Origin of the sequence: Stenotrophomonas nitritireducens, from assembly GCF_050984405.1 — a bacterium.
Lineage (GTDB): Bacteria > Pseudomonadota > Gammaproteobacteria > Xanthomonadales > Xanthomonadaceae > Stenotrophomonas > Stenotrophomonas nitritireducens_B.
The window spans coordinates 1,899,961-2,013,456 of the sequence record NZ_CP158790.1 but is presented as its reverse complement, the minus strand read 5'-3'; the positions used below and the strand labels follow the sequence as shown (position 1 = coordinate 2,013,456).

At 70.2% G+C, this 113,496-nt stretch carries 97 protein-coding genes and 1 tRNA gene (2 of these 98 cut by a window edge); 41 read left to right on the top strand and 57 right to left on the bottom strand.

From position 1 onward, the window contains the following. A protein-coding gene (locus ABTV91_RS08645; RefSeq protein ID WP_433851062.1) for a S8 family serine peptidase crosses the window boundary here: on the bottom strand, positions 1–1,447 show its 5' portion. The gene continues 1,358 nt to the left of window position 1, outside the view; only the first 1,447 of its 2,805 coding nucleotides appear in the window; it begins with the start codon at positions 1,445–1,447; its stop codon lies beyond the left edge, outside the window. Positions 1,448–1,633: 186 nt separating this feature from the next. On the opposite strand from ABTV91_RS08645, the gene ABTV91_RS08640 reads away from it, so the two are divergent. The 3 genes from ABTV91_RS08640 to ABTV91_RS08630 all read left to right on the top strand — a co-directional run bounded on the left by ABTV91_RS08640 (position 1,634) and on the right by ABTV91_RS08630 (position 3,986). Next, a complete protein-coding gene (locus tag ABTV91_RS08640; RefSeq protein ID WP_433851061.1) occupies positions 1,634–2,809 on the top strand; it encodes a thiolase family protein in 1,176 nt (391 codons plus the stop codon). A gap of 122 nt (positions 2,810–2,931) precedes the next feature. Then, positions 2,932–3,273 carry a hypothetical protein gene (locus ABTV91_RS08635; protein ID WP_433851060.1) on the top strand — a complete coding sequence of 114 codons (342 nt, stop codon included), beginning with the start codon at positions 2,932–2,934 and terminating at the stop codon, positions 3,271–3,273. Between the two features lie 317 nt (positions 3,274–3,590). Continuing rightward, the gene (locus tag ABTV91_RS08630; protein WP_433851059.1) at positions 3,591–3,986 is read left to right on the top strand and encodes a hypothetical protein; all 396 of its coding nucleotides are present in this window, start codon (positions 3,591–3,593) and stop codon (positions 3,984–3,986) included. A 286-nt stretch (positions 3,987–4,272) separates the two neighbouring features. Here ABTV91_RS08630 and ABTV91_RS08625 read toward each other — a convergent pair whose 3' ends face one another. Further along, on the bottom strand, positions 4,273–5,925 hold the full coding sequence (locus ABTV91_RS08625) for an isovaleryl-CoA dehydrogenase (protein ID WP_433851058.1): 1,653 nt from the start codon (positions 5,923–5,925) through the stop codon (positions 4,273–4,275). Between the two features lie 88 nt (positions 5,926–6,013). Between ABTV91_RS08625 and ABTV91_RS08620 the strand changes: the two genes are divergently transcribed. From ABTV91_RS08620 to pdeM, 4 genes are read left to right on the top strand one after another with little or no spacing between them, the layout of a single operon-like run. Further along, positions 6,014–7,015 (top strand): ligase-associated DNA damage response exonuclease, encoded by a 1,002-nt coding sequence (locus tag ABTV91_RS08620; protein ID WP_433851057.1) that lies wholly within the window; start codon positions 6,014–6,016, stop codon positions 7,013–7,015. After that, entirely contained in the window at positions 7,012–8,616 is a 1,605-nt protein-coding gene (locus tag ABTV91_RS08615) for an ATP-dependent DNA ligase (protein ID WP_433851056.1), read from the top strand. The genes ABTV91_RS08620 and ABTV91_RS08615 overlap by 4 nt, the downstream gene beginning before the upstream one ends. Beyond that, positions 8,613–11,066: a ligase-associated DNA damage response DEXH box helicase gene (locus tag ABTV91_RS08610; protein WP_433851055.1), complete on the top strand. Its 2,454-nt coding sequence runs from the start codon at positions 8,613–8,615 to the stop codon at positions 11,064–11,066. The genes ABTV91_RS08615 and ABTV91_RS08610 overlap by 4 nt, the downstream gene beginning before the upstream one ends. Next, positions 11,056–11,703: a ligase-associated DNA damage response endonuclease PdeM gene (gene pdeM, locus ABTV91_RS08605; RefSeq protein ID WP_433851054.1), complete on the top strand. Its 648-nt coding sequence runs from the start codon at positions 11,056–11,058 to the stop codon at positions 11,701–11,703. Before ABTV91_RS08610 ends, pdeM begins: the two co-directional genes overlap by 11 nt. Positions 11,704–11,711: 8 nt before the next feature. Here the strand turns inward: pdeM and ABTV91_RS08600 are convergent, their stop codons facing one another. The 8 genes from ABTV91_RS08600 to rlmD all read right to left on the bottom strand — a co-directional run bounded on the left by ABTV91_RS08600 (position 11,712) and on the right by rlmD (position 18,921). Beyond that, positions 11,712–12,941, bottom strand: a complete 1,230-nt coding sequence (locus tag ABTV91_RS08600) for an FAD-dependent oxidoreductase (protein ID WP_433851053.1) — start codon at positions 12,939–12,941, stop codon at positions 11,712–11,714. 223 nt (positions 12,942–13,164) lie between these two features. Continuing rightward, entirely contained in the window at positions 13,165–13,371 is a 207-nt protein-coding gene (cspE, locus tag ABTV91_RS08595; RefSeq protein ID WP_057506519.1) for a transcription antiterminator/RNA stability regulator CspE, read from the bottom strand. Positions 13,372–13,461: 90 nt separating this feature from the next. Next, complete coding sequence (locus tag ABTV91_RS08590; RefSeq protein ID WP_433851052.1) at positions 13,462–14,220, bottom strand: S-methyl-5'-thioinosine phosphorylase; 759 nt, start codon at positions 14,218–14,220, stop codon at positions 13,462–13,464. 367 nt (positions 14,221–14,587) lie between these two features. Beyond that, positions 14,588–15,139, bottom strand: a complete 552-nt coding sequence (locus ABTV91_RS08585) for a hypoxanthine-guanine phosphoribosyltransferase (protein WP_433851051.1) — start codon at positions 15,137–15,139, stop codon at positions 14,588–14,590. Beyond that, entirely contained in the window at positions 15,139–16,146 is a 1,008-nt protein-coding gene (gene nagZ / locus ABTV91_RS08580; RefSeq protein WP_433851050.1) for a beta-N-acetylhexosaminidase, read from the bottom strand. Before nagZ ends, ABTV91_RS08585 begins: the two co-directional genes overlap by 1 nt. A gap of 54 nt (positions 16,147–16,200) precedes the next feature. Continuing rightward, positions 16,201–16,893, bottom strand: a complete 693-nt coding sequence (locus tag ABTV91_RS08575; protein WP_433851049.1) for a DsbA family oxidoreductase — start codon at positions 16,891–16,893, stop codon at positions 16,201–16,203. A gap of 24 nt (positions 16,894–16,917) precedes the next feature. After that, entirely contained in the window at positions 16,918–17,421 is a 504-nt protein-coding gene (locus ABTV91_RS08570) for a CYTH domain-containing protein (RefSeq protein WP_433851048.1), read from the bottom strand. A gap of 162 nt (positions 17,422–17,583) precedes the next feature. Beyond that, positions 17,584–18,921 carry a 23S rRNA (uracil(1939)-C(5))-methyltransferase RlmD gene (gene rlmD, locus ABTV91_RS08565; RefSeq protein ID WP_433851047.1) on the bottom strand — a complete coding sequence of 446 codons (1,338 nt, stop codon included), beginning with the start codon at positions 18,919–18,921 and terminating at the stop codon, positions 17,584–17,586. 126 nt (positions 18,922–19,047) lie between these two features. On the opposite strand from rlmD, the gene ABTV91_RS08560 reads away from it, so the two are divergent. Next, entirely contained in the window at positions 19,048–19,767 is a 720-nt protein-coding gene (locus ABTV91_RS08560; RefSeq protein WP_433851046.1) for an Hpt domain-containing response regulator, read from the top strand. A 104-nt stretch (positions 19,768–19,871) separates the two neighbouring features. Here ABTV91_RS08560 and recO read toward each other — a convergent pair whose 3' ends face one another. From recO to rpoE, 9 genes are all read right to left on the bottom strand, one after another. Beyond that, entirely contained in the window at positions 19,872–20,597 is a 726-nt protein-coding gene (gene recO / locus ABTV91_RS08555) for a DNA repair protein RecO (RefSeq protein ID WP_433851045.1), read from the bottom strand. A 155-nt stretch (positions 20,598–20,752) separates the two neighbouring features. Then, on the bottom strand, positions 20,753–21,649 hold the full coding sequence (gene era, locus ABTV91_RS08550) for a GTPase Era (protein WP_433851044.1): 897 nt from the start codon (positions 21,647–21,649) through the stop codon (positions 20,753–20,755). Continuing rightward, on the bottom strand, positions 21,646–22,320 hold the full coding sequence (rnc, locus tag ABTV91_RS08545; RefSeq protein ID WP_433851043.1) for a ribonuclease III: 675 nt from the start codon (positions 22,318–22,320) through the stop codon (positions 21,646–21,648). The genes era and rnc overlap by 4 nt, the downstream gene beginning before the upstream one ends. Continuing rightward, complete coding sequence (locus ABTV91_RS08540; protein ID WP_153192527.1) at positions 22,313–22,681, bottom strand: DUF4845 domain-containing protein; 369 nt, start codon at positions 22,679–22,681, stop codon at positions 22,313–22,315. Before ABTV91_RS08540 ends, rnc begins: the two co-directional genes overlap by 8 nt. A gap of 26 nt (positions 22,682–22,707) precedes the next feature. After that, the gene (gene lepB / locus ABTV91_RS08535) at positions 22,708–23,526 is read right to left on the bottom strand and encodes a signal peptidase I (protein ID WP_433851042.1); all 819 of its coding nucleotides are present in this window, start codon (positions 23,524–23,526) and stop codon (positions 22,708–22,710) included. A gap of 107 nt (positions 23,527–23,633) precedes the next feature. Further along, positions 23,634–25,427, bottom strand: a complete 1,794-nt coding sequence (gene lepA / locus ABTV91_RS08530; RefSeq protein ID WP_433854154.1) for a translation elongation factor 4 — start codon at positions 25,425–25,427, stop codon at positions 23,634–23,636. A gap of 153 nt (positions 25,428–25,580) precedes the next feature. Beyond that, positions 25,581–27,107, bottom strand: coding sequence for a DegQ family serine endoprotease (locus tag ABTV91_RS08525; RefSeq protein WP_433851041.1), 1,527 nt, complete (start codon positions 27,105–27,107; stop codon positions 25,581–25,583). Between the two features lie 124 nt (positions 27,108–27,231). Further along, positions 27,232–28,095, bottom strand: a complete 864-nt coding sequence (locus ABTV91_RS08520) for a sigma-E factor negative regulatory protein (protein ID WP_433851040.1) — start codon at positions 28,093–28,095, stop codon at positions 27,232–27,234. Beyond that, positions 28,092–28,712 (bottom strand): RNA polymerase sigma factor RpoE, encoded by a 621-nt coding sequence (gene rpoE / locus ABTV91_RS08515; protein ID WP_153192518.1) that lies wholly within the window; start codon positions 28,710–28,712, stop codon positions 28,092–28,094. The genes ABTV91_RS08520 and rpoE overlap by 4 nt, the downstream gene beginning before the upstream one ends. 369 nt (positions 28,713–29,081) lie before the next feature. Between rpoE and ABTV91_RS08510 the strand changes: the two genes are divergently transcribed. The 12 genes from ABTV91_RS08510 (at position 29,082) to ABTV91_RS08455 (ending at position 41,359) form a co-directional block, all read left to right on the top strand. Beyond that, positions 29,082–31,145, top strand: coding sequence for a 3-hydroxyacyl-CoA dehydrogenase NAD-binding domain-containing protein (locus tag ABTV91_RS08510; protein WP_433851039.1), 2,064 nt, complete (start codon positions 29,082–29,084; stop codon positions 31,143–31,145). A 504-nt stretch (positions 31,146–31,649) separates the two neighbouring features. Beyond that, positions 31,650–32,108 carry an azurin gene (gene azu / locus ABTV91_RS08505; RefSeq protein WP_433851038.1) on the top strand — a complete coding sequence of 153 codons (459 nt, stop codon included), beginning with the start codon at positions 31,650–31,652 and terminating at the stop codon, positions 32,106–32,108. Positions 32,109–32,306: 198 nt separating this feature from the next. After that, positions 32,307–33,746 carry a cytochrome-c oxidase, cbb3-type subunit I gene (ccoN, locus tag ABTV91_RS08500; protein ID WP_433851037.1) on the top strand — a complete coding sequence of 480 codons (1,440 nt, stop codon included), beginning with the start codon at positions 32,307–32,309 and terminating at the stop codon, positions 33,744–33,746. Between the two features lie 15 nt (positions 33,747–33,761). After that, on the top strand, positions 33,762–34,391 hold the full coding sequence (gene ccoO / locus ABTV91_RS08495; RefSeq protein WP_433851036.1) for a cytochrome-c oxidase, cbb3-type subunit II: 630 nt from the start codon (positions 33,762–33,764) through the stop codon (positions 34,389–34,391). Beyond that, a complete protein-coding gene (locus ABTV91_RS08490) occupies positions 34,388–34,546 on the top strand; it encodes a cbb3-type cytochrome oxidase subunit 3 (protein ID WP_433851035.1) in 159 nt (52 codons plus the stop codon). Before ccoO ends, ABTV91_RS08490 begins: the two co-directional genes overlap by 4 nt. Beyond that, positions 34,546–35,484 carry a cytochrome-c oxidase, cbb3-type subunit III gene (ccoP, locus tag ABTV91_RS08485; RefSeq protein WP_433851034.1) on the top strand — a complete coding sequence of 313 codons (939 nt, stop codon included), beginning with the start codon at positions 34,546–34,548 and terminating at the stop codon, positions 35,482–35,484. The genes ABTV91_RS08490 and ccoP overlap by 1 nt, the downstream gene beginning before the upstream one ends. Then, positions 35,481–35,780 (top strand): hypothetical protein, encoded by a 300-nt coding sequence (locus tag ABTV91_RS08480; RefSeq protein WP_054664328.1) that lies wholly within the window; start codon positions 35,481–35,483, stop codon positions 35,778–35,780. The genes ccoP and ABTV91_RS08480 overlap by 4 nt, the downstream gene beginning before the upstream one ends. A 153-nt stretch (positions 35,781–35,933) precedes the next feature. Continuing rightward, positions 35,934–37,484, top strand: a complete 1,551-nt coding sequence (locus tag ABTV91_RS08475; protein ID WP_433851033.1) for a 4Fe-4S dicluster domain-containing protein — start codon at positions 35,934–35,936, stop codon at positions 37,482–37,484. Next, positions 37,481–37,984: a FixH family protein gene (locus ABTV91_RS08470; protein ID WP_433851032.1), complete on the top strand. Its 504-nt coding sequence runs from the start codon at positions 37,481–37,483 to the stop codon at positions 37,982–37,984. The genes ABTV91_RS08475 and ABTV91_RS08470 overlap by 4 nt, the downstream gene beginning before the upstream one ends. Positions 37,985–37,992: 8 nt before the next feature. Beyond that, positions 37,993–40,422: a heavy metal translocating P-type ATPase gene (locus ABTV91_RS08465; RefSeq protein ID WP_433854088.1), complete on the top strand. Its 2,430-nt coding sequence runs from the start codon at positions 37,993–37,995 to the stop codon at positions 40,420–40,422. Then, positions 40,422–40,631, top strand: coding sequence for a cbb3-type cytochrome oxidase assembly protein CcoS (gene ccoS / locus ABTV91_RS08460; RefSeq protein WP_153192034.1), 210 nt, complete (start codon positions 40,422–40,424; stop codon positions 40,629–40,631). Before ABTV91_RS08465 ends, ccoS begins: the two co-directional genes overlap by 1 nt. Positions 40,632–40,633: 2 nt before the next feature. Further along, positions 40,634–41,359, top strand: coding sequence for a sulfite exporter TauE/SafE family protein (locus tag ABTV91_RS08455; protein WP_433854087.1), 726 nt, complete (start codon positions 40,634–40,636; stop codon positions 41,357–41,359). 439 nt (positions 41,360–41,798) lie between these two features. On the opposite strand, the gene ABTV91_RS08450 is transcribed toward ABTV91_RS08455, so the two are convergent. The 4 genes from ABTV91_RS08450 to ABTV91_RS08435 form a co-directional block, all read right to left on the bottom strand. Then, positions 41,799–42,749, bottom strand: coding sequence for a cation diffusion facilitator family transporter (locus ABTV91_RS08450; RefSeq protein ID WP_433854086.1), 951 nt, complete (start codon positions 42,747–42,749; stop codon positions 41,799–41,801). 88 nt (positions 42,750–42,837) lie between these two features. Further along, the gene (gene dsbG, locus ABTV91_RS08445) at positions 42,838–43,659 is read right to left on the bottom strand and encodes a thiol:disulfide interchange protein DsbG (RefSeq protein WP_433854085.1); all 822 of its coding nucleotides are present in this window, start codon (positions 43,657–43,659) and stop codon (positions 42,838–42,840) included. 16 nt (positions 43,660–43,675) lie between these two features. Beyond that, complete coding sequence (locus ABTV91_RS08440) at positions 43,676–44,479, bottom strand: prolipoprotein diacylglyceryl transferase family protein (protein WP_433854084.1); 804 nt, start codon at positions 44,477–44,479, stop codon at positions 43,676–43,678. After that, positions 44,470–44,688, bottom strand: a complete 219-nt coding sequence (locus tag ABTV91_RS08435) for a hypothetical protein (RefSeq protein ID WP_433854083.1) — start codon at positions 44,686–44,688, stop codon at positions 44,470–44,472. Before ABTV91_RS08435 ends, ABTV91_RS08440 begins: the two co-directional genes overlap by 10 nt. Here ABTV91_RS08435 and ABTV91_RS08430 point away from each other — a divergent pair. Further along, positions 44,687–46,120: a diguanylate cyclase gene (locus ABTV91_RS08430; RefSeq protein WP_433854082.1), complete on the top strand. Its 1,434-nt coding sequence runs from the start codon at positions 44,687–44,689 to the stop codon at positions 46,118–46,120. The genes ABTV91_RS08435 and ABTV91_RS08430 overlap by 2 nt on opposite strands. Before the next feature lie 20 nt (positions 46,121–46,140). Here ABTV91_RS08430 and ABTV91_RS08425 read toward each other — a convergent pair whose 3' ends face one another. Then, entirely contained in the window at positions 46,141–47,250 is a 1,110-nt protein-coding gene (locus tag ABTV91_RS08425; protein ID WP_433854081.1) for a M28 family peptidase, read from the bottom strand. A gap of 238 nt (positions 47,251–47,488) precedes the next feature. On the opposite strand from ABTV91_RS08425, the gene ABTV91_RS08420 reads away from it, so the two are divergent. The 3 genes from ABTV91_RS08420 (at position 47,489) to mutS (ending at position 52,368) form a co-directional block, all read left to right on the top strand. Further along, positions 47,489–48,610, top strand: coding sequence for a metallophosphoesterase (locus ABTV91_RS08420; RefSeq protein WP_433854080.1), 1,122 nt, complete (start codon positions 47,489–47,491; stop codon positions 48,608–48,610). Positions 48,611–48,675: 65 nt separating this feature from the next. Further along, positions 48,676–49,602: a Dyp-type peroxidase gene (locus tag ABTV91_RS08415; protein ID WP_433854079.1), complete on the top strand. Its 927-nt coding sequence runs from the start codon at positions 48,676–48,678 to the stop codon at positions 49,600–49,602. Positions 49,603–49,812: 210 nt separating this feature from the next. Beyond that, positions 49,813–52,368 (top strand): DNA mismatch repair protein MutS, encoded by a 2,556-nt coding sequence (gene mutS / locus ABTV91_RS08410; protein WP_433854153.1) that lies wholly within the window; start codon positions 49,813–49,815, stop codon positions 52,366–52,368. Positions 52,369–53,336: 968 nt separating this feature from the next. Here the strand turns inward: mutS and ABTV91_RS08405 are convergent. Both ABTV91_RS08405 and ABTV91_RS08400 read right to left on the bottom strand, forming a co-directional pair. Further along, positions 53,337–53,960, bottom strand: a complete 624-nt coding sequence (locus ABTV91_RS08405; RefSeq protein ID WP_433854078.1) for a glutathione S-transferase family protein — start codon at positions 53,958–53,960, stop codon at positions 53,337–53,339. Between the two features lie 56 nt (positions 53,961–54,016). Then, on the bottom strand, positions 54,017–54,715 hold the full coding sequence (locus ABTV91_RS08400; RefSeq protein WP_433854077.1) for a helix-turn-helix transcriptional regulator: 699 nt from the start codon (positions 54,713–54,715) through the stop codon (positions 54,017–54,019). Between the two features lie 150 nt (positions 54,716–54,865). Here ABTV91_RS08400 and ABTV91_RS08395 point away from each other — a divergent pair, with 150 nt between their 5' ends. The 3 genes from ABTV91_RS08395 (at position 54,866) to ABTV91_RS08385 (ending at position 58,348) form a co-directional block, all read left to right on the top strand. Then, positions 54,866–55,525: a glutathione S-transferase family protein gene (locus tag ABTV91_RS08395; protein WP_433854076.1), complete on the top strand. Its 660-nt coding sequence runs from the start codon at positions 54,866–54,868 to the stop codon at positions 55,523–55,525. A gap of 163 nt (positions 55,526–55,688) precedes the next feature. Continuing rightward, the gene (locus ABTV91_RS08390) at positions 55,689–57,332 is read left to right on the top strand and encodes a catalase (protein ID WP_433854075.1); all 1,644 of its coding nucleotides are present in this window, start codon (positions 55,689–55,691) and stop codon (positions 57,330–57,332) included. A 410-nt stretch (positions 57,333–57,742) separates the two neighbouring features. Next, complete coding sequence (locus tag ABTV91_RS08385; RefSeq protein WP_433854152.1) at positions 57,743–58,348, top strand: DUF937 domain-containing protein; 606 nt, start codon at positions 57,743–57,745, stop codon at positions 58,346–58,348. A gap of 158 nt (positions 58,349–58,506) precedes the next feature. On the opposite strand, the gene ABTV91_RS08380 is transcribed toward ABTV91_RS08385, so the two are convergent. Both ABTV91_RS08380 and ABTV91_RS08375 read right to left on the bottom strand, forming a co-directional pair. Beyond that, the gene (locus ABTV91_RS08380) at positions 58,507–58,917 is read right to left on the bottom strand and encodes an RNA-binding S4 domain-containing protein (RefSeq protein ID WP_433854074.1); all 411 of its coding nucleotides are present in this window, start codon (positions 58,915–58,917) and stop codon (positions 58,507–58,509) included. Next, the gene (locus ABTV91_RS08375; protein ID WP_433854073.1) at positions 58,910–59,170 is read right to left on the bottom strand and encodes a hypothetical protein; all 261 of its coding nucleotides are present in this window, start codon (positions 59,168–59,170) and stop codon (positions 58,910–58,912) included. Before ABTV91_RS08375 ends, ABTV91_RS08380 begins: the two co-directional genes overlap by 8 nt. Before the next feature lie 104 nt (positions 59,171–59,274). On the opposite strand from ABTV91_RS08375, the gene ABTV91_RS08370 reads away from it, so the two are divergent. Continuing rightward, a complete protein-coding gene (locus ABTV91_RS08370) occupies positions 59,275–60,738 on the top strand; it encodes an MATE family efflux transporter (RefSeq protein ID WP_433854072.1) in 1,464 nt (487 codons plus the stop codon). Between the two features lie 407 nt (positions 60,739–61,145). On the opposite strand, the gene ABTV91_RS08365 is transcribed toward ABTV91_RS08370, so the two are convergent. The 3 genes from ABTV91_RS08365 to ABTV91_RS08355 form a co-directional block, all read right to left on the bottom strand. After that, positions 61,146–62,501, bottom strand: coding sequence for a Gfo/Idh/MocA family protein (locus ABTV91_RS08365; RefSeq protein ID WP_433854071.1), 1,356 nt, complete (start codon positions 62,499–62,501; stop codon positions 61,146–61,148). Between the two features lie 117 nt (positions 62,502–62,618). After that, complete coding sequence (locus ABTV91_RS08360; RefSeq protein ID WP_433854070.1) at positions 62,619–65,603, bottom strand: TonB-dependent receptor plug domain-containing protein; 2,985 nt, start codon at positions 65,601–65,603, stop codon at positions 62,619–62,621. Between the two features lie 117 nt (positions 65,604–65,720). Next, positions 65,721–69,083 (bottom strand): TIM-barrel domain-containing protein, encoded by a 3,363-nt coding sequence (locus ABTV91_RS08355; RefSeq protein ID WP_433854069.1) that lies wholly within the window; start codon positions 69,081–69,083, stop codon positions 65,721–65,723. A gap of 314 nt (positions 69,084–69,397) precedes the next feature. Here ABTV91_RS08355 and ABTV91_RS08350 point away from each other — a divergent pair, with 314 nt between their 5' ends. From ABTV91_RS08350 to ABTV91_RS08335, 4 genes are read left to right on the top strand one after another with little or no spacing between them, the layout of a single operon-like run. Continuing rightward, on the top strand, positions 69,398–70,552 hold the full coding sequence (locus ABTV91_RS08350) for an SIS domain-containing protein (protein ID WP_433854068.1): 1,155 nt from the start codon (positions 69,398–69,400) through the stop codon (positions 70,550–70,552). Further along, positions 70,545–71,480, top strand: coding sequence for an ROK family protein (locus ABTV91_RS08345; protein WP_433854067.1), 936 nt, complete (start codon positions 70,545–70,547; stop codon positions 71,478–71,480). Before ABTV91_RS08350 ends, ABTV91_RS08345 begins: the two co-directional genes overlap by 8 nt. 16 nt (positions 71,481–71,496) lie before the next feature. Continuing rightward, the gene (locus ABTV91_RS08340; RefSeq protein ID WP_433854066.1) at positions 71,497–72,831 is read left to right on the top strand and encodes a D-tagatose-bisphosphate aldolase, class II, non-catalytic subunit; all 1,335 of its coding nucleotides are present in this window, start codon (positions 71,497–71,499) and stop codon (positions 72,829–72,831) included. Positions 72,832–72,859: 28 nt separating this feature from the next. Further along, positions 72,860–73,642 (top strand): DeoR family transcriptional regulator, encoded by a 783-nt coding sequence (locus tag ABTV91_RS08335; protein ID WP_433854065.1) that lies wholly within the window; start codon positions 72,860–72,862, stop codon positions 73,640–73,642. Positions 73,643–73,962: 320 nt separating this feature from the next. Here ABTV91_RS08335 and rplS read toward each other — a convergent pair whose 3' ends face one another. The 8 genes from rplS to ffh form a co-directional block, all read right to left on the bottom strand. Further along, a complete protein-coding gene (rplS, locus tag ABTV91_RS08330; RefSeq protein WP_054664251.1) occupies positions 73,963–74,370 on the bottom strand; it encodes a 50S ribosomal protein L19 in 408 nt (135 codons plus the stop codon). Between the two features lie 216 nt (positions 74,371–74,586). Then, entirely contained in the window at positions 74,587–75,327 is a 741-nt protein-coding gene (gene trmD / locus ABTV91_RS08325; protein ID WP_433854064.1) for a tRNA (guanosine(37)-N1)-methyltransferase TrmD, read from the bottom strand. Between the two features lie 5 nt (positions 75,328–75,332). Further along, entirely contained in the window at positions 75,333–75,848 is a 516-nt protein-coding gene (gene rimM, locus ABTV91_RS08320; protein WP_433854063.1) for a ribosome maturation factor RimM, read from the bottom strand. 38 nt (positions 75,849–75,886) lie between these two features. Further along, entirely contained in the window at positions 75,887–76,147 is a 261-nt protein-coding gene (rpsP, locus tag ABTV91_RS08315) for a 30S ribosomal protein S16 (RefSeq protein WP_054664242.1), read from the bottom strand. A gap of 111 nt (positions 76,148–76,258) precedes the next feature. After that, positions 76,259–77,053: an aminotransferase class IV family protein gene (locus ABTV91_RS08310; protein WP_433854062.1), complete on the bottom strand. Its 795-nt coding sequence runs from the start codon at positions 77,051–77,053 to the stop codon at positions 76,259–76,261. Further along, positions 77,050–78,120, bottom strand: coding sequence for an NAD(P)H-dependent flavin oxidoreductase (locus ABTV91_RS08305; RefSeq protein WP_433854061.1), 1,071 nt, complete (start codon positions 78,118–78,120; stop codon positions 77,050–77,052). Before ABTV91_RS08305 ends, ABTV91_RS08310 begins: the two co-directional genes overlap by 4 nt. Before the next feature lie 67 nt (positions 78,121–78,187). Beyond that, entirely contained in the window at positions 78,188–79,468 is a 1,281-nt protein-coding gene (locus tag ABTV91_RS08300) for a hypothetical protein (protein ID WP_433854060.1), read from the bottom strand. Between the two features lie 29 nt (positions 79,469–79,497). Beyond that, complete coding sequence (gene ffh, locus ABTV91_RS08295) at positions 79,498–80,877, bottom strand: signal recognition particle protein (protein WP_433854059.1); 1,380 nt, start codon at positions 80,875–80,877, stop codon at positions 79,498–79,500. 118 nt (positions 80,878–80,995) lie between these two features. Between ffh and ABTV91_RS08290 the strand changes: the two genes are divergently transcribed. After that, complete coding sequence (locus ABTV91_RS08290) at positions 80,996–81,790, top strand: cytochrome C assembly family protein (protein ID WP_433854058.1); 795 nt, start codon at positions 80,996–80,998, stop codon at positions 81,788–81,790. A gap of 30 nt (positions 81,791–81,820) precedes the next feature. Here the strand turns inward: ABTV91_RS08290 and ABTV91_RS08285 are convergent, their stop codons facing one another. Both ABTV91_RS08285 and radA read right to left on the bottom strand, forming a co-directional pair. Then, positions 81,821–82,285 carry a hypothetical protein gene (locus ABTV91_RS08285; RefSeq protein ID WP_433854057.1) on the bottom strand — a complete coding sequence of 155 codons (465 nt, stop codon included), beginning with the start codon at positions 82,283–82,285 and terminating at the stop codon, positions 81,821–81,823. Between the two features lie 38 nt (positions 82,286–82,323). Next, entirely contained in the window at positions 82,324–83,700 is a 1,377-nt protein-coding gene (gene radA / locus ABTV91_RS08280; RefSeq protein ID WP_433854056.1) for a DNA repair protein RadA, read from the bottom strand. A 135-nt stretch (positions 83,701–83,835) separates the two neighbouring features. Here radA and ABTV91_RS08275 point away from each other — a divergent pair, with 135 nt between their 5' ends. After that, complete coding sequence (locus ABTV91_RS08275; protein ID WP_433854055.1) at positions 83,836–85,893, top strand: putative bifunctional diguanylate cyclase/phosphodiesterase; 2,058 nt, start codon at positions 83,836–83,838, stop codon at positions 85,891–85,893. A 338-nt stretch (positions 85,894–86,231) separates the two neighbouring features. On the opposite strand, the gene cyoD is transcribed toward ABTV91_RS08275, so the two are convergent. The 5 genes from cyoD to ABTV91_RS08250 all read right to left on the bottom strand — a co-directional run bounded on the left by cyoD (position 86,232) and on the right by ABTV91_RS08250 (position 93,433). Further along, positions 86,232–86,573 (bottom strand): cytochrome o ubiquinol oxidase subunit IV, encoded by a 342-nt coding sequence (cyoD, locus tag ABTV91_RS08270; protein ID WP_433854054.1) that lies wholly within the window; start codon positions 86,571–86,573, stop codon positions 86,232–86,234. Continuing rightward, a complete protein-coding gene (gene cyoC / locus ABTV91_RS08265) occupies positions 86,573–87,211 on the bottom strand; it encodes a cytochrome o ubiquinol oxidase subunit III (protein ID WP_433854053.1) in 639 nt (212 codons plus the stop codon). Before cyoC ends, cyoD begins: the two co-directional genes overlap by 1 nt. Continuing rightward, positions 87,208–89,208 (bottom strand): cytochrome o ubiquinol oxidase subunit I, encoded by a 2,001-nt coding sequence (gene cyoB / locus ABTV91_RS08260; protein ID WP_433854052.1) that lies wholly within the window; start codon positions 89,206–89,208, stop codon positions 87,208–87,210. The genes cyoC and cyoB overlap by 4 nt, the downstream gene beginning before the upstream one ends. A gap of 2 nt (positions 89,209–89,210) precedes the next feature. After that, on the bottom strand, positions 89,211–90,242 hold the full coding sequence (gene cyoA, locus ABTV91_RS08255) for a ubiquinol oxidase subunit II (protein WP_433854051.1): 1,032 nt from the start codon (positions 90,240–90,242) through the stop codon (positions 89,211–89,213). Positions 90,243–90,526: 284 nt separating this feature from the next. Beyond that, positions 90,527–93,433, bottom strand: a complete 2,907-nt coding sequence (locus ABTV91_RS08250; RefSeq protein ID WP_433854151.1) for an autotransporter domain-containing protein — start codon at positions 93,431–93,433, stop codon at positions 90,527–90,529. A gap of 242 nt (positions 93,434–93,675) precedes the next feature. Between ABTV91_RS08250 and ABTV91_RS08245 the strand changes: the two genes are divergently transcribed. The 3 genes from ABTV91_RS08245 to ABTV91_RS08235 are packed head-to-tail and all read left to right on the top strand — an operon-like array spanning position 93,676 to position 97,957. Further along, on the top strand, positions 93,676–94,209 hold the full coding sequence (locus ABTV91_RS08245; protein WP_433854050.1) for an RNA polymerase sigma factor: 534 nt from the start codon (positions 93,676–93,678) through the stop codon (positions 94,207–94,209). Next, on the top strand, positions 94,206–95,186 hold the full coding sequence (locus ABTV91_RS08240) for a FecR family protein (RefSeq protein ID WP_433854049.1): 981 nt from the start codon (positions 94,206–94,208) through the stop codon (positions 95,184–95,186). The genes ABTV91_RS08245 and ABTV91_RS08240 overlap by 4 nt, the downstream gene beginning before the upstream one ends. 8 nt (positions 95,187–95,194) lie before the next feature. Further along, positions 95,195–97,957, top strand: coding sequence for a TonB-dependent receptor domain-containing protein (locus tag ABTV91_RS08235; protein ID WP_433854048.1), 2,763 nt, complete (start codon positions 95,195–95,197; stop codon positions 97,955–97,957). 139 nt (positions 97,958–98,096) lie between these two features. Here ABTV91_RS08235 and ABTV91_RS08230 read toward each other — a convergent pair. The 6 genes from ABTV91_RS08230 to murJ form a co-directional block, all read right to left on the bottom strand. Next, positions 98,097–98,172, bottom strand: a tRNA-Thr gene (locus tag ABTV91_RS08230). Between the two features lie 36 nt (positions 98,173–98,208). Beyond that, positions 98,209–99,159, bottom strand: a complete 951-nt coding sequence (ispH, locus tag ABTV91_RS08225; RefSeq protein ID WP_433854047.1) for a 4-hydroxy-3-methylbut-2-enyl diphosphate reductase — start codon at positions 99,157–99,159, stop codon at positions 98,209–98,211. Positions 99,160–99,218: 59 nt separating this feature from the next. Further along, the gene (lspA, locus tag ABTV91_RS08220; RefSeq protein WP_433854046.1) at positions 99,219–99,734 is read right to left on the bottom strand and encodes a signal peptidase II; all 516 of its coding nucleotides are present in this window, start codon (positions 99,732–99,734) and stop codon (positions 99,219–99,221) included. 112 nt (positions 99,735–99,846) lie between these two features. Then, the gene (gene ileS, locus ABTV91_RS08215; RefSeq protein WP_433854045.1) at positions 99,847–102,678 is read right to left on the bottom strand and encodes an isoleucine--tRNA ligase; all 2,832 of its coding nucleotides are present in this window, start codon (positions 102,676–102,678) and stop codon (positions 99,847–99,849) included. A gap of 6 nt (positions 102,679–102,684) precedes the next feature. After that, positions 102,685–103,725: a bifunctional riboflavin kinase/FAD synthetase gene (locus ABTV91_RS08210; protein WP_433854044.1), complete on the bottom strand. Its 1,041-nt coding sequence runs from the start codon at positions 103,723–103,725 to the stop codon at positions 102,685–102,687. An 81-nt stretch (positions 103,726–103,806) separates the two neighbouring features. Beyond that, on the bottom strand, positions 103,807–105,399 hold the full coding sequence (gene murJ / locus ABTV91_RS08205; RefSeq protein ID WP_433854043.1) for a murein biosynthesis integral membrane protein MurJ: 1,593 nt from the start codon (positions 105,397–105,399) through the stop codon (positions 103,807–103,809). 115 nt (positions 105,400–105,514) lie between these two features. Here murJ and rpsT point away from each other — a divergent pair, with 115 nt between their 5' ends. Continuing rightward, positions 105,515–105,784 carry a 30S ribosomal protein S20 gene (gene rpsT / locus ABTV91_RS08200; RefSeq protein WP_005408560.1) on the top strand — a complete coding sequence of 90 codons (270 nt, stop codon included), beginning with the start codon at positions 105,515–105,517 and terminating at the stop codon, positions 105,782–105,784. A gap of 314 nt (positions 105,785–106,098) precedes the next feature. Here the strand turns inward: rpsT and obgE are convergent, their stop codons facing one another. From obgE to rplU, 4 genes are all read right to left on the bottom strand, one after another. Then, a complete protein-coding gene (gene obgE / locus ABTV91_RS08195; RefSeq protein WP_433854042.1) occupies positions 106,099–107,154 on the bottom strand; it encodes a GTPase ObgE in 1,056 nt (351 codons plus the stop codon). Further along, entirely contained in the window at positions 107,141–107,944 is an 804-nt protein-coding gene (locus ABTV91_RS08190) for a hypothetical protein (RefSeq protein WP_433854041.1), read from the bottom strand. The genes obgE and ABTV91_RS08190 overlap by 14 nt, the downstream gene beginning before the upstream one ends. 120 nt (positions 107,945–108,064) lie before the next feature. Beyond that, positions 108,065–108,325 (bottom strand): 50S ribosomal protein L27, encoded by a 261-nt coding sequence (gene rpmA, locus ABTV91_RS08185; RefSeq protein WP_055768195.1) that lies wholly within the window; start codon positions 108,323–108,325, stop codon positions 108,065–108,067. Positions 108,326–108,342: 17 nt separating this feature from the next. Continuing rightward, positions 108,343–108,651, bottom strand: coding sequence for a 50S ribosomal protein L21 (gene rplU, locus ABTV91_RS08180; protein WP_054664165.1), 309 nt, complete (start codon positions 108,649–108,651; stop codon positions 108,343–108,345). A 354-nt stretch (positions 108,652–109,005) separates the two neighbouring features. On the opposite strand from rplU, the gene uvrA reads away from it, so the two are divergent. Genes uvrA through ABTV91_RS08165 form a run of 3 tightly spaced genes read left to right on the top strand, consistent with a single transcriptional unit; the run spans position 109,006 to position 112,772 of the window. Beyond that, a complete protein-coding gene (gene uvrA, locus ABTV91_RS08175) occupies positions 109,006–111,963 on the top strand; it encodes an excinuclease ABC subunit UvrA (protein WP_433854040.1) in 2,958 nt (985 codons plus the stop codon). Next, entirely contained in the window at positions 111,963–112,370 is a 408-nt protein-coding gene (locus ABTV91_RS08170; RefSeq protein ID WP_433854039.1) for an acyl-CoA thioesterase, read from the top strand. The genes uvrA and ABTV91_RS08170 overlap by 1 nt, the downstream gene beginning before the upstream one ends. 15 nt (positions 112,371–112,385) lie before the next feature. Continuing rightward, a complete protein-coding gene (locus tag ABTV91_RS08165; RefSeq protein WP_433854038.1) occupies positions 112,386–112,772 on the top strand; it encodes a hypothetical protein in 387 nt (128 codons plus the stop codon). 81 nt (positions 112,773–112,853) lie between these two features. Here ABTV91_RS08165 and ABTV91_RS08160 read toward each other — a convergent pair whose 3' ends face one another. After that, positions 112,854–113,496: the 3' end of a M28 family metallopeptidase gene (locus ABTV91_RS08160; protein ID WP_433854037.1), read on the bottom strand. The gene runs 950 nt beyond the window's last position; 643 of the gene's 1,593 nt are visible here — the last part of the coding sequence; its start codon lies beyond the right edge, outside the window — the gene reads right to left on this strand; it ends in the stop codon at positions 112,854–112,856.

Sequence of the window (113,496 nt, the reverse complement as noted above, 5' to 3'; positions counted from 1 at the left end):
CGTAATCGCCCGCCACGCGCATGCCGCCCTGCGCGGCGCCGGCCGCATCCAGCTCGACCACGCCGGCATTGCGCAGGTCCGCGCCCATCCACGCGGTGCCGGCCAGGCGTCCGCCGCTGTCCACGGACACGTCGGAATGGTGCAGGTCGCCGGCCAGCACCAGGGTGCCCTGCTGGATGCGGGTAGCGCCGGTGTAGTCCAGGGGCAGCCCGGCGTGGCCCAGCGTCAGCGTGCCGGTGCCGCGCTTGACCAGCCCGCCACTGCCGCTGAGCGCGTTGCTCCAGGTGGAACTGCCGTCCAGCGCGACGGTGACGTCGCCCCAGTCGAACTTCGCCGGCCCCTGCACCGCCTTGCCGACGTTGAGCAGGCCGTAGCCGAACACCGCGTCCGGGCCGGGATCGCCCAGGTCGGTGGCGGTGCCCAGCAGCGTCTGCCGCACCAGGTTGTTGTCGAAATACGGGAACGCCTGCCACACCAGCGCCGCTGCGCCGGACACCAGCGGCGCCGCGTACGAGGTGCCGCTGCCGTAGTAGTAGGAGAGATTCGATGACGTGGCGTTGGCGCCGAGGAACGCGGCGGTGCCCGGTGCGACCAGGCAGTAGTTCTTCGCCACGCCGCAGGCGTTGGAGTAGCTGGCCAGCCGGTCCGGGTTGGCCGTGTCCAGCGCCGCCACCGCCAGCCAGCCGCGCTCCAGGTCGGCCGCCGGGCGCGTGCCGCCGTCGCCCGGCTGGCTCGGCAGCGCGGCCATGTCGCTGGGGTTGGCGCGCGATTCGTTGCCGGTGGCGAACACCACCAGCCCGTCGTTGCCGACGATGAAAGGGCGGTATTCGGCGGCGATCTCCGCCGTCACGTTGGGACGGGTCCAGTACAGGCCGCCCCAGGAGTTGTTCATGATGCGCACGCCGGCGCGGATCAGGTCGTCGTGGATCCCGGCCATCCCCAGTCCGCCGGTCACCTCGTTGCCCTGCCCGGAGCCGTCGTCCTTGGGTCGCTCGTCGTTGATGATGCGCGCCGAGACGATCTGCGCGCCCGGCGCGATGCCGCCGGGCCATTGCCCGGTGGCGGCGCCGGCGGCCAGCTGCGCCACCGTGGTGCCGTGGCCGACCACGTCGTCCACCGCCAGGTTGTTCCGGCGCGGGTCCACGTAGTTGAAATTGGCCAGCACCCGCCCGGCCAGCGCCGGGTGGTTGCGCATCACCCCCGAATCGACCACGCCGATGCGGATGCCGGCGCCGGTGAAACCGGCGGCCTGCGCTGCCTTGGCGTTGGTCAGCGCCAGGTGCGCGTCCATCGCCGGCTGCGGCGTGGTCGGGGTGGGCGGCGGCGAGGTCGGCGGCGGGTTGACCGGCGGCGGCGTGGACTTGGTGCCGCCGCCACCGCCGCATGCGGCCAAGGCCAGCGTCAATGAAGCGGCCAGTACGTTGCGGCCCCGTGGTGCGCTGCGCATCTGCTCTTCCCCCAATGGCTCGCCGGACACCGATGTGCATTCAGGTATTGCCATCGCCCGGCCATGCGATGGCACACCTTCTATACTGCAACGACAAACCGCTGTCTGCCGGGATGTGCCGTTGGTCCAATGGGCACGCCGCCAGCGGCTTTCGATAATCGTTGCAGGATACAACCGAGACCGCACATGTCCGACATCGTCATCGCCGCCGCAAAGCGCACCGCCATCGGCTCCTTCCTCGGCCAGTTCAATGGCGTCCCCACCCCGACCCTCGGCGCCACGGCGATCCGCGCGGCCATGGAGCAGTCCGGCATTCCCGCCGCCGACGTCTCCGAAGTCATCATGGGCTGCGTGCTGCCGGCCAACCTCGGCCAGGCGCCGGCGCGCCAGGCCTCGCTCGCCGCCGGCCTGCCCACCAGCACCGGCTGCACCACGCTCAACAAGGTGTGCGGTTCGGGCATGAAGGCCATCATGCTCGGCCACGACCTGATCAAGGCCGGTTCGGCGAGCATCGTCGTCGCCGGAGGCATGGAATCCATGTCCAACGCGCCGCACATGATCCCGAACTCGCGCACCGGCAACCGCTACGGCAACTTCCAGGCGGTGGACCACATGGCCTGGGACGGCCTGACCAACCCCTACGACGGCCAGGCCATGGGCGTGTTCGCCGAAGGCACCGTCGCAAAGTTCGGCTTCACCCGCGAGGAGCAGGACGCCTACGCGATCGAATCGGTCAAGCGCGCCCAGGCGGCGCAGGCCGGCGGCGCGTTCGAGGGCGAGATCGTTCCGGTCAAGGTCGCCACCCGCAAGGGCGAGGTGGAGTTCGACCAGGACGAACAGCCGGGCAAGTCCGACATCGCCAAGATCCCGACCCTGAAGCCGGCCTTCAAGAAGGACGGCAGCGTGACCGCCGCCAGTTCGTCCAGCATTTCCGACGGCGCCGCCGCCGTGGTGCTGCTGGCCGCCGACGAGGCCGCGCGCCGCGGCGTGCAGCCGCTGGCCCGCATCGTCGCCCACGCCACCTTCTCGCAGGAGCCGGAATGGTTCACCACCGCCCCCATCGGCGCGGTCCGGCAGGTGCTGGACAAGGCCGGCTGGAAGATCGACGAGGTGGATCTGTTCGAGATCAACGAAGCCTTCGCCGTGGTCGCCATGGCGCCGATCCGCGAGCTGGGCATCCCGCACGCCAAGGTCAACGTCAACGGCGGCGCCTGCGCGCTGGGCCATCCGATCGGCGCTTCGGGCGCGCGCCTTGTGGTCACGCTGGTCAACGCCCTGCGCAGCCGTGGCCTCAAGCGTGGCGTTGCGTCCCTCTGCATCGGCGGCGGCGAAGCCACGGCCATCGCCATCGAATTGATTTGATTGGACTTAATGCCTGTTCTACAAAAATGAATGCGCGGTCGCTTGACAGTCGAAATGGGCTTGTCATCATGTTCAAGGCGCGCAATGGCGCGTTGCCTAATCTAACGACGAGGATTCACACAATGAGCATCAACAAGCTGCTGATCGCGATGGCCCTGGGCCTGGCTCTGGCCGCCTGCTCGAAGCAGGAAGCTGCCCAGGACGCCGCTGCTTCGGCCAACGAAGCCGCCACCGACGCCCAGGCCGCCGCCGACCAGGCTGCTGCCGCCGGCGCCGAGACCGCCGACGCCGCCCAGGCTGCTGCCGACACCGCCGCCACCGCTGCTGACGCCGCTGGTGACGCCGCTGCCGCCGCTGCTGGCGCCGCTACCGACGCCGCTGCCGGCGCCGCTGCCGACGCTGCCAAGGCTGCTGAAAACGTGGCCGACCAGGCCAAGGACGCTGCCGAAGAAGCCAAGAAGTAATAACTTCTTCTTCGACGCAAGTCTGAAAAGCCGCTGGTTCGCCAGCGGCTTTTTTTATGGCCGCGCCATGGCCGCGAACGTCCGGCCATCGGCAGGCGACGTACGCCGGCAATCGCCCCGGCCGCTGCTTTCGAGTCCTTGTCCACGCAGGACGCCGGTAGCGGCAACGGAACGCCATCGTTCCCTGGATCTCTCCTGCGGCAACTCCGGCGCCACGACTCCCGGGTACCGCCACGCGTCCCCGGCACGGCGTTGACGCAATCTGAATCCGCGTCCTCCTACGCTGCGCGCGTCGTCCCCCAACCCAGGAGAACGTTATGAAGATCTTCGTCCCGCTGCTGGCCGGCAGCCTGGTACTGGCACTGGCCGCCTGCAACGACCCGAATGCCGAACAGGCCAAGCGCGATGCGGAAGCGGCCGCCGACCATGCCGCCGACGCCGCGCGCAGCGCCGGCGAGTCGGCCGCCGATGCGGCGCGCACCGCGGCCGACCGTGCGGCCGACGCTACCCGCGAAGCCGCCGCCAAGTCCGAGCAGGCGCTGGACCGCGCAGCCGATGCGACGCGCTCGGCTTCGGACGACGCCGCCGTCAAGGCCAGGGAGGCGGCGGCCGATGCCAGCGCCGCGACCGCCGACGCCGCGCAGAAGGTCGCCGACCATGCGCACGACGCGGCCGAGAAGGCGCGCCAGGAAGCCGAAGACGCCAAGCGCTGATCGTCGTTCCCGTGCAGCCGCCGTACGCCGGCTGCACGGGACCTGCCGGCCCGGGCGCGCAAGCCCCGACGTCCGGCCCCTTGTACCGGCGCATTCTCCGCACCACTCGGCGCATGAAGGAACACGCAGCAGCCCGTCGATCCGAGGCATGCCCCCGGCGTGGTTGATCGGGCGGTCGCCGCCGAGAGCGCCGATGCACGCTTGGACGCGGACCAGTAGCGAGTTCCACATCGGCAACATCGCCGGCATCACCACGATGTCGCACGCCGGCCGCGGCATGCGCGGATCAGCCGGACCAGGCCGCCGGCGACACGCGCTCCAGGATATCGGCGAATGCCACGGACGCCTCCAGCATGCCGTAGGCCGGCGGCGCGCAAACCGCCACGCGCGACGCGATGAACGCCGGGGCCACCGGACTGCCCGCGCGCAGCAGCGTGGCCGCCTGCAGCAGGATCGCCAGCGACGCCGCCACCCGCCGCGCAGCCGCTTCGGCCACCACGGCCTCTCCCAGCAGGCGCAGTAGGCCGTCGAGCGCGGCATCGTAGGTGTCGTCGCTGCCGCGCGCGCGTTCCAGTTCGCGCAGCAGCGCCTGCCGCGACAGCGGTTCGCGCGACAGCGCGCGCAGCACGTCCAGGCACTGCACGTTGCCGCTGCCTTCCCAGATCGAGTTGAGTGGCGCCTGCCGGTACAGCCGCGGCAGCATCGATTCCTCGATGTAACCGGCGCCGCCCAGGCATTCCTGCGCCTCGTTGACGAAGCCCGCCGCGCGCCGGCAGATCCAGAACTTGCCCACCGCCGTGGCGATGCGCGCGAACGCCGCTTCTTCCGGATCGTGCGCGGCCGCGTCCACCGCGCGCGCCACGCGCAGCGCCAGCGCGGTGGACGCTTCCGATTCCAGCGCCAGGTCGGCCAGCACGTTGGCCATCAGCGGCTGCTCGACCAGGCGCCGGCCGAACGCAGTGCGATGCCGCGCATGGTGCAGCGCCTGCGCCAGCGCCATGCGCATTTCCGCGGCGGCACCGAGCATGCAGTCCAGGCGCGTAAGCATCACCATCTCGATGATGGTCGCCACGCCGCGGCCTTCCTCGCCGATGCGCCGCGCGCGGGCGCCGCAGAATTCGACCTCGCTGGAGGCGTTGGCCCAGTCGCCGAGCTTGTCCTTCAGCCGCATCAGCCGGAAGGCGTTGCGCGTGCCGTCGGGCAGCCGCCGCGGCAGCAGGAAACAGCTCAGCCCGCCCGGCGCCTGCGCCAGCACCAGCCAGCCGTCGGACATCGGCGCGGAGAAGAACCACTTGTGCCCGACCAGCGAGTACTCGCCCTCGCCGGCCAGCGGCGTGGCCAGCGTGCGGTTGCCGCGCACGTCCGAGCCGCCCTGCTTCTCGGTCATGCCCATGCCCACGGTGATGCCGGCCTTGTCGGCGATGGGCACGTCGCGCGGGTCGTAGCGCGGCGCGGCGGCCTTGGCCGCCCACTCGGCCAGCGCCGGCTCGCGGCGCAGCACCGGTACCGCGGCGTGGGTCATGGTCAGCGGGCAACTGCTGCCGGCCTCGGCCTGGTGGTGCAGGAAACTAAGTGCGGCGCGCGCGACGTGCGCGCCTGGCTGCGGCTGCGACCACGACAATCCGGCCACGCCGTGCCCCTTGGCGACCTCCATCAACCGGTGCCAGGCCGGATGGAAATCCACGGTGTCGATGCGGTGGCCCTGCGCATCGTGGGTACGCAGCAGCGGCCGGTTCCGGTTGGCGTCGAAGCCGAGCCGGTACAGCTCGCTGCCGGCCAGCGCGCCGTAAGCGTCCAGGACGGCGGCGAACGCCCCGCCGCCCTCGCGCGCAACCGCCTCGCGCAGCGCGACGTCGTCGCGCCACAGGTTGCCGCCCGGAAACGGCGGCGGCTGGTTGTGGACCACATGGGTTTCGAACGGCGCGATCGCGTCGGTCATCGTTCAACCTCCGATGGGTGCGGCCCGTGCATTGTGCCGCAGCGGGCGTTCTCGCCGCCTGCACGACGCGGGCGGCACAGTCGGGTGCATGTCCAGCCAAGACGACCTGGTGGTGCTGCGGCCGGAAGGGCTGTATTGCCCGGCCGGCGATTTCCATATCGACCCGTGGCGGCCGGTGGCTCGCGCGGTCATCACCCACGCGCACGGCGACCACGCGCGGCCGGGCATGGGCCGCTACCACTGTTCGCGGCAGACCCTGCCGCTGCTGCGCTGGCGGCTGGGCCGCGAGGTCGCCATCGAGGCGCACGACTACGGCCAGCGCTTCCGCCTGGGCGGCGTGGACGTCTCGCTGCATCCGGCCGGACACGTGCTCGGTTCGGCGCAGGTGCGCATCGACGACGGCCGCCAGGTGTGGGTGGCCTCGGGCGACTACAAGCGCCAGCCGGACCCGACCTGCGCGCCGTTCGAGCCGCTGCGCTGCGACACCTTCATCACCGAGGCCACCTTCGCGCTGCCGGTCTACCGCTGGCCCGACACCGCGGCGGTGGCCGCGGACATCCTGCAGTGGCGCGCCGGGTGCGAGGTGCGCGGCGAGGCCGCGGTGCTGCTGTGCTACGCGCTGGGCAAGGCGCAGCGGCTGCTGGCCGAGCTGCAGCGGCTGGACGCGCCCACGGTGTGGCTGCACGGCGCCATCGCCAACGGCGTTCAGGCCTACCGCGACGCCGGCGTGGCCCTGCCCGACTGCGCGATCGTGGCCGAACAGGGGCGCGACGCCGACGCCGCCGGGCGCCTGGTGCTGGCCCCGCCCTCGGTGGCCGGCGGCACCTGGCTGCGTCGCTTCGGCCGCTGGCAGCTGGGCTTCGCCTCGGGCTGGATGCGGCTGCGCGGCAACCGCCGGCGGCGCAACCTGGACCGCGGTTTCGTGGTGTCCGACCACGCCGACTGGCCGGCGCTGCTGGCGACCATCGCGCAGACCGGCGCGCGCCGGGTGATCGCCACCCACGGCGACAGCGACGCGCTGATCCGCTACCTGCAGGACAAGGGCGTCGCCGCCGAGACCTTCCGCACCGGTTACGGGGACGAGGAATGAAGGCGTTCGCGCGGCTGTACCAGCAGCTGGACCGCAGCACCGCCACCGGCGACAAGCGCGCCGCGCTGGTGGACTACTTCCGCCACGCCGACGCCCACGACGCCGCCTGGGCGCTGCACCTGCTCGCCGGCGGCAAGGTCGGCGGCGCGCGCCGCAAGCTGGCCACCACCACCGAGCTGCGCGCCTGGGTGGCGGACGAGGCCGGCCTGCCGGACTGGCTGGTGGCCGACAGCCACGACCACGTCGGCGACCTCGCCGAAACCCTGACCCTGCTGCTGGACGACCCGCGGCAGCCGGCACCCGAGGCCCCGCTGGCCACCTGGATCGAGCGCAGGCTGCTGCCGGCGGCCAACCAGCCCGAACCGGTGCGCCGCGCCGCGGTGCTGGCCGGCTGGCGCGCACTGGCGTATCCCGAGCGGCTGGTGTTCAACAAGCTGCTGACCGGCGCGCTGCGCGTGGGCGTGTCGCAGCGGCTGGTGCAGCAGGCGCTGGCCGAGTGGTCGGGGCTGGACATCGCGCGCATCGCCCAGCGCATGCTCGGCGGCTGGACGCCGTCGCCGGCGTTCCTGCCGCGGCTGCTCTGGCCCGACGACACGCCGGAGGACCGCCGCCAGCCCTACCCGTTCTTCCTCGCCTCGCCGCTGCCGGGCGCGCCGGAGGCGCTGGGCCCGGCGCAGGACTGGCTGCTGGAATGGAAGTGGGACGGCATCCGCCTGCAGCTGCTGCGCCGCGAGGGGGAGGTGGCGCTGTGGTCGCGCGGCGAGGAACGGCTGGACGGCCGTTTCCCCGAGATCGAGCAGGCCGCCACCGCGCTGCCCGACGGCTGCGTCATCGATGGCGAGCTGCTGGCCTGGCAGCCGGACGCCGACGCGCCGCTGCCGTTCTCCGCGCTGCAGACGCGCATCCAGCGGCGCCGGCCGGGCGCGGCGACACTGCGCGCGGCACCTGCGCGATTGCTGGCCTTCGACCTGCTGGAACAGGACGGCCGCGACCTGCGCGAACTGCCGCTGGCGCAACGGCGCGCGCAACTGGAAATCCTGCTCGGCGCGCTGGGCGATCCCCGCCTGCAGGCTTCGCCGCGGCGGCTGCCCGACGACTGGACGCAGGCCGCGGCGCTGCGCGCCGGGTCGCGCCAGCGCGGCGTCGAGGGCCTGATGCTCAAGCGGCTGGCCTCGCCCTACCAGGCCGGGCGCCGCCGCGGCGACTGGTGGAAGTGGAAGATCGACCCGCTCACCGTCGACGCGGTGCTGCTGTACGCGCAGGCCGGCCACGGCCGCCGCAGCACCCTGCACACCGACTACACCTTCGGCCTGTGGGACGACGGCCGCCTGGTGCCGGTGGCCAAGGCCTATTCCGGGCTGGACGACAGCGAGATCGCCACGCTGGACCGCTGGATCCGCGCCCACACCCTGGAGCGCTTCGGCCCGGTGCGCAGCGTGCCGCCGGAGCAGGTGTTCGAGCTGGCGTTCGAGGGCGTCAACCGCAGCAGCCGGCACAAGTCCGGGGTCGCGGTGCGTTTCCCGCGCATCCTGCGCTGGCGCCACGACAAGCGCGCGGCCGACGCCGATGCGCTGGCGGCGCTGCTGGACCTGGCGCGATGACGCCGCGGCAGGCGCAGGCCGCGCTCGGCGCCTGGTTCGCCGGCCGCGGCTGGACACCGCTGCCGTTCCAGCGCGCGATGTGGCGGCACTACCTGGCCGGCGAATCCGGGCTGCTGCTGACCCCGACCGGCAGCGGCAAGACCCTGGCGGTCTACGGCGGGCCATTGCTGGAAGCGCTGCAGGAGCGGCCGCCGCCGCGCCGCCGCGGCAGCGCGCGGCCGTTGCAGGTGCTGTGGGTGACGCCGCTGCGCGCGCTGGCCGGCGACACCGCGCTGGCGCTGCGCGCGCCGCTGCCGGCGCTGGGGCTGGACTGGCAGGTGGGCCTGCGCACCGGCGACGCCGCCGCCGGCGAGCGCCGCCGCGCGCTGGAAGGCCGGCTCGACGTGCTGGTGACCACGCCCGAATCGCTGTCGCTGCTGCTCAGCCACGCGCCCACGCTGGAGCACATGCGCCGGCTGCGCTGCATCGTCGTCGACGAATGGCACGAGCTGCTGGCGAGCAAGCGCGGTGTGCTGCTGCAGCTGGACCTGCTGCGGCTGCGCGAGGCCGCGCCGCAGGCGCGGACCTGGGGCCTGTCGGCCACCCTGGGCAATCCGCAGGAGGCCTGCCAGGCGCTGCTGCCGGACCTGCCGCAGGCGAAGCTGGTGCGCGGCGCGCGGGCGCGGCCGGTGCGCGTGACCACCCTGCTGCCGGCGCCGGGGGAACGTTTCCCGTGGGCCGGCCACCTCGGGCTGGCGCAGCTGCCGCGGGTGCTGGAGGCCCTGCTCGCCGCGCGCAGCAGCCTGCTGTTCACCAATACCCGCGCGCAGGCCGAACTGTGGCACCAGGCGCTGGCCTCGGTATGGCCGGACGACCCGGCCGCCCTGGCGCTGCACCACGGCTCGCTCGACCCGGCGCTGCGCCGCCAGGTCGAGGACGGACTGCGCGCCGGCACCCTGCGCTGCGTGGTCGCCACCTCCAGCCTCGACCTGGGCGTGGACTTCCCCGCGGTGGACCAGGTGCTGCAGCTGGGCAGTCCCAAGGGCATCGCCCGGCTGCGCCAGCGCGCCGGCCGCGCCCGCCACCGCCCCGGTGCCAGCGGCAGCGTGGTCTGCGTGCCCACCCACGCGCTGGAAACGGTGGAATACGCCGCCGCCCGCCACGCGCTGCGCGCCGGCGTGATCGAGGCGCGGCTGCCGCCGCGGCTGTGCCTGGACGTGCTGGCGCAGCACTGCGTGAGCTGCGCGCTGGGCGGCGGCTTCCGCGCCGGCGAGCTGTTGGCGCGGGTGCGGCGCAGCCCGTCCTTCGCCGCGCTGGACGAGAGCCTGTGGCAGGCGGTGCTGGACTTCATCGTGCACGGCGGCGCCGCGCTGGGCCGCTACCCCGATTTCCAGCGCGTCAGCCTGGACGCCGATGGCGTCTACCGCGTGCACGACCGCCGCATCGCCCGCCGCCACCGCCTGTCCATCGGCACGATCAGCAGCGACGGCAGCGTGCGCGTGCGTTTCCTGCGCGGCGGCGAGCTGGGCGCGGTGGAGGAACAGTTCGCCGGCCGCCTGCGCCCGGGCCAGCGCTTCCATTTCGCCGGCCGCCTGCTGGAACTGGTGCGGCTGCGCGACATGGTGGCCTACGTGCGCGCCGCGCACGGCCCCTCGGCCACCGTGCCGCGCTGGCAGGGCGGGCAGCTGCCACTGTCCGAGCCGCTGGGCCGCGAGGTCGCCGCCTTGCTGGCCGCGCCCGACGCCAGCGCGGAGATGCGCTGGCTGCGTCCGCTGCTGGCGCTGCAGACCGGGCTGTCGGCGCTGCCCTCGCCCACCCACCTGCTGCTGGAACAGGTGCAGCGGCGCGACGGCCAGTACCTGTTCTGCTACCCCTTCGCCGGGCGCCGCATCCACGAGGCGCTGGCGACGCTGCTGGCGCTGCGGCTGTCGCGCCAGGCGCGCAACAGCATCGGCTACGCGGTCACCGACCTGGGCCTGGTGCTGGCGCCGGAACGGCCGCTGCAGCTGGAACCGGCGCGGCTGCATGCGCTGTTCTCGACCGAGGCGGTGGAAGCGGACCTGCGCGAGGCGGTCAACCTGGCCGAACTGGCGCGGCGCCAGTTCCGCGGCATCGCCCGCACCGCCGGCCTGCTGGTGCCGGCGCCGCCGGGCGGCGCGCCGCGCTCGCTGCGGCAGCTGCAGGCGTCCAGCGGGCTGCTCTACGACGTGCTGCGCGAGCATGATCCGGGCCATCTGCTGCTGGCCCAGGCCGAACGCGAGGCGCTGGACGAAGCACTGGACCTTCCCGGCCTGCTGCGCACGCTGCACGACTGCGCGCACCGCCGCGTCGAACTGCGCCACCCGCCCACGCTCACGCCGCTGGCGTTCCCGCTGTGGGCCGAACGCCTGCGCGGCAAGCTGAGCAACGAAACCTGGCGCGAACGCGTGCTGCGCGCCGCCGCGCAGCTGGAACGGCGCCATGGCCGCTGACCTGCCGCTGCGGCTGGCCGGCGAGGAGGTGCTGCTGTGCGGCGAGCGCGCGCTGTACTGGCCGCGCCGGCGCTGGCTGCTGCTGGCCGACCTGCACCTGGGCAAGGGCGATGCGTTCCGCCGCGCCGGCATCGCCCTGCCGCGCGGCGGCACCGGCCACGACCTGGCGCGGCTGGAGGCGCTGCTGCGACGGCTGCCGGTGGCGCAGCTGTGGATCCTCGGCGACATGCTGCACGCGGGCGTGGCCGCCGATGCGGCCTGGCTGGCGCAGTGGCGGCGCTTCCGCCAGGCGCACGCCGACGTCGCGCTGCACCTGGTGCGCGGCAATCACGACCGCGCCGCCGGTACCGCCGCGCTGGACATCGACCTGCATCCGGGAGCGGTGGTGCAGCCGCCGTTCGTATTCGCCCACGAGCCGCGGCCGGACCCGCGCGGTCATGTCATCGCCGGCCACCTGCACCCGGTGGTGCGGTTGCCGGGCATGCGGCGGCGCTGGCCGGCGTTCCACCTGCGCCAGGCGCTGACGTTGCTGCCGGCGTTCTCGCATTTCACCGGCGGGCAGCTGCTGCAGGCGCTGCCGGACGGGCGCGTGGTGGTGTGCGTCGAGGGCCAGGCCATCGCCCTGCCCCCGCATTGACCGGCGGCTCAGTCCGCGCCGGCCAGCGCGCGGATGAAATCGTCGTGCAGCGGCAGTTTGCCGAACACGCCCAGCTGGGTGCCGCTGAGCACGCGCAGCATGTGCCCGCGCCCGCCCGGCAGGCGGCCCATCGGCTTGAACAGCAGGTCGCGCGCGTGCGCGATCCAGTCGCGCTCGGACTGGAATATCGGCGTCAGCCAGCGGCTCCAGAACTGGTACAGGCGCACGTGTGCCTGGCGCGCGGCCTGGTAGCGCGCCAGCGCGGCGTCGACACCGGCGTCCCCGCGCAGTGCGTCGCGCAGGGCCAGCGCATCGAGCAGCGCCATGTTCACGCCCTGTCCCAGCTGCGGGCTCATCGAATGCGCCGCGTCGCCCGCCAGCACCAGCCGGCCGCGGTACCAGCGCTCCATCACCGCGTCGCGATAGCTGGCGCGCGCCAGCTGCGTGTGCAGGGTGATGCCCTGCAGCCGTTGCCGCGCCTGCGGCCACAGCTGCGCGATCTCGTCGAGCCAGGGCTCCAGTCCGGCGCGCTCCCACGCCTCGAAGCCGTCGCGCGGCAGGCTCCAGAAAAAGCTCAGGCGCGGCACCGCGTCGCCCGGCCGCGTGCCCACCGGCAGCAGGCCGATCATCTTGCGCGCGGCGACGTAGCGCTGGCGCAGCTCGTCGGCGAAAGCCCAGTCGCCGGCCGGCAGCAGGCACCACAGCGCGCCCCACGGATAGACGCGGTCCAGCCGCGTGCCGCGCACCTGCGCGCGCAGGCCGGACGCGGCGCCGTCGGTGGCGATCACCAGATCGAACGGCCCGTGCCAGCGCCCGTGCTGGTCGCGCACCCGCCGCAGGTCGTCGTCGATGGCGACGATGCCGCTGTCCACGTGCAGGGCGTCGCCCGGCTCCCACGCCGCGTCCAGCAGCGAGAACAGCGCGCCGCGCTGCATGCCCACGCCGTGCAGGCGCGCATCCAGGCCGGCGTAGCGCATGTCCATCACCGCGCGGCCGCACGGCGTCTCGCCGTACAGCCGCCGCACCACCGCGCCATGCGCCAGCACCTGCGGCAGCAGCCCCATGCGCCACAGCACCTGCAGCCCGCTGGGCTGCAGCAGGAAGCCCGCGCCCACCGGCCCGGGGCGCGCGGCGCGTTCGAATACCTGCACGCGGTGGCCGTCGCGCGACAGCAGCACGGCCAGCGACTGGCCAGCGGTGCCGTAGCCGACGATGGCGATGTCCAGTGGCTTGCTCATAGCGTTTCCTGCGGATGCGGCCGCGCTGGCCGAGCCATCGCGGGCGGCGCGCGCCATCGCCCGTCGACGCGCCCAACGCTGCGGTCCTGGAGAGGCGACCACCAAAACCCGCCGGGAGCGGTTTTCGACATCGCCTGTCGATGGCCTGAAGGGTTGCCGCCAGGGATGGCGGCAACAAAAAAAACCCCGCCGCAGCGGGGTTCTTTCGGCACGGCCGCGTGGATCACTCGGCCGGCGTGATATTGGAAGCCTGTGCGCCCTTCGGGCCCTGGGTCACGTCATAGCTGACGCGCTGTCCTTCCTGCAGGCTGCGGAAGCCCTTGGAATTGATCGCGGAGAAGTGCGCGAAGACATCGGCGCTGCCGTCCTCCGGTGAGATGAAGCCAAATCCCTTGGCGTCGTTGAACCACTTGACGGTACCGTTCGGCATGGTGATGCGAGACCTTGTTCGATGAATGGATTGATGCACGCTGAATGAAGCGTACTGGCGGAGTATGCAAAGCTTGGGCCGGGATGACAATCACCCCCGGGCCAATCCGCCCACCAGTGCCCCCACCAGCTCGGGCAGCCCCGCCGAGGCGGCGGCGACGTTGTCCAGCACCTCTTCCATCGTGATCTCGGCCGCGTCGCCGCAGCCCGCCGCCCAGTTGGCGACGATGGCCAGGCAGGCGTATTCCAGCCCCAGTTCGCGCGCCAGCCCGGCTTCGGGCATGCCGGTCATGCCGACCAGGTCGCAGCCGTCGCGGCGCATGCGCGCGATCTCGGCGATGGTCTCCAGGCGCGGCCCCTGCGTGGCGCCGTAGCAGCCGCCGTCATGCACGGCGACGCCGCGCGCGCGCGCCGCGGCCAGCACCTGCGCGCGCAGCGACGGCGTGTAGGGATGGCCGAAATCCACGTGCAGCACCTCGCTGCCCTCTTCCTCGCACAGCGTCGAGATCCGGCCCCAGGTGTAGTCGATCAGCTGGTCCGGGCAGGCCAACACGCGCGGACCGAGATCGTCGGTGATACCGCCGACGGTGTTGAGCGCGAGCACGCGGGTGGCGCCCAGTTGCTTGAGCGCAGCCAGATTGGCCCGGTAGTTGACCTTGTGCGGCGGGATCGAATGGCCTTCGCCGTGGCGTGCGAGGAAGGCCACGCGCTGGCCGTCCAGCAGGCCCACGCGCACCGGGCCGGACGGCGCGCCGTAGCGGGTCTGGACGTCATGGGACTGGACGTCGTCCAGCGCGGCCAGCCTGTAGACACCGGTGCCGCCGATCACGGCCAGTTCGATATTGCCCATCGTTGTTTCCTGATCTGTTTTCGCAATCAAGCGCGGCACGGCCTGCCGTTCCGTCATCGTACCGACCAACGGCCATCGGCACCCACCCCATGCCCACCATCTTGCCGGATCGCGGCTGGAGAAGCCCCCCCTGAGTCAGGGGGCGCGCCGAAGGCGCGGGGTATGGCAGGCGAGAGACGGGGCCCATGGTCTGCAATGCAGACCGTGGGGCGACAGCGCGAAGCGATGGCGCGTTCCCCGGAGTCAGGGGGCGCGCCGCAGACGCGGGGTGTGGCAAGCGAGAGACGGGGCCCGCGGCCTGCAATGCTGACCGTGGGGCGACAGCGCGAAGCGATGGCGCGTGCCGGCCGATGGCCGACACGCCTGCTTACTGCTTCATCGCATAGATGGCCGGCAGCGGGCGCAGCGATTCGCTGACGTCCATGCCGAAACCGAACACGAAGCGGTCCGGCAGTTCGATGCCGGCGTAGTCGGCCTGCACGTCAGGCAGGCAGCGGTCGTGCTTCTTGACCGCCAGCACGGCGATGCGCACGTCGGTGGCGCCCTGCTCCAGGCACCACTCGCGCACGCCCTGCAGGGTGAAGCCCTCATCGAGGATGTCGTCCACCAGCAGCACGCGGCGGCCGAACAGCGCCGACACCGGGCGGTGCTTCCAGACCAGTTCGCCGCCGCTCTCGCCGTGGTAGCGCGAGGCCTGCATGTAGTCGAACTGCGCGTCCTGGCCGCGCGCGCCCAGTTCCAGCGCGAGCTGGCCGGCGAACGGCAGCGCGCCGTTCATGATCGACAGGAACACCGGCACCTCGCCCCTGTAGTCGCGCGCGATGGCGTCGGCGATGCCGGCGATGGCCTGGTCGATGGCGGGGCGGTCGACCAGCAGGTCGGCCTGGGCCACGGCTTGTTCGAGAGTGAGTTTGGACATCAGGCGGTTCTTCCGAGAGTTTCGAGCAGACGGGTTTGGGTATCGCCGTGGCGGGCGTCGGCCAGCAGGCCGCCCCAGCCCATGGCGCCGTGGGCGATCAGGCCCAGCAGCGCGGCGGTGTTGAGGCTGCGGCCGGCCACGGCCTGCAGCGATTCTTCGACCAGCTCCGGGTGGCAGACCAGCACCACGTCGCAGCCGGCATCCAGGTGGGCATCGACCCGGGCCTTGACGCCACCGGCGGCGAACGAGGCCGCCATGCCGATGTCGTCGGAGAACACCACGCCGCGGAAGCCCATCTGCTCCCGCAGGATCTGGTTGATCCAGCGCGGCGAGTAGCCGGCCGGTTCCGGCGCGACCTGCGGGTAGACGACGTGGGCCATCATCACCGCATCGGCCCCGGCCTGGATACCGGCGCGGAACGGTAGCAGATCCTGCGTTTCCAGCTCGTGCAGCGGGCGCGGATCGACGGCGGTGTCGACGTGGGTGTCCTCGCGCACCGTGCCGTGGCCGGGGAAGTGCTTGAGCGTGGCGGCCATGCCGGCACCGTGCATGCCGCGCACATAGGCCTGGGCCAGCGCCGCGACGACCTGCGGGTCCTCGGCGAAGGCGCGGTTGCCGATGGCCAGGTTGCCGCGCCCCAGGTCCACCACCGGCGCGAAGCTCAGGTCCAGGCCGCTGGCGCGGATCTCGCTGGCCATCAGCCAGGCGTGCTGCTCGGCCAGCGCCAGCGCGGCGTCCGGATCGGTGGCATGCAGCCGGCCGAAGCCGTCCAGCGGCGGCAGGTCGGTGAAGCCCTCGCGGAAGCGCTGCACGCGCCCGCCTTCCTGGTCCACCGCGAGCAGCAGCGGGCGGGCGGTGGCGGCGCGGATCGCGGCGGTCAGTTCGACCACCTGCGCGCGCGAGGCGAAATTGCGCTTGAACAGCACCACGCCGGCCACGGCGTCATGCTGCAGCCAGTCGCGTTCCTGGGCGGTCAGTTCGGTGCCGGCGACGCCGATCAGAAGCATGTGCGGATTCCCATACAGCCAAGCCGGGCATTGTCGCAGATGGCGGCCATCGCGTCAGAGTTGGCAGCCATCCGGTCCGCAGGCCTGTTCATCCGGGCCGGCGGCGGCCGGGGCCTGTTCGGCCGCGACCTTCTCCAGCACCTGGGCGAACACTTCCGGCGGCTGCGCGCCCTGCACGGCGTAGCGGCCGTTGATGACGAAGGTCGGCACCGACTGGATGCCCAGCGCCTGCGCCTGGCCCAGCCCGGCGCGGACCTCGGCCAGGCCTTCGTCCGAGGCCAGCAGGGCCTCCACGCGCGCGGCCGGGATGCCGCCGGCGGCGGCCGCCTCGGCCAGCACCTGCGGGTCGGCGAGATTGCGGCCGTGCTCGAAGTGCGCGCGGAACAACGCCTCGCCGACCTGCTCCTGCACGCCCTCGCGCCCGGCCAGCCACAGCAGGCGGTGCGCCGGCAGCGTGGTGACACGGACCTGGCCACGGTCGAAATCCATCGGCAGGCCTTCGGCACGGGCGGCGGACTGGGTCTGGGCCAGCATCTGTTCGGTACGCTCGGCGCCGCCGAACTTGGCCGCATAGGCCTGCCGCAGCGGCACCGGCGTGGTGCCGGCATCGGGATCGAGCAGGAACGGATGCCAGCGCACCTCCACCTGCGGCGCCTTGTCGCCCATCAGCGCCAGCGCGCGCTGGAAGCGGTGCTTGCCGATCCAGCACCAGGGGCAGACCACGTCGGACCAGATGTCGATGCGCATGGGGATTCCTTCTTCTCGTGGGGCTCAGGCGCGCTCGGCGGCGCTCCATCGCGTATAGGGGTGCGAGGCCAGCGCGAGGTTGTAGTAGCGCGGCTCGTCGGTCACCTCGGCGCCGGCCCAGTCAGGCCTGTCGAACGGCTGGTCGGCGCTTTCCAGTTCGACCTCGGCCACCACCAGCCCGGCGTTGTCGCCGAGGAACTCGTCCACTTCCCACAGCAGGCCGCCGTGGTTGACCAGGTGGCGGCGCTTGTCGACCAGGCCGCCGACGCACAAGGCCAGCAGTTCGCGCGCCTCGGCCACCGGCACCGGGTAATCGAACTCCTGGCGGGTGTGGCCCAGCTCGCGCGACTTGATGTTCAGGTACGCCGCGTCGCCCTGGATGCGCACGCGCACCGAGGCCTTCTGCGCGCCGCTGTCCATCGCCGCCATGTCGTTGATGTAGCCCTGCGCCATCGGGACGACCGCGTGCGCGGCGGCGCGCCAGCCGTCATGGGTGACCAGGAACTTGCGCTCGATCTCGATGCCCATTCACAACCTCGTTGATGCGGGTCCGCCGCACATGTTGCGCACATTCCTGTGCGCGTATCTCACTGGTGCGAATCCCTCGCAAGGGCAGCGCACATCCATGTGCGCGGATTTCACTTAGTGCGAATCCCTCGCAAGAGCGGTGCGCATCCATGTGCGCGTATCTCATTTCTTTTCGAACACCGCGATGCTTTCCACGTGCGCGGTATGCGGGAACATGTCCATCGCGCCGGCCGACACCAGGGTGAAGCCCTGCTCGTTGACCAGGTAGCCGGCGTCGCGCGCCAGCGAGCCCGGGTGGCAGCTGACGTAGACGATGCGCTTGAACTGCTTGAGCGGCAGCTGCTGCAGCACGTCGATGGCGCCCGAACGCGGCGGGTCGAGCAGCAGCTTGTCGAAGCCCTGCCGCATCCACGGCGCGTTGCGCTGGTCCTGGGTGAGGTCGGCGGCGAAGAACTGCGCGTTGTCCAGGCCGTTGCGCTGCGCGTTCTCCTTCGCCCGCGCCACCAGCCCGGCCTCGCCTTCCACGCCCACCACCTCGCGCACGGTGCACGCCAGCGGCAGGGTGAAGTTGCCCAGGCCGCAGAACAGGTCGAGCACGCGTTCGTCCGGCTGCGCGTCCAGCAGGGCCAGCGCGTGCGCGATCATCTGCTGATTGAGCTTGGCGTTGACCTGGATGAAGTCGAGCGGGCGGAACGCCAGCTCCACGTTCCACTGCGGCAGCGCGAACGACAGCGGCACGCCCTCGGCCGGCCACAGCGGACGCACCGATTCCAGGCCGCCGGGCTGCAGGTAGATGGCGAAGCCATGTTCCTGGCCGAACGCCGTCCACGCCTGCTGGTCGGCGTCGGACAGCGGCTGCAGGTGGCGCACGGTCAGGGCGATGGCGGCATCGCCGCCGATGAACTCGATCTGCGGGATGTCGCGCTTGCCTTCCAGGCCCTCGATGAAGGCCGACAGCGCCGATACCTTGGTGCCGATTTCGGGGATCACGGTCAGGCACTGCGACAGATCGGCGACGAAGCGCGGATCCTGCTCGCGGAACCCCACCAGGGTCTTGTCCTTCTTCTCGACGCGCCGCACCGAGAAGCGGCCCTTGCGCCGGTAGCCCCAGTTATCGCCGACCAGCGGCGGCAGCACCGTGCCCGGGCTGACGTGGCCGATGCGGGTCAGGTTGTCCATCAGCACCTGTTGCTTGGCCACGATCTGCTGGCCTTCCTCCAGGTGCTGCAGCACGCAGCCGGCGCAGACGCCGAAATGCGGGCAGCGCGGCTGCACGCGGTGCGGCGAGGCGGTGAGCACTTCCACCGTCCGCGCTTCGTCGAAGTGGCGGCTCTTGCCGGTCTGCTCGGCCATCACCGTCTCGCCAGGCAGCGCGCCGGCCACGAAGGTCACCTTGCCGCCCTCGCCTTCACGGCGGGCGACGCCGCGGCCGTCGTGGCTGAGGTCGAGGATGTCGGTCTGGAACGGGGTCTTGTCTATGCGGGATCTGGATCGGGCCACGTGGCGGACGGCTGCGGGCAAAAGGGGGCGCCATTGTCGCAGATGCACATCGGCCTGACTTCCGCCGCTTGCGCGGCCACGCCACATCGCCAATCATGCCCCACACGGCTGACATGGAGGCAGCAGATGAATACGCACGCACGGGCGAACCCGCCGCGCCTGTTGCTGGTCGAGGACGACGCGACCAGCCAGGGCTTTTTCCGTACCGCACTGGAAGCGCTGCCGGCCACGGTCGATGTCGCCGCCTCGGTCGCGCAGGCGCTGCAGATGGCCGGCGCGACGCGCCACGACCTGTGGCTGATAGACGCCAATCTTCCCGACGGCACCGGCCAGGAACTGCTGCAGCGCCTGCGCGCGCTGCACGCCGGCGTCCCTGCCCTGGCCCACACCGCGGACAACGGCGCGGGCATGCGCCAGGCGCTGCGCGACGCCGGTTTCGAGCGGTTCCTGGTCAAGCCCATGACCCGCGCCGACCTGTTCGACGCCGTGCGCGGCTGCCTCGGCCGGGGCCGCGGCGCCGAGGCGCCGGCGGCGGGCGAGGAACCGGCCACGCCGGACTGGGACGAGAACGCGGCGCTGAGCGCGCTCAACGGCCAGCAGGCCCATGTCGTCGCGCTGCGCGAACTGTTCCTGTCCGAACTGCCGGTCGCCCGCGATGCCGTCTCGGTGGCGCTGCGGCAGCACGACGACGGCGCGCTGCGCACGCAGTTGCACCGCCTGCAGGCCAGCTGCGGTTTCGTCGGCGCCTCGCGGCTCGGCCGCGCGGTGCGGCAGCTGCACCAGGCGCCGGAATCGGACATGGCCCGGCGCCAGTTCGATGCGGCGGTGAGCGCGCTACTGCATTGAAGCCAGGAACATTGAAGCCAGGAACGAGTGAAGAGGAACGAGGAACGAGAGAGCAACGGCAGTCGGCTTCCCCGCTCTTGCCTTCTCTAGTTCCTCGTTCCTCTTCACTCGTTCCTGGCTTTCAAATCCCCCAGCATCTCCCACGACTTGAGCCCGCGCCCGCCCAGGTGGTGCAGCAGTACCGCGCGCATCTGCGGCCGCAGGCTGGCCAGGTCGGCGGCGTCGGGCATGCGGTCCTCGCCCAGCGCCAGCAGGGCCGCGCCGGTGGCCAGGCCGCGACGTTCGGCGGCGTTGCGCTCGCTGAGCAGGCGCAGCGGCCCTTCCTGCGGGTCCAGCCGGTAGCGCGCCGCCGGGTCGATCGGCTGCCCGTCCGCGGCACTGGTCCAGTCGAAGCCGAACCCCAGCGCGTCGAGCAGGTCGCGTTCGAAGCGGCGCAGCGCCCACGCCAGCCCGTCCGCCTCGGCCAGCCGCCCGCGCACCTGCCCGTAGGCGTGGTGCAGTTCGGGCAAGGGATCATGGCGCGGCGCCAGCCGCAGCACCAGTTCGTTGATGTAGAAGGCGGCCAGCATCGCCTGGCCGTGCAGGCGCGGCGCCGCGTCCTGGCTCTCGGCGCGGCGCAGCTGCGCCAGTTCGCCGGCCATCACCGCGTCCAGGCGGATCGACTGCAGCGGCTGCAGCGCCGCACGCAGGGCCTGCTTCTTCGGCCCGTGCACGCCGCGCGCCAGCAGGCCGATGCGGCCATGCCCGCGCGTCAGCGCTTCGACCAGCAGGCTGGTCTCGCGCCAGGGGCGCGCATGCAGGACGTAGGCGGGTTCGTCGTCGATGCGCATGGGAAAGATGCTCCGCTCGCCTCGTTCGCTTTCCGCGTTCGGCATGTCGTAGGAGCGACTTCAGTCGCAAAGGGGTTTTCCCCTTGACCTGCGCATCCTCGGGAAAGCTTCTTCGCGACTGAAGTCGCTTCTACGGAACCGGTGCGGCCGGCGCTTTATTCGTAACCGAAAGCCTTGAGCGCGGCCTCGTCGTCCGACCAGCCTTCGCGCACGCGCACCCAGGTTTCCAGGAAGACCTTGGCGCCGAACAGGCGTTCCATCTGCAGGCGGGCCTTGGCGCCGATTTCCTTCAGGCGCGCGCCGCCCTTGCCGATCACGATGGCCTTCTGGCCCTCGCGCTCGACCCAGATCACCGCGCCGATGCGCAGCAGGTTGCCGTCCTCGGCGAAGCGCTCGATCTCCACCGTGGTGGCATACGGCAGTTCCTCGCCCAACTGGCGCATCAGCTGCTCGCGCACCAGTTCGCCGGCCAGGAAACGCTGGCTGCGGTCGGTGATCTCGTCCTCGCCGAACATCGGCGGGGCTTCCGGCAGCAGCGTGAGCACGTCGCGCACCAGCGCTTCCAGGCCGTTGCGCTTCTGCGCCGAGATCGGGTGCACGCCGGCGAAGTCGCGGCCTTCGGTGATTTCCTGCAGGAACGGCAGCAGCGCGCCCTTGTCCTTCAGCCGGTCGACCTTGTTGACCACCAGCACCACCGGGATGCCGGCATCGCGCAGCACGTTGAAGGCCAGGGTGTCTTCCTCGTCCCAGCGCCCGGCCTCGATCACCAGCAGGCCGGCGTCCACGCCTTCCAGCGAGCCGCGCGCGGCGCGGTTCATCACCCGGTTCATGGCCCGCTTCTGCTGGCGGTGCAGCCCGGGGGTATCGACCAGCACCAGCTGGCCTTCCGGGAAGGTGGCGATGCCCAGCAGGCGGTGGCGCGTGGTCTGCGGCCGGTTGGAGACGATGCTGACCTTGGCGCCCACCAGGGCGTTGGTCAGGGTCGATTTGCCGACGTTGGGGCGGCCGATGACGGCGACGCTGCCACAGCGGTGGAAGGTGGTGTCGTTCACTTGGAATCCAGTTGCTCGATCGCGGCCGCAGCCGCCTGTTGTTCGGCCAGCCGCCGGGAGCTGCCTTCGCCCTCGGTGGTGAGGTCCGGGTCGGTCAGGCGGCAGCGTACCCGGAAATGCCGGGCATGGTCATCGCCGGTTTCCGATACCAGTTCATAGACCGGCAGGGGTTTCTGCCGCGCCTGCAGCCATTCCTGCAGGCGGGTCTTGGGGTCTTTTTCGGGTTTGCCGACCGGCACCGCGGCCATCGGCGCGTCGAACCAGGGCAGCACCCGCGCGCGGCAGGCCTCGAAACCGGCGTCCAGGTAGATCGCCGCCACCACCGCCTCGAAGGCGTCGGCCAGGATCGAATCGCGGCGGTGGCCGCCGGACTTCATCTCGCCCGGCCCCAGGGTCAGGCGCTCGCCCAGTTCCAGGGCGCGGGCCATGGCGGCCAGCGCGCTTTCGCACACCAGCGACGCCCGCGCCCGGGTCAACGCGCCCTCGTCGGCCTTGGGCCAGCGCGCGAACAGCGCCTCGGCGACAAGCAGGTTGACGATGCTGTCGCCCAGGAACTCCAGGCGCTCGTTGTGCGGCGCGCCCGCGCTGCGATGGGTCAGGGCCTGCCGCAGCAGCCCCGGGTCCCGGAACGGGTGGCCGATGCGGTCACCCCGCGTCACCGTCCTACTCACCGTGCGACGTCAGTTCCTGGGAGTTCTCGAAGCGGCCGACGATGTCGAGGTTGCCGACCAGCGGGCGGCGCACTTCGTAACTCACGTTCATGCGCACGCCGCCGTCGATGCGGTCGAACTTGATGTTCTCGCGCTTGACGCTGTCGGAGTAATTCATGTCCATGCGCTTGAAGAACAGCTCCTGCGCCTTGACCGGATCGGCGCTGCCCGGCTCCTTGGCCAGGGCCTTCATCGAGGTCTTGACCGCATAGAACTCCTGGTACATCGGGAACAGCTTCATGCCGATGTACACGGCGAAACCCGCCACGGCCAACACCATCAGGAACGACGTCAGCGTCATGCCACCTTGCTTGCGATTCATAGCGTTCTCCCCAGGTTGCGCCTACGTTACTGGATGCCCGAGCCGATCCGCGACGGCTCGAAGCCGTCCTTGCAGAACCAGCCGCTGCAGTTGAGCCAGATCAGGAACGCCTTGCCGCGCAGGTTCTGCTCCGGCAGGAAGCCCCAGAAGCGGCCGTCGTCGCTGTTGTCGCGGTTGTCGCCCATCACCAGGTACTGGCCCTGGGGCACTTCCCAGTCGCCCTGCCCGGCCGGATTGGCGCGGCCCAGGTATTCCAGCACGGTGTGGGTGCGGCCCGGCAGCGCCTCGCTGAGCAGGCTGGCGCCGTTCATCTCCGCGCCGCGGCCCTTGCCCACGTATTCGCCCTTGACCTCGTAGGCCAGCGGCTGGCCGTTGATCGACAGGGTGTCGCCATGGAAGCCGATGCGGTCGCCCGGCAGGCCGATGACACGCTTGATGAAGTTCTCGCCGCGCTGCGGGTCGCCCGGCATCTCCGGATGGCCCGGGAACTGGAACACCACCACGTCGCCGCGCTTCGGTTCGCCGGTCGGGATCACCTTGGTGTTGGTGATCGGCAGGCGGATGCCGTAGGCGAACTTGTTGACCAGGATGAAATCGCCGATCAGCAGGTTGGGCATCATCGAGCTGGACGGGATCTTGTACGGCTCGGCGATGAAGCTGCGCAGCACCAGCACCACCGCCAGCACCGGGAAGAAGGCGCGCGAGTAGTCGACGAGCGCCGGCTCCTCGCTGTCCAGCAGGCCGCCCTTGGTCGCGCGGCGCCGGGCCAGGAACAGTTTGTCCAGCAGCAGCACCAGGCCCGAACCCAGGGTCAGCACCACCAGGGCGATTTCAAACCATTTCATTCCAGAATCCTTGAGTGCGGGGGCCAGGGGCCGGAGACCAGAGACCGGGGAAAAGCGAAGGCATTGCTTCTGTTTTCCCCGGCCCCCGGCCTCCGGCCCCTGACCTCTTATTTATTGTCCATCTGCAGCACGGCCAGGAAGGCTTCCTGCGGGATCTCCACGCGACCCACCTGCTTCATGCGCTTCTTGCCTTCCTTCTGCTTCTCCAGCAGCTTCTTCTTGCGCGAAACGTCGCCACCATAGCACTTGGCCAGCACGTTCTTGCGCATGGCCTTGACCGTGGTGCGGGCGATGATCTGGGAGCCGACGGCGGCCTGGATGGCGACGTCGAACATCTGCCGCGGGATCAGGTCCTTCATCTTCTCGCACAGCTCGCGGCCGCGGCGGTCGGCATGGCTGCGGTGCACGATCAGCGACAGGGCATCGACCTTGTCGCCGTTGATCAGCACGTCCACGCGCACGAACGGGCCGGCCTCGAAACGCACGAAGTGGTAGTCCAGCGAGGCGTAGCCGCGGCTGACCGACTTGAGCTTGTCGAAGAAGTCCAGCACCACCTCGGCCATCGGCAGCTCGTAGCTGATCTGCACCTGGCTGCCCAGGTAGTTGATGCCGATCTGGGTGCCGCGCTTTTCCTCGCACAGCTTGATGATGTTGCCGATGTACTCCTCGGGGGTGAGCACGTTGGCGCGGATGATCGGCTCGCGGATCTCCTCGACCTGGTTCACCGGCGGCAGCTTGGCCGGGTTGTCCATCATCACGATGGAGCCGTCGCTCTTGAGCACCTCGTAGACCACCGTCGGCGCGGTGCTGATCAGGTCCAGGTCGTACTCGCGCTCCAGGCGCTCCTGCACGATCTCCATGTGCAGCATGCCGAGGAAGCCGCAGCGGAAGCCGAAGCCCATCGCCTCGGAGCTTTCCGGCTCGAAGCGCAGCGCGGCGTCGTTCAGGCGCAGCTTGTCCAGCGCCTCGCGCAGGTCCGGGTAGTCCTCGGCGTCGACCGGGAACAGGCCGGCGAACACGCGCGGCTGCATTTCCTGGAAACCGGGCAGCGGCGCCGGCGCCGGGTCGGCCGCCAGGGTCAGGGTGTCGCCGACCGGCGCGCCGTGCACGTCCTTGATCGACGCGGTGATCCAGCCCACCTCGCCCGCCGACAGCTTGCCGGTGACCTTGCGCTTGGGCGTGAACACGCCCACCGCGTCGACCTGGTGGTTGCGGCCGGTGGACATGACCAGCAGCTTGTCGCCGGTCTTGACCTCGCCCTGCATCACGCGCACCAGCGAGACCACGCCCAGGTAGTTGTCGAACCAGGAGTCGATGATCAGCGCCTGCAGCTTGTCGGTTTCGCGCGGGGCCGGCGGCGGGATGCGGTGCACGATGGCCTCCAGCACCTCTTCCACGTTCAGGCCGGTCTTGGCCGATACCGGCACCGCGTCGGTGGCGTCGATGCCGATCACCGCCTCGATCTCGGCCTTGGCGCGCTCGGTGTCGGCGGTGGGCAGGTCGATCTTGTTCAGCACCGGCACCACTTCCAGGCCCATCTCGACCGCGGTGTAGCAGTTGGCCACCGACTGGGCTTCCACGCCCTGCGCCGCGTCCACCACCAGCAGCGCGCCCTCGCAGGCGGCCAGCGAGCGGCTGACTTCATAGGAGAAGTCGACGTGGCCGGGGGTGTCGATGAAGTTCAGGTAGTAGGTTTCGCCATTGCGCGCGGTGTACGGCAACGACACCGACTGCGCCTTGATGGTGATGCCACGCTCGCGCTCGATCGGGTTGTTGTCCAGGACCTGCGCTTCCATTTCGCGCGCGGTCAGGCCGCCGCAGATCTGGATGATGCGGTCGGCCAGGGTGGACTTGCCATGGTCGACGTGGGCGATGATGGAGAAATTGCGGATGTTCCGCATCGGATCGGCAGACATAAGGTGGCGGCGGCGCGTCGCGTCGTCAGGATAACGCGGCATTATCGCACGCCCGGCGGGCGGCCCGCACAGGCAGGGGCCAGAACGGCAGGAGCCGCCCCAAGGCGGCCCCTGCGTACAGCCTGATGAAGACCGGGTTCAGCCGCCAGCCCGGACCGCGACGAAGGCGCTGTTGCCGCCCGCGCGCACCAGCAGCATCACCACGTCGCCCTTCTTGTAGCCGGCCAGCTCGCGGTTGAGCGCGGCCACGCTGCCGACCGGGGTGCGGCCGACCTGTAGCACCACCATGCCCGGCGACAGCCGTGCCTCGCGCGCGGCCTGGCTGTTCACAGCGGCGATGCGCACGCCCTCGCCGGCATCCAAGCCCAGCTGACGCCGCTCGGCGGCCGTCAGGTCTGCCACTTCCAGCCCCAGCAGGGCATTGGCGCCGGCCTGCGGCTTGTCCTCGGCCGTGGTCGGCGCGTTGCCCGGACGCGCCGCGTCCTCGGCCAGCTCGGTCAGGGTCACGGTGATCTCGCGCTGCTTGCCGTCGCGCAGGATGCCCAGTCGGACCTTGCTGCCCGGCGGCATGGCGCCGATCAGCGGCGGCAGGTCGCTGGAGGCCGCGATCTCGGTGCCATTGACCGAGCGGATCACGTCGCCCAGCTGCACGCCCGCCTTGGCCGCGGCCGAATCCTCGACCATCTGGTTGACCAGCGCACCCCGGCTGTCGGGCAACTTGAAGCCCTGGGCGATGTCGGCGGTTACCGCGCCGACCATGACGCCCAGCTGCCCGCGACTGACCTTGCCGGTCTTCTTGATCTGCTCCACCGCGCTCATCGCCAGGTCGATCGGGATGGCGAAGCTGATGCCCATGTAGCCGCCGGAGGCGGAGAAGATCTGCGAGTTGATGCCGACCACCTCGCCGCGGGTATTGAGCAGCGGGCCGCCGGAATTGCCCTGGTTGATCGCCACGTCGGTCTGGATGAACGGCACGTAGCGCTGCTCGGCGTACGGGTTGCTGCGGCCGGTGGCGCTGACGATGCCGGCGGTGACCGAGTGGTCCAGGCCGAACGGCGAGCCGATCGCCACCACCCACTGGCCGGGCTTGAGCGTATTGGAATCGCCCACGCGCACGGTCGGCAGGCCCTTGGCGTCGATCTTCAGCAGCGCCACGTCGTATTGCTGGTCGCTGCCGACGACCTTGGCGTCGAACTCGCGGCGATCGCTGAGCTTGACCTTGACCGTCTCGGCGCCGTCGATCACGTGGTGGTTGGTCAGCACGTAGCCGTCGCCGGAAATGATGAAGCCCGAGCCCATGCCGCGGCCGCGCGGGCCGTTGTCCGGCGCGTCGCCGGGCATCTGGAAATCGGGGCCGAAGAAACGGCGGAAGAAATCCGGCAACTGGTCCATGTCCGGACGCCGGGCGGCCATGCGCGGATCGCGGCGCGGGCCGATGACGGTCTCGACGTTCACTACGCCCGGCCCGACCTGGTCCACCAGCTGGGTGAAATCGGGCAGGCCGCTGACCAGCTGCGGCGCCGGCGCGGCGGGGCGGGCGGCCACCGCCTGCTCGGCAGGCGCGACGGGTGCGCTGCTCTGGGCGCAGGCGGCCAGCGGCAGGGTCATCGCCAGCAGGCCGAACAGCCGGGTGCCAAACAGTCGCGGGTAGGTACGGTGGGTCATCAGGATCGAGCCTCCGATTGAAAGAGTAGGAAACACCTTCCGTCCGGCGCGGACCGCAGGACGGGAAAATTCCGGGGGAACGGCACCCGCCGCGCAGGCACGGGTGCGGAAAGGACTGCCAGCGTCAGTGCCGCGGCATCTGCGCGTCCGGCTCCGCGGCCCCGCCCTGCGAGGGCATGCGCGGTTCGAACGGGTAGAAGGTCGCCCCGCCTTCCGCGGGCAGGCTGGCGTTCAAGGCATTGCCGGACAGCGCCGGCGAGAGGCTCGAACGCGGCCAGGGACGTGCCTGCAGCACGCCGCCGGGGTCGGCGAACGGATCGCGGCGCAGGGCCGGCAGCGGCGCCTGCGCGGCCACCGCGCGCGCCGGTTCGGCCTGCCGCGCGGCGACGCTGCGCGCCGCCTGCTGGGTACGGGTGGCGCTGCCGCGCCGCGCCGGGGAAGCCTCCGCCCGCCGCAGCGCCGCGACCGCCACGGCCGGCGCCGCCACGGCCAACCCGGCCTCGGCGCCGGTCTCCGCGGCCGGGCCGGCATCGGCCACCACCGCCGTGGCGGGAACCTGCGCGGCGGTGGCGATCACGGTTTCCGGTACCGTCGGTTCGGGCAGCTGCCCGCGCGCCATGAACAGGGCCACGGCCGCGACCGAGGCCGCCAGCGCGGCGCCGCCGCCCCAGCGCCGCCAGCCGGCATGCCGCGCCTGCCGCCCGGCCGCTGGCCGCGCGTGACCGGCCTCGGCGGCGATCGCCTCGCGGACCTTCAGCTCGAAACCGGCCGGCGCCAGCGCGCAGGCCTGGCCACGCAGCGCGTCGCCAAGCAGTTGCCAGCGCTCCTGGCACCCGGACAGTTCGCCGTCATGCTCGAGCCGGCGCAGCAGGAAACGCGCCTCGTCGGTGGGCAGCTCGCCGTCGACCAGCGCCGACAGCTGCTGCCGGTAATGAAGTTCGAACTTGTCGGCGGCATCGACCGCCGCCTCGCGACCGGAAACATTCATGCGCGGCTCCTTTCACGGGTGGCGCTGGCGGTATCCAGCAGCGGGCGCAGCTGGACGTCGATGGCCTCGCGGGCGCGGAAGATCCGCGAACGCACCGTGCCGATCGGGCAGCCCATCTTCTGTGCGATTTCCTCGTAGCTCATGCCTTCCACCTCTCGCAGCGTGATGGCCGAACGCAGCTCCTCGGGAAGCGCGTCGACCGCCTTCATCACGGTCTGTTCCAGCTCCTGGCGCATCAGTTCGCGTTCGGGCGTGTCGGTGTCGCGCAGGCGCGCGCCGGCGTCGAACTGTTCGGCGTCGCCGATCTCGACATCGTCGGTCGGCGGGCGCCGGTTGTGCGCGGCAAGGTAGTTCTTGGCGGTATTCACTGCGATTCGATGCAACCAGGTATAGAACTGGGCGTCGCCACGGAAATTCCCGATCGCGCGGTAGGCGCGCACGAAAGTGTCCTGGGCCACGTCCTGACATTCACTCCAGTCGGCGATGTAGCGCCCGATCAGCGCGACGATGCGGTGCTGGTACTTGCGCACCAGGACATCGAACGCCGCGCTCTCGCCGCGCTGCACGCGCCGGACCAGCTCCAGATCCAGCTCCTGCGGTGTTTCAACCTCGGCCATAAAGGGCCGCACTCCTGTCAGCCCAACCGACGTCGGGCAATGAGACCGCCTGTGGCGGAAAAAGTTCAGCGCCCCGTTCCCGGGCCGCCGTACCGGCCTTCAGATCCTGTTTACCGTCGCGGTGCGTGCAACCTGCGCGGTTCCGGAGGCCGGCGCGCAGGCAACACGCGAGCATACCGGGCACCGCACGTCGACCGCCGTGACGGGCGCAACAGGGACGTGAACATGTTCCAACCCGCGTTCGGATAGCCTGTCGGCGATGACCGGCCGGCGCGAACGCCCTGCTTCCCAAGCATTGGGATTTGACGCCGGGGAAACAACCTCTGGATCATAGCGATCTTCTCCATACACAACCGGATGGAACGTCCCATGCTTTCAGGTTTCGATGGGCTCCGCTTCACTCACTGGCAGGCCGAGATCCGCGACGACGGCATCGTCGTGCTCGCCCTGGACCGCCGCGACAGTCCGGTCAACGCGATGTCGCAGGACGTGCTGCTGGAACTGGGCGACATCGTCGAGCGGCTGGCGATCGACCCGCCCAGGGGCGTGGTGATCCGCTCGGCCAAGGCCGCCGGCTTCATCGCTGGCGCCGATCTGAAGGAGTTCCAGGAGTTCGACCGGCGCGGCACCGTCAACGACGCCATCCGCCGCGGCCAGTCCACCTACCAGAAGCTGGCCGAACTGCCCTGCCCGACCGTCGCCGCGATCCACGGCCACTGCCTGGGCGGCGGCACCGAGCTGGCGCTGGCCTGCCGTTACCGCGTGGCGTCCAGCGATCCGTCCACCCGCATTGGCCTGCCCGAAACCCAGCTGGGCATCTTCCCGGGCTGGGGCGGCAGCGCGCGCCTGCCGCGGCTGGTCGGCGCGCCGGCGGCGATGGACATGATGCTGACCGGGCGCACGCTGTCGGCCTCGGCCGCGCGCGGCATCGGCCTGGTCGACAAGGTGGCCGCGCCGGCGGTGCTGGTCGACGCGGCGGTGTCGCTGCTGCAGTCCGGCGTGACCCGGCCGTTCAAGCAGCGCGCCACCGCCTGGGCCACCAATACCTGGCTGGCGCGCAAGATCCTTGCCCCGCAGATGGTCAAGCAGGTCGCGCGCAAGGCCAAGAAGGACCAGTATCCGGCGCCTTACGCGCTGATCTCGACCTGGGAACGCAGCGGCGGCAGCGGCATCCAGGCGCGCCTGGACGCCGAGCGCCGCGCGGTGGTCAAGCTGGCCGGCGGCCCGACCGCGCGCAACCTGATCCGCATCTTCTTCCTGACCGAACGGCTCAAGGGCCTGGGCGGCAAGGACGCTGGCATCCGCCACGTGCACGTGGTCGGCGCCGGCGTGATGGGCGGCGACATCGCGGCGTGGGCGGCCTACAAGGGCTTCGATGTCACCCTGCAGGACCGCGAGCAGCGCTTCATCGACCCGGCCATGGCCCGCGCCCAGGCGCTGTTCGAGAAGAAGGTGAAGGACCCGGCCAAACGCCCGGAGGTGGCGGCGCGGCTGAAGGCCGACCTGGCCGGCGACGGCGTGGCCAGGGCCGACCTGGTGATCGAGGCGATCATCGAGAACCCGGAAGCCAAGCGCGAGCTGTACCAGTCGCTGGAGCCGCGCATGCAGGCCGACGCGCTGCTGACCAGCAATACCTCCTCGATCCCGCTGGTGGAGCTGCGCGAGCACATCACCCGCCCGGCGCAGTTCGCCGGCCTGCACTACTTCAACCCGGTGGCGCAGATGCCGCTGGTGGAAATCATCCACCACGACCGCATGGCGCCGGAAACCGCGCAGCGGCTGGCCGCGTTCTGCAAGGCGCTGGGCAAGTTCCCGGTGCCGGTGGCCGGCACCCCGGGCTTCCTGGTCAACCGCGTGCTGTTCCCCTACATGCTGGAAGCGGCCACCGCCTACGCCGAGGGCATCCCCGGCCCGGTGATCGACCGCGCGGCGGTGAAGTTCGGCATGCCGATGGGCCCGATCGAACTGCTCGACACCGTCGGCCTGGACGTGGCCGCCAGCGTCGGCAGGGAACTGGCGCCGTTCCTGGGCCTGCAGATCCCGGCCGCGCTGGCGACGGTGGAACCGGGCAAGCGCGGCAAGAAGGACGGCCAGGGCATCTACCGCTGGGACAACGGCCGCGCGGTGAAGCCGGAAGTGGCCAAGGACTACCAGGCCCCGTCAGACCTGGAAGACCGGCTGATCCTGCCGCTGCTCAACGAGGCGGTGGCCTGCCTGCACGACGGCGTGGTGGCCGATGCCGACCTGCTCGATGCCGGCGTGATCTTCGGCACCGGTTTCGCGCCGTTCCGCGGCGGCCCGATCCAGCACATCCGCGCCACCGGCGCCGACGAACTGGTCGACCGGCTCAGGACCCTGCAGGCGCGCCACGGCGACCGTTTCGCGCCGCGCCCGGGCTGGGACATGCTGGTGCTGCGCGAACCCATCGCCTGACCCTCGGGCGACCTTCGCGACGACACGGCCGGGGCTGCTCCGCAGCCCCGGCTTTTTTTTGTTGCCGCCATCCGTGGCGGCAATCTTCCGGGCCATCGACCAGCGTTGCCAGAAAGCCACCCCAGGCGGCGTTGCTGCTCACCGTAGATCACCCGGGCCGCGGCACGGACAACGGGAGGGGAACACGGCATCCCGCGGCGTGGCGGGCCTTCGCCGGCAAAACTTCAGCGGGGCCTTGCTCCGCCCTGCAAAGGGACATTCCCGCACAGGCCGGTTTTCCCGGTGATCGGCGATGAACCTTTCCATTCGGCCTGCTCCTGGCTCCGCCGGGAAAACGCATGTCGATATCGCGGAACACGACCGACTGCGCGCCGATTGACCCAGATCAAGGCAATCCGGCGCGCAGCGGCCGAATCTATCCCCGTCGCCCGGCACACCCTCGCGCCGGGCCGTGACGGCCAGGCCGCACGCCGCGTCCATCGCATATCCCACAGGAGCACCCCCATGAAAACCTCGCGCCGCCTTCTCCTCGCCCTGGCTCTGATCGGCGCCGCCGGTGCGGCCCAGGCTGCCGGCAACTGCACCGTCTCGCTCAAGGGCAACGACGCGATGCAGTTCGATCTCAAGGAAGCCACCGTTTCGGCCAGCTGCGCCAACATCACCATCGAGCTGGCCCACACCGGCAAGCTGCCGGCCGCGGCGATGGGCCACAACGTGGTGGTCTCGGCCACCGCCGACATGGCCGGCGTCAACCGCGACGCGATCCGCGCCGGGGCGGCCAACCACTACGTGCCGGCCAACGATGCCCGCGTGATCGCCCACACCACGCTGATCGGCGGCGGGCAGAAGACCCAGGTCCGCTTCCCCGGCAACAAGCTCACCGCCGGCGGCGATTACAGCTTCTACTGCACCTTCCCGGGCCACTCGGCCATGATGAAGGGCAAGCTGGTCGTCACCCGCTGATTCCGCCGTACCGAGCGACGCAGGCCCGGGCGACCCTGTCGCCCGGGCCTGCGTCATATACTGTTCAGGATGGCATCCAACGGCCCATCGCGGTCCGTGGATGGCTGCAAACCGCCCGGGACACGCATTGATCCAAGTCAATGCCCGGAGTGCTCCATACGGGGATGATGCCCCCGTTCAGACTGAGGATCAGGCCGCATGCAAAGCGTGCAGGGGACATATAACGACAAGGTGGTGCGCCAGTTCGCGGTGATGACCGTGGTCTGGGGCATCGTGGGCATGCTGGTGGGCGTGATCATCGCCGCCCAGCTCTACTGGCCGACGCTCGGCGAGGGCATTCCGTGGCTCGGCTACGGGCGGCTGCGGCCGCTGCACACCAACGCTGTGATCTTCGCCTTCGGCGGCTGCGCGCTGATCGCGACCAGCCTGCACGTGGTGCAGCGCACCTGCCACGTCCGGCTGATCTCGGACAAGCTGGCGGCCTTCGTGTTCTGGGGCTGGCAGCTGGTGATCGTGGCCGCTGCCATCACCCTGCCGCTGGGTTACACCCAGGGCAAGGAATACGCCGAACTGGAGTGGCCGATCGACATCCTGATCGCCGCGGTGTGGGTGGCCTACGCGGTGCTGTTCATCGGCACCATCGCCAAGCGCCGGGTCAAGCACATCTACGTGGCGAACTGGTTCTACGCCAGCTTCATCATCGCCATCGCCCTGCTGCACATCGTCAACAACATCTCCATCCCCGCCGGCCTGACCAAGTCCTACCCGGTCTACAGCGGCGCGGTGGATGCGATGGTGCAGTGGTGGTACGGCCACAACGCGGTGGGCTTCTTCCTGACCGCCGGCTTCCTGGGAATGATGTACTACTTCGTGCCCAAGCAGGCCGGTCGCCCGGTGTATTCCTACCGGCTGTCGATCGTGCATTTCTGGGCGCTGATCGCGGTGTACATGTGGGCCGGCCCGCACCACCTGCAGTACACCGCCCTGCCCGACTGGGCGCAGTCGCTGGGCATGGTGTTCTCGCTGATCCTGCTGGCGCCGTCCTGGGGCGGCGCGATCAACGGCGTGCTGACCCTGTCCGGCGTGTGGCACAAGCTGCGCACCGACCCGATCCTGAAGTTCCTGATCGTGGCCGTGTCGTTCTACATGATCGCCACGTTCGAAGGCCCGATGATGTCGATCAAGACGGTCAACTCGCTGTCGCACTACACCGACTGGACCGTGGGCCACGTACACGCCGGCGCGCTGGGCTGGGTGGCGATGATCTCGATCGGCTCGATCTACGCGCTGATGCCCAAGCTGCTGGGCCGCGAGCAGATGTATTCGGTCAAGGCCGTCGACACGCACTTCTGGCTGCACACCATCGGCGTGGTGCTGTACATCGCCTCGATGTGGATCGCCGGCGTGATGCAGGGCCTGATGTGGCGCGCGACCAACGACGACGGCACCCTGACCTACACCTTCGTCGAGTCGCTGAAGTTCACCTATCCGTACTACCTGATCCGCCTCGGCGGCGGCCTGGTGGTGCTGAGCGGCATGTGCCTGATGGCCTGGAACGTCTGGCGCACCTGGCGTACCGCCCCCGCGATCGAACCGCAGCCGCTGCTGCCCGTCGACGCCTCCGAAGTGCGTGCCTGAGGAGGAAGGAACCCCATGAGCGAGAACAAGAATCCCCACGAGAAAGTCGAGAAGAACGTCGGCCTGATGGCGGTGCTGATCGCGGTCGCCGTGTCCTTCGGCGGCCTGGCCGAGATCGTGCCGCTGATGTTCCAGGCCGAGGCGATCAAACCGCTGGAAGGCGTGGAGCCCTACCCGGCGCTGGAACTGGCCGGGCGCGACATCTACGTCCGCGAGGGCTGCTACAACTGCCATTCGCAGATGGTGCGCACCCTGCGCTTCGAGACCGAGCGCTACGGCCACTACTCGCTGGCGGGCGAATCGGTCTACGACCGTCCCTTCCAGTGGGGCAGCAAGCGCACCGGTCCGGACCTGGCGCGCGTCGGCGGCCGCTATTCCGACGCCTGGCACCGCGTGCACCTGATCAATCCGCGCGACGTGGTGCCCGAGTCGAACATGCCCAGCTTCCCATGGCTGGAGAAAAACGAGATCGACGGCGCCGACGTGGCCAGGCGCATGGGCGCGCTCAAGGCCCTGGGCGATCCGTACACCGACGAACAGCTCGCCAGCGCCGCCGAGGACGTCAAGGGCAAGACCGAGCTGGATGCGGTCGTCGCCTACCTGCAGGGCCTGGGGCGGCATGCGCCGCGGGGAGGCCAGCCATGATCTCCGGCATCGTGACCGCGCTGCTGCTGGTGCTGTTCGTCGGCGGCTGGATATGGGCCTGGAGCCCGAAGCGCAAGCGTGAATTCGAGGATGCGGCACGCCTGCCGCTGGAAGAGGACAACGTGCAATACGGCAACGGGGGAGAGCGCAGATGATGAGCATGGGATGGACGTGGTACGTCATCGCCCTGGTTGCGCTGAACATCTTCGGCTGCGTGTGGCTGCTGTGGTGGACCGCGCGCCGCCGCCCCGGCGACCCGAAGCCGGAGGACACGCTGCACACCTGGGACGGCGACATCACCGAGTACAACAAGCCGCTGCCGCGCTGGTGGATCAACCTGTTCTACCTGACCATCGTGTTCGCCATCGGCTACCTGTTCTGGTACGGCGGCCTGGGCAACATCCCCGGCTACAGCGGCTGGACCTCCAAGGGCGAGCACGCCCAGGAGAAGGCCGTCGAGGACGCCAAGCTGGAGCAGACCTTCAAGCCCTACGCCGGCCAGCCGATCGACCAGCTGGCGAAGGACCCGAAGGCGCTGGCGCTGGGCAGTTCGATCTTCGGCAACACCTGCGCCACCTGCCACGGCTCCTCGGGCCAGGGCGCCATCGGCTACCCGAACCTGACCGACGACATCTGGCACTGGGGCGGTTCGCCCGAGCGCGTGCTGGAGACGGTGCTGGACGGCCGCGAAGGCGTCATGCCCGAGTGGGGCACGGTGCTCACCGGCATGGGCGGCCCGGAGGCGGTCGACTACACCATCGCCTACGTGCGCACCCTGTCGGCCCCGGAAACCCTGCAGAACAACTACATGGCCGCCCGCGGCAAGAAGCTGTACGACGGCGTCTGCGTGGCCTGCCACGGCGTGGACGGCAAGGGCAACCAGGACATCGGCGCGCCGGACCTGACCGACAACTACTGGCTCTACGGCAACAGCCGCGAAAGCCTGCACAAGACGATCACCGAAGGCCGCCACGGCAGCATGCCGGCGCACCGCGAACTGCTCGGCGAAACCCGCGCCCGCCTGGTCGCCGCCTACGTCTGGTCGTTGTCGCATAATCAGGCGGACACCAAGGCCAGCACGAGCGCAAAGTGACCGACTTCAGCGAGCCACGCTTCGACCATCCCCCACGTCCGCTGGCCCAGCGCGTGGGGGCCATCGCCTGGCCCAGCTTTTTCGCCGCCGGCGTGGCGACGATGGTGTTCTTCGCCTTCGTCGACCCGCTGACGCTGCGCGACATGACCTTCCCCGACCTGCAGATCTCGCGCGAGCTCGGCTATACGCTGGGCTTCGCCATGTTCTGGCTGGCCACCGCGTCCTCCAGCCTGTTCACCTGGATCCTGCTGCGGCCCGCCAGCCGCTTCAACCGCGCCCTGCCTCCTGATCGCTGAGGCGGCTGCGACAATCCGTCGCTTCCGCGTCCCGCGTACGGACCGATACTGACCGCCCCCGCGCAGCAATCGCCACGCCCACGTCATGACCGTCACCCGCCCGTTCCCGCTCCCTCCCTCGCCGTCCGCGGCGGCCGCCCTGGAACGCACGCCATGAGCAAGCGCATTCCGCTGGATGTCGTGGACGACCAGGGCAATTCGTTCTACGTCAGCGAGCGCAAGGTCTACCCGCGCGACGTCTCCGGGCGCTTCAACCGCCTGCGCGTGGCCGCGGTGGTGTGGCTGCTGGGCATGTACTACCTGTTCCCGTGGCTGTCGTGGGACGGCCGCCAGGCCGTGCTGTTCGACCTGCCCGCACGCAAGTTCTACATCTTCGGCCTGGTGTTCTGGCCGCAGGATTTCCTGTTCCTGGCGCTGCTGCTGATCATCGCGGCGATGACCCTGTTCTTCTCCACCGCCCTGTCCGGGCGCCTGTGGTGCGGCTATGCCTGCCCGCAGACGGTGTGGACGGAGACCTTCCTGTGGATGGAGCGCTGGACCGAGGGCGACCGCTCCCGGCGCATGAAGCTCGACGCCGGCCCGTGGAACGGCGAGAAGGTGCTGCGCAAGGGCAGCAAGCACCTGCTGTGGCTGCTGTTCGCGCTGTGGACCGGCTTCACCTTCGTCGGCTTCTTCACTCCCATCAAGGACCTGGGCGCGCGCCTGGTGCCGTTCGCGTGGGGCGGCTGGGAAACCTTCTGGGTGCTGTTCTACGCGCTGGCCACCTGGGGCAACGCCGGCGTGCTGCGCGAGCAGGTGTGCAAGTACATGTGCCCGTACGCGCGCTTCCAGAGCGCGATGTTCGACCGCAACACCCTGCTGATCGCCTACGACCCGATGCGCGGCGAACCCAGGGGCCCGCGCAAGCGCGGCCTCGGCAGCGTGCTGGAACGCGCGCGCGGCCTGCTGATCCCGTCGGTCGCCTACGACTACGTGTTCCGCGCCGGCCGCCATCCGTCGGCCGCCACCCAGGCCGCGCACGCCAAGGGCACGATCACCTGGGACGGCGACCTGGCCGAGGTCGCGCCGCTGCCGAAGTTCGCGCCCGAGGAACTGGGCGACTGCATCGACTGCACCATCTGCGTGCAGGTCTGCCCGACCGGCATCGACATCCGCAACGGCCTGCAGTACGAGTGCATCGCCTGCGGCGCCTGCATCGACGCCTGCGACGAGGTCATGGACAAGATGGGTTACCCGCACGGGCTGATCCGCTACTCCACGCAGAACGCCATCGACGGCAAGCCGACCCGCGTGCTGCGCCCGCGCATCTTCGTCTACGGCCTGCTGCTGCTGGGCCTGTGCGGCGCCTGGGTGTGGGGCGTGACCCACCGCAGCGAGCTGATCGCCGAGGTGCTGCGCGACCGCAACGCGCTGTACCGCCAGTCCGCCGACGGCAGCATCGCCAACGACTACACGCTCAAGCTGATCAACAAGAGCCAGGAGACCCGGCGCTACCGCATCATGCTGGAGCCGGCCGACGCCGGGCTGCGCCTGCAGGGCCAGACCGAGGTCCAGGCCGGTCCCGAGCAGGTGCTGCCGGTGGCCCTGAACGTGGTCGCCGACGGCGAGGTCAGCGGCCGCCGCGCCCTGCGCTTCGTGGTCGAACGCGAGGACGGCGGCGAGAAGCGCGTCGTCGACAGCAGTTTCTTTGGTCCGGTGCAATGAACGAACGCTCGAAATCCCCCTGGCGCATCCCCGTGTTCTGGCTGGTGGTCGGCCTGCCGCTGCTGTCCATCGTGGCCGGCGTCGGCCTGGTGATCGTCGCGGTGCGCTCCGGCGGCGCCGACGTCGTGTCCGATCCGGTGCAGCGCGTGTCGCAGATCCAGACCACCGACCTGGGCCCGGACGAAGCGGCCCGCAAGCTGGGCCTGAGCGCGGTGCTGCGCGTGGAGGACGGCGTGGTCGAGGTCCTGCCGGCCACCGGCAGGTTCGCCACCGGCGCGCCGCTGCAGCTGGTGCTGGAACACCCCACCCGCCAGTCCGACGACCTGCGCCTGGAACTGGCGCCGCAGGGCCCGGGCTGGCGCGTCCAGCAGGCCGTGGACGCCGAGCACGACTGGGTGGTGCAGCTGCGCGACGGCGACGGCCGCTGGCGCCTGCACGGCCGCCTGCCCAGGCAGCAGCACGCCGCCCGCCTCTCCCCCTCGCTGGGCGGGGAACACTGAGCCTGGCCGTGGTCGCCGATCCGGCCGGGTCGCCCGCCTTCACGGCGGCCACCGGCACCTGCCACCACTGCGGCGAAGCACTGCCGGCCCAGCCGCACCTGGCGGCGCTGGGCGGCGGCATGCACGCCTTCTGCTGCCATGGCTGCGCCGCCGCCGCCGAGTGGATCGCCAGCGCCGACCTGGACGGCTATTACCGCCTGCGCAGCGCCAACGCCGCGCGCGTCGGCGAAGACCTGCCGGACCTGGCGGTCTGGGACCGCGCCGACGTGCAGGCCGAGCACAGCCGTCAGGTCACCGGCGGACGCGAGATCACCCTGCTGACCGACGGCATGCGCTGCGCGGCCTGCGCCTGGCTGATCGACCGTGCGCTGGCGCGCGAGCCGGGCGTGATCGACTGCGGCGCCAACGCCGTTACCGGCCGCATCCGCATCGCCTGGGACCCGGCGCGCACCGCACTGTCGGCGCCACTGCGGCGGCTGGCGATGCTCGGTTACCGCCCGTACCTGGCCGGCAGCGAGGCCGCCGAGCGGCAGCGCACGCGCGAGCGCCGGCGCTGGCTGCTGCGGCTGGGCATCGCCGGGCTCGGCATGCTGCAGGCGATGATGCTGGCCGAGGCGCTGTACCTGGATTTCAACAGCACCATGCCGGTGCCCACGCGCGACTTCTTCCGCTGGCTGACCTTCCTGCTGTGCACGCCGGTGGTGTTCTATTCCGGCTGGCCGTTCCTGTCTGGGGCGATGCGCGAACTGCGCGAACGCCGCCTGGGCATGGACGTGCTGATCGCCAGTTCCACCCTGCTCGCCTACCTGGCCAGCCTGCTGGAGACCCTCCGCGGCGGCCCGCACGTCTGGTACGACGCGGCGGTGATGTTCGTGTTCCTGCTGCTGGCCGCGCGCATGCTCGAACAGCGCGCGCGCTCGGTGGCCAGCGCGCAGGTCGACGCGCTGGCGCGCGCGCGCCCGGCCTTCGCCACCCGCGAACTGGCCGACGGCCGGCGCGAATCCGTGCCGCTGGCGGCGCTGGACGTGGGCGACGTGGCCTGCGTGGCCGCCGGCGAGGCGGTGCCGGCCGACGGCGTGCTGCTCGGCGACGGCGACGACGAGGCGTGGTTCGAGGAAGCCCTGCTGACCGGCGAATCGGCGCCGGTGCGCAAGCAGCCCGGCGAGCCGGTCTACGCCGGCACCGTCTGCCGCGAGCGCCCGGCGCGGCTGCGCGTGGCCCTCACCGGCACCGCCACCCGCCTGTCGCAGCTGGCGCGGCTGGTCGAACAGGCGCAGGAGCACCGCCCCGCGCTGGCGCGCCTGGCCGACCGCATCGGCAGCCGATTCGTGCTGGCGCTGCTGCCGGTGGCGCTGGCGGTGTTCGCCGGCTGGTGGCACTACCAGCCCGGACGCGCGCTGGAAGTCACCCTGGCGCTGCTGGTCATCAGCTGCCCCTGCGCGCTGTCGCTGTCGGTGCCCGCGGCATTGGCCACCGCGCATGGCGCGCTGGCGCGCATCGGCCTGCTGGCGGTGCGCCCGGACGCGATGGACACGCTGGCGCGCGCCACCGACATCGTGTTCGACAAGACCGGCACGCTCAGCGACGGCCGCCCGGTGCTGGCCGCCACGCAGGTGCTGGACGCATCGCTGGATACCCCCACCGCGCTGGACATCGCCGCGGCGCTGGAACGCGACAGCGGCCATCCGCTGGCCGCCGCCTTCGCCCGCGGCGGCGCCGGCGCGCTGGCCGCCACCCAGGTGGAAGCGGTACCCGGACGCGGCGTGCAGGGCCTGGTCGATGGCCGCCACTGGCGGCTGGGACGCGCCGACTTCGCCGCCGCGCAGCCGGACGACGGCGCGCTGTGGCTGGGCGACGGCCAGCGCGCCGCGGCCCGCTTCGTGCTGGAGGAACGCGCCCGCGACGACGCCGCGCAGGCGCTGGCCGCGCTGCGCGCACAGGGCCTGCGCGTGCACCTGGCCAGCGGCGATGGCGAGGCGGCGGTGCAGCGCATGGCGGCGACGCTGGGCCTGGACGATACGCACGCGAGGCAGTCGCCCGAGGACAAGCTGGAACTGGTGCGACGCCTGCAGGCCGAAGGCCGGGTCGTGGCGATGGTCGGCGACGGCCTCAACGACGCGCCGGTGCTGGCCGGTGCCGATGTCTCCATCGCCATGGGCGAAGGCGCCTCGCTGGCGCACCGCGCCGCCGATCTGGTCACCACCGGCGGCGGCCTGCGCCGCATTCCCGCCGCGATCGCGCTGGCGCGTGCCACCCAGCGCATCATCGGCCAGAATCTGGCCTGGGCCACCGGCTACAACCTGCTGGCCCTGCCACTGGCCGCGGCCGGCTGGGTCACGCCATGGCTGGCGGCGCTGGGCATGGCCCTGTCCTCGCTGATCGTGACCCTCAACGCCCTGCGCTTGGCGCGGGTCAAGACGCCCATGGAGGCAACCTGATGGCCATCCTGCTGATGCTGATCCCGATCAGCCTGGTCCTGCTCGGACTGGCCGTGGCCGCCTTCATCTGGGCGGTCAAGCGCGGCCAGTTCGACGATCTCGACACGCCGGCGCTGGACATCCTCGAGGACAACGACCGCCCCGCCCCGCCGCCCGGCCAGGCCGCCGACGCGGACGCCCGCGCTGCGGACCCTGCCCGCGAACGCTGACCGTGCTGCCGCTGGACATCCCGGTCCTGACTGCCGCCCTCGTCGCCGGCCTGCTCGGCGGCCTGCACTGCGCAGTGATGTGCGGCGGCATCGCCACCGGCTTCCCGGCGATGGCGCCCGGCCGCGCCTTGAGCGTGGCCTGGCAGGCCAATGTCGGCCGCGTCGGCGGTTATACGCTGGCCGGCGCGCTGGCCGGCGGTCTCGGCGGCGGCATCCTGCGGCTGGCGCGCAGCGACACCCTGGTGCTGGGCGTGCGTGTCGCCGCCGGCCTGGCCCTGGTCCTGCTGGCGCTGCGCCTGCTGGGCCGCGGCGGCCGTTTCGATCTGCTGGCCCGCCCCGGCCAGCAGCTGTGGCAGTGGCTGCGGCCGCTGCACCAGCACCTGCTGCCGGCCGACCGCGCCTGGCGCCGCCTCGCCCTCGGCGCGCTGTGGGGCTGGATGCCCTGCGGCCTGAGCCTGAGCCTGCTGAGCGTGGCCTGGCTGCAGGCCAGCGCGCTGGGCGGCGCGCTGGTGATGGCGGTATTCGGCCTGGCCACGCTGCCGGTGATGCTGCCGTTGACCTGGTCGGGCGCGCGCATGGGCCGCTGGCTGCAGCGCCCCGGCCTGCGCATGGCCCTGGCCGGCTTCGTGCTCGCCGCCGGCCTGCTGACCATCGCCACGCCGTGGCTGATGCAGGTACCGGCCCTGCATGGCGTGCTCAGCGCGCTGGGCTGCATGCCCCGTCATTGACAGCTTGCCGGATGTGAAGCCACCGGCACCTGCGCGTAGATGCGGGGCTTGCCCCGCATGGACCTTTTCCCGCTGTGGCAACAGTGTGCGAGGCAAGCCTCGCACCTACAGCGTCAATGCCGATGGCTAGATCGTGTCGATGATCGTGGTAGTCGTGCCGCGCTTCGATCCGCGCACCGCGCCGGCCGGCTCCCACCTGCGTAGATGCGGGGCTTGCCCCGCATGGGCCTTTCCGTTGTGACAACAGCGTGCGAGGCAAGCCTCGCACCTACAGCGTCAATGCCGATGGCTGGATCGTGTCGATGATCGTGGTGGTCGAGCCCCCTGCGATCCGCGCACGGCGCCGGCCGGCGCCCACCTGCGTAGATGCGGGGCTTGCCCCGCATGGGCCTTTCCCGTTACGGCACCAGCGCGCGAGGCAAGCCTCGCACCTGCCGCGTCAATGCCGGTGGTCGTGACCGTGCTGATGATCGTGGTGATCGTGCCGCGCCTGGGGCGCATGCGCGGTGCAGGCATCGCCGCAGTGGTCGGCTTCCACCTGCAGGGTCACGTGGTCGATGCCGAAACGTTCGTGCAGCATGCCGGCCAGCGCGCGCCGCAGCGCATCCGCCGGCTGGCCATCGGCGGTCACCACGTGCGCGGTCAGCGCCGGCGTGCTCGAGCCCAGCGCCCACACGTGCAGGTCGTGGATGCCGGCCACGCCGGCATGCCCGCGCAACGCCTGCTCCACGTCGGCCAGCGCCATGCCCTTGGGCACGCCCTCGAGCAGCACGTTCAACGCGTCGCGCAGCAGCACCCAGGTACGCGGCAGCACCCACAGGCCGATCAGCACGGCAAGGATCGGATCGACCAGGGTCCAGCCGGTGAAGCGGATGATCAGCGCGGCGACGATCACCGCCACCGAGCCGAGCATGTCGCTCCACACTTCCAGGTAGGCGCCCTTGACGTTGAGGCTCTCGCCGCTGCCGGCGCTGAGCAGGCGCATGGCGACCAGGTTCACCAGCAGGCCGAAGCCGGCCACCCACAGCATGCCGGTCGAGGCGATGGCCTGCGGCTCGCGGAAGCGGTCCACCGCTTCCCACAGGATGTACAGGCCCACCGCGAACAGCAGCAGGCCGTTGGCCAGCGCGCCCAGCGCCTCCAGGCGCGCGTAGCCGTAGGTGCGGCGCGCGTCCGGCGGCCGCCGGCTCAGCCGCACCGCGGTCAGCGCGATCACCAGCGCGAGCGCATCGGTGGCCATGTGCGCCGCGTCGGACAGCAGCGCCAGGCTGTTGGTCATGAACGCGCCGACCACTTCCACCACCAGGTAGGACGAGGTCAGCGCCAGCGCCCACCACAGCGGCTTCTCGTGGCGGATCTCGCTGGGAAGGTGGTTGTGGTCGTGGCTCATGGCGGGCTCCTGCGGGACGCCGCCAGCTTAGTCAGCGCGCTCCGGCGGAGACTATTACATCGCCACCGTCAGCCCGCGGACCGCCCGCTCAACGCGGCCCCAGCACCGCCTGCAGGTCCTCGCCCTGCGGCAGGCCCGAGCGCGTCTGCACGCTGCCGTCGGCGTCCTTGAAGACGATGCCCGGCGTGCCCTGGAAACCGAGCTCCAGCATCGCCAGTTCGTTGTCGCGCAGCTTGGCCTCGATGTCGGCCGGCACCTTGGCCAGGCCCTTGATGCCGCCGCGCGCGAAGTCGCGTTCGTTCTGCTGCAGCGCCTGCGCGGGCGACGCCGCGCCGAGGATCGCCGCGGCCTTGTTGGCGCTGTCCTCGCGGATCACGCCCACCAGGATCTGCCGGATCTGCACCTTGCCCGACTCCACCCACGGCCGCGCCGCTTCCCAGAAGCGATTGCAGTACGGGCAGTTGGGATCGCTGAAGGCATAGACGACGCGCGGCGCATCGGCCCTGCCGTCGGCCACCCAGTGGCTGGCCTCGACCCGCTGCCACATTTTGGCGCCCATCGGGCCGGACACCAGCTCCTTGAGCCTGGCCGCGCCGACATCCTCGCCCTTGGCGTTGACCAGGGTACCGACGATCGCATGCTGCCCATCCCTGGACACGTACACCGCCAGCGGGCGTTGCCCGGCGACGCCCGCATAGCCGGTCAGCCCCACCGGCGTGTCGAAGGTGCCCATGAACTCCACGCCCTGCCCGCGCAGGGTCCTGACCACTTCCGGCTCGGCGGCGGCGCTGCCGGTCTTGTCGGCGGCGGGCGGCGCGGCGCCGCCATCGCGGGCGCAGGCGGCCGGCGCCAGCAGCGTGGCGGCAACCAGGAACAGGGCGGGACGGGAACGGATCATCGTGTATCTCACAAAGGGAATGGGGAAGTCATTGCAGCTCGCGCAGGCGCGCTTCCAGCGTCGCCCGCGACAGTTCGCCCATGTGCGCGGCGCGCAGCCGGCCGTCGGCATCGAAGAACAGCGTGGTCGGCAGCGCACGCGCACCGGTCAGGCGCATCAGCTCCGACCCCGGATCCAGCAGGATGTTCCCCGGCGCCAGCGCTTCGCCACGCAGATAGGCGGCGACCTCGGCGGCGTCCTCGCCCTGGTTGGCGAACACGAAACCGATGCGCGGATGCGCGGCCTGCGCGCGCGCCAGCGTGGGCATCTCGCGCCGGCACGGGCCGCACCAGCTCGCCCACAGGTTCACCACCAGCGGTTTGCCCGCGTGCGCGGACAGCGGCACCGGCGCGCCCCGCACGTCGGCGAGCACGATGTCGGGCAGCACGATGGTCGAGCGCTGCAGCGCGAACAGCGCCATGCCGCCGACCAGCCAGAACGCGGCGCCCGCGGCCAGCCCCATCAGCACCGGCTTGCGCGGCGCATGGCGCCAGGTCCGCCACAGCGCGTACGCCAGCGCCACGGCCAGGCCCGCCCACACCGAATAACCGCCATCGCCCAGGCGGATCACCGACAGCGGCTGCGGCAGGTAGTCGCCGGCGTGCCACAGCACGTGCGCCATGCGCGCGCCGAGCACGCCAAGCAGGAAGGCGTCGATCACCACCGCGCCGGCGCGGCGGCGCGCGCCATCGGCGGCCGTCGCCATTGCACGGGCGGACAGCCACGCGATGAACACCGCGACGAGGCCCAGCACCGCCATCAGCGGAAACGGCCCGGCGCTGATCACGGACATGGCGGCGTACCACGTGCGCAATGCGCGGAATCAGGCAACATGGGCAGGCAGCGAAACGCGCGCGGCGCATCGGCGCGCGACGGCGGCAGGACCGAGGGAAAGGCGTGGAACGGCACGTGGGCGTGGATCTGCAGGAAGAAGCGCTCAAACAGTAGCGGCAACGGCCGATAATGTCTCTTCGCCCCCGCCACGCCGCCCGCCATCGCCATGACCCACGTTCATCCGCCTCCCGCCGACCACGACAGCCACGGCCTCGCCGCCGACTGGCGCCGCAGCCTGCGCGACGCCGGCCCCGGCGCCGCGCAGGTGCTGGCCGCGCTGGCCGATACCGACGCCGCGGCGATGGCGGTGCATTTCTACCAGGTGATGATGGACGACACGCGCGCGGCGCGCCTGCTGTCGCACGAGCAGGTGCGCACGCGCCTGCAACCGGCGATGCAGCGCTGGGTCATCGGCCTGCTGCGCGCCACCCCGGACGATGTCGACGCACTGGTCGCCGCGCAGCGCGTGATCGGCGACGTGCATGCCCGCGTCGGCATTCCGGTGGACCTGGTCACGCGCGGCACCCGCGTGCTCAAGCAGCGCCTGTTCCACGCCATCGCCGCGCAGGCCGGCCATGGCCAGGCCACGCACGCCGCCATCGCCAGCCTCACCGCCTCGTTCGACATCGCCCTGGAAGGCATGACCCTGGCCTATTCCAACGCGCGCGAGCGCTCCTCGCGCACCGACGCGGCCTACCGCCTGTTCTCGCTGGTGCAGAACGTCGGCACCGAACGCGAGCGCCAGCGCGCGCTGCTGCTGGACTGGGAAAATACCCTGCTCTACGCGCTGGCCAGCCAGTGCGACACCGCCGGATTCCAGTCGCTGACCGGCTCCGAATTCGGGCTGTGGTTCACCCACAAGGGCGTGCCCAGCTTCGGCGAAAGCGCCGAGACCCGGCAGATCTGCGCGCTCATCGAGGAAGTGGACGGCGCCCTGCGCCAGACCCTGCACGGCGAGAGCGACGCCCGCGCGCGCGCCGCGCAGCTGCAGGACATCCGCGGCCGCGTCAGCCAGATCCGCAGCCTGCTGGGCATGCTGTTCGAGCGCATCGGCGAGCTCGACGCCGGCTGCGACACGCTGACCAACCTGCTCAACCGGCGTTTCCTGCCCACCGTGCTGCGCCGCGAGATCGACCTGGCCGCCAGATCGCAGGGCAGTTTCGCGGTGCTGCTGCTGGACCTGGACCACTTCAAGGCGATCAACGACGCGCACGGCCACGAAGCCGGCGACCGCGCCCTGCAGCACGTGGCCGGCATCCTCGGCCAGTTCACCCGCGGCAGCGATTACGTGTTCCGCTACGGCGGCGAGGAATTCGTCGTGGTGCTGGTGGCCGTGGACGAGCCGCAGGCGATGGTGATCGCCAACAGCCTGTGCCGGCGCGTGGCCGAATCGCCGGTGGCGCTGGCCACCGGCGGCAGCCTGGACATCACCACCAGCATCGGCGTGGCCCTGTACGACGGGCACCCGGACTACGAGCGGGTCATGGCCCGCGCCGACGCGGCGATGTACCAGGCCAAGAAACGCGGCCGCAACCGCGTCGTGCTGGCCGACGGATCGCTGCCGGAAGCGCCCGGCAGGATCGCCCTGCAACGCGGCTGAGCCGGACCGCGGTTCCAGGCCTACTTCGCCAGAACCGGGGCTTCTTCCTTCCCGGCACGCAGCGCCCGCGCCGCTTCCACGTACTTGGCGGCCTTGGGGTTGCCGGCGTTCCAGCGCGGCGCCTGCGGGTCGTTGGCGATCATCAGGATCGCCAGCGCCACGGTGCGGTCGATCGCCGCCATGTTGGCGTAGTCGATCTTGTCCCAGGTGTCGGCGGGGCCGTGGTAATCGGGGAAGGCGTAGGCGACGCTGACCGTATGCGCCGGCACGCCGAGATCGGCCAGCGCCTGGTTGTCGCTGGCGCCGAAATAGCGGTCGCTGTTCACCGGGTGCCGGGTGATGCGCGTGCCGGTCAGTTCGCCGGCCTTGCGCAGCACGTCGCCCACCTCCGAATAGTCGGCGCCGGTGAGCGCGGCGGCCAGCACCTGCGGGCCCTCGCTGTCGTCGGTGCGGCCGATCTGCTCCAGGTTGATGTTGGCCACGGTGTCGGCCACCGGCACCAGCGGATGCGCGCCGTAGTAGCGCGAGCCCACCAGCCCATGCTCCTCGCCGAACACCGTCATGAACACGATGCTGCGCTTCGGCCGCTGCTTCTGCGCCGCGAACGCGCGCGCCAGCTCGATCACCGAGACCGTGCCGCTGCCGTCGTCGTTGGCGCCGTTGTGGATCGCATCCTCGCCCTTGCCCTCGCGGATGCCGAGGTGGTCGTAATGCGCCGTCACCAGCACGTAGGTCCCGGCAAGCGCCGGATCGGAGCCGCGCAGCAGCCCCACCACGTTGCGCACCGGCAGCGGCGCCGGCGCGTCGGAGAACTTGGCGCGCTCGCGCTCGGGCGCGATCTTCCGCCAGTCCGCGGTCTGGAAATAGCCGTCGTCGCCCAGCGGCTCCAGCCCCGCGGCGCGGAACTGCGAGGCGATATATTCGGCGGCGATGTCCAGCCCGCGCGACGGCGTGCCGCGGCCCTCCAGCGCGTCCGACGCCAGGAAGGACAGGTGCCCGCGCATGGCGTCGGCGGAAATGCTGTCGAGCAGCTGCGCCTGCCCGGGCGGCAGGGGTTCGCCGGCCTGCGCGGCGAGCGCCGCGAACAGGGTTGCCGCGAGGGCGGCGCGCAGGGTTCGGGAAACCGGCATGGACTGTTCTCGCAGAGGGAGCCAGCGTGGAGTCTAGTGCCTGTCCGGCCTGAAAATCAGTGCCGGCTTCGCGCACGTGGCGGGCCCTGGGGAATGCGCTGCCGACGCGCGGCGCGGCAGGCGCGGGGCCGCCATGCGGCGCGATGACGGGACGTTTCCGCGCAGGACCGATGACACATGCCGGCGGCTGGTCGCTGGCATAGCATCGGGCGGTAATCCGCCGCTCCAGGAACCGCCGATGCCGACCTCCCGCTTTCCGCTCCGCCGCATGCTTCCGCTGTACCTCGCGCTGCTGGCCGGTGGCCCCGTGTTCGCCGCCGAGCCCCCGCCGCCAGCGGCGCATGTCGATGCCGACGGCCCTTACGTGTTCCGCGAGGATGGCCACCTGCACGCCCGCTGGATCTGCGACGACGCGGTGCAGGAACAGGCCTGGGATGCCGCGCAGGCGACGGTGCCGGCGCGCTGCGGCTATGCGCATCCGGTGGCGGTCGCGCTGCCCGCGCCGGTGGCCACGGCGGTGCTGCCGCAGGCGCCGCGCATCGTCGCCGTGTCCGACATCCACGGCCAGTACGGCCTGCTGGTGAAACTGCTGCGCGCACATGGCGTCATCGACGGCGAGGACCGCTGGACGCTGGGCCGCGACACCCTGGTGATCGCCGGCGACGTGTTCGACCGCGGCCCGCAGGTCACCGAGGCGTTCTGGCTGCTGTACGGCCTGCAGCAGCAGGCGGCCGCGGCCGGCGGCGCGGTGCATTTCGTGCTCGGCAACCACGAAACCATGGTGCTGTACGACGACCTGCGCTACGTCAATCCCAAGTACCTGCGCAGCGCGCAGCTGCTGGGCCGCAGCTACCCGCAGCTGTACGGCGCCGATTCGGTGATCGGGCAGTGGCTGCGCACCCGCCCGGTGCTGCTGCGCATCGGCGACACCCTGTTCCTGCACGGCGGCATCTCGCCCGAGGCGCTGCCGCTGGCGCTGGACCCGGCGGCGACCAACGCCGCCTACCAGGCGTCGCTGGGCCGGCCCAAGGCCGAGGTCAAGGCCGATCCGGCCACCGCGCCGCTGTACGACGGCAAGACCAGCCCGATCTGGTACCGCGGCTATTTCGACGGGCGCCTGGACACCGCCGGCGTGCAGGACCTGCTCGACCGGCTGGGCCTGAAGCGCATCGTCGTCGGCCACACCTCGATGCCGCAGGTGAGCAGCTTCCATGGCGGGCGCGTCATCGCCATCGACAGCAGCATCAAGAAGGGCGAGAACGGCGAACTGCTGTTCATCGAGGACGGCCGGCTCAGCCGCGGCCTGCTCAACGGCACGCGCGTGCCGCTGGCCGAGGGCGTGCCGGACGCGGACGACTGAGCGGCTAGAATCCTCCGGCCGCGCCGGCGGTCCTGCCGGCGCACCGCCCCTTCCCAGGTTCCCGCATGACCACGACCGCCCAGCCCGTCACCGCCGGCCTCAGCCGCGCGGCCATTTTCCTCGTCGTCACGCTCCGGCCCGACGCGCAGGCCAGCACACGCGCCCGCGCGGTGTGCGGCGACGTTTCCACCCTGGTGCGCTCGATCGGTTCGCGCGTGCTCGATGGCCGGCTGTGCTGCGTGACCGGCATCGGCTCGGAGGCCTGGGACCGCCTGTACGGCGCGCCGCGCCCGAAGGAACTGCACCCCTTCATCGAAATCGACGGCAGGCACCGTGCCGTCGCCACGCCCGGCGACCTGCTGTTCCACATCCGCGCCGAGCGCATGGACCTGTGCTTCGAACTGGCCACGCAGCTGATGACGCGGCTGGGCGACGCCGTGGCCAGCGCCGACCAGGTGAACGGCTTCGGCTATTTCGACAGCCGCGACCTGATCGGCTTCGTCGACGGCACCGAGAACCCGGTGGACGACGAAGCCCGCGAGGCCGCCCTGGTCGGCGCCGACGACCCCGGCTTCGCCGGCGGCAGCTACGTCATCACCCAGAAATACCTGCACGACCTGCAGGGCTGGAACGCGGTGCCGGTGGCCGAGCAGGAACGCATCGTCGGCCGCACCAAGCTGGACAACATCGAACTGGACGACGACGCCAAGCCCGGCTACGCGCACAACGCGCTGACCAACATCGTCGAGGACGGCAGGGAACTGAAGATCCTGCGCAGCAACATGTCCTTCGGCGACGCCGCCAGGGGCGAATACGGCACCTTCTTCATCGGCTACGCCTGCACGCCGACGCGCATCGAGAAGATGCTGCGCAACATGTTCATCGGCAACCCGCCGGGCAACCACGACCGCCTGCTGGATTTCAGCCGCACGGTCAGCGGCAACCTGTTCTTCGCACCGCCGGCCGGCTTCCTCGAGGACGCCGCGGAGTAAGGCCGCCCGCGCCCGCCCGCCGGCGGCGCGCGGCCCGGTTCGTCGCCGGCGGCCCCGCCCCGTATCATGGGCCATCCATGCACCACGCCCGTGGCGCCGCCCTCACCGGCCGGCGGCGCGGGCCATCCGCCGGAAGCCAAGCACTTGCAACACGCCGAACCCACCAAGAAGGGCCGCCAGGACAACGGCGCGGTCGAACACACCCCGCTGATGAAGCAGTACTTCGCGGCCAAGTCCGACCACCCGGACCTGCTGCTGTTCTTCCGCATGGGCGATTTCTACGAGCTGTTCTACGACGACGCGCGCAAGGCCGCGCGCCTGCTCGACATCACCCTGACCCAGCGCGGCAGCTCCGGCGGCGCGCCGATCCCGATGGCCGGCGTGCCGGTGCACGCCTACGAGGGCTACCTGGCGCGGCTGGTGGCGCTGGGCGAATCGGTGGCGATCTGCGAGCAGATCGGCGACCCGGCGCTGGCCAAGGGCCTGGTCGAACGCAAGGTCGTGCGCATCGTCACCCCCGGCACGGTCACCGACGAGGCCCTGCTGGACGAACGCCGCGATACCCTGCTGATGGCGCTCTCGCGCAGCAAGCAGGGCTACGGCCTGGCCTGGGCCGACCTGGCCGGCGGCCGTTTCCTGGTCAACGAAGTGGAGACCGACGACGCGCTGGAAGCCGAGCTGGCGCGGCTGGAGCCGGCCGAGCTGCTGGTCCCGGACGAGGAGAACTGGCCGGAATTCCTGCGCCAGCGCAGCGGCGTGCGCCGCCGTGCGCCGTGGCTGTTCGACGCCGACAGCGGCCGCCGGCAGCTGCTGAACTTCTTCAAGCTGCATGACCTTTCCGGCTTCGGCATCGACGACAAGCCGCGCGCCACCGCCGCCGCCGGGGCCCTGCTCGGCTACGTCGAGGAAACCCAGAAGCAGCGCCTGCCGCACCTGACCGCCATCGCGATGGAAAACGCCGGCGAGGCGATCGCGATGAACGCCGCCACCCGCCGTCACCTGGAGCTGGACACGCGCGTGGACGGCGACACCCGCAACACCCTGCTGGGCGTGCTTGACAGCACGGTCACGCCGATGGGCGGGCGCCTGCTGCGGCGCTGGCTGCACCGCCCGCTGCGGCTGCGCGAGGTGCTGCAGCAGCGCCACCACGCCGTGGCGACGCTGATCGACCGCGGCACCGATGCCGACCTGCGCGAATCCTTCCGCGCGCTCGGCGATATCGAACGCATCCTTACCCGCATGGCGCTGCGCTCGGCGCGGCCGCGCGACTTCTCCACCCTGCGCGACGGCCTGGGCATGCTGCCGGCCATCGCCGCGCAGCTGGAAACGCTGGATTCGCCGCGCCTGCAGCAGCTGCGCGCCGAACTGGGCTCGCACGATGAAAGCGCGCAGCTGCTGGCATCCGCCATCGCCGAGCAGCCGCCGCTCAAGCTGTCCGACGGTGGCGTGATCGCCGAGGGCTTCGACGCCGAGCTGGACGAACTGCGGCGCCTGTCCACCCACGCCGACCAGTTCCTGATCGACCTGGAAATCCGCGAGCGCGAGAGCAGCGGCATCCCGACCCTGAAAGTCGGCTACAACCGCGTGCACGGCTATTACATCGAGATCAGCAAGGGCCAGGCCGACAAGGCGCCGGTGCATTACACCCGCCGCCAGACCCTGACCAACGCCGAGCGCTACATCACCGAGGAACTGAAGAGTTTCGAGGACAAGGTGCTGTCCGCGCGCGAGCGCTCGCTGTCGCGCGAGAAGCTGCTGTACGAAGGCCTGCTCGACACCATCGGCGAGCACCTGGAGCCGCTCAAGCGCTGCGCCGCCGCGCTGAGCGAACTGGACGTGCTGGCCTGCTTCGCCGAACGCGCGCAGGCGCTGGACTGGTCGCAGCCGGAACTGGAAACCGCGCCGTGCCTGAAGATCGAGCGCGGCCGCCACCCGGTGGTGGAGGCGGTGCGCGAGGCGCCGTTCGAACCCAACGACCTGGACCTGCACCCGCAGCGGCGCATGCTGGTCATCACCGGCCCGAACATGGGCGGTAAATCGACCTACATGCGGCAGAACGCGCTGATCGTGCTGCTGGCCCACATCGGCAGCTTCGTGCCGGCCAGCCGCGCGGTGATCGGCCCGATCGACCGCATCCTGACCCGCATCGGTGCCGGCGACGACCTGGCCAAGGGCCAATCGACCTTCATGGTCGAGATGGCCGAGACCAGCTACATCCTGCACCACGCCACCGCGCACTCGCTGGTGCTGATGGACGAGATCGGCCGCGGCACTTCCACCTACGACGGCCTGGCCCTGGCCGACGCGGTGGCGCGCCACCTCGCCCACGCCAACCGCTGCTACACCCTGTTCGCCACGCACTACTTCGAACTGACCGCGCTGGCCGACGAGACCCACGAAGGCGGCCCCAGCGGCATCGCCAACGTGCACCTGGACGCGGTGGAGCATGGCGAGGCGCTGGTATTCATGCACGCGGTCAAGGACGGCCCGGCCAACCGCAGTTTCGGCCTGCAGGTAGCGGCGCTGGCCGGCCTGCCGCGCGCCACCGTGGCGCAGGCGCGGCGCCGGCTGGCCGAGCTGGAGCAGCGTGGCGGCGAGACGCAAGCGGCGCAGATGGCGCCGCAGGCACTGGACGCGCCGCAGCAATTCGGCCTGTTCGCGCCGGTGTCCTCTGCGGCGCTGGAGGCATTGCAGGCGATCGATCCGGATGAGCTGACGCCGAAGCAGGCGCTGGAGGCGCTGTACCGGATGAAGTCGTTGCTGTGAGCGCGTGCGCTCGCTGACCGTACGCCCCTGCAGTTGCAGTTGTCGTTGCAGTAGTCGTTGCGGTTGCGGTTGCCCATGCTTCTGCTGTTGCCTTGGCTTTTGGCTTTTGGCTTCCGGGTCCCCTTCCGTAGCGACGGAGCCGACGGACAAGACCCCGCAGGGGCGACGTGCATGGATGCACGTCGTTTTTCGACGAGACATGGATGTCTCGTCGAAAAATCCCGGCGGCGGAGTGGACCCGGAGTGCCGCAGGCACGGAGGGCGCGGAGGCAGGGGCGTGTTTCTTTTGGCTACCTTTTCTTTGCACGAGCAAAGAAAAGTAGCTCGCGCCCCGAAGGGGAGCGAAAGCCTTTGCTCCTGTTTCTGCCCTTGCTCTGGTTTCCCCTGGACGCGGTGCCAAAGCGATAGGCAAAGGGCCAATCCAGAGCCAAGCCAGAGCCAAGGATAGAGGCCAAGGCAAAGGCAAAGGCCAAGACCAAGACCAAGACCAAGACCAAGACCAAGACCAAGACCAAGACCAAGACCAAGACCAAGACCAAGACCAAGACCAAGACCAAGACCAAGACCAAGACCAAGACCAAGACCAAGACCAAGACCAAGACCAAGACCAAGCATGAAAGCGGGAGCTTGAAAGCAGAGCTTTCGCCCCTGCTTCGCAGGAGCGAGTTACTTCTCTTTGCTCGTGCAAAGAGAAGTAACCAAGAGAAACACGCCCCTGCCTACGCGCCCAACCCGCTACGCGGGCTGGGTCCACTCCGCCGCCGGGATTTTTCGACACGACATCCCTGTCGTGTCGAAAAACGACGTGCGTCCCTGCACGTCGCCCCTTCGGGGTCTTGTCCGTCGGCTCCGTCGCTGCGGAAGGGGGCCCTGAAATCAAAAGCGCAGAAGCAAAAGCACGATCAACGACAACGACAACGGCAACGGCAACGGCAACGGCAACGGCAACGGCCGATAGCGTGCTGCGCTCAGGCGCTCTCCGCCCGTTCCGCCACCAGCGCATCGTCCCGCGCATTGGCCCGCTGCGCCGCCGGCCGCTGCAGGTGCGCTCCCGCGTAGGCCTCGAACACCGGCGTCGGCGCCAGTTCGCCGACGCGCATGTAGTAGCCGAGCAGCGCGGCCATGTACAGATCGGCGACGGTGAAACGCTCGCTCACCAAGTGCTTCCTGCCCGTCACCGCGTTTTCCAGCGTGCGCATCAGGTCAGCCTCGTTGCCGTAGCCCGCTTCCACCGACGGCGCCAGCGCGCCGTGCCGGCGCGCGGTGATGAACGATTCCAGCGGGCCGGCGGCAAACAGCATCCAGCGGTAGCAGGCGCCACGCTCGGGCGAACCGGGCGGCGGCAGCAGCTGCTTTTCCGGCACCAGATCGGCCAGGTGCAGGCAGATGGCCGCGTTCTCGGTCACCACACCGTCGCCATGGCGCAATGCCGGCACCTTGCCCATCGGATTGATGGCCAGGTACTCCGGCGCCTTCATCGTGGTGCCGTAATCGACGATCACCTCCTCGTACGGCAGGCCGGTTTCCTCCAGCATCCAGCGCGCGACGCGGCCGCGGGAGAAGGGATGGGTGTAGAAGGTCAGCGTGGTCATGGTGGGCTCCTGTAGCGGGAGCCCGCAGTGTGCGCGGGGGCTGCTGACAGCCGCTGTCAGCAGTCGGCGCTCCGGGGTTGCCGGCGCTGTTCGCTCCAGCGCTTGAGCAGCCTGTGGCGCTGCTCGGGGTAGCGCATGCCGGTGTCGTGCAGCGTCACCACGCGGTCGGCGCGGAAGTGGCGGAAGTCGCCGCGCATCTCGCACCAGGCCGCCAACAGGCGTACGTCGGCCAGGAACGCCATCGCGAACGGCCAGATCATGCGTTCGCTGGGGCGGCCTTCGGCATCGCGGTAATGGATGCGCACGGCGTTGCCGGCGCGGATCGCGCGGCGCAGCGCCGGCAGCCACGGCTCCGGTTCGGTGGGATGCCACTGCGGCGCGTACAGGCCGCTGGTCTCCACCTGCAGGCGCAGGTCCTCGGGCAGCACGCCGGTTACCCGGTCCAGCGCGGCGCCGGCGGCGACGGCCAGTTCCGGATCGGCATGCGAGGCCACCCAGCGCACGCCGAGCACGATGGCTTCCAGTTCCTCGGCCGAGAACATCATCGGCGGCAGCAGGAAGCCGCCGCGCAGCTGGTAGCCGATGCCGGGGTCGCCGACGATGTCCGCGCCCTGCCCGCGCAGCGCGTCGATGTCGCGGTACAGCGTGCGCAGGCTCACCCCCAGCCGCTCGGCCAGCTGCGCGCCGCGCACCGGCTTGCGGCGCCGCCGCAGTTCGTCGAGCAGGTGCAGCAGGCGGGTGGCGCGTTCGGTCATGCGGTGCGTCCGGGGCGGTTCAATGGGCGCTGCGGAGTCTGGCAGATACGGGGCGCCACGGACATCGGCGCGGCCGTCCGGCGTGCCCCTTGCGCCGGACCGGCGTTGGCAACACAGTGCCCTCTCGGCCCCCCGCTCCGGAGAGCTTCCATGTCGCTGCTGCTCTATGGCCATCCGTTCTCGTCGTACACGCAGAAGGTGCTGATAGCGCTGTACGAGAACGCCACGCCGTTCCAGTTCCGCATGCTCGGCCCGGACACGCCGCAGAACGCCGCCGAATGGCTGCAGCGCTGGCCGCTGCGCAAGTTCCCGCTGCTGGTGGACGATGGGCGCAGCGTGGTGGAAACCAGCATCATCATCGAGTACCTGCAGCAGAAGCACGGCGGGCCGGTGCGCCTGCTGCCGGACGACCCGGCCGCGGCGCTGGACGTGCGTTTCCTGGACCGTTTCTTCGACCTGCACGTGATGAGCCCGGTGCAGCACGCGGTCGGCGGCGCGCTGAGCGGCGATGGCGGCAAGGCCGCCGAGGCGCGGGCAGACGCGGTGGAACGGCTGGAACTGGCCTACGGCTGGCTCGAGCAGCAGCTGGCCGGCAGGCAATGGGCGACGGGCGAGGCGTTCACCCTGGCCGACTGCGCCGCCGCGCCGGCGCTGTTCTACGCCGACTGGACCCACCGCATCCCCGACACGATGCCCGTGCTGCGCGGCTACCGCGCGCGCCTGCTGGCACGGCCCTCGTTCGCGCGCGCGGTCGAGGAAGCGCGCCCATACCGCGAACTGTTCCCGCTGGGCGCGCCAGACCGCGACTGAGCATCGGTCCGGCCCCGCGCGGACGCGGCGGCCTTTCCGATCATCGGCCCGGACAAACAATAGATAGCCCCTATCAATCCCAGCAGATCATTCGATTTTCCATTTCATGAAGCCGTAGCTATCGTCGTCGCAGGATGTTTCCCACGCCAGCCAGGAGCCCGCCATGAGCAGCAACGACAGCAAACCCACCTGCCCGTACCATGCCGCGCCCACGCCGGCGCAGGCCGCGCAGTCGCAGCGCGATACCAGCACCACGCCCGCGCGGAAGCACGGCGACGCGCCGGTGACGCCGATGACCACCGCCTTCGGCGCGCCGGTGGTGGACAACCAGAACAGCCGGACCGCCGGCCCGCGCGGCCCGCTGCTGATGGAAGACGTGTGGCTGCTGGAGAAGCTGGCCAACCTCAACCGCGAGGTCATCCCCGAGCGGCGCATGCACGCCAAGGGCTCCGGCGCGTTCGGCACCTTCACCGTCACCCACGACATCACCCGCTACACCCGCGCCAAGATCTTCTCGGCGGTGGGCAAGAAGACCGAGATGTTCGCCCGCTTCACCACCGTGGCCGGCGAGCGCGGCGCGGCCGACGCCGAGCGCGACATCCGCGGCTTCGCGCTGAAGTTCTACACCGAGGAAGGCAACTGGGACCTGGTCGGCAACAACACGCCGGTGTTCTTCCTGCGCGACCCGCGCAAGTTCGGCGACCTCAACAAGGCGGTCAAGCGCGACCCGCACACCAACCTGCGCAGCGCGCGCAACAACTGGGATTTCTGGACCCTGCTGCCGGAAGCGCTGATGCAGGTGACCGTGGTGATGAGCGACCGCGGCATCCCGCGTACGTTCCGCCACATGCACGGCTTCGGCTCGCACACCTACAGCTTCACCAACAACGACGGCGAGCGCTTCTGGGTGAAGTTCCACTTCCACAGCCAGCAGGGCATCGAGGCGCTGACCGACGCGCAGGCCGAGGTGCTGGCCGGCAAGGACCGCGAGAGCCATGGCCGCGACCTGTTCCAGGCGATCGAGCGCGGCGATTTCCCGAAGTGGAAGCTGTTCGTGCAGATCATGCCGGAGCTGGACGCGGAGACCTATCGCTTCCATCCGTTCGACCTGACCAAGGTGTGGCCCAAGAGCGACTACCCGCTGATCGAAGTGGGCGAGTTCGAGCTCAACCGCAACCCGGACAACTGGTACCAGGACGTGGAGCAGTCGGCGTTCGCGCCGAGCAACCTGGTGCCGGGCATCGGCCCGTCGCCGGACAAGATGCTGCAGGCGCGCCTGTTCGCCTACAGCGATGCGCAGCGTTACCGGCTGGGCGTCAACCACCACCAGATCCCGGTGAACGCGGCGCGCTGCCCGGTGCACAGCAACCACCGCGACGGCGCCATGCGCGTGGACGGCAACTACGGCGGCCTGCCGCACTACGAGCCCAACAGCTACGGCCAGTGGCAGGAGCAGCCGCAGTACCGCGAGCCGGCGCTGAAGATCCGCGGCGACGCCGACTTCTGGAATTTCCGCGAGGACGACGCCGACTATTTCAGCCAGCCCGGCGCGCTGTTCCGCAGCTACGACGACGCGCAGAAGCAGCGCCTGTTCGACAACACCGCGCGGGCGATGGGCGATGCGCCGGACTTCATCAAGCAGCGCCACGTGGACAACTGCAGCAAGGCCGACCCGGCCTACGGCGCGGGCGTGGCGGCAGCGTTGAAGAAGCGGGCGGCGATGCCGCCGGCCGATCCGTTCGCTCCGGCGACGCCGGAGGCGGAGTTCCCCCGGGCCACGCCGGGCGCCGAGGATATCGCGCTCTGACAGATGCAGCCCCTCTCCCGCCGGGAGAGGGGTTGGGCCAGACCACGCGGCTGCGTGCCACCAGCACGCGTACGGTGCGGCATCCATCCCTTGGCATGAATCGGGCTGGTGCGGGGGCAGCGCAGGAATCCCGTGGTCGCGACAGTGGGGAAACAGTCAACGGCGGCTTTTCTCCCCACCCGGCGCGTCCACAGGCCGAGCCGTGGTTGTTCCTGCGGCTTCTCCTTCGTCCACCGCTGCGGAACACACCTGTTCCGCACCTGCCCGTGCCCTGCAGTCCGGGCGGCTTCGCCGGGCAGCCCGGCGATCCTTCCGGGTTGCCTGCGAAAAAGAGAAGAAAACGGCCGCACCTGCCCGGCGCCCGCGGCGCTACCATGCCCATGTTCACCCACCGCAAGGACCACGCCCCGATGAGCCTCACCGACGACCTTCTTTCCCAGCTGCAGGGCGCACCACTGCAGCAGGTCTCCCAGCAGCTGGGCCTCGACAGCCAGCAGGCCTCGGGCGCCATCGGCGCCGCGCTGCCGCTGCTGATGGGCGCGCTGGGCAACAACGCCGCCAGACCGCAGGGCGCCGAAGCCCTGCTCGGCGCGCTGCAGAACAACCACAGCGGCCTGGACATCGGCAGCGTGCTCGGTTCGGTGCTGGGCGGCGGCAGCAGCCCGGCGGCCAACGGCGCCGGCATCCTCGGCCACATCTTCGGCGGCAGCCAGGGCCGGGCCGAGGCCGGGCTGGCGCAGGCCACCGGCCTGAGCAGCGACCGCGCCGGGCAACTGCTGAAGATCCTCGCCCCGATCGTGATGGCCTACGTGGCCCAGCGCATGTCCAGCAGCGGCCAGGCCGATGCCGGCAGCCTGAGCCAGATGCTCGGCCAGGAAAAGCAGCGCGTGGTGCAGCAGGGCGGCGTCGGCGGCGGCCTGCTCGGCAGCCTGCTCGACCAGGACGGCGATGGCCAGTTCGGCGTATCCGACCTGATCCGGCTTGGCAGCGGCCTGCTGGGCAGCGGCAAGCGCTGAGCCGCCGCGCCCGCATGACGGAAACGCCACCTCATGGTGGCGTTTTTGTTGGCGGCATGCGTTGCAGGAGCGCACTTGTAGGAGCGCACTTCAGTGCGCGATGGGCTCTATCGATAAAGCCCTATCGCGCACTGAAGTGCGCTCCTACAAATGCGCTCCTATAGCGCGTCGATGTCGCCCAGCGCGCGGATCAGGCGGCGCGCGCGTTTGTCCGGCTTGTGCTCGGGCGGCAGGTAGCCGTCGCGGGCGGCGGCGCGCTGCAGGCGCTGCTCCTCGCGCGCCCTGCGCGAGGCCTCGGTTTCCTCGTACAGGGCCTGCGCCACCGGCGCCGGTCCGCGCGTGTCGCTGAGGCCGCGCACGCCGATCTCGAACGTCTCCTCGCCGCGCTGCACGCGCAACGCATCGCCGACGCGGACCGAGCGCGAGGACTTGGGGCGCTGCCCGTCGATCTCGACCTTGCCGGTCTCGACCGCGTGCTTGGCCAGGCTGCGGGTCTTGAAGAAGCGCGCCGCCCACAGCCAGACGTCCAGACGGACGGCGGCGGCCGGCGCATTGTGCGTTTCAGTCATGCTTTTTGGTGAAATCCACTTCCATCGCCTCCTTGCGTGATTGGCCGATGGTCCAGTTCAGGCTGTCGTCGGGATTGCAGCGGCGGCTGCGCATCGACGGCATGGCGTTTTTGTCCTGCGCATCGGCACGCGCGTTGCCGACCAGGCAGTCGGCATGGTCGGACGGGCGCACGCTGGCGTCCATCAGGCGTTCGGAGTTGGCGCAGGCCGACAAGGCCAGCACCGCCATCGCGCCACACAGCTGTTTCAGCATTCCCGTTCCTCCTCTGGAAACCCGCAGGCGCCATCGTAGCGACACCTGCGGGCATCGTCACACCGGCGATGCTAGTGTCCGCATTCAGCCACCGACCCGCGCCCATGACCGCCGCCGCCCACCCGACCCGCTCGCTGACCGAAGGCCCGATCGGGCGCAACCTGCTGCTGTTCGCCCTGCCCATCCTGGCCGGCAACATCGCCCAGTCGCTCAACGGCTCGGTCAACGCGATCTGGGTCGGCAAGTTCCTCGGCGAGGCGGCGCTGACCGCCACGGCCAACGCCAACAACATCATGTTCTTCCTGATCGGTTCGGTGTTCGGCATCGGCATGGCCGCCACCATCCTGATCGGCCAGGCGATGGGCGCGCGCGACGTGGCCCAGGCGCGGCGGGTGATGGGCACCAGCGCCACCTTCTTCATCGGCATCTCGGTGCTGATCGCCATCGCCGGCTGGTTCATGGCGCACCCGCTGCTGGCGGCGATGGGCACGCCGGCCGTCTCGCTGCCGCTGGCCGAGGCCTACCTGCGCATCATCTTCCTGGCCACGCCGACGCTGTACGCCTTCGCCTTCCTCAGCGCGGCGCTGCGTGGCGCCGGAGATTCGCGCACGCCGTTCCGCTTCCTGCTGGTGTCGGTGGCGCTGGACATCGTGCTCAACCCGCTGCTGATCTTCGGCGTCGGCCCGTTCCCGCAGCTGGGCATCGCCGGCGCGGCCTGGGCCACGCTGCTGGCGCAGTCGCTGTCCCTGCTCGGCCTGCTGGCCTACATGCGCCACCGCGGCCACGTGCTGTGGCTGGGCCGCAAGGACATGGCGCTGTTCCGCATCGACCTGGCCATCCTCCGCGCGCTGGTGGTCAAGGGCGTGCCGATGGGCCTGCAGATGGTGCTGATCTCGCTGTCGATGATCATGCTGATGACCATGGTCAATGACTACGGCACCGATACCGCCGCGGCCTATGGCGCCTCGCTGCAGCTGTGGACCTACGTGCAGATGCCGGCGATGGCGATCGGCGCGGCGTGTTCGTCGATGGCCGCGCAGAACGTCGGCGCGCGGCGCTGGGACCGGGTGCGCGGCACCGCGCGCAAGGGCGTGCTGTTCAACTTCCTGCTCACCGGCGTGCTGATCCTGCCGCTGATCCTGCTGGACCGGCACTCGCTGGCGCTGTTCCTGCCCGATGGCAGCCAGGCGCTGGCGGTGGCGCGGCACCTGAACCACATCGCGGTGTGGTCGTTCCTGTTCTTCGGCGTGAGCTTCGTGATCTCCGGCGTGGTGCGCTCCACCGGCGCGGTGATCGCGCCGCTGCTGATCCTGGCCGCCTCGCTGTGGGGTGTGCGCGTGCCCTTCGCCGAACTGCTGCAACCGTACTGGGGCGCCGACGCGATCTGGTGGAGCTTCCCCGTCAGCTCGCTGGTGTCGATGCTGCTGTCGCTGGCCTATTACCGCTGGGGCGGCTGGCGCAAGGCGACGATGATGGCCGCGCCGTCGCATGCCGCCGAACTGGCGACGCCGGCGGAAGTGCCGGCATGCCCACCCTCGCCGGTGGCCGACGCGGACGCAGAAGCCTGAAAGACCTGCCCTGCCCACCGTAGGAGCGGCTTCAGCCGCGAACGGGGCCTTCATCAGGAAAGCCTGTCGCGACTGAAGTCGCTCCTACGGGAATGTGGCGGAAGTGCCGACATGCCCGCCATCGCCAGCAGCCGGCGCAAACGCCGAGGCTTGAAAAGATCGCTACCCACCGTAGGAGCGGCTTCAGCCGCGAATGGGGCCTTCGTCGGGAAAGCCTGTCGCGACTGAAGTCGCTCCTACGGGATGTGGCGGAAGGGCGGTATGCCCACTCGCCTGCGGCCGACGCGGACGGCGAGGCCTGAAAAGAGTGCTCACGCACCGTAGGAGCGGCTTCAGCCGCGAATGGGGCCTTCGCCGGGAAAGCCCGTCGCGACTGAAGTCGCTCCTACGGGTGGAAGGGCGCGCGCTTAGTAGCTGCCGTCGAACGCGAAGATCGGCTTGCGCTGTTGCCACAGGCCGCCGGTGAAGTCCGGGAACTCCAGGGTCTGGAAGCCGTTGGCGATGGACTGCTCGGACAGCGGCGTGATCGCGCTCCAGGTCACCGCGTCGAAGATGTCGATCGGCATCGGCGCCCGCGCCTTCAGCGCCTCGACGAAGGCGTGGATCACGAACCAGTCCATGCCGCCATGGCCGGCGCCGGCGGCGGTGTCGGCGTGCTGCTTCCACAGCGGATGCTCGTACTGGTCCTGGTAGGCCTTGAAGTCCTCCCACTGGTGCGGCGGGCTGCGGCCCTCGATGTGGATGCCGTGGTTGAGGTCCATCCACAGCCCCTTGGTGCCCTGCACGCGGAAGCCCAGCGAGTACGGGCGCGGCAGCGAGGTGTCGTGCTGCAGCAGGATGGTCTCGCCGTTGGCGCAGGCCAGCGTGGTGGTGACGATGTCGCCCAGCTTGAACTGCACCTTCGTACTCGGATGCGTGGTGCCGCCGCTTTTCTCCACGGTGTATTCGTGCAGGCCGCGCGCCTTGCTGGCGAAGGCGTTGATGTGGGTGAAGCGGTTGCCGCGGTTGATGCCGGTGTACATCGCGCACGGGCCGATGCCGTGGCTGGGGTACAGCTCGCCGTTGCGCCTGACCGAGTGTTCGGTACGCCAGCGCGCCTCGGACCAGCCTTTGGGCCCGAACTCGACGCCGCTGCCGTAGGGGTGGTCGGGATCGCCATCGTTGAACTTCACCCCGCGCAGGTCGTGCTGGTAGCCGGCCTGCAGGTGCACCAGTTCGCCGAACAGGCCCTCGCGCACCATCTGCAGCGCCGCCATCACGTCGCGGCGGTAGCACACGTTTTCCAGCAGCATGTACGGCGTGCCGGTCTGCAGCTGGGTGTTGAGCACGTCCCAGTGGTCCTGCAGGGTGATGCCGGCCACGACTTCGCAGCCGACCGCGACCTTGGCCTGCATCGCGGCGATCGCCATCGGCGCGTGCAGCTCCCACGGCGTGGCGATGACCACGCCGTCCAGGCCGCGCTGTTCGAGCAGGCGCTTCCAGGCGTTGCCGTCGCCGTCGGCGCCATAGGTCTTCGGCGCCGGCTTGCCGGCCTTGGCGACCATGGCGGTGGCGCGGCCAAGCATGATCGGCTCGATGTCGCACAGCGCCACCACCTCCACGTCGTCGCGGCGCAGCAGTTCCTTGAGCAGGACCTGGCCGCGCATGCCGGTGCCGATCATGCCCAGCCGCACCTTGCGCCCGCGCGCCCAGGCCGGCGTATCCGGCAACAGGCTGGTGGCGGCCAGCGCCGCGCCGGCCAGGATGAATTCCCTGCGTTTCATTGCATGTCCTCTTTCACTTGGAATCGCGCCCGGTGCGGCCTGGAGGGTGCGCCGGGCGGGCGAAGCGGCGCCCTCCCCTTCATGCCATGCATGCGGGGGAGGACGCAACGGCCTGCATCAGAACCTGTAAGTGGCGGTCACGCTGTAGATGCGGCCGAAGTTGTTGGTGTAACCGGGGAAGTTCATCCAGTCGTTCGGGTCGTAGAACGGCAGGCGGTTGAACAGGTTCTTCACCGTCACGCCCACGCTCAGCTTCTCGATCGGCCGCCAGTTCACGCTCAGGTTGGCCGTCCACCAGGCCGGCGCGCCCGAGCACTGGCCTGGCGAGACATCCAGGTAGCTGCCGGTGCAGGTCTCGGCGTTGTTGTCCTCGGCGTCGATGCGGTCCCACGCCCACTTGGTGCCGCCGACGTAGTTGATGTAGAAGCCGGTGTCCCAGTTGCCGTAGGTCCAGTTGGTGTTGAACGTGGCGCGCAGGCGCGGGTTGTTGTAGTAGCCGACGAAGTTGCCGTAGTACCAGCCGTCGGCGTCGTCGGAGTTGTACATGTTGCGGTTGGCGATGGTCGCGGCCACGCCGATGTTCAGGCGGCCCCACTCGCCCAGGTCGAAGCGGCCGCGGGCGTCCACGTCCAGGCCGTCGATCAGGGTGCGGCCGCGGTTCTTGTACTGGCCGATGACGCTGGCCACGTTGCCGGTGCTGTAGCCGGGCAGGACGCCCGGACAGGTCACGCCGCTGGCCGGGTCGGCGCACATGCTGGCCAGCGCGGCCAGGTTGGCCAGGTCGGTCTCGGTGATCGGGAAGCGCGTCATCGAGCTGATCTCTTCCGGCTTGCTGTAGTCCGGCGCGACGATCTCGTTGCGGCGGTACACGAACCAGTAGTCGGCCGACACCGACAGCCAGTCGGTGGGCTCGAGCACGAAGCCCAGCGTGGCGATCTTGGCCTTCTCCGGCTTCAGGTCCGGGTTGGGCTGGGTCATGCGCGCCACGTTGCGGCTGCAGTCGCTGTTCCACAGGCTGTTGCCCAGGTCCTTGTCGACGGTGCGGCTGGACTGGCGCAGCAGGCCGGCGATGGCGTTGGTCTCGGCGCAGCGGGTCTCGTCGCGGTAGCCGCCGATCTGCGCGTACACGCCGCCGGTGCCGGACTCGGCCAGGCTCGGCGCGCGGAACCCTTCCGAATAGGTGCCGCGCAGCATCAGCTGCGGCAGCGCCTGGTACTTCAGGCCGATCTTCGGCGCGAGGTTGGCGCTGAAGTTGGGGTACTTGTCCACGCGCAGCGCCAGGTCCAGTTCCAGCTTGTCGGTGATCGGCGCCACGGCTTCGGAGAACAGCGCGTAGGTGTTGCGCTTGCCGTCGAACCACGAGCCGCCCTGCTGGGTGATCAGGCCGTCGGCGGCGTCCTGGTTGCCCGGGGTGTAGAACGTCTCGCGGGTGGCGTTGAAGCCGAACGCCGCGCGCACCTCGCCGGCCGGCAGGTTGAACAGCGGGCCTTCGATCTTGCCGTCCAGGGTGTGCAGGCGGGTCCAGGACTGGATGTCGAAGGTCGGGAACGCCTCGCGGATCAGCGCGGCGTTGGCCTCGCTGATCTCGCCGAACTTGTATGCCGGGTGGTCGGAGATGATGACGCGGCCGGTGCCCGGATCGATGGTGTACGGGCCGAAGGCCTTCTCGAAGCCGCGCAGGTTGACGTTGGTGGTCTGGTAGGTGACCGAATGCGAGCCGGCGGTGGCGAAGGCCGTCTCCCAGTTCCAGCCGCTGTCGCCGAAGCTGCCGCGCAGGCCGGCCACCGCGCGGTAGCTCTTGTCGGTGTTGCGCTGGCCGAAGTGGTTGCCGCCCACGTCCTGGAGCAGGTAGCTCAGCCCGACCACGCCGCCCATCAGCGCCTTCATCTCGGGGCTGGCATGGTTGTACTCGTTGTTCGGGCCCAGGAACGGGTACAGGAACTGGTTGACCGTGTTGCCGGTATTGCGCGAGAACCAGCTCTGCGGGTTGCCGGTGGTGGTGCCGTAGGCGCGCGGCGTGCCGCCGTTGGCGCGCAGGTCGATGTCGGTGTAGGTCAGTTCGGCGAACGCCTCGGTGGCGTCGTTCATCTGGAAATGGCCGTTGACGTAGGCGGTCACGCGCCGGGAATCGGCGCCGCCGTTGATCTGGCGGTTCATCCACGTCTGCCAGATGCAGCGGGTGCCGCTGGCCACCTGCAGCACGTTGTTGCAGCCCGGCGCGGCTTCGTCCACGCGCGCCTTGGTCACCGGGTCGAAGGCGAAGTAATAGCCGGGGTTGAACACGCCCGGTGCGCTGCCGGTATCAAGGCGCAGGTTCTTGATGTAGTCCGGATTGTTGACGTAGAACTGCGCCGGGTTCTTGTCGTACCACTCGCTGTCCGGGATGCCGTTGCGCTCGTACAGGTTGACGCTGGCGTAGACGTTGTAGCGGTCGGTGGACAGGTCGCCGAAGCCGCCGGTGATGCTGGCCTGCTTCTCGCCGAAGGAATCGAAGCGCGGCGCGGTATCCCAGGTGCCGCTGACTTCCAGCCCTTGGTAGTCGCGCTTGGTGATGACGTTGATGACGCCGGCCACCGCGTCGGTGCCGTACACGGCCGAGGCGCCGTCGGTCAGCACTTCCATGCGCTCGATGGCGGCGGCGGGAATGGCGTCGATGTTGACGAACTGGGTCTGGAAGCCCGCCGGCGCGCCGTAGTACGACAGGCGGCGGCCGTTGAGCAGCACCAGCGTGCCCTGCGCGCCGAGGCCGCGCAGGTTGGCCTGCGAGGCGCCATCGGAACCGGTGAACAGCGATTTGGAATCCACCTGCGCCGGGCGCGCGGCCGGCAGGTTGTCCAGCACCTGCAGCAGGGTGCGGGCGCCCATGTTCTGGATGTCCTGCTTGCTGATGACCTGCACCGGCGAGGCGGTTTCCACGTCGGTGCGGCGGATGTTGGAACCGGTGACCTCGACGCGGGCCAGCTCGGTGGTCTTTTCCTTGTCTTTGTCCGTGGCCGCGTCCTGCGCGAGCGCGGGCGCGGCGATGGCGATCAGGGCGCTGGCCACGGCCAGCGACAGCGGCGTGATCAGGCAGCGGTTGGGATTGCGGCGGGCTGGCAACATCGGGGTTCTCTCCTGGCGGTGACGCACGGAACAGCGGATGGCGGGCATGGCGATCCCGTTCCACGGCCGCGGCGGCCGTGGTCGGTGTGGTGGGGGAGCAGCGGTGTTACGCGGGGGTCATGGGGCGACGAGTTCGGCGGAATCGCCCTCCTCGCCGATCAGCACGGCATTGGCCCAGTTGCCGCAGACCTGGGCGGGTTGGCTGCCCTGCGCACCCAGCGTGCGCAGGCTCAGCGAGGACAGGCCGCGGATGTCCAGCTCCGGCTTGACCACGCCGGGCGCCTTCACCAGGCCGCTGTCGTAGAGCAGGCGGCCGTCGCCCCAGACCTGGAACTGCAGGCCGCCGGCGGCGCGGCAGGCATCGTCGATGCCGAGGTCGGCGCGCAGCAGGTGCCAGCGGCCCTTGAGCGCGATATCGACGCGGCTGTCGGCGCCCACGCCCAGGCCGCGGCGGAACTGCAGGCCGTTCATGCGCATGGCGGCGTCGCCGCGGAAGGAGCGGTCGGCCTGCACCTGCCCGGCCAGCGCGGCCGGCAGCGGCAGCTGGGAGAGGTACTGCTGCCGTGCCGGCCGCTCCGGTAGCTGTTGTTCGAGGATGCGGAAGGTGGACAGCGCGATCGGGCCGACGTCGCGCGGCTGCAACGCATCGATGGCGCGCGCGGCATTGCCCTGCGCGGCGCTGACCATCGGGTCGTTGCCCGAGGCGCCGTCGCCGTCCGGGTTCTGCACGCCAAGCACGCGGAAGCGCAGCAGGCGGCCGGCATGGGCCGGGAAATCGATGCGCTGCAGGCCTTCCTTCAACGACAGGCGGCCGCGCACGACGGGCTCGCCCCATTCACCGTTGCTGTCGGCCATGTAGATCTCGTAGTCGCGCACCTGGCCGTGCTTCCAGTGCTGGTCGTTGCGCGGGGCCAGTTCGACGCCGTCGATCATGCGCCGCTCGCCGAAGCCGATCACCCACTCGTGGGCGCCGCTGCGGATGGCCTGGTTGCGCACGGTGCGGAACCAGGTGGCCGGGTCGTCGTCGAAGGCGTTTTCCAGCGGGTAGCCCTTTTCCTCGGCCGGGCGGTTGACCACCAGCAGGCTGTCCGGCGGCAGCGCGCGGCCCTGCTCCGGCGCGGCCGGGAACACGTCGTCGGCCACGGCGGCGGCGGCCGGGAAATCCAGCTGCAGCTGCAGCGGCTGGCGGATGTCCACCATCGCGGTGCGCACGTGCAGGGTGCCGCGGCGCTCGCCGGCGTCGAAGTACCAGCCTTCGCCGGCCGTGTCGAAAGCGGCGGCACCGGCGAGCGCGGGCAGCGCGCGGCCGTCCAGCCGCACCGCCGCCGGCGCCTGCCGGTTGAGCACGCGCAGGCCGTAGCGGCGCTGCGCCAGCTGTCCGCGGTACTCGCCCTGCACCGCATCGATCTGCACCTGCACCGGGCCGCTGCCCTGCGCCGGCGCCTGCACGCGGATCTGCTGCGTGCTCGATTCGCCCTGCTGGTAGCGGCGCGTGTTGCCATCGTCTTCGTACAGCGTGTACTGCGAATCGCCCTGCGGATACAGGTCGAACGTCACCTCATCCAGCGGCTTCTCGCCGTCGAACAGCATGGCCGGGTACATCGGCAGGATCGCGCCGGCGCGCACGAACACCGGCAGCGTCGCCAGGTCCACCTGGCGGTCGAGCTGGCGGCCCTCGGCGCCGGCCTGCACGCGGCGGCCGTCCCAGTAGTCGATCCAGCCGCCGGCCGGCAGGTGGATGTCGCGGCGCCAGCCGCGGCTGGCGGCCTGGCTGCGGTACACCGGCGCCACCAGCAGGTCGCGGCCGAGCAGGAACTGGTATTTGTAGGCCTCGTCGCGCGCGTGCGGGTCGCGCGGGTTGTCCCACATCAGCCCGCGCACCGGCGGCGCGCCGGTCTGCGCCGCTTCGTGCACCAGCCCGTACATGTACGGGGTCAGGCGCATTTTCAGCTTGAGGTAGTCGCGGTTGATGCCGCGGTAGGGTTCGTCGAACCACCACGGGTGCTTGCGCGCGCTCGACGACCAGCCGCTCATGCCCATCAGCACCGGCGTGAACGCCTTCCACTGCAGGTCGCGGGTGAAGGTCTCGGCACTGCCGCCGAAGATCGCATCGACGTCGCCGCTGGCGTAGGCCATGCCGGACAGGCCCGAACCGACCAAGGTCGGCACATGCCAGCGGATGTAGTCCCAGCTGCTGCTCTGGTCGCCGGTCCAGGCCACCGCATAGCGCTGGATGCCGGCCCAGCCCATCACCGTCCACAGGAACGGGCGCGAATCGGAGTTGTCGAGGATGCCGTTGAACGCCTGGCGGTTGGCGTCCATCGCGAACTGGTAGCCCTTGCCGGTCCAGGCCACGTCCAGTTTCTGCACGCGGCTGCCGGCCTTGCCCACTTCCCAGGCGATCTTGTCCACGCCGTTCTCGGTCCACAGGCCGGTCCTGAAGCCGTACTTCGCCAAGCCCTGCACGGTCTCGGGCAGCTGTTTGTAGCCGCAGCCGTAGCCGTCGTTGGGCAGGATCCAGCCGCCGGGCATGTCGTGTTCGCGGTACTGGCGGGCGACGCTGTCGATCACGTCCGGCGTGGTGCCGGTGGGGCCGTCGCTCCAGCCTTCGGGCACGCTGCCGGGCTTCTTGACGTTGTCGCCGTCGTTGTAGCAATCGGCATCGCCGTAGGACAGCGCCCAGCGCGCGACCATGTTCGGGCGGCCGGTCAGCTGCGTGTAGCGTTCGATCAGCTTCGGCAGGTCGGCGCCGACGAAGTAGTAGGCGTCGAAGCGGTCCTCGCGGTGCAGCAGCGTGGCCTGGTCGGGCTGGCGCAGGTCGTAGCTGCCGTCGCTCCACGTATTGCGCAGCATGCCCCAGCCGCGCGAGCTGAGCAGCATCGGCGCCGGGCTCGGGCGGTCGCCCTCCTCCCAGCCGCCGGAATAGGAAATTTCCAGTTCGCGGCCCTTGAACTGGTAGCGGCCGTTCTGCTGGCCGCCGCCGAAGAACGCCTCGTCGGCCTGCGAGGACAGCACCTGAACGCTCTGCGCGGCGTCCAGGTCCAGCGGCTGCAGTTCCTGCCACAGCGCGGTGGGCTGGCCACCTTCCATGCGTTCCAGGCGCAGGCGCAGCGGCTGGCGCTGCACGTGCAGCACCAGCGCGTCGGTGCGCACGCGGATTTCCTGCGCGTCTTCTTCCAGCTGCGCCTGCACGTCGGTCCGCGGCTGCGGCAGCACGATGGGCGCGGCCTTGTCGCCAGCGTCAGTCAACTTGCCCTTGCGGCCGGCCTGCACGCGCACGATGTCGGTGGCCGGCAGCTCGATGCGGATGCGCGCGCCGGTGTCGGTGAGCAGGTCCCAGCCGCGCACGCCATCGCGGCCATCGCCAGCGCTGACCGAGCGCAGGTTGCCCACCGGCTCGGCATGCAGCGGCAGCGCCGGCAGCAGCAGGACGGAAAGCAGCGCCACCGGCAGTGGCAGACGACGTACGCGGTTGTGCACCTTGCTCCCCAGGCCCAGGCGGGCATTCGATGGCGGTTGCGCCGACTCTAGGGCAGCATTTCGAAAGATGTCAACAAAATGAAAGCAAAAGACAAGAATTTTTAGATGAATCGAAAGTTTGTGCAAAGCACCACTTTCCTTATCGGCTCCAGCAGCGTGAATACGCCCTGCGAAAGCAACCGCCCGCCGACCTTTCGATTCGCCATGACGCGCCTCCGTATGCGGCACCACGAAAGATTTCTTTCTTTTTTCTTTCGATGTTTGACATTTCGAAAGAAAAAGCAGATCGTGCGCAGGCCCAACAGGAACCAAGAATGGACGCCACCCCGCTTACCGATCCGTCCGCCTGGCAGCGCCTGGGCGGAGCCGATACCGCCGCCGAAATCGCCCAGCAGCCGGCGTTGTGGGAAACCCTGGCCGCCGGCCTGGAGCGCGACCAGGAGCGCCTGCAGGCCTTCCTCGGCCAGCGCCTGTCCGATCCGGCGCAGCGGGTGCTGTTCACCGGCGCCGGCAGCTCCGGCTTCATCGCCGAGATGGTCGCCGACACGATCAACGCGCAGTGGCCTGCGGAAGTGCGCGCGGTGCACACCACCAGCCTGCTGACCCACCCGGCGCTGTACCTGCAGCGCGAGCGCCCGACCCTGCTGGTGTCCTTCGGTCGCAGCGGTTCGAGCCCGGAAAGCGTGGCCGCGGTCGAGCGCGTGCGCGCCGACGTGGACGACGCGCGTTTCCTGGACATCACCTGCAACGCCGACGGCGAACTGGCGCGCCGCGGCGCCGGCCGCGAGGACACCTGCACCCTGCTGATGCCGGCGGCCAGCTGCGACCGCGCCTTCGCTATGACCAGCAGCCTGAGCTGCATGCTGCTGGCGGCGCTGGCGGTATTCGACCGCGCACCGTGGAGCGAACGCGGCGCGCGCATCGGCCAGGTCGCCGCGCTGGCGCGACAGGGCCTGCAACGCTGGGACGCGCCGGTGGCCGCGCTGGCCGCGCAGCCGTTCGACCGGGTGATCTACCTGGCCAGCGGCCCGCTGGAAGCGCTGGCGCGCGAAGCCGCGCTGAAGGTGCTGGAACTCACCGCCGGCCGCGTGCTGGCGATGGCCAACACGCCGCTGGGCTTCCGCCACGGCCCCAAGTCCACGCTCGACCCGCGCACCCTGGTGGTGATGCTGCGCAGCGTGCAGCCGCTGGCGCGCCGCTACGAACAGGACCTGCTGGACGAACTGCGCGGCGACGGCGTGGCCGGCAAGGTGTTGTCGCTCGGCCCGCATTCGGACATCGGCGCCGGCGACGATTTCACCCTGCCGGTGCCGGCCCTGCCCGACGCCTGGCTGGCGCCGGCCTGGCTGCCGTTCGCCCAGCTCTACGCGCTGCGCCGCTCGACCGCGCTGGGGCTGACGCCGGACAACCCGTTCCCCGACGGCACCGTCAACCGCGTGGTCAAGGGCGTCACCATCCACCATGGCTGAGTCCACCGCCACCTGCTACGGCATCGACATCGGCGGCACCAAGACCGAACTGGTGGCCTGCGACGCGGCCCTGCAGGTGAGCTGGCGCAAGCGCATCGCCACCCCGCAGGGCGACTACGCCGGCTTCCTGCAGGCGGTCGAAACCCTGGTCGCCGATGCCGATGCAGCGCTGGGACAGACCGCGCACGCCATCGGCATCGCCCTGCCGGGCGTGCGCGACCGCCGCAGCGGCCGCCAGCTCAGCGCCAACGTGCCGGCCCTCACCGGCCAGTGCGTGGCGCAGGACCTGCAGGCGCGCCTGCAGCGGCCGCTGCATTTCGGCAACGACCTGCAGTGCTTCGCCTTGTCCGAAGCGCACGGCGGCGCCGCCGACGGCTACGCCAGCATGTTCGGCGCGATCCTCGGCACCGGCGCCGGCGGCGGCTACTGCGTGCAGGGCCGGCTGATCGGCGGCTTCAACGGCCTGGCCGGCGAATGGGGCCACTGGAGCGTGCCGGCCAACCTGCTGCAGCGCCACGGCCTGCCGCTGCTGGACTGCGGCTGCGGCCTGCGCGGCTGCGTGGAGCGCTATGTCTCCGGCAGCGGCGTGGCGATGATCGAACGCCACCTGGGCGGCAGCGCCGCCAACGCCAGCGACGTCATCGCCCTGGCCGAGGCCGGCGACGCGCGCGCGCGGCAGGCGCTGGACATCCACCGCGACCTGCTCGGCCACAGCTTCGCGGCGCTGATCCTGGCGCTGGACCCGCACGTCATCGTGCTCGGCGGCGGCCTGTCGCAGCATGCGCCGCTGTACGAACAGTTGCCGGCGGCGATCACCACGCATCTGTTCGCCGGCGTGCAGGTACCGCCCATCGTGCCGCCCCGCTTCGGCGATGCCGGCGGCGCGCGCGGCGCCGCCCTGCTCGCCTGCCAACCCGCCTTTTCCTGATACCGGGAGTCCGTCCATGTCCCCGCTGCAATCCCTGCTCGCCGAGCATCGCGCCGGCCACAACGTCGGCCTGTACAGCGTCTGCTGCAGCAACGAACAGGTGCTGCGCGCAGCCATGCACGTGGCCGCGCGCCACGGCACCGTGCTGCTGGTCGAAGCCACCTCCAACCAGGTCGACCAGTTCGGCGGCTACACCGGCATGACCCCGCCGCAGTACCGCGACTACGTGCAGGCGCTGGCCGACGAGGAAGGCTTTCCGCGCGGACGGCTGGTGCTCGGCGGTGACCACCTCGGCCCCAACGCCTGGCAGAAGCAACCCGCCGCCGAGGCGATGGCGCACGCGCGCGTGCTGATCGAGGCCTATGTCGCCGCCGGTTTCCACAAGATCCACCTGGACTGCAGCATGTCCTGCGCCGACGACCCGGTGCCGCTGCCCGACGCCATCGTCGCCGCGCGTTCGGCCGAGCTGGCCGAAATCGCCGAGCGCACCGCCGCCGCGAACGGTCTGCCGCCGCCGGTCTACGTGATCGGCACCGAAGTGCCGGTGCCCGGCGGCGAAGCCTCGCTGGAGGCCGGGCTGGCGGTGACCACGCCGGCCGCGGCCGCGCAGACGCTGGAGATCCACCGCCAGGCCTTCGACACGCCGCAGTTGCACAATGCGTGGCAGCGGGTGATCGCGATGGTGGTGCAGCCGGGCGTGGACTTCGACCACAGCAGCGTGCACGACTACGACCCGGCCGCCGCCGGCGAGCTGGCCGATTTCCTCGAGCGGCAGCCGCGCATCGTGTTCGAGGCGCACTCCACCGACTACCAGCGCGAAAGCGGCCTGCACGCGCTGGTGCGCGACCACTTCGCCATCCTCAAGGTCGGCCCGGCGGCGACCTTCGCCTACCGTGAGGCGCTGTTCGCGCTGGCCGCGATCGAAGCCGAACTGCTGCCGGCCGCGCAGTGCTCGCGCCTGCCGCAGGTGCTGGAAGAGGTGATGCTGGCGCAGCCGAAATACTGGCGGGCGCACTACCACGGCGACGAAGCCACGCTGCGCCTGCTGCGCGCCTTCGCCTTCAGCGACCGCTGCCGCTACTACTGGGGCGAGCCGGCGCTGCTGGACGCGGTGCGCACGCTGTTCGCCAACCTGGAAACGCACGCGCCGCCGCTGGTGCTGCTCAGCCAGTACCTGCCGGAGCAGTTCCGCGCGGTGCGCGAAGGCACGCTGGCGAACACGCCCGGCGCGCTGGTGCGGCACCGCATCGGCCTGTGCCTGGACGAATACGCGCGCGCCTGTTCGGCCAATACCGCCGGCATGCGCAAGCGCAACGAAAGTTCCGCCCATCCGGACCTTGCGAACGGCTAAGCTCGACCTTTCACGGAGCAAGCACGAGATGGCCATGCGCAACACCCGTTCCCGCCGGCAGCAGATCCTGCAGCAGCTGATCGAGCAGGGCTCGGTGCAGGTCGCCGAACTGGTCGGGCGTTACGGCGTGTCGGCGGTGACCATCCGCACCGACCTGGGCCATTTCGAGGAACAGGGCCTGGCCACGCGCACCCACGGCGGCGCCACCTTGGTGCGCACGCCGCCGCAGGAACAGGACATCCACGAGAAGGACGCGCTGAACCTGCCGCTGAAGGAGTCCATCGGCGCGCGCGCCGCGCAGCTGGTGCAGCCCGGCGACAACATCATCATCGACTCCGGCTCGACCACGATGACCCTGGCCCGCCACCTGCGCGGGCACCGCGACGTGACGGTGATGACCAACGGCCTGAACATCGCCTGGGAGCTGGCCAACGCGCCGGGCGTGAACGTGCTGCTCACCGGCGGCCAGCTGCGCAAGCAGTCGCTGTCGCTGCAGGGCAGCCAGGCCGAGGCCAGCCTCAACCCGTACAGCTTCGACACCCTGTTCCTGGGCGTGGACGGCCTGGACCTGCAGTTCGGCCTGACCACCCACGACGAGGCCGAGGCGCGTCTGAATCACCGCATGGTCGAACGCGCGCGGCGCATCGTGGTGCTGACCGACACCTCCAAGTTCGGCCGCGTCAGCCTGCACCGCATCGCCTACCTGGACCAGATCCACGCCGTGATCACCGATGCCGGCATCGACGAGGCCACGCGCGAGGGACTGCAGCGCCGCGGCATCGAAGTGGTCGTCGCCGAACCAACGGCCTGAGCCGTACGCAAAGCCCCTCTCCCCGCGGGAGAGGGGTTGGGGTGAGGGCCGCCTCATCGCTCCTGCGGGACGCCTGCCTCCTGCATATCCCGCACCTCGCCCTCCGGCGGCTTCGCCATGCGGTTTGGCAGCCCCTGCCAGGGGGCAGGCGGGCGACGTGATGTGCCGCTCCTTTCCTCCGGGAGCAATGGCGATGGCAGCGTGGGCGGCACGCACCAGGAACAGGCATTGATCGCCAGCCCGCTGCGGCGAAGAGCCAAAACGCAAACGGCCGCCCGAAGGCGGCCGTTGCTGCGACAGGCGCGAAGCCTGCGGCGGGATTACTCGGCGGACTTGGCGGCCTGGCGGGCAGCCTTGGCCTGCGCAGCGGCGGCCAGGTCTTCCTTGATGCGGGCAGCCTTGCCTTCCAGGCCACGCAGGTAGTACAGCTTGCCGGCGCGGACCTTGCCGCGGCGCTTGACTTCGACCGAGTCGATCAGCGCGCTGTGGGTCTGGAACACGCGCTCCACGCCGTAGCCATGCGAGATCTTGCGCACGGTGAACGAGGAGTTCAGGCCGGCGTTCTTGGTGCCGATCACGACGCCTTCGTAGGCCTGCACGCGCTCGCGGTTGCCTTCCTTGACCTTGACGTTGACGACGACGGTGTCGCCCTGGCTGAACTTCGGCAGTTCGCGGGTGATCTGGGCGGATTCGAAGTCCGCGACGATGGATTTGTTCAGCTTGCTCATGATTGCACCGATGTATTCGGGGTGGGCGTGTCGATTCGACAGCGGGGTCTCATGCAGTCACCGGATTGCGCTGCACGTTTGTTGTAGTTGGAACCGCGGCTGCCGGTCAGGCAGCAGCAAGCCGCGCATTATAGATGAGCTTCCGGCGCTGCGCCAGCGGCTTCTGCCGCAGGTCCGGGCTGGCCTGCGCCGGGCCCTGGCCGGGGAAGCCCGCGCCTACGGCAGTTTCCCGCGGGCCTCGTCCAGCAGCCGGCGGTCGGTCTTGTCCAGGCTGGCTTCGTCCAGCAGGTCGGGGCGGCGCAGGGCCGTGCGCAGCAGCGACTGCTGCCGGCGCCAGCGCGCGATCGCGGCATGGTTGCCCGAGCGCAGCACTTCTGGCACCTCGCCCAGCGCGTGGCTGGCCGGCTGGCTGTAGTGCGGGCAGTCGAGCAGGCCGTCGCCTTCGAAACTGTCCTGCACCGCCGATTCGGCGTCGTTGAGCGCGCCTTCCTGCAGCCGGGTGACCGCGTCGACGATCACCGCCGCGCCCAGCTCGCCGCCGGACAGCACGTAATCGCCGATGGAGATCTCCTCGTCCACCTCGGCGGCGAGGAAACGCTCGTCCACGCCCTCGTAGCGGCCGCACAGCAGGATCATGCGCGGCAGCGCGGCCAGCTCGCGCACCCTGGCCTGGGTCAGCGGCCGGCCCTGCGGGCTCAGGTAGATCAGCGGCGCCGGGGTCGGGTCGGCGGCGCGCGCGGCGGCAAGCGCCGCGCGCAGCGGTTCGATCAGCATCACCATGCCCGGGCCGCCGCCGAACGGGCGGTCGTCCACGCGGCGGTAATTGCCCTCGGCGTGGTCGCGCGGATTCCAGCCGTGCAGCTCGAGCAGGCCGCGCTCCTGCGCGCGGCCCACCACGCCCAGCGCGGCGGACTGCGCGATGAACTCGGGGAACAGGGTGATGACGTCGATGCGCATCGGGATCAGAACTCCGGATCCCAGTCGACCACGATCAGGTTGGCGTCGAAATCGACCGACTTGACGAAGTCGCCCATCACGAACGGCACCATGCGCTCGCGGTCGCCGCGCACCACCAGCACGTCGTTGGCGCCGGTATTGAACAGGTGCGAGGCGCGGCCCAGCTTCACGCCGTCCACGGTCTGCACGTCCAGGCCTTCCAGGTCGACCCAGTAGTACTCGTCCGGCTTCGGCGGCGGCAGCGCGCTGCGCGCGATGTAGATCTCGGTGCCGCGCATGGCTTCGACCACGTTGCGGTCGTCCACGCCGGGGAACGTCGCCACCAGCGTCTTGGCGGCCTCGCGGCCACGCACGCCGCTGATCTGCGACTCCTGCCCGGACGGGCTACGCAGGATCCACGGTTGATAGTTGAAGATGGCCAGCCGCGGCTCGGTCCAGGACTCGAGCTTGAGCTCGCCGCGCACACCAAAAGCGCCGGTCACCCTGCCCAGCAGGATCCGGCGCTCGGAATCTTTCTTCATAAAGCAGTCGGGCCGCGCTTGCGCGCGGCCCGCCAGGATCAGGCCGCTGCGGCCTGGGCCTTGGTCGCTTCCTTGTACAGGTTGCGAACCTTGTCGGTCAGCTGGGCGCCGTTGGCGACCCACTTGTCGACGGCGGCGATGTCCAGCACCACGCGCTGCTCGGCGCCCTGGGCGACCGGGTTGTAGTAGCCGACGCGCTCGATGTTGCGGCCGTCGCGGGCGCTGCGGACGTCGGTGACGATGATGTGGTAGAACGGACGCTTCTTGGCGCCGCCGCGGGTCAGTCGAATCTTGACCATGGTGGTTTTTCCTTTGTAGCCCAGTCGCCAGGATGGCGCGGTAAGCCGGCGATTATAGCCGCGGCCCTGCCCCATTCCAAGCCCGCCCCCCATCCTGCCTGAACGGGCGGATCAGAGCGGTCGCCAAGGTGCCTGCGCCAGCGCCTGCCGCAGCCCTTCCAGCAGTGCCTGCGAGTCCGCGAACCGGCAGTCGCCGATGCGTGCCAGCGGCCACAGCCCGGCGGCGTTGCAGGCCACCGCCCCGGAGACGCCCGGCAGGGCGTCCAGCGGAACTTCCCGCCACGCCTGCGCCCGCCCCAGACGCTCCAGCCCGGCGATGAGCAGTTGTTCGGCGGTACCGCGCAGCGCCTCCGCCTGCGGCCACAGCACCTCGTTGCCGGCCAGGAAGGCGATGTTCCAGGTACTGCCCTCGCTCACCCGCCCCGCCGCATCGACGAACACGGCGTCGTCGAAGCCCTGGCGCAGGGCCAGGCGCCGGTACTGGAACAGCGGGAAGGTGCCGACATGCTTGAGCTGCGGCAGTTCGCGCTGGTAACGCACCGGCAGGACCGCCCGGGCGTTGGCCGGCGCCGAAGCCGGCGCGGCGACACCCACCAGTACGTCCACCGGCACCGGGCGCAACGGCTGGCGGAAGTCGAAGGCGCGCGAGAACACGGTGATGCGCAGCGAGGCGTCGGTCATGCCGCTGCGCTCCAGCGCCTGCCGCAGCCAGCCCAGCAGTTGCGTCTCGTCCAGTTCCGCGTCGAACAGTTCGCGCGTGCCCTGCTGCAGGCGCTGCAGGTGCAGGGCCCAGCCCTGTACCGCACCGCCACGCACCTGCAGCGAGGTGAAGTGCCCGTAGTTGACCAGGGCCGCGCCGACCAGCGCCGCCTCGACCGGCTCGCCGTTGCAGGACAGCAGGCTCACAGCAGCGCCTGCGCCTGCTGCCATATCGACTGCGCCACGGCGGCGGCGGGGCCGCGCCGCGCCATCCACGCCGATTGCCCGGCCCAGGCCTGCATCGCGTCCAGGCGGTTGTCGGCCTGCGCCTGCCGGCGCATCGCGGCGGTGAGCCCGCGCTGCACCGGATACGGCTGCGGGCGCGGCGCATCGGCGGCCTCGGCGGCGCGTATGTAGGCGGTGTCCAGCGCGCGGCCCAGACGGCCGCTGAAAACGCGGGTGGCGCGGGTCTGTTCCGGCTCCGCCGTGGGCAGCGCCTGTTTCCAGGCATCGGGGATCGTGGATTCGTCGGTGGCCAGGAAGGCCGTGCCCACCTGCACCGCACTGGCGCCCAGCATCATGGCCGCGGCCACGCCGCGGCCGTCGCCGATGCCGCCGGCGGCGATCACCGGCACCTCGAGCCGGTCGGCCAGGCGCGGCAGCAGGGCGAACAGGCCGCTCATCTGCGCGTCGGCGCGCCCGGCCGCGAACGCGCCGCGATGGCCGCCGGCCTCCATGCCCTGCGCGACCACCGCGTCGGCGCCGGCCGCCTGCGCCTGCAGCGCTTCCTCCAGCGTGGTGGCGCAGGCAAACCAGGCGATGCCGGCGGCCTTCAGGCGCCGCGCCTGCGCCACGGAAAACACGCCCATGATGGTCGAGGCCACCGCCGGCCGCGCCGCGACCAGGGCATCGAACTGCGCGTCGAAATCGGCCGGTCCGGCATCGCCGGCGCTGGCCGGTACCGCCGGCCCCCAGCGCTCGAGGAAGGCGCGGGTCGCCGCTTCGGCCACGGCGTCGCGCGCCGGTGCCGGGTCGGGCACCCAGACGTTGACCTGGGCCGGGCCGTCCGACTGCCGGCGGAAGTCGTCCATCCACTGCCCGATCTGCTCCGGCGTGGACAGCACCGCGCCCATCGCGCCCATGCCGCCGGCATTGGCAACGGCCGCGGACAGGGCTACAGGGCATGCGCCGGCCATCGGCGCCAGCAGGATGGGAAGCGCGATGCCGAAACGCTGGCAGAAATGGTCCGCGCGTTGCCGGATGTCCGAGGTCATGGCGCACTCCAATCGGGGGCCGTCATCATCGCCGAGCGGTCCTGTGGTGCCAATGCCGGCAGGCAGCTCACGCCAGGTCCCGCGGCACGGGCATCGGCATCCGGTACCAGTCCTCGACCCGGCCGTCGCGCAGGTCGAAGTCGCGCGCGGCCTGCGGACGCTGCAGGAAAGCGCCCCACAGCCGCAGGTCGACGAAATCCGTGGCCGGGCGGCCGCGCCACTCCGGCGGGCCGTGCAGTTCCAGCTCCAGGCAGTGGAAGCCGTCGGCGCCGCAGGTGAACGCATGGCGGCCGTCCACCACGCCGCCGTCGTACAGGTGAGGCCCGCGCACGAAGCCGTAAAGGCGCAGCGCGCCGTCGGTGAAACCGACCGCGCCGTCGTCGCGCGGCAGGCGGCGGTCGAATGCGTCGGCCTGCCACGCCTGCTCCAGCACCAGCACGTCGCCCCGGCTCAGCTGCAGGTACCAGCGGTGCAGGTGCCGGTACTGCGCCAGCCAGTCGCTGGAAGGATCGCCTGTACCCGCCACGTCCCATGCATCGGCATCGCCGGCGAACAGCAGGCACGCGCCGCGGGGCACCTCGCCGACCGCGCGCGACGGCAGGCGCGCATGCGTCTGCAGCGGGCGCTCGCCTTCGATCCGCGCCACCACGCCGCCATCGGCGTCGCGCTCGTAGCGGCAGCTCGCACCATGCGCCGGCTCCAGCGGCAGCGAAAGCGCATCCGGCGCGGCTACCGCCAGCCAGACGCCGATGCTGCCGGCGCCCGCGGACGCATCCGGCGCGTCCTGGCCGATGCCCAGCGAATGCACGCCGGTACGCTCGATGGCAATACGGGTCTCGTCCACGCCGCCCACGTCGAACCAGCGCCGTGCGCCCTGTTCCGGCGCGCACAGGTCGCAGGGCCAGCGCGCCGGCGCACGGCCCTCGGCAGGTGTATCGGGATGGAAGCGCAGCAGCAGCACGTCGCCTGCGCGCAGGAACATCTCGTGCGTGGCGCAGATGTCCGCGCGCGGGTAGCGCTCGTTGTGGAACGGCGCCAGATCGACGACATGGCGGCGCCATTCGCGCCCGTCCGGAGCCGACGCCGGCATCGCGGTGGCGCGCGGCACCGGGCCATGCAGGGGCGCCAATGTGGCGCTCGTGGTGATGGAGGACTCGTGCCCCACCTGCGCCGCGGTCGAACCGGTACGCCGCCGCCGGAACAGGGCATCGACCAGCCCTGCGGCCAGCACCAGCGCGACCCACAACACCAGCGTGGCCGGCAGCACGGCCCAGCCCGATGCCAGCCGCAGGGCCAGCACCAGCGCCAGGCCCAGGAGGACGGCATGCTGGCCCGGCGACCAGGACACGGCTTGGTTTCCCCGGTCGCTCGAAGGGCTCAGCGGAACGGCAGACCGCCCTTGCCGCCCATGGCGCCGAGCATGCCCTTCATGTTGCGCATCATGCCCTTCATGCCGCCGCCGGACAGCTTGCCCATCATCTTTTCCATCTGCATGTACTGCTTCATCAGCTTGTTGACGTCGGCCGGCTGGGTACCCGAGCCGCGCGCGATGCGGGCGCGGCGCGAGCCGTTGAGCAGGCCCGGGTTGCGGCGTTCCTTCTTGGTCATCGAATTGATGATGGCGATCATGCGCGGCACTTCCCTGCTCTGCTGCACCTGCTGCTTGAGGTGCTCGGGGATCTGCCCCAGGCCCGGCAGCTTGTCCATCAGGCCGCCGATGCCGCCCATGTTCTGCATCTGCTCGAGCTGGTCGCGCATGTCGTTGAGGTCGAACTTCTTGCCCTTGGCGACCTTCTCGGCCAGCTTCTGCGCCTTGTCCTTGTCGACCTGCTGCTCGACCTGCTCCACCAGCGACAGCACGTCGCCCATGTCCAGGATGCGGCTGGCCACGCGCTCGGGATGGAACACGTCCAGGCCGTCGACCTTCTCGCCGGTACCGGTGAACTTGATCGGCTTGCCGGTGACGTAGCGCACGCTCAGCGCGGCGCCGCCGCGGGCGTCGCCGTCGGTCTTGGTCAGCACCACGCCGGTCAGCGGCAGCGCCTCGCCGAAGGCCCTGGCGGTGTTGGCCGCGTCCTGGCCGGTCATCGAATCGACCACGAACAGGGTTTCGGCCGGGTTGACCGCCGCGTGCAGGGCCTTGATCTCGGCCATCATCGCTTCGTCGATGGCCAGACGGCCGGCGGTATCGACGATCAGCACGTCGGCGAACGACTTGCGCGCGTCGTCGATGGCGGCGCGCACGATGTCCACCGGCTTCTGCTCGGCGGCGGACGGGAAGAACAGCACGCCGACCTGCTCGGCCAGGGTCTTCAGCTGCTCGATCGCGGCCGGGCGGTAGACGTCGGCCGAGACCACCATCACCTTCTTCTTGCGCTTTTCCTTCAGGTGCTTGGCCAGCTTGCCGACCGTGGTGGTCTTGCCGGCGCCCTGCAGGCCCGCCATCAGGATGATCGCCGGCGCCGGCACGTTGAGGTTCAGGTCGGTGGCCTGCGAGCCCATCACCGCGGTGAGCTCGTCGCGCACCACCTTGATCAGCGCCTGGCCCGGGGTCAGCGACTTGAGCACTTCCTGGCCGACCGCGCGCACCTTGATCTTCTCGATCAGCGCCTGCACCACCGGCAGCGCGACGTCGGCCTCCAGCAGCGCGATGCGCACCTCGCGGGTCGCCTCGCGGATGTTCTCCTCGGTCAGGCGGCCGCGGCCGCGCAGGCGCTCGATGGTGCCGGAAAGGCGCTGGGTCAGGGACTCGAACATGCGGTGCAACCTGCGGGAACGTTGGCAAAGAGGCCAAATTATAGCGGCCGCCGGCGCGCGCCGCCGCCCTGGCGCCGCGCGCATCGCCAGCGGCGGGCGCGTGTGCGAAACTGTGGCGATGACAATCGTTCTCATCGCCGTCGCGCTCTACCTGCTGTCCACCGGGCTGCTCGTCCATGGCCTGGCGGCCGAGCGCGCCGCGGGCGCACGCGGGTGGCTGTGGCCGGCTGCCGGCGCGGTCGTGCTGCACGGCGGCTACCACCTGATGGTGGCGATGCGCACCAGCGGCGGGCCGGACATGCATTTCTTCGCGGCCCTGTCGCTGGTGGGCCTGGGCATGGCCCTGCTCACCACTCTGGTGGGCGCGCGCGGGCGCATGGCGGCGCTGGGCGTGCTGGTGTTCCCGATGGCCGCGCTGTTGCTGCTGGCCTACCACGGCTACGGCCACGAACCGAGCCGCGCGCTGGGCTGGCAGCTGGCCACCCACGCCTGGCTGGCGCTGCTGGCCTACGCCACGCTGAGTATCGCCGCGCTGCTGGCGATCATGCTGTGGCTGCAGGAACGCGCGCTGCGCCGGCGCGATTTCCGCCCCTGGCTGCGCGCCCTGCCGCCGCTGACCGACCTGGAAACGCTGCTGTTCCGCACCATCACGGTCGGCTTCTGCCTGCTGACCCTGACCCTGGTCACCGGCGTGCTGTTCGTGGACGACCTGCTGGCGCAGAAGCTGGTGCACAAGACCGTGCTCAGCGTGCTGTCGTGGCTGGTGTTCGGCACGCTGATGATCGGCCGCCGCCGCCATGGCTGGCGCGGGGTGAAGGCCGTGCACTGGACGCTGAGCGCGATGGTGCTGCTGTTGCTGGCCTTCTTCGGCAGCCAGTTCGTGATCGAACTGGTGTTCGGCCACGCGCGCTGACCGGCCGGTTCCGGCCCGGCAAGGCCCTCCTCAGGGAAGCGGCTGCTCCAGTATCCCGCGCAGGGACAGGCCGCGGTCGGTGACGAGATCGTCGACCCGCCAGCAGCCGTCGTCCTGGCGGCGCATCGCCAACCGCGTGCGCCGCGGTTCGCCCCATACCGAATAACGCACTTCCACGGTGCCGACCGCCACGGAGCGCGCCAGCCAGCGGTAGGCGGCTTCGCTGTCGATCTCGCCGTCCTGGCCGTCCAGCCACGGGTCGTGGTCCAGCCGGCAGATGCCCTGCTCGCGCTCCTCGCATTCGCGTTCGTCCGCCATCGCCCGGGCGAACCCGGCGCTCAACAGGGCGTCGGGCGCATCCAGGAAACGCGCCGCCGTCCCCGCTTCGAAGAGCGCGCGCGCCACCGCCAGCGGCTCCGCGCAGGGGGGCGCGGCATGCGACGCCGGCGCCAGCAGCAGTCCCAGCATTCCGATCCCGGTCCATGTGCTGCGCATCGTTGCGTTCCTTCGGCGGCAAACCGCGAGTGTACGGTTCAGGCGGCCTCGATCGCTTCGGCCAGCCGCTCGACCGCGATCACTTCCATGCCCTTGACCGAGCCGGCCTTGGGCGCATTGGCCTTGGGCACGATGGCGCGCTTGAAGCCGTGCGTGGCCGCCTCGCGCAGGCGCTCCTCGCCGTTGGGCACCGGGCGGATCTCGCCGGACAGGCCGACCTCGCCAAAGGCGATCGTCTTTTCCGCCAGCGGCTGGTCGCGCAGCGAGGACAGCACCGCCAGCAGCACCGGCAGGTCGACGGCGGTTTCCTGCACGCGGATGCCGCCGACGACGTTGATGAACACGTCCTGGTCGCCGACCATCACCCCGCCATGGCGGTGCAGCACCGCCAGCAGCATCGCCAGCCGGTTCTGCTCCAGCCCCACCGCGACCCGGCGCGGGTTGGACAGCGGCGAGGAATCGACCAGCGCCTGCACTTCCACCAGCAGCGGCCGGGTGCCCTCGCGGGTGACCATCACGCAGCTGCCGGGCTGGCGCGTGCTGCCGCCGGACAGGAAGATCGCCGAGGGGTTGGGCACTTCCTTCAGGCCCTTCTCGCCCATGGCGAACACGCCCAGCTCGTTGACCGCGCCGAAGCGGTTCTTGAACGCGCGCAGCACGCGGAAGCGGCTGCCGCTCTCGCCCTCGAAGTACAGCACCGCATCGACCATGTGCTCGAGCACGCGCGGGCCGGCGATGCCGCCCTCCTTGGTGACGTGGCCGACCAGGAACACGGCGGTGCCGGTTTCCTTGGCGAAGCGCACCAGCCGCGCCGCGCTCTCGCGCACCTGGCTGACCGAGCCGGGCGCGGCGGTGAGCGTCTCGGTCCACAGCGTCTGCACCGAGTCGGCGACGATCAGCTTCGGCCGCGCCGCGGCGGCGTGCTGCAGGATCAGCTCGATGCCGGTCTCGGCCAGGGCGTTCAGCCCGTCCAGCGGCAGGTCCAGGCGCACCGCGCGTCCGGCCACTTGCGCCAGCGATTCCTCGCCGGTGACGTAGAGCACCGGCAGCGTACCGGCCATCCTCGCCAGCGCCTGCAGCAGCAGGGTCGACTTGCCGATGCCCGGGTCGCCGCCGACCAGCACCACCGCGCCCTCGACCAGGCCGCCGCCCAGCACCCGGTCGAACTCGCCGATGCCGGTGGACACGCGCGCATGCTCGCTCTGCTGCACGTCCTTGAGCGCGGTGATTTTCGGTGATTCAACCTTGCCGGCCCAGCCGCTGCGCCGCGCGGCCGGCGCCCTGGCCGCCGCCGCGCTCTCCAGCACGACCTCGCCGAGCACGTTCCAGACGCCGCATTCGGTGCACTGGCCCTGCCATTTGCTGTACTCGGCGCCGCATTCGCTGCAGACATAGGCGGTGCGGTTCTTCGCCATCGGGGTTCCTTCGGTGGATGCGCGCACAGGATACCCGCCGGCCGTCGCAGCCGATGCGACCCCGCGACTAAAGAAGCAGGGTCGGCGGCCGTTAGTTGATGCACTCTTTCACCCACGAAACATCGGATTTCCCCCATGGTCGGTACCTACGACCCGACGCTGGTCGCGGTTTCCCTGCTGGTCGCCATCCTCGCCTCGTACACGGCCCTGGACATGGCCGGGCGCCTGGCCACCGCCCACGGGCGCGGCGTCTACGGCTGGATGGCCGGCGGCGCCCTGGCGATGGGCCTGGGCATCTGGTCGATGCACTTCATCGCCATGCTGGCCTTCCACCTGCCGATCCCGGTCGGCTACGACCTGGCCATCACCCTGTACTCGCTGGCCGCCTCGGTCGGCGCCTCGGCCTATGCCCTGTGGCTGGTCTCGCGCCCGCGGCTGCCGCTGCTGCGCCTGCTGGCCGGCGCCGTGCTGATGGGCAGCGGCATCGCGGCCATGCACTACCTGGGCATGGCCGCGATGCGCATGCAGCCGGGCATCGACTACGACCCGCTCTGGTTCGCCGCCTCGATCCTCGTCGCCATCGGCGCGTCGGGCGCGGCGCTGTGGATCGCCCTGCGCCTGCGCCGCGAAGGCCGCCATACCCGGCTGCTGCGCCTGGCCGCCTCGCTGGTGATGGGCGTGGCGATCGTGGGCATGCACTACACCGGCATGGCCGCGGCGCGCTTCCCGGCCGGCAGCTTCTGCGGCGCGGTGGTCGATGGCGGGCTGCAGAGCCACTGGCTGGCGGTGCTGGTGATCGTCACCACCCTGGGCATCATCGGCATCACCCTGATCGCGTCGCTGTTCGACAAGCGCCTGCACAGCCGCACCGGGCGCCTGGTCGATTCGCTGGCGCGCGCCAACCAGGAACTGGTGGAGGCCGCGCTGCACGACCCGCTCACCCGCCTGCCCAACCGCATGCTGCTGCAGGACCGCATCGAACAGGCCATCGAGAAAGCCAAGCGCCACGACGCCTCGGTGGCGGTGATGTTCTGCGACCTGGACGGCTTCAAGCTGGTCAACGACGCCTACGGCCACCAGTTCGGCGACCGCCTGCTGATGCGCATGGCCGAGCGCGTGCGCGACCTGCTGCGCCCGCAGGACACCCTCGCCCGCCTCGGCGGCGACGAATTCGTGGTGGTGCTGGGGGTGGAATCGACCGACGACGCGGTGGTGGTGGCCGAACGCATCACCGCGGCGGTGGCCGAGCCATTCCTGATCGACGCGGCCGAACTGCAGCTCAGCGCCAGCCTCGGCATCGCCCTGTACCCGGACGACGCCACCAGCGAACGCGAGCTGATGGCGCACGCCGACGCGGCGATGTACCACACCAAGCAGAGCGGCCGGAACGGCTACACCTTCTTTACCCCGGCCATGCAGGCCAGCGCCAGCCGCCGCCTGCGCCTGCTGCAGGACCTGCGCCGCGCGATCGCCCGCGACGAACTGCTGCTGCACTACCAGCCCAAGTTCCCGGCCAGCGGCCAGCCGGTGATCGGCGCCGAGGCGCTGCTGCGCTGGCAGCATCCCGAACTCGGCCTGCTGGGCCCGGACACCTTCATCCCCATCGCCGAACGCAGCGGCCTGATCCTGCCCATCGGCGACTGGGTGCTGGACCGCGCCTGCGCCCAGCTGCGCGCCTGGCACGACGCCGGCCACCCCGACTGGACGATGGCGGTGAACCTGTCGCCGCTGCAGTTCACCTCGCCCTCGCTGGTGGATACGGTGCGCGACACGCTCCAGCGCCACGCGCTCGACCCGGCGCACCTGACGCTGGAGATCACCGAGACCACGGCGATGAAGAACGTGGAGAACAGCCTGCAGCTGCTCAATGCGCTGACCGCGATGGGCGTGAAGATCGCCATCGACGATTTCGGCACCGGCTATTCCAGCCTGCTCTACCTCAAGCGCATGCCGGCCTCGGAACTGAAGATCGACCGCGCCTTCGTGCGCGACCTGGAAAGCAATACCGAGGACGCCGCCATCGTTTCCTCGATCGTCGCGCTCGGCCGCTCGCTGCAACTGCAGGTGGTGGCCGAGGGCGTGGAAACCGAGGCCCAGCGCGATTTCCTCGACCAGCTCGGCTGCGACCTGCTGCAGGGCTACCACCTCGGCAAGCCGGTGGACCCGGAAACATTCCTGGGCCAGGCGGGCTGAGCGGTGGCGGCGCGCCTCTCCTGCGCGCCCTTCAACACCCTGCCCGGGCTCCCTCGACACGGCAACGGGGCCTTGCCCGCCAGCCGCCGGAGATCGTGCGGGAGTCGCTGCACGTAAAAGGGGCACCCGCGCCGGGGCCTTCCCGGCGAAGTGCCACGGCGCGGCAACTGCCTTGCCTGCATGCAGCACGCACCACACCGCTGACGCCCCCGGCCGGACCTCGCCGGGGCTGGCCTCCGGCATCGCCCGCCGCCAGTCCCGAGCTCACCCGAGGAGCGCAGCCGCAAAAAAAAAACCGCCCCGAAGGGCGGTCTTTGCGATCAGGGCGTCGTACGACGTCAGTGCATCATGTGGTAGTTCATGTTCCACATGACCCACAGCGTGCCGGCGACGATGATGCCGATCACCACGACGGTGAACAGGCCGGCATTGACGTTCCAGCGCGCGGCCGAGGAACGGTCCAGGTGCAGGAAGAACACCAGGTGGACCAGCAGCTGCAGCACGCCGGCGACCAGGATCACCATGGCGGTGGCGAAGGTCGAGGACAGGCCGCCGCCCATCACCACCCAGAACGGGATGATGGTCAGGATCGCGGCCAGCACGAAGCCGATCAGGTAGGACTTGACGCTGCCGTGGCTCTCGCCGCCGGCACCGTGGGCATGGTTGTCATGTGCGGACATCAGAGAGCTCCCGACAGGTAGACGACAGAAAACACGCCGATCCAGACCAGGTCCAGGAAGTGCCAGAACAGGCTCAGGCACGCCATGCGGGTCTTGTTGGTCTCGGTCAGCCCGTTCTGCTTGAGCTGGATGAACATCACCAGCAGCCACAGCAGGCCGGCGCTCACGTGCAGGCCGTGGGTGCCGACCAGGGCGAAGAACGCCGACAGGAAGGCGCTGCGGTCAGGGCCGTAGCCCTCGTGCACCAGGTGGCTGAACTCCCAGATTTCCATGACCATGAAGCCGGCGCCCAGCAGCCAGGTGACGGCCAGCCAGCCGAACATCAGGCCCACCTTCTTCTGGTGCATGGCGATCATGCCCAGGCCGAAGGTCAGCGAGGACACCAGCAGCAGCGCGGTTTCGCCGGCCACGAACTTCAGGTCGAACAGCTCCTTCGCGCCCGGGCCGCCATTGGTGCCGCCGGCCAGCACCACGTAGGTGACGAACAGCGTGGCGAAGATGAGCAGATCGCTCATCAGGTACACCCAGAAGCCGAAGACGGTGTTCTCGCCCGCGTCGTGGTGGTGCTCGTGGTCGTGGCCATGGTCCGCCGCGTGCGCGGCGTGGCCATGGTCCAGCGTGTGGGCGGTCGTGCTCATGCCTTCACCTCGGTTTTCACCAGCCCCTGCGCTTCCAGGTGGCGGCGATGTTCGTTTTCGATGCGTTCCACTTCGGCGGCCGGCACCCAGTAGTCCACGTCCTTGTCGAAGGTGCGCCAGATGAAGGCGCCGATCATGCCGACCAGGCCGATGATCGCCAGCCACCAGATGTGCCAGATCATGGCGAAGCCGAACACCAGGCTGAAGGCGCCGATCACCACGCCGGCGCCGGTGTTGCGCGGCATGTGGATGTCGCTGTACCTGGCCGGCTTCGGCCAGGCCTCACCGCGCTGCTTGCGCTCCCAGAAATCGTCCAGTTCCTCGCCCTTGGGCAGGGTGGCGAAGTTGTAGAACTGCACCGGGGAAGCGGTTTCCCACTCCAGGGTGCGCGCATCCCACGGGTCGCCGGTCAGGTCCACGTTCTTCTTGCGGTCGCGGATGGACACGACGATCTGGATGACCTGGCACAGGATGCCGGCGCCGATGATGAAGGCACCGATCATCGCCACCACGAAGTACGGCTGGTAGTCGGCGTTTGGGTAGCTCTGCAGGCGGCGGGTGACGCCCATGAAGCCCAGCACGTACAGCGGCATGAAGGCCACGTAGAAGCCGATGAACCAGCACCAGAACGCGCGCTTGCCCCAGGCCTCGTCCAGCTTGAAGCCGAACATCTTCGGGAACCAGTAGGTGATGCCGGCGAACATGCCGAACACCACGCCGCCGATGATGACGTTGTGGAAGTGCGCGATCAGGAACAAGGAGTTGTGTAGCACGAAGTCGATGGCCGGGATCGCCAGCATCACGCCGGTCATGCCGCCGATGACGAAGGTGACCATGAAGCCGATCGTCCACAGCACCGGCGAGGTGAAGTGCACGCGGCCGCGGTACATGGTGAACAGCCAGTTGAAGATCTTCACGCCGGTCGGGATCGAGATGATCATCGTCGTGATGCCGAAGAAGGCATTGACGTTGGCGCCCGAGCCCATGGTGAAGAAGTGGTGCAGCCACACGACGAAGGACAGCACGCCGATGCAGGCCGTCGCGTACACCATGCCCTTGTAGCCGAACAGGGTCTTGCGCGAGAAGGTGGCGATGACCTCGGAGAACACGCCGAACGCCGGCAGCACCAGGATGTAGACCTCCGGGTGGCCCCAGATCCAGATCAGGTTGATGTACAGCATGGCGTTGCCGCCGCCGTCGTTGGTGAAGAAGTGCATGCCCAGGTAGCGGTCCAGGGTCAGCAGCACCAGGGTGACGGTCAGCACCGGGAAGGCGGCGATGATCAGCACGTTGGTCACCAGCGCCGTCCAGCTGAACACCGGCATGTGCATCAGCTTCATGCCCGGGGTGCGCATCTTGAGGATGGTGATGAAGAAGTTGATGCCGCTCAGCGTGGTGCCCAGGCCCGAGACCTGCAGGCCCCAGATGTAGTAATCCACGCCGACGCCTGGGCTGTATTCCTTGCCCGACAGGGGCGGGAACGCCAGCCAGCCGGTCTGCGCGAATTCACCCACGCCCAGCGAGATCATCACCAGGCCCGCGCCGGACACGAACAGCCAGAAGCTGAGCGAGTTGAGGAACGGGAAGGCCACGTCGCGCGCGCCGATCTGCAGCGGCACGACCAGATTCATCAGGCCGGTGATCAGCGGCATCGCCACGAAGAAGATCATGATCACGCCGTGGGCGGTGAAGATCTGGTCGTAGTGGTGCGGCGGGAGGTAGCCCTCGGCGCCGCCGGCGGCGACCGCCTGCTGCATGCGCATCATGACCGCGTCGGCGAAGCCGCGCAGCATCATGATGAAGGCGACGATCAGGTACATCGCGCCGATCTTCTTGTGGTCCACCGAGGTGAACCACTCGTTCCACAGGTAGCCCCACAGCCTGGCGCGGGTGATCAGGCCCAGGATGGCGAGGCCGATCAGTCCGGCCGCGCCGAGCGTGATCATGATGATCGGCTCGTGGTACGGGACCGCTTCGATAGTCAGTTTGCCCAGCATTGTCATTCTCCCGAGGCGCCGTGCCCGGCGTGGGCGGCGTGCTCGTCAGCGTTGTGTCCGGCGTCGCCGGCAGCGTCCGGCGGGGTGGCGCCGGCGTCGTGGCCGTCATGGCCCTCGTGCGCGGCGGCATCCTGCGGCGCGGCCGCGTGGTCGTGCTTCTTCATGCCGAAGTGGTGGTTCTCGCCCATGTGGCGGGCCAGGATCCAGTCGAACAGCCCGGCCTCGGTGCGCCCGTAATAGGTCACCGGGTACCAGTCGTGGTTCTTCTCCGCGCCCAGTTCGCCGAACGCCGCTTTGTCCAGCACCTTGTCGCCGGCGCGGACCTTGTCCAGCCAGGCGCGGTACTGCTCCTCGCTCACCGCGTGCGCGGTGAAGTGCATCTTGTTGAAACCGGCGCCGCTGTAATGCGAGGCCATGCCCTCGAATTCGCCGGCCTCGTTGGCGATCAGGTGCAGCTTGGTCTCCATGCCCGCCATCGAATAGACCATGCTGCCCAGGCGCGGGATGAAGAACGCGCTCATCACCGTGTCGGAGGTGATCTTCAGGTTCAGCGGCGCGTCGACCGGGAAGGTCAGCTCGTTGACCACGGCCACGTTCTCTTCCGGGTAGACGAACAGCCACTTCCAGTCCATCGAGATCGCCTCGACCACGACAGGCGTGCGCTCGGACTCGATCGGCCGGTAGGGATCCAGCGCGTGCGAGGAGCGCCAGGTCAGCACCGCCAGCACCAGCACGATCATGCACGGGATCGACCACACCACCACTTCGATGGCGGTGGAATGCGACCACTTGGGCTCGTAGCGGGCCTTGGTGTTGGAGGCGCGGTACTTCCACGCGAACGCCAGGGTCATCACGATCACGGGAACGACGACCAGCAGCATCAGCACCGTGGCGGTGATCAGCAGGGTCTTCTCGTCGTGGCCGATCTGGCCCTTGGGGTTGAGGATGGCCGCGTCGCAGCCCGCCAACAGCGCGGACAAGGCAAGCAGCAGGCCTGGACGCAGGCTGCGTCCAAGTGATTTCAACGGAATCATCGGTCGATCCAATTGCGAGGGGGGGCCTGGTCCGGCACTCCCTTGCACGCTTGCGCGAAACGACCACCCGATGGATTGCCCATCGGGGAAAACGTATACGGGACTGCCGGATTCAGCCCGGCAATTCTAGGCTTTCGCCCATCACTTTAGAAAGGCATTGACAATGATCCAGCGCAGCTGGAGCCCGGTTCAGCATGCGACATGTTGTCGCACCTGCGCGCGCCGCGGCGTTTCCGCTGCCTCCCGGTGGCCGGCGCCGGCCACCGGGAGGGGTTTTCCATGGATCAGAAGCGGTAGCCCAGACCCAGCATCACGCCGTTCACGGTCTGGCCATCGCGACGCTCGCCGACATAGTCGAGCATCACCGACAGGCGCTCGCTGGCGCGGCTGCTGACGCCGAGGTTCCACGACAGCAGTTGCTCGCCGAGCGTCTGGCTGGCCGCCCCGAAGGTCAGGTCCGGCGCCGCGGCGAAGGCGGAGGTGAAGCGGGCCTGGGTGTCGCGCAGCTCCTTCTGCCACAGCACCCGCGCGTGCGGGGTGATGCGCTCGCCGTTGCGGCCGTCGAAGGTCTTGAACAGCTGCAGGCCGGCGCCCACGCGCAGGCTCTCCAGGCTGCCGCTGCGGCCGGCCAGGGCGCCGGCGCCCTGGCCTTCGTCGAAGCGGGCGTTGGACAGGCGGGCGTAGTCGACCACCAGCAGCAGCGGCTGCACCACCGCGCCACCGGCGGTGGTGAACGAGAAGCCGTGCTCCAGCCGCGCCGACACGGCGTTGCTGTCGTACCTGGCGCGCAGCGGGGCTTCCAGCCCTTCGATGCCGGCGATGCCGCGGCGGGTGTCGTGGCGCAGGTCGGTGTAGCGCACCGACGCGGCCACGTAGCCCTTGGCATAGGCCGCGTCCAGGTAGCCGCCGATGTCCAGCGCGCGGACGTCGCCGTGGAAATCCACGCCGTCGCGCGCCCTGGCCGACATGTCGGCCGCGGCCACGCTCACGCCCAGCGCCACCTTGTCGTCGGCCACGCGGGTGTCCGCGCCGACCACGATGCCGCCGATGTTCTGGCTCATCCCGGCAACGCTGCCCTGCGCCTTGATCCGGCCCTGGCTGCCGAAACCGCGGCCCCAGATGCCGACGCCGCGGCGGCTGTTCCCTCCCTGCACGCCGCCCTCGCCTTCGCCATTGGCGGCCGGCTCGACCAGGTGCATGGCCAGCTGGCTGAACAGGCTGCCATTGCCCATGCCCGGCTGCGCCGAGGCTGCCTGCGCCGCCTGCGCGGCCAGGCCGTCGGCGTCGCCGCCGTTGCTGCGCAGGTCGAACTGGTGGTGCTGGATCACGCTGCCGATGCTGCCGACCAGCGCGGCGTCGGCCAGCTGCAGCGTGGCGTGCGCGTCGCCGCGCAGCGCGCCGGCCTGCTGCCGGATCACGTCGCGGTCGGCGAACTGCAGCGCGCCCAGCAGCGGTTTCATGCCGGCGCGCCCGCCATTGGCGGCGGCGGCCAGTGCGCGGCCCAGGCCGTCGCCGGACTGCGCGTTGGCGAACAGCCCGGTCTGCTCGAAACCGGTGTTGGCGCTCAGCCACAGGCCATCGGCGCTCTGGTGCACGTTGAAGCTGAGCAGCGAGTTGTGGCGCGGACGGAACACCTCGCCATCGGCGATGCTGGCGCTGTAGCCGGCGTCGCCCAGGCGCGCGACCTGCTGGAAGCCCTGGTAGGCGCCGGCCATGTAGATCGGCCCGTCGATCAGTTCGCGGCTGTAATCGGCGCCGTAGAAGCCCTCGGCCACGTTCAGCGCCAGCTGCGCGCCCGGTGCCACGACCAGCGCGCCCTCGTTCATGCCGCCGTCGTAGAAGCCGCCCACGCGCAGGCGGCCGGCCGCCGCGCCGCCGGCTTCGGTCACGTCGAAGGCAACCAGCGAACCGGGCTGGATATTGACGTAGCCATGGGTGGTGAGGTCGCCGCCGCGCGGCATCAGCAGGCCGTTGACGACGACGCGGCTGAACCCGTCCTCGCGCCACGACGGGCCGGTGATGCCGAGCAGCGCGTCCGAATCCATGGTCGCCGAGGCGATGTCGCCATGGCCGATCAGCGCGCCGGCGCGCTGCACGCGCAGTTCGGTGGTGCGCAGGGCGCCGCCTTCCAGCGCGATGGCGCCGTTCTCCACCCGCATCAGGTCGGCGCCGGTGGTCGCCGCGGTCCGCCACACCGCGCCGTTGCCGACGCTGATGACGCCCGCCGAATCGGCCAGGGCCGACGCATCCAGGTCGCCCAGGCGCAGCTTGGACGCCAGCATCGCCTGGATGCCCGGATCGGCCAGGTAATCCTGCAGCGAGAACTGGCCGATGCCGTTGGGTCCGTCCTGCGCCAGGTTGTAGAGGGTGACCGCGAGATTGATGTAGGTGGTGCCGTAATCGGCGTCGGTCCAGCGCGCGAAATCGTCGTCCACCAGCGCCTGCAGCAGCCGGCCGGTACGCAGATAGCCGGGATTGATGTCGCCGGTCACGTCGGCCGTCACCCGCAGGGTATCGCCCGGGTTGTTGTAGCCGGTCGAGGTCATGATGTTGTTGTTGAAGATGTCCTGCCCCGGGAAGGTTTCTTCCATGCGGCCGCTGCCGTCCGGATCGAAACTGACCGAGTCGCCGCGGGTGCGCGCCGGATCGGAGAAGACCAGCAGGCCGTTGGGCTGGGTCACCTGGAACAGCGCCTTGAACAGCAGTTCCTCGTCCATGCCGCCGCCGTAGTTGCCGGCATAGATGCCGAACATGCGCGGCGACGGGCCGTAGGTCACGCGGCCGCCGGAGCTGGCGGCATGGATCTGCACCGAGTCGGCCTCGGTCGGCAGGTCGCCGGCCATGTAACGCTCCACGCCGCCGGACTGCATGATCGAGCAGGAGGAGATGCAGTGGCCGGAAACGATGGTGTTCAGCCCGGCGGTACGGATCACCGCCTGCAGCCATTCGCCGCTGATCAGCGCGCCGCCGTTGGAGGTGCGCAGCACCACCTCGCGGAATGGCCGGCCCTCGGCCTGCGCCTTGGCCAGCATCGCCGGCAGCGCCACGATGTCGGCCACGGTGACATCGCCGCTCAGGAAGATGCGGTCGCCGTTGACGTGCACCGACATCGCGTTCGCATCCGCGGCCATGCCGAACGCGGCGGTGGCCAGCAGTCCGGACAGCGCCATACTCAATACCGATCGTTTCATACGCACTTCTCTCTCCATGGTTGCAGCGGGAGACCCCGCCCTCCCGCGCCTGCGGGACCACAGCAGAACGCGCGGGGGCGCCCATCTCCCCCAGTCCCCGCGCCCCATGGAAATGAACGCATTCATTCCGGCATCTACATGCCCCCGGGGCGCTTCCCGCCGGCGTCGCGCTGCGTACACTCTCCGGCATCCCTCGTAACCGGATTGCCCGACTGTCCGCTTCCCCTGCCCCGGCCGACGGCATGACGCCCCCCGTCGGCGATGCCTTCGCGCTGTTCCTGCGCGAACAGCGCGAACCGCTGCGCGCCTTCCTGCGCGCGCGCGGGGCCAGCGACGAGGACGCCGAGGACATCGTGCAGGACTGCATGGAACGGCTGATCCGCTACCGGCAACATCCGCAGGAAGAACTGAAGCTGCTGCTGTACCGGATCGCGCGCAACCGCCTGGCCGACCGCGGCCGCTCTCCGCACGCCGCGCCGCACCTGCCGCTGTCCGAGCACGACCTGCCGACCGAAGCGCCGTTCTCCACGCCCGGGCCGCTGCGCCAGGCCGAGTCCGGGCAGATGCTCAACGCCCTGCGCCAGGCGCTGCTGAAACTGCCCGAGCGCTGCCGCGAGGTCTACCTGCTCAACCGCATCACCGGCATGAGCTACAGCCAGATCGCCCGGCATCGCGGCATCACCGCCAAGACCGTGGAGAAGCACGTCGCGCGCGCCCTGCAGGGGCTGCGCCGGGAACTGGGCGCCGACGCCCTGGGCATGGGCGGGGAGGAATGATGGACCACGATGCGCCGCGCCCCGACCCCCTGTTCGCCCAGGCCGCGGCCTGGGTGGCGCGGCTGGAAGCGGCCGACTGCACCCGCGCCGAACGCGAGGCCTTCGAGGACTGGCTCGCCGCCGACCCGGCGCGGGTGCGCGCCTGGGCCGAGGCGGAACGGCTGCACGCGCGCGCGGCGGCATTGCGCGAGGACCCCTGGCTGCGCGCCGGCGCGCGCCGCGTGGTCCGGCGGCCGCCGCTGTACCGGCGGCCGCTGTTCGGCGCCGCCGCCGCGGCGGCGCTCTGCGTGGCGGTAGGCGTCGGCTGGGCCTGGACCAGCGACGGCAACCCCACCCTGCACACCTACGTGAACGGCGGCACCGCGCCGCAGCGGCAGGTCCTGGAGGACGGCAGCGTGGTGGTACTGGACGCCCGCACCACCCTGACCGCGCGCTTCGGCTGGCGCCGGCGCAGCATCGAACTGCAGCAGGGCCGGATGCAGCTGCAGGTCGCGCCGGCGCGGCAGGCGATGCGGGTGGAAGCAGGCAACAGCACGCTGCGCGACATCGGCACCACGTTCCAGGTGGAGCGGCTGGACGACGGCCGGATCGATGTCGCCCTGCTCGAGGGCGCGCTGGAGATCGACAGCCGCGGCGCCGAAGGCATGCGCCGCCCGCTGCGCCCCGGGCAACAGCTGCAGGTGCAGCCGTCCGGCCGCATCGCGCCGCCGCACCCCCTTTCGCTGCCCCAGGCCGAGGGCTGGCTGCAGGGCCGGCTGGTGTTCGACGCCACGCCGCTGCCGGTCGCCATCGCGCGCATGAACCGCTACACGCCCACGCGCGTGGTCGTCGATGACCCGGCGCTGTCCGCGCTGGCGGTCAGCGGTACCTTCGGCGCCGGCGACCAGGCCGCGCTGCTGTCCGCCCTGGAAGAAGGCTGGTCGATCACCCGCCACGCCCGCGCCGACGGGACGCTCGAACTGCGCGGCAAGCGTTGAACGCGGCGATGGAGGCACTGTTCCGCCGCCTGCGCAGGACCGCGCTGTGCCTGGCGCTGCTGGCGCCCTTGCCGGCCATCGGCACCGACGCGGCCGGCACGGTGGACTACCAGGTGGCGCACGGGCCGCTGGCGCAGGCCCTGCGCGAATGGTCGCGGCAGGGCGGCACGCCGCTGCTGTTCGACGCACGCGAGCTGGCCGGGCTGGACAGCGCCGGCATCAGCGGCGCATGGACACCCGACGCCGCGCTGGAAAAACTGCTGCTGGGCCTGCCCGTCCGGCTGTCGCATTCGCCGGGCGGGATATTCACGGTACGCCGCGCCGCCGCGCAGGAACGCGCATCGCGCCCACCGCCGCCCGCCCCGCCGGCGCGCGCGCCGGAACCGGCGATGCCGGCGGAGGTCGAGCTCGCGCCGGTGCTCGTCACCGGCAGCCGCCTGCCGCGCACCTCGCTGCAGGCGACCATGGCGGTCGACGTGCTCGAGCGCGAGGACATCCGCCGCAGCGGCTATGGCTCGCTGTTCGACCTGCTGCGCCACCTGCCCGGCATGAACGGGCACCCGCCGGTGGACGCGTCCCGCGATGGCGACTCGCCCTACCTGCCCGGCGCCGCCGCCGCGGCCACCAGCCTGGACGGCATGGGCCCGCGCGCCACCCTGTTCCTGGTCAACGGCCGGCGCCTGCCGCGCTACCCGATGGTGTCGCTGCGCCAGGGCGCGCTGACCGACCTGGGCAGCATCCCGCTGAGCTTCGTCGAACGCATCGAACTGGTCCGCGGCGGCGCCTCGGCCATCTATGGCGCCGACGCCATGGCCGGCGTGGTCAACATCGTGCTGCGCGACCACGCCAACGGGCCGGAAGCCATGCTGCAGACCGGCATCAGCAACCAGGGCGATGGCGCCCAGTACCGGGTGCAGGCCGCCACCGGCCGCAGCGGCCAGGGCGACGACTGGTTCCTCGGCATCGACCTGCAGCGGGCCGACCATGTCGCCGGCGACCGCCGCGACTGGCACCGCGAACGGCAGCGCTACCCGATCGGGCTGCTCACCCGCGACGGCTATTACCTGCCGGCCTACCTGTGCCCGTCCGGCATGCGCGAGGACAGCGGTTGCTGGTACGACAGCGCGCGCCCGCGCTCGCTGCAGCCGGCAACCTCCACCGCCGCCGCCTACGCGCACTGGCGCCACGACGCCGGCGACGGCCTGCACGCCTATGCCGAACTGCGCGCCAGCCATGCCCGCCAGCGCTACGAGCTGGGACCGACGGCCGCCGCGCTGCGCCTGGGCGGCGGCGACCTGATCAACCATGTGTTCCAGGAAGGCGGCATCGTGCGTCCGACCATCCGCAGCCTGGAGATCGACCTGGCCGCCGGCATCGGCCGCGACCGCGGCGACGGCGGCTGGGACGCGGGCCTGGGCCGGCAACGCAGCGCGACCACGCTGACCACCGAGGGCGCCGTGCGCACGGCGCGGTTGTTCGACGCGGTGGCGGACGGCTACTTCCCGGGGTTCACGCCGCTGGACCCGGCGCTGCGCGACGACCTGTTCCCGACCACCCGCAACCGGGGCCGCACCGACCAGTGGCTGGCGTGGTGGGGCACGCGCCACGCGCTCGGCCGGTTGCCCGGCGGCGCCGCGCAGCTGGCCAGCGGCATCGACCTGCGCCACGAAACCTGGACCTCACGCCCGGACCAACTGCTCGAGGAAGGCGAATTGGCGCTGGGCCTGCCGACCGAACGCCGCCGCCTTTCCCGCCAGAGCAGCGCCGCCTACGCCGAACTGGGCCTGCCGCTGGCGGCGCCGCTGCGCCTGGACCTGGCCGCGCGCCTGGACCATGACGCCGGCGACCTGTCGTTCTCGCCGCGCGCCGGCCTGCGCTGGAACGTCTCGCCGTCCTGGTCGCTGCTGCTGTCCGCCAGCCGCGGCTACCGCGCGCCCAGCCTGTTCGAGCGCCGGCGCCCGCCCGGCTATTTCGGCACCGAGGCCGTGGCCTGGTCGCCGGGCCTGCCGGCATGCGCGCACCCGGCGGACGATGCCTGCCTGGTCGATGTGCAGGTCATCGAGAACGCCGGCGTGGAGGCCGAGACCTCGCGCAATCAGTCCCTGGGCGCGGTCTGGAATCCACGGCCCGACCTCAGCCTGTCGCTCACCCACAACCGCGTCGAACTGCGCAACGAGATCCTGGCGCTGCGCCCGGCCGATGCCGGCTGGAATGCCGCTACCTGGCTGCTGGACGACAACGGCCGGCTGCAGTCGCTGCGGCTGTATTTCGACAACATCGGGCGCACGGTATCGCGCAACTGGGTGCTGCACGGCGACTACCTGCATGCCGCCGGCGCCGGGCAATGGCGGCTCTCGCTCGACGCCATCCACCAGCAGGCCCTGCGCCGCCGCGAACGCGTGGGCGGCCGCTGGATCGACCTGCGCGGCCACGCCACGCCGGGCACGGCGGCCACCGCCTCGCTGCAATGGCAGGGAACGCGCTGGGGAAGCGCGCTGCACGCCCGCTACACCGGCAGCACCCGTGCCTGGCAACCGGGCGGCGCCTGCCCTGTCCCGCAGCGCGGCAACGGCCAGTGCAGCAACCCGGCGCAGCTGCGCTGGAACCTGCACCTCGACCGCCGGATCGGCCCGCGGTTCACCGCCGCGCTGGACATCCTCAACCTGCTCGATACCAAGCCGGTGAACTACCTGCCCGGCAACGGCGGCCTGGCCACCGGCCAGGACGATCCGCTGGGGCGATACTTCCAGGTGACCCTGCAGTTCCACTGACACGGACGGCTGCACGCGCGGCAGAAAAACTGCCAGGAGCAGCTTTTGACATCGCTCGCCGACGGCCCGGAGGATTGCCGCCACGGAGGGCGGCAACAAAAAAAGGCCGGACGTGGACGTCTGGCCTTTCTTCGATTGCTGGTGCCGGAAACAGGAGTCGAACCTGCGACCTACGCATTACGAATGCGCCGCTCTACCAACTGAGCTATTCCGGCGGAGCCGCGAATTCTAGAGGTTCGCCGCCCGCGTGGTCAATCGACCAGGCGCAGGCGCAGTTCCTTGGGCAGCGCGAACACCATGGACTCCGGTTCGCCGGCCAGTTCGGCGACGCTGCCGGCGCCGAGTTCACGCAGGCGTTCGATCACGCCGTCGACCAGCACCTGCGGCGCCGAGGCGCCGGCGGTGAGGCCGATGTTGCGCTTGCCGGCCACCCACTGCGGGTCGATCTCGTGCGCGCCGTCGATCAGGTACGACTCCACGCCCTCGCGGCGGGCCAGCTCGGCCAGGCGGTTGGAATTGGAGCTGTTCGGCGAGCCGACCACCAGCACCAGGTCGCACTGCTGCGCCAGTTCGCGCACCGCATCCTGGCGGTTCTGTGTGGCGTAGCAGATGTCGTCGTTCTTCGGGCCCTGGATCGCGGGAAACTTCGCCCGGAGCGCGGCGATCACGCTGCGGGTGTCGTCCACCGACAGTGTGGTCTGGGTGGTGTAGGCCAGGTTGCCGGGCTGCCCGACATCCAGCGCGGCGACATCGCCCTCGTCTTCGACCAGGTAGATGGAACCGGCGCCGGCTTCGCTGCGCCACTGCCCCATCGTGCCCTCGACCTCGGGGTGGCCCTCGTGGCCGATCAGCACCACGTCGCGGCCCGCGCGGCAGTGGCGCGCGACCTCGAAATGCACCTTGGTCACCAGCGGGCAGGTCGCGTCGAACACCTTGAGCCCGCGCCGGTCGGCCTCGTCGCGCACCGCCTGCGACACACCGTGGGCGCTGAAGATCACCGTATTGCCGTCGGGCACTTCGTCCAGTTCCTCGACGAAGATCGCGCCGCGCTGCTTCAGGTCGTCGACCACGAAGCGGTTGTGCACGACTTCGTGGCGCACGTAGATCGGCGCGCCCAGCGTTTCGATCGCGCGCTTGACGATCTCGATGGCGCGGTCGACGCCGGCGCAGAAGCCGCGGGGGTTGGCAAGCAGTACGTCCATGCGGGGATTCTAAGGGCGCGAAGGAGAAATAAGGGGAACGGAAATGAAACCCTGCAGCGTCATTCCCCGTTCCCTGTTCCCTGTTCCCGCTTCTTCCCATCGAACAGCCCCGACAGGGCAATGCCAATGGCGCCGGCCACGATCGCCGAGTCGGCGATGTTGAACGACGGCCAGTAATGGTCGCCGACGTACCACTGGATGAAGTCCACCACGTGGCCGTGGAGCTGCCGGTCGATGACGTTGCCGATGGCGCCGCCGATCACCAGCGCATACGGCAGCGCGCTGCGCCAGTTGCCGCGCGCGGTGCGCGAGAGCCAGAACGCCATCAGCCCGCTGATGCCCACCGCCAGCGCGGTGAAGAACCACAGCTGCCAGCCGCCGGCGTCGCTGAGGAAGCTGAATGCCGCGCCGGTGTTATAGGTGCGGTACCAGTTCCAGAAGCCATCGATCACCGGCACCGGCGTGAACTCGGGCAGGCTGGCCAGCACCCAGGCCTTGCTCCACTGGTCCAGGCCGATGACCGCTGCCGAAAGCAGGAGCCAGATCAGGGCGTTGGGTTTGGGTCTTGCGGTCATCGCGTCGTTCTACCGTAAAAGTGGCGAAAGATCCCCGTAGGAGCGGCTTCAGCCGCGATGGGGCTTTGGCTGGAAAGCCCCGCGCGGCTGAAGCCGCTCCTACCGGGAGAACTCAGAACCAGCGGCGGTCCTCGCCCGTTCCTTCGATGTTGCTGACGCAGCGGCCGCACAGCTCCGGATGGCCGGCGTTGCCGCCGACATCGGCGCGATGGTGCCAGCAGCGCACGCACTTGGCCTTGCCGGTGGGCTGGGCGCTGACGAACACCTCGTCGGTGGTGGCCGGGCGCACGCTCACGTCGCCGCTGATGAACAGGAAGCGCAGTTCCTCGGCCAGCGGCTGCCAGCGCGCGGCCTGTTCCTCGTTGGCGGCCACGGTGATCTCCGCTTCCAGCGCGGCGCCGATGGCGCCGTTGGCGCGCATCGGTTCCAGCACCTTGGCCACCTGCTCGCGCAGCGCCAGCAACTGTTCGAAATCGGCGGCCGACAGCTGCGCGCCGGCCGGCAGCGGCGCCAGGCCGTCGTACCAGGTGGCGAACAGCACGTTGTCGGCGCGCCCGCCCGGCAGGTAGCCCCACAGCTCGTCGGCGGTGAAGGTCAGGATGGGCGCGACCCAGCGCACGAACGCCTCGGCGATGCGGTACATCGCGCTCTGCGCCGAGCGGCGGCCGCGCGAGTCGGCCGGCATCGTGTACAGGCGGTCCTTGGTCACGTCCAGGTACAGCGAACCCAGGTCGACGCTGCAGAAATTCAGCAGCAGCTGCACGATCTCGGCCATGTTGTAGCTGGCGTAGGCGGCCTTGATCTTCTCCTGCAGCTCGAATGCGCGGTGCACGATCCAGCGGTCCAGCGCGACCATGTCTTCCAGCGGGCGCAGGTGCCGGGCCGGATCGAAACCATCCAGGTTGCCGAGCAGGAAGCGCGCGGTGTTGCGCAGGCGGCGGTAGGCGTCGGCATTGCGCTTGAGGATCTCCTGCGACAGCGACATCTCGTTGCTGTAGTCGGCCGAGGCGATCCACAGGCGCAGGATGTCCGCGCCCAGGGTGCGCATGATTTCCTGCGGCTCGATGCCGTTGCCCAGCGACTTGGACATCTTGCGGCCGTGCTCGTCCACGGTGAAACCGTGGGTCAGGCACTGTTTGTACGGGGCATACCTGTCGATGGCCACGCCGGTCAGCAGCGAGGACTGGAACCAGCCGCGGTGCTGGTCCGAACCCTCCAGGTACAGGTCGGCCGGCTTGCCGAAGCCGCGCGCCAGCAGCACGCCTTCGTGGGTGACGCCCGAGTCGAACCAGACGTCGAGGATGTCGGTGACCTTCTCGTACTGCGCGGCTTCATCGCCCAGCAGCTCGGCCGGGTCCAGCGAATACCACACGTCGATGCCGCCTTCCTGCACGCGGTCGGCCACCTGCCGCATCAGTTCGACGGTGCGCGGGTGGATTTCACCGGTCTCGCGGTGGGTGAACAGCGCGATCGGCACGCCCCAGGTGCGCTGGCGGCTGATGCACCAGTCCGGACGGCCATCGACCATGCTGGCGATGCGCGCCTTGCCCCAGGCCGGGAACCAGCCCACGCTGTCGATGGCCGCCATGGCATCGGCGCGCAGGCCGGCCTTGTCCATCGAAATGAACCACTGCGGGGTGGCGCGGAACACCACCGGCGTCTTGTGGCGCCAGCAGTGCGGGTAGCTGTGCTGGATCTCGGCGAAGGCCAGCAGCGCGCCGTTGCCGCGCAGCACGTCGACGATCAGCGGCTGCGCCTTCCACAGGTGCAGGCCCGCCAGTTCCACGTCGCCGGCCGGCGGCGTGGACGGCAGGTAGACGCCGCGGCCATCGACCGGATTGATCTGGCCGGCGTTGTAGCGGTCCATCACCCCGTACTGCTGGCTGACCGCGAAGTCCTCCTGGCCGTGGCCGGGCGCGGTGTGCACCGCGCCGGTACCGTCGGTATCGGAGACATGCTCGCCATTGAGCAGCGGCAGGTCGCGTTCGGCGTAGAACGGATGCGCCAGCAGCTGGTTTTCCAGCGCCGAACCCTTGGCATGGCCGTGCACGACCATCTCGGCCACGCCGTAACGCGCCAGCGCGCGCTCGGCCAGCGCGGAGGCCAGCACCAGCCAGCGCGGGCGGCCACCGTGGGCCGGGCCTTCGACCAGCGCGTAATCGATGTCCGCGCCCAGCGACACCGCCAGCGACGCCGGCAGCGTCCACGGCGTGGTGGTCCAGATCGGCACCGCCACTTCCACGCCTTCGGGCAGCGTGACGCCGAAGCTGGCGGCCAGCTTTTTCGCATCGCGCGCGGCATAGGCCACGTCGATCGCCGGCGAGGTCTTGTCCTGGTATTCGATCTCGGCCTCGGCCAGCGCCGAACCGCAGTCGAAGCACCAGTGCACCGGCTTGGCGCCGCGCACCAGGTGGCCGTTGGCGACAATCTTGGCCAGCGCGCGGATTTCATTGGCCTCGAAATCGAAGCTCAGCGTCTTGTACGGGTTGTCCCAGTCGCCGATCACGCCCAGGCGCTTGAAGTCGGCGCGCTGCAGGTTGATCTGCTCCTCGGCGTACTCGCGGCACTTCTGCCGGAACTGCTCGGCGTCGAGCTTGGTGCCGACCTTGCCCCACTTCTTCTCGACCGCGATCTCGATCGGCAGGCCGTGGCAGTCCCAGCCCGGCACGTAGGGCGCGTCGAAGCCGTCCAGGTAGCGCGACTTGACGATGATGTCCTTGAGGATCTTGTTGACCGCGTGGCCCAGGTGGATCTGGCCGTTGGCGTACGGCGGGCCGTCGTGCAGCACGAACAGCGGCCGGCCCTTGGCGTTCTCGCGCAGCCGCGCGTAGATGCCCTGCTCTTCCCAACGCGCCAGGATGCCCGGCTCGCGCTTGGGCAGGTCGCCGCGCATCGGGAATTCCGTCGCCGGCAGGTGGAGGGTGGCTTTGTAGTCTTGGGTCACGGGTACTTACCCTTGCACGGCTGTTATTGAAGAGTCCGCACATGGATGTGCGGGCTTTTGCGAGGGACTCGCATTTCCGGCGTCCGCACATGGATGTGCGGGCTGTTGCGAGGGACTCGCATGTTCGTTGAGGAGGGTGCGCGCCTGCTCGGCGTCGCGGTGCATCTGCGCGGTCAACGCCGGCAGGTCGTCGAACTTCTCTTCGTCGCGCAGCTTGGCGACGAATTCCACTTCGATGTGGCGCCCGTACAGGTCGCCCTGGAAATCGAACAGGTGGGCTTCCAGCAGCGGCTCCACGCCCTGCACGGTCGGGCGCGTGCCGAAGCTCGACACCGACGGCCACGGTTGCTCGAAGACGCCGTGCACCCAGGTAGCGTAGATACCTGAAAGTGCGGGCGTGCGCGGAAAACGCAAGTTGGCGGTCGGGAAGCCCAGCGTGCGCCCGAGCTGCTGCCCGCGCACCACCCGGCCGCCGATCGCGTACGGACGGCCCAGCAGGTCGGCGGCATGGGCGAATTCGCCGGCCACCAGCAGCTCGCGGATGCGGGTGCTGGAAATGCGTTCGCCGTTCAGGTGCACCGGCGCGATCTCGCCGGCGGCGAAGCCCAGCTCGGCGCCCATGGCCTGCAGCAGGGCCAGGTCGCCGCCACGGCGGTTGCCGAAGTGGAACTTCGGGCCGATCCACACCTCGCGCGCGCCCAGCCGGCGCACCAGCATGCCGCGCACGAAGTCCTCGGCGGTGATGGCCGCCATCTTCGCGTCGAAACGCAGCAGGCCGACGCTGTCGATGCCGAGTCCGCGCAGCGTGGCCACCTTGTCGCGGGCCAGCATCAGCCGCGGCGGCGGGTTGTCGCGGGCGAAGAACTCGCGCGGCAACGGTTCGAAGGCCAGCGCCACCGCCGGCACGCCCAGCGCGCGCGCGCGCTCGACCGCGTGGCGCACCAGCGCCCGGTGGCCCCTGTGCAGGCCATCGAAGGCACCGATGCAGACCACGCTTCCCTGCGGGAACAACACCCCGCCTTCGACGTCTCTAAACAGCCTGCTCATTCAACCCGGATCCGGCCCTTGCGCGCCGGCGCTTCGTCATGTGTAGCCGGGAAGTATAGCGGCGGCGCGGGCATGCCCGCCTCACTGCCCACGCAGGTCGCGCGGGCGGAAGCCCATGGCCACCATCGCCAACAGGTAGGTCAGCCCGCCGCCGCCGACCAGCAGGGCCAGGGCGCCGATGCGCTGCCACTTGTCCATGCTGGTGAAGCCCGGCAGCCAGTGCAGCAGCGCCAGCAGCACCGCCACCATCGCCACGCAGGCCAGCACCAGCCGCAGCAGGTAGCCCCCCCAGCCGGGGCGGCGCTGGTAGACGCCGGTCCTGCCCAGCCAGTACCAGAGCAGCCCGAGGTTCAGGTAGCTGGACAACGCGCTGGCGATGCCCAGCGCCAGGTGCAGACCCGGCTGCGCCGCCAGCGCCGCCATCACGCCCTGCGCCTTCAGCGCCTCCGGCACCATCACCTGGTACAGCACCGCCAGCAGGACGAAGTTGAACACCATGTTGGCGACCAGCGCGGCGACGCCGGCGCGTACCGGGGTGCGGGTGTCCTGGCGCGAATAGAAGGCCGGCAGCACCACCTTCAGCAGGGCAAACGCCGGCAGGCCGAAGCTCAGCCCGTAGACCGACAGCGCGGTCATGCGCGTGTCGAAATCGGTGAATTCGCGGTACTGGAACAGGGTGGCGATCAGCGGCTGGGCCAGCAGCAGCAGGCCGAGCATCGACGGCACCGCGATCAGCAGGGTCATGCGCAGGCCCCAGTCCAGCGCGTTGGAGAAGCCCTCGCCGTCGGTCTTGACGTGATGGCGGGCCAGCGCCGGCAGGATCACCGTGCCCAGCGCCACGCCGAACACCCCCAGCGGCAGCTCCAGGAAGCGGTCGGCCAGCGACAGCCAGGACTGCGAGCCGTCGCTGAGCCGGGCCGCGATCACCGTGTCCAGCATCAGGTTGATCTGCGCCACCGACGAGCCGAACAGGGTCGGCACCATCAGGGTCAGCACCCTGCGCACGTCGGGATGGTTCCAGCCCCAGCGCGGCAGGGTCAGCAGATTGATGCCCTTCAGCGACGGCAGCTGGAACAGCAGCTGCAGCACGCCGGCCGCCAGCACCGCCCAGCCCAGCGCCAGGATCGGCACCTCCAGCCGCGGTGCCAGCCACAGCGCGCCGGCGATCATGCACAGGTTGAGGATCACCGGGGTCAGCGCCGGCATCGCGAACCGCTGGAAGCTGTTCAGCGCCCCGCCCGCCAGCGCGGTCAGCGAAACGAACAGCAGGAACGGGAAGGTCAGCCGCAGCAGGTCCACCAGCAGGCCGTACTTGACCGGATCGGCCGCGTCGGCGTCGGCGAACAGCCAGGCGATCTGTGGGGTGAAGATCAGGCCCAGCGCGGTCAGCACCAGCAGCACCCCGCCCAGCGTGCCGGACACGCGCGCCATCAGTTCGCGCAGGTCGGCGTGTGGCCGGGTTTCCTTCACCTCGGTGAACACCGGCACGAAAGCCGTGGCGAACGAGCCCTCGGCGAACAGGCGGCGCAGGAAATTGGGGACGCGGAACGCCACCCAGAACGCGTCGGTGGTGGCGTTGGCGCCAAAGGTGATGGAAATGGCCTGGTCCCGCACCAGTCCCAGCACCCGTGAGACCATCGTCATGCTGCTGAACGACAGCAGCCCCCGCAACATGCGCGGTGAACTCACCCACGGCCCCCTTGACAACTTGACTTGACGTTCATTCGGCCAACCATCATACTTGCGTGCTTGCTGTTCCCACCATACCGATTTTCAGGAAACCACCACCGTGGCCAATATCAAGTCCGCCAAGAAGCGCGCCAAGCAGACCGTCGTGCGCAACGCGCGCAACGTGGCTCAGCGCTCGATGCTGCGCACTGCTGTCAAGAAAGTGATCAAGGCGCTGGACGCCAACGATGCCGCCGGCGCCGAAGCCGCCTTCGCCGTTGCCCAGCCGATCCTGGATCGCTTCAGCGCGCGTGGCCTGATCCACAAGAACAAGGCTGCCCGTCACAAGAGCCGCCTGAACGACCGCATCAAGGCCCTCAAGGCTGCCTGATCCGGGCGATCATCGGCAGCCACAGGCTTCCGACCCGAAAAACCCGGCCACGAGCCGGGTTTTTTGTTGCCGCCGCCATGATGGCAGCGCTTCGGGCCATCGGCGAGCGATGCCAAAACCGCTCCCGGCGGTTTTTGTCGCACCGATACACCATGCGCCCGGGGTAGGAGCGGCTTCAGCCGCGACAGGGGCCTTCCCGGAAAAGCGTCGCGGCTGAAGCCGTTCCTACGGGCAGTCGCATGCCGCTGCGCCGCCGGGAACGAAAAACCCGGCCTTGGCCGGGTTTTCCTGTACCGCGGGGATGGACGCGAGCTTCAGCCCTGCGCCTCGCGCTCCTCGGCCTCGAGCAGCTTCTGCTGGTCGAAGAAGGCCATCACGTCCTTCATGATCGGCCAGGTGCCCTCGCGGCCCAGCGCCGAGACCAGGTACCACGGGCCGGTCCAGCCCAGCTCCTTGACCACCTGCTCGGCCGCGGCTTGCGCCTCGTCCTCGAACATCAGGTCGGCCTTGTTCAGCACCAGCCAGCGCGGCTTTTCCAGCAGTTCCGGATCGTGCTTGCCCAGCTCGCGCTCGATGGCGCGCACCTGCTCGACCGGGGAAACGCCCTCGACGCCGCCTTCCATCGGCGAGATGTCCACCAGGTGCAGCAGCAGGCGGGTGCGCTGCAGGTGGCGCAGGAACTGCGCGCCCAGGCCGGCGCCGTCGGCCGCGCCCTCGATCAGGCCGGGGATGTCGGCGATCACGAAGCTGCGGTAGTTCTCCACCTTCACCACGCCCAGATTCGGGTACAGCGTGGTGAACGGGTAATCGGCCACCTTCGGCGTCGCCGCCGAGACGGCGCGGATCAGGGTGCTCTTGCCGGCATTGGGGAAGCCCAGCAGGCCGACGTCGGCCAGCAGCTTCAGCTCCAGCTTGAGCAGACGCTCCTCGCCCTCCTCGCCCGGCAGCGCCTGGCGCGGCGCGCGGTTAGTGGAGCTCTTGAAGTGCATGTTGCCCAGCCCGCCCTTGCCGCCCTTGGCCACCAGCAGGCGGTCGCCATGGGTGGTCATGTCGCCGATCACCTCGTCGGTGGCGACGTTGATGACCACGGTGCCGACCGGCACGGTGATGGTCAGGTCCTCGCCGCCCTTGCCGTAGGCCTGCCGGCCCATGCCGTTCTCGCCGCGCTGCGCCTTGAAGATGCGCTCGTGGCGGAAGTCGACCAGGGTATTGAGGTTTTCGTCGGCGCGCAGCCAGACGCTGCCGCCGTCGCCACCATCGCCGCCGTCCGGCCCGCCGAGCGGAATGAACTTCTCGCGGCGGAAACCGACGCAGCCATTGCCGCCATTGCCGGCGATTACAGAGATTTCGGCTTCATCAACGAGTTTCATCTTGGTATCGCAAGGTTCTCAGAATTACTTCGGCCCGCAGCACCGGCGCGTCCTGCACCGCGCCGGCGGCGCGGTACAGGCGCACGATGCGGCGGGGGTTGCCCTGCCCGTCGGGCAGAAAATACTGGTTGGAGACGCGGTATTCCACGCCTTCCAGCAGCTCCGCGTCGTCCAGTGGACGCCCCTGCGCATCGCGCGCCATGACCTGGCGGCGCTTGCGGATGGGGGCGCCATCGGGCGCGACGCTGGTGGATTCTTCCAGCTCGACCCAGCCGGAAGGGCCAAGGGTCAAGCTTCTTTCAAAGTCCTCGCGGCCTTCGACGCCCGGGCGCCGGCCTTCATAGCTCAGGGTGCGCGTGGCGCCAGCATAGCGGACCGCGCCCTCGCCCATCGGCCAGTCCGGCTGCCCGCTGCCTTGCGGCGCCCGCAGCCAGATCCGTACCGTGGCCGGCGGCGGGCGCTTGCCCTCGCCGTAGGCCATGTGGACTTCCCAGCCGCGGCTCCCGTCCCAGCTGAAGACCGTCGTGCGCAACCAGCCGTCGGCATCGAAATCGCCACGGGCGCTGCTGCGGTCGACGCCTTCGGCGCCAGGCTCCGGCCGCCAGCCTTCCGGATCGGCCAGCAGCGCCGGCAGCTGCGGCGAACCCGGCGGAAGGGCCTGGGTTTCAGCCTGCAACGATGCCAGCGGGCCGGCCACGGCCAGGGTGTCGCGGTCGCTGGGAATATCGGCCGCGCATCCGGCGCAGGCCAGCAGGCCGCACAGCAGGGCCACAGCCCGGTAACGGATCACCTTCCCTGCCTCCTGCCCATGCGCGGCCCGCGGATCATCTGGAAACGAGAAGCCCCGCCGAAGCGGGGCTTTCGTCGGCGGCGCCCACGCCGTGGCCTGGGCGCCTGCGCGTGCGGGAAATCAGACTTCCGCGACGACGCTGACGGTGCGACGCTTGTTGGCGCCCTTCACCGAGAACTCGACCTTGCCGTCGACCAGCGCGAACAGCGTGTGGTCACGGCCCAGGCCGACGCCGGCGCCCGGGTGGAACTGGGTGCCGCGCTGACGCACGATGATGTTGCCGGCTTCGATGGCCTGGCCGCCGAAGATCTTGACGCCCAGGTACTTCGGGTTGGAGTCGCGGCCGTTGCGCGAGGAGCCTACGCCCTTTTTATGTGCCATGACGGATTCTCCTTGGATTAGCCGGCGATGCCGGTGATTTCGATTTCGGTGTAGTACTGGCGGTGGCCCTGGCGCTTCATGTGGTGCTTGCGCCGGCGGAACTTGATGATCTTCACCTTGTCGGCGCGGCCATGGGCCACGACCTTGGCGGTCACCGAAGCGCCCTTCAGGGCATCGCCGATCTTGATGCCGTCGGCATCGCCGAGCATCAGGACGGTGTCGAACTTGATCTCGCTGCCGGCTTCGGCTTCGAGCTTCTCAACGCGGAGGGTTTCACCCTGCGCGACGCGGTACTGCTTGCCGCCAGTTACCAGGACTGCATACATGGGATGTCTCTTCTGTAGTTATTCTTGGGATCTGCCCACCATCGAGGGCGGACAGAAGCGGGATTCTACCGACACGCGACCGCCCGGGTCAAGCCACCCCCTGGCCGGAAAACAGGGGCCGAAGCCCGGCCGGACCGCCGTTGTTCACGGTGAAGCCGCCCGGAAGGCGGCATGCGCGGATGCGCATCATGAACGCCGGCCAGCGCCATGGGCCGAAGCCCGCCCCGGCGCTGGCAATTCCGGCAATTGCCCCCAAATCGCAAGCTCGTTAGGCTGATCGACTGCCGTCAGCTGCACCCTCCTTGCCCCCCGCCGCACCCGGTTCCGCCGGCCGCGGCCAAGACCGGACTCCCCATGGCGATGGATTTCATCCGCATCCGCGGCGCGCGGACGCACAACCTCAAGAACATCGACCTCGACCTGCCGCGCGACAAACTGATCGTGATCACCGGGCTGTCCGGTTCGGGCAAGTCCTCGCTGGCGTTCGACACCATCTACGCAGAAGGCCAGCGCCGCTACGTCGAGTCGCTGTCGGCCTACGCGCGCCAGTTCCTGAGCGTGATGGAGAAGCCGGACCTGGACCACATCGAGGGCCTGTCGCCGGCGATCTCGATCGAGCAGAAGTCCACCAGCCACAACCCGCGCTCGACCGTGGGCACCATCACCGAAATCTACGACTACCTGCGCCTGCTCTACGCCCGCGTCGGCAGCCCGCGCTGCCCGGACCACGGCTATCCGCTGGAAGCGCAGACCGTCAGCCAGATGGTGGACCAGGTGCTGGCGCTCGATGGCGAGCAGCGCTGGATGCTGCTGGCGCCGGTGATCCGCGAGCGCAAGGGCGAGCACGCCCAGGTATTCGACCAGCTGCGCGCGCAGGGCTTCGTGCGCGTGCGCGTGGACGGCGAGCTGTACGAGATCGACGCGGTGCCGCCGCTGGCGCTGCGCCAGAAGCACACCATCGAGGCGGTGATCGACCGCTTCCGCCCGCGCGAGGACCTCAAGCAGCGCCTGGCCGAGAGCTTCGAGACGGCGCTCAAGCTGGGCGACGGCATGGCCACGGTGCAGTCGCTGGACGACGCGCAGGCGGTGCCGCAGCTGTTCTCGTCCAAGTACTCCTGCCCGGTCTGCGACTACGCGCTGCCGGAACTGGAGCCGCGCCTGTTCTCGTTCAACTCGCCGGTCGGCGCCTGCCCGGGCTGCGACGGCCTGGGCATGGCCGAGTTCTTCGATCCCAGCCGCGTGGTCGTGCACCCGGAGCTGTCGCTGGCCGCCGGCGCGGTACGTGGCTGGGACCGCCGCAACGCCTACTACTTCCAGCTGATCGCCTCGCTGGCCAAGCACTACCGGTTCGACGTGGACGCGCCGTGGCAGTCGCTGCCGGAGGACGTGCGCAAGGCCGTGCTGTACGGCAGCGGCGAGGAGCAGATCACCTTCACCTACTTCACCGAGAACGGCGGCCGCAGCCAGCGCAAGCACCGCTTCGAGGGCATCATCCCCAACCTCGAGCGCCGCTACCGCGAGACCGAATCGCCGGCGGTGCGCGAGGAGCTGGCCAAGTTCATCAGCGAACGGCCCTGCCCCGAGTGCAACGGCGCGCGCCTGAACAAGGCCGCGCGCAACGTGTTCGTCGCCGACCGGCCGCTGCCGGAACTGGCGGTGCTGCCGATCGACGAGGCCAAGCGCTTCTTCGGCGAACTGAGCCTGCCGGGCTGGCGCGGCGAGATCGCCGCCAAGATCGTCAAGGAGATCAGCGAGCGGCTCGGCTTCCTGGTCGACGTCGGCCTGGACTACCTCACCCTCGAGCGCAAGGCCGACACGCTGTCCGGCGGCGAGGCGCAGCGCATCCGCCTGGCCTCGCAGATCGGCGCCGGCCTGGTCGGGGTGATGTACGTGCTCGACGAGCCGTCCATCGGCCTGCACCAGCGCGACAACGAGCGCCTGCTCGGCACCCTCACCCGCCTGCGCGACCTGGGCAACACGGTGATCGTGGTCGAACACGACGAGGATGCGATCCGCCTGGCCGACTACGTGCTGGACATCGGCCCCGGCGCCGGCGTGCATGGCGGCGAGATCGTCGGCCAGGGCACCCTGCAGGACCTGCTGGAGTCGCCGCGCTCGCTGACCGGCCAGTACCTGTCGGGCAAGCGCGCCATCGAGATCCCGGCGCGCCGCCACAAGCCGAACCCGAAGATGACGCTGCACCTGCGCGGCGCCAGCGGCAACAACCTCAAGGGCGTGGACCTGGACGTGCCGGCCGGGCTGCTGACCTGCATCACCGGCGTGTCCGGCTCGGGCAAGTCCACGCTGATCAACGACACCCTGTTCTCGCTGGCCGCCAACGAGATCAACGGCGCCTCGCACCCGATCGCGCCGTACCGCGAAGTCGAGGGCCTGGACCTGTTCGACAAGGTGGTGGACATCGACCAGTCGCCGATCGGCCGCACCCCGCGCTCGAACCCGGCCACCTACACCGGCCTGTTCACGCCGCTGCGCGAGCTGTACGCGCAGGTGCCCGAAGCGCGCGCGCGCGGCTACGCGCCGGGCCGTTTCAGCTTCAACGTGCGCGGCGGGCGCTGCGAGGCCTGCCAGGGCGACGGCCTGATCAAGGTGGAGATGCACTTCCTGCCGGACGTGTACGTGCCCTGCGACGTCTGCCACGGCAAGCGCTACAACCGCGAGACGCTGGAGATCCTGTACAAGGGCTACAGCATCAACGACGTGCTGGAAATGACGGTCGAGGATGCGCTGAAGCTGTTCGAGCCGGTGCCGGCCATCGCCCGCAAGCTGGAAACGCTGGTGGACGTGGGCCTGAGCTACATCAAGCTGGGCCAGAGCGCGACCACGCTGTCCGGCGGCGAAGCGCAGCGCGTGAAGCTGTCCAAGGAGCTGTCGCGCCGCGACACCGGGCGCACGCTCTACATCCTCGACGAGCCGACCACCGGCCTGCACTTCCATGACATCGAGGCGCTGCTGGGCGTGCTGCACAAGCTGCGCGACGAAGGCAATACGGTGGTGGTGATCGAGCACAACCTGGACGTCATCAAGACCGCGGACTGGATCGTCGATCTCGGCCCGGAAGGCGGTCATCGTGGCGGCACCATCCTGGTCACCGGCACGCCGGAAGACGTGGCGGCGCATCCGGCCTCCTACACCGGCCAGTTCCTGGCCAAAATGCTGCCCTCCACCGCGGCGCGCCCGGAGCAGCCCGCGGCCGTGGCCAACAAGCCCGACGCGCGACCGCCGCGCAAGGAAAAACCGGCAAAGAAGGCGGCCGCGAAGAAGGCCGCCACCAGCAGGAAGAAGGTTTCGTGATGAGCACCGAACACAAGCAGCTGGCCCGCGTGCCGATCAGCGTGCGCTGGCGCGACATGGACTCGATGGGCCACGTCAACAACGCCAAGTACGTCTCCTACCTGGAAGAGGCGCGCGTGCGCTGGATGCTGGGCGTGGAAGGCGTGTCGATGAGCGACCGCATCGCGCCGGTGGTGGCCAATACCAACATCAACTACCGCCTGCCGATCGTGTGGCCCAACGACATCGTCGTCGAGCTGTTCGTCGAGCGGCTGGGCAACAGCAGCGTGACCATTGGCCACCGCATCGTCGACCAGAAAGACCCCGGCAAGCTCTACTCCGACGGCAACGTGGTGGTGGTGTGGATGGACACGCAGACCGGCAAAAGCGCACCGCTGCCGGACGCGGTGCGCGCCGCATCCACCTGATTCGACAACAGGGCCATGCACGCGATTTTCAGGAACCGGAAACTCTGGAGGCGCATCTTCCAGATCCTCACCTGGCTGCTGATCCTTGCCTTCATCAGCCATCCGGAACTGCGCCTGCTGGTTCCGCTGCTGGATTCGCTCGGTCTGGAACTGCTGCTGGGCCTGATGGGCCTGCAACTGCTCGATGTCTACCGCGAGCGGGTCGCGCCCTGCGCCGCGCTGTTCGTGCGGCGCGTGCTCCACCCGGCCGCCATCGCGGTGGTCGACGCCTTCGCCCATGGCACCACGCGTCCGCTCGGCCGCGTCCTCTGGAACCTGCTGCTGACCGGCAGCGGGTATGTCGGCACCGCGCTGGCGTTCAAGCTGGCCGGTTTCCACCGCGCGGCGCGGAGCGCCGCCTGACCAACGACATCGTTCCAGAATCCAGGAAGACGAAGGGGCCGCGATGCGGCCCCTTGTCGTTTGCGGCGATGGAACGCGGCCTCAGTCTTCCAGCAGCGGCTTGCGCGGCATCTTCTCCTCGCGCATGGCGGCGTTGTAGACGAACGAGGCGACGATGGCCGCGGCCTGCTTCAGGTCTTCCGGTTCGGCGTGGTCCCAGGTGTCCAGGTTGCTGTGGTGGACATTGCTGAAATAGTCCAGGCGGTCCTGGATGAACTGGAAGCCCGGCAGGCCGACGCGGTCGAAGCTGATGTGGTCGGTGCTGCCGGTATTGCGGGTGACCACGGTGGAGGCGCCGACGTCGTTGAACGGCTTCAGCCAGGCCTCGAAGATCGGCATCGCGGCGATGTTCTCCTGCGCGTAGATGCCGCGGAAGCGGCCCGAGCCGTTGTCCATGTTGAAGTACACGGAGAACTTGTCGTAGTCGCGCAGCTTCTGCAACGGGCCGGTGGGCTCGCGCAGCGAGGCCGGCAGCGCCTTCTGCGCCGGGTCGGTGGGCTCCGGATAGTGTGCGAAGTGCTTGGCCACATAGGCCTGCGAGCCGATCAGCCCCTGCTCCTCGCCGCTCCACAGCGCCACGCGGATGGTGCGTTTGGGCTTGGCGCCCACCGCCTTGAGGATGCGCATGGCCTCCATCATCACCGCCACGCCGGCGGCGTTGTCGGCCGCGCCGGTGCCGGTGTGC

What these genes read in the sequence shown, in the direction of transcription:
- lspA (WP_433854046.1), bottom strand. Translation starts at nt 99,734, where the DNA reads ATGACCGCAAGACCCAAACCCAACGCCCTGATCTGGCTCCTGCTTTCG.
- cyoA (WP_433854051.1), bottom strand. Translation starts at nt 90,242, where the DNA reads ATGATTCCGTTGAAATCACTTGGACGCAGCCTGCGTCCAGGCCTGCTG.
- lepB (WP_433851042.1), bottom strand. Translation starts at nt 23,526, where the DNA reads ATGAAATGGTTTGAAATCGCCCTGGTGGTGCTGACCCTGGGTTCGGGC.
- uvrA (WP_433854040.1), top strand. Translation starts at nt 109,006, where the DNA reads ATGGCGATGGATTTCATCCGCATCCGCGGCGCGCGGACGCACAACCTC.
- ABTV91_RS08405 (WP_433854078.1), bottom strand. Translation starts at nt 53,960, where the DNA reads ATGACCACGCTGACCTTCTACACCCATCCCTTCTCCCGCGGCCGCGTC.
- ffh (WP_433854059.1), bottom strand. Translation starts at nt 80,877, where the DNA reads ATGTTCGAGTCCCTGACCCAGCGCCTTTCCGGCACCATCGAGCGCCTG.
- rplU (WP_054664165.1), bottom strand. Translation starts at nt 108,651, where the DNA reads ATGTATGCAGTCCTGGTAACTGGCGGCAAGCAGTACCGCGTCGCGCAG.
- obgE (WP_433854042.1), bottom strand. Translation starts at nt 107,154, where the DNA reads ATGAAACTCGTTGATGAAGCCGAAATCTCTGTAATCGCCGGCAATGGC.
- ABTV91_RS08490 (WP_433851035.1), top strand. Translation starts at nt 34,388, where the DNA reads ATGATCTCCGGCATCGTGACCGCGCTGCTGCTGGTGCTGTTCGTCGGC.
- ABTV91_RS08425 (WP_433854081.1), bottom strand. Translation starts at nt 47,250, where the DNA reads ATGCCGGTTTCCCGAACCCTGCGCGCCGCCCTCGCGGCAACCCTGTTC.
- ABTV91_RS08635 (WP_433851060.1), top strand. Translation starts at nt 2,932, where the DNA reads ATGAGCATCAACAAGCTGCTGATCGCGATGGCCCTGGGCCTGGCTCTG.
- ABTV91_RS08610 (WP_433851055.1), top strand. Translation starts at nt 8,613, where the DNA reads ATGACGCCGCGGCAGGCGCAGGCCGCGCTCGGCGCCTGGTTCGCCGGC.
- ABTV91_RS08170 (WP_433854039.1), top strand. Translation starts at nt 111,963, where the DNA reads ATGAGCACCGAACACAAGCAGCTGGCCCGCGTGCCGATCAGCGTGCGC.
- ABTV91_RS08510 (WP_433851039.1), top strand. Translation starts at nt 29,082, where the DNA reads ATGCTTTCAGGTTTCGATGGGCTCCGCTTCACTCACTGGCAGGCCGAG.
- cyoD (WP_433854054.1), bottom strand. Translation starts at nt 86,573, where the DNA reads ATGTCCGCACATGACAACCATGCCCACGGTGCCGGCGGCGAGAGCCAC.
- ABTV91_RS08620 (WP_433851057.1), top strand. Translation starts at nt 6,014, where the DNA reads ATGTCCAGCCAAGACGACCTGGTGGTGCTGCGGCCGGAAGGGCTGTAT.
- cspE (WP_057506519.1), bottom strand. Translation starts at nt 13,371, where the DNA reads ATGCCGAACGGTACCGTCAAGTGGTTCAACGACGCCAAGGGATTTGGC.
- ABTV91_RS08470 (WP_433851032.1), top strand. Translation starts at nt 37,481, where the DNA reads ATGAACGAACGCTCGAAATCCCCCTGGCGCATCCCCGTGTTCTGGCTG.
- ispH (WP_433854047.1), bottom strand. Translation starts at nt 99,159, where the DNA reads ATGGACGTACTGCTTGCCAACCCCCGCGGCTTCTGCGCCGGCGTCGAC.
- ABTV91_RS08370 (WP_433854072.1), top strand. Translation starts at nt 59,275, where the DNA reads ATGACCGCCGCCGCCCACCCGACCCGCTCGCTGACCGAAGGCCCGATC.
- ABTV91_RS08240 (WP_433854049.1), top strand. Translation starts at nt 94,206, where the DNA reads ATGATGGACCACGATGCGCCGCGCCCCGACCCCCTGTTCGCCCAGGCC.
- ccoO (WP_433851036.1), top strand. Translation starts at nt 33,762, where the DNA reads ATGAGCGAGAACAAGAATCCCCACGAGAAAGTCGAGAAGAACGTCGGC.
- ABTV91_RS08570 (WP_433851048.1), bottom strand. Translation starts at nt 17,421, where the DNA reads ATGGGCATCGAGATCGAGCGCAAGTTCCTGGTCACCCATGACGGCTGG.
- ABTV91_RS08625 (WP_433851058.1), bottom strand. Translation starts at nt 5,925, where the DNA reads ATGACCGACGCGATCGCGCCGTTCGAAACCCATGTGGTCCACAACCAG.
- ABTV91_RS08345 (WP_433854067.1), top strand. Translation starts at nt 70,545, where the DNA reads ATGGCTGAGTCCACCGCCACCTGCTACGGCATCGACATCGGCGGCACC.
- ABTV91_RS08290 (WP_433854058.1), top strand. Translation starts at nt 80,996, where the DNA reads ATGACAATCGTTCTCATCGCCGTCGCGCTCTACCTGCTGTCCACCGGG.
- recO (WP_433851045.1), bottom strand. Translation starts at nt 20,597, where the DNA reads ATGCGCATCGACGACGAACCCGCCTACGTCCTGCATGCGCGCCCCTGG.
- ccoN (WP_433851037.1), top strand. Translation starts at nt 32,307, where the DNA reads ATGCAAAGCGTGCAGGGGACATATAACGACAAGGTGGTGCGCCAGTTC.
- ABTV91_RS08585 (WP_433851051.1), bottom strand. Translation starts at nt 15,139, where the DNA reads ATGTCCAAACTCACTCTCGAACAAGCCGTGGCCCAGGCCGACCTGCTG.
- ABTV91_RS08360 (WP_433854070.1), bottom strand. Translation starts at nt 65,603, where the DNA reads ATGTTGCCAGCCCGCCGCAATCCCAACCGCTGCCTGATCACGCCGCTG.
- ABTV91_RS08375 (WP_433854073.1), bottom strand. Translation starts at nt 59,170, where the DNA reads ATGCTGAAACAGCTGTGTGGCGCGATGGCGGTGCTGGCCTTGTCGGCC.
- ABTV91_RS08275 (WP_433854055.1), top strand. Translation starts at nt 83,836, where the DNA reads ATGGTCGGTACCTACGACCCGACGCTGGTCGCGGTTTCCCTGCTGGTC.
- ABTV91_RS08435 (WP_433854083.1), bottom strand. Translation starts at nt 44,688, where the DNA reads ATGGCGATGGCGGGCGGCGTGGCGGGGGCGAAGAGACATTATCGGCCG.
- rimM (WP_433854063.1), bottom strand. Translation starts at nt 75,848, where the DNA reads ATGAAGAAAGATTCCGAGCGCCGGATCCTGCTGGGCAGGGTGACCGGC.
- nagZ (WP_433851050.1), bottom strand. Translation starts at nt 16,146, where the DNA reads ATGCTTCTGATCGGCGTCGCCGGCACCGAACTGACCGCCCAGGAACGC.
- ABTV91_RS08210 (WP_433854044.1), bottom strand. Translation starts at nt 103,725, where the DNA reads ATGAGCAGGCTGTTTAGAGACGTCGAAGGCGGGGTGTTGTTCCCGCAG.
- murJ (WP_433854043.1), bottom strand. Translation starts at nt 105,399, where the DNA reads ATGTTGCGGGGGCTGCTGTCGTTCAGCAGCATGACGATGGTCTCACGG.
- ABTV91_RS08600 (WP_433851053.1), bottom strand. Translation starts at nt 12,941, where the DNA reads ATGAGCAAGCCACTGGACATCGCCATCGTCGGCTACGGCACCGCTGGC.
- ABTV91_RS08540 (WP_153192527.1), bottom strand. Translation starts at nt 22,681, where the DNA reads ATGAATCGCAAGCAAGGTGGCATGACGCTGACGTCGTTCCTGATGGTG.
- azu (WP_433851038.1), top strand. Translation starts at nt 31,650, where the DNA reads ATGAAAACCTCGCGCCGCCTTCTCCTCGCCCTGGCTCTGATCGGCGCC.
- ABTV91_RS08365 (WP_433854071.1), bottom strand. Translation starts at nt 62,501, where the DNA reads ATGAAACGCAGGGAATTCATCCTGGCCGGCGCGGCGCTGGCCGCCACC.
- ABTV91_RS08165 (WP_433854038.1), top strand. Translation starts at nt 112,386, where the DNA reads ATGCACGCGATTTTCAGGAACCGGAAACTCTGGAGGCGCATCTTCCAG.
- ABTV91_RS08430 (WP_433854082.1), top strand. Translation starts at nt 44,687, where the DNA reads ATGACCCACGTTCATCCGCCTCCCGCCGACCACGACAGCCACGGCCTC.
- ABTV91_RS08640 (WP_433851061.1), top strand. Translation starts at nt 1,634, where the DNA reads ATGTCCGACATCGTCATCGCCGCCGCAAAGCGCACCGCCATCGGCTCC.
- pdeM (WP_433851054.1), top strand. Translation starts at nt 11,056, where the DNA reads ATGGCCGCTGACCTGCCGCTGCGGCTGGCCGGCGAGGAGGTGCTGCTG.
- ABTV91_RS08590 (WP_433851052.1), bottom strand. Translation starts at nt 14,220, where the DNA reads ATGGGCAATATCGAACTGGCCGTGATCGGCGGCACCGGTGTCTACAGG.
- ccoP (WP_433851034.1), top strand. Translation starts at nt 34,546, where the DNA reads ATGAGCATGGGATGGACGTGGTACGTCATCGCCCTGGTTGCGCTGAAC.
- ABTV91_RS08390 (WP_433854075.1), top strand. Translation starts at nt 55,689, where the DNA reads ATGAGCAGCAACGACAGCAAACCCACCTGCCCGTACCATGCCGCGCCC.
- ABTV91_RS08415 (WP_433854079.1), top strand. Translation starts at nt 48,676, where the DNA reads ATGACCACGACCGCCCAGCCCGTCACCGCCGGCCTCAGCCGCGCGGCC.
- ABTV91_RS08575 (WP_433851049.1), bottom strand. Translation starts at nt 16,893, where the DNA reads ATGCGCATCGACATCTGGTCCGACGTGGTCTGCCCCTGGTGCTGGATC.
- ABTV91_RS08385 (WP_433854152.1), top strand. Translation starts at nt 57,743, where the DNA reads ATGAGCCTCACCGACGACCTTCTTTCCCAGCTGCAGGGCGCACCACTG.
- cyoB (WP_433854052.1), bottom strand. Translation starts at nt 89,208, where the DNA reads ATGCTGGGCAAACTGACTATCGAAGCGGTCCCGTACCACGAGCCGATC.
- ABTV91_RS08560 (WP_433851046.1), top strand. Translation starts at nt 19,048, where the DNA reads ATGAATACGCACGCACGGGCGAACCCGCCGCGCCTGTTGCTGGTCGAG.
- ABTV91_RS08450 (WP_433854086.1), bottom strand. Translation starts at nt 42,749, where the DNA reads ATGAGCCACGACCACAACCACCTTCCCAGCGAGATCCGCCACGAGAAG.
- ABTV91_RS08630 (WP_433851059.1), top strand. Translation starts at nt 3,591, where the DNA reads ATGAAGATCTTCGTCCCGCTGCTGGCCGGCAGCCTGGTACTGGCACTG.
- ccoS (WP_153192034.1), top strand. Translation starts at nt 40,422, where the DNA reads ATGGCCATCCTGCTGATGCTGATCCCGATCAGCCTGGTCCTGCTCGGA.
- trmD (WP_433854064.1), bottom strand. Translation starts at nt 75,327, where the DNA reads ATGCGCATCGACGTCATCACCCTGTTCCCCGAGTTCATCGCGCAGTCC.
- ABTV91_RS08235 (WP_433854048.1), top strand. Translation starts at nt 95,195, where the DNA reads ATGGAGGCACTGTTCCGCCGCCTGCGCAGGACCGCGCTGTGCCTGGCG.
- ABTV91_RS08395 (WP_433854076.1), top strand. Translation starts at nt 54,866, where the DNA reads ATGTCGCTGCTGCTCTATGGCCATCCGTTCTCGTCGTACACGCAGAAG.
- ABTV91_RS08245 (WP_433854050.1), top strand. Translation starts at nt 93,676, where the DNA reads ATGACGCCCCCCGTCGGCGATGCCTTCGCGCTGTTCCTGCGCGAACAG.
- radA (WP_433854056.1), bottom strand. Translation starts at nt 83,700, where the DNA reads ATGGCGAAGAACCGCACCGCCTATGTCTGCAGCGAATGCGGCGCCGAG.
- ABTV91_RS08305 (WP_433854061.1), bottom strand. Translation starts at nt 78,120, where the DNA reads ATGACCTCGGACATCCGGCAACGCGCGGACCATTTCTGCCAGCGTTTC.
- ABTV91_RS08440 (WP_433854084.1), bottom strand. Translation starts at nt 44,479, where the DNA reads ATGTCCGTGATCAGCGCCGGGCCGTTTCCGCTGATGGCGGTGCTGGGC.
- cyoC (WP_433854053.1), bottom strand. Translation starts at nt 87,211, where the DNA reads ATGAGCACGACCGCCCACACGCTGGACCATGGCCACGCCGCGCACGCG.
- rplS (WP_054664251.1), bottom strand. Translation starts at nt 74,370, where the DNA reads ATGAGCAAGCTGAACAAATCCATCGTCGCGGACTTCGAATCCGCCCAG.
- ABTV91_RS08400 (WP_433854077.1), bottom strand. Translation starts at nt 54,715, where the DNA reads ATGACCGAACGCGCCACCCGCCTGCTGCACCTGCTCGACGAACTGCGG.
- ABTV91_RS08335 (WP_433854065.1), top strand. Translation starts at nt 72,860, where the DNA reads ATGGCCATGCGCAACACCCGTTCCCGCCGGCAGCAGATCCTGCAGCAG.
- ABTV91_RS08285 (WP_433854057.1), bottom strand. Translation starts at nt 82,285, where the DNA reads ATGCGCAGCACATGGACCGGGATCGGAATGCTGGGACTGCTGCTGGCG.
- ABTV91_RS08380 (WP_433854074.1), bottom strand. Translation starts at nt 58,917, where the DNA reads ATGACTGAAACGCACAATGCGCCGGCCGCCGCCGTCCGTCTGGACGTC.
- ABTV91_RS08520 (WP_433851040.1), bottom strand. Translation starts at nt 28,095, where the DNA reads ATGAATGTTTCCGGTCGCGAGGCGGCGGTCGATGCCGCCGACAAGTTC.
- lepA (WP_433854154.1), bottom strand. Translation starts at nt 25,427, where the DNA reads ATGCGGAACATCCGCAATTTCTCCATCATCGCCCACGTCGACCATGGC.
- ABTV91_RS08475 (WP_433851033.1), top strand. Translation starts at nt 35,934, where the DNA reads ATGAGCAAGCGCATTCCGCTGGATGTCGTGGACGACCAGGGCAATTCG.
- ABTV91_RS08350 (WP_433854068.1), top strand. Translation starts at nt 69,398, where the DNA reads ATGGACGCCACCCCGCTTACCGATCCGTCCGCCTGGCAGCGCCTGGGC.
- mutS (WP_433854153.1), top strand. Translation starts at nt 49,813, where the DNA reads ATGAAGCAGTACTTCGCGGCCAAGTCCGACCACCCGGACCTGCTGCTG.
- ABTV91_RS08340 (WP_433854066.1), top strand. Translation starts at nt 71,497, where the DNA reads ATGTCCCCGCTGCAATCCCTGCTCGCCGAGCATCGCGCCGGCCACAAC.
- ABTV91_RS08525 (WP_433851041.1), bottom strand. Translation starts at nt 27,107, where the DNA reads ATGACCCACCGTACCTACCCGCGACTGTTTGGCACCCGGCTGTTCGGC.
- ABTV91_RS08615 (WP_433851056.1), top strand. Translation starts at nt 7,012, where the DNA reads ATGAAGGCGTTCGCGCGGCTGTACCAGCAGCTGGACCGCAGCACCGCC.
- rpoE (WP_153192518.1), bottom strand. Translation starts at nt 28,712, where the DNA reads ATGGCCGAGGTTGAAACACCGCAGGAGCTGGATCTGGAGCTGGTCCGG.
- rpsP (WP_054664242.1), bottom strand. Translation starts at nt 76,147, where the DNA reads ATGGTCAAGATTCGACTGACCCGCGGCGGCGCCAAGAAGCGTCCGTTC.
- ABTV91_RS08250 (WP_433854151.1), bottom strand. Translation starts at nt 93,433, where the DNA reads ATGAAACGATCGGTATTGAGTATGGCGCTGTCCGGACTGCTGGCCACC.
- rpmA (WP_055768195.1), bottom strand. Translation starts at nt 108,325, where the DNA reads ATGGCACATAAAAAGGGCGTAGGCTCCTCGCGCAACGGCCGCGACTCC.
- ABTV91_RS08420 (WP_433854080.1), top strand. Translation starts at nt 47,489, where the DNA reads ATGCCGACCTCCCGCTTTCCGCTCCGCCGCATGCTTCCGCTGTACCTC.